Origin of the sequence: Cytobacillus sp. FSL R5-0377, assembly GCF_038004385.1 — a bacterium.
Lineage (GTDB): Bacteria > Bacillota > Bacilli > Bacillales > Cytobacillaceae > Cytobacillus.
Genome location: NZ_JBBORA010000001.1, coordinates 1,745,025 through 1,860,367, shown reverse-complemented (window position 1 = coordinate 1,860,367; position 115,343 = coordinate 1,745,025). Strand labels below are relative to the sequence as shown.

116 protein-coding genes, 4 pseudogenes and 1 riboswitch (2 of these 121 cut by a window edge) are annotated in these 115,343 nt (G+C 41.4%); of the genes and pseudogenes, 93 read left to right on the top strand and 27 right to left on the bottom strand.

The features are described 5' to 3' along the window. The 11 genes from NSQ49_RS09395 to modB all read left to right on the top strand — a co-directional run. Positions 1-160, top strand: partial view of a DUF2500 domain-containing protein gene (locus tag NSQ49_RS09395; protein WP_311315899.1) — the end only. Its footprint begins 257 nt before the window's first position; the window shows 160 of its 417 coding nt (coding positions 258-417); its start codon lies beyond the left edge, outside the window; its stop codon occupies positions 158-160. 302 nt (positions 161-462) lie between these two features. Further along, positions 463-614: riboswitch (cyclic di-AMP (ydaO/yuaA leader) on the top strand. A 114-nt stretch (positions 615-728) separates the two neighbouring features. Further along, positions 729-1,991 carry a cation:dicarboxylate symporter family transporter gene (locus NSQ49_RS09390; protein ID WP_159862301.1) on the top strand — a complete coding sequence of 421 codons (1,263 nt, stop codon included), beginning with the start codon at positions 729-731 and terminating at the stop codon, positions 1,989-1,991. Positions 1,992-2,264: 273 nt separating this feature from the next. Beyond that, positions 2,265-2,831 (top strand): DUF4256 domain-containing protein, encoded by a 567-nt coding sequence (locus tag NSQ49_RS09385; protein ID WP_159862300.1) that lies wholly within the window; start codon positions 2,265-2,267, stop codon positions 2,829-2,831. Positions 2,832-3,396: 565 nt separating this feature from the next. Further along, positions 3,397-4,074, top strand: coding sequence for an N-acetylmannosamine-6-phosphate 2-epimerase (locus tag NSQ49_RS09380; protein WP_251283591.1), 678 nt, complete (start codon positions 3,397-3,399; stop codon positions 4,072-4,074). A gap of 27 nt (positions 4,075-4,101) precedes the next feature. Further along, a complete protein-coding gene (locus NSQ49_RS09375) occupies positions 4,102-4,968 on the top strand; it encodes an N-acetylneuraminate lyase (protein WP_251283526.1) in 867 nt (288 codons plus the stop codon). A 14-nt stretch (positions 4,969-4,982) separates the two neighbouring features. Beyond that, positions 4,983-6,482, top strand: coding sequence for a sodium:solute symporter (locus tag NSQ49_RS09370; RefSeq protein ID WP_251283525.1), 1,500 nt, complete (start codon positions 4,983-4,985; stop codon positions 6,480-6,482). A gap of 12 nt (positions 6,483-6,494) precedes the next feature. Then, positions 6,495-8,186, top strand: coding sequence for an FAD-binding protein (locus NSQ49_RS09365; RefSeq protein ID WP_251283523.1), 1,692 nt, complete (start codon positions 6,495-6,497; stop codon positions 8,184-8,186). Between the two features lie 83 nt (positions 8,187-8,269). Continuing rightward, on the top strand, positions 8,270-9,178 hold the full coding sequence (locus NSQ49_RS09360; RefSeq protein WP_251283522.1) for an ROK family protein: 909 nt from the start codon (positions 8,270-8,272) through the stop codon (positions 9,176-9,178). A gap of 13 nt (positions 9,179-9,191) precedes the next feature. Further along, the gene (locus NSQ49_RS09355; RefSeq protein WP_251283521.1) at positions 9,192-10,034 is read left to right on the top strand and encodes a MurR/RpiR family transcriptional regulator; all 843 of its coding nucleotides are present in this window, start codon (positions 9,192-9,194) and stop codon (positions 10,032-10,034) included. A gap of 183 nt (positions 10,035-10,217) precedes the next feature. Further along, positions 10,218-11,027 carry a molybdate ABC transporter substrate-binding protein gene (gene modA, locus NSQ49_RS09350; protein ID WP_159862299.1) on the top strand — a complete coding sequence of 270 codons (810 nt, stop codon included), beginning with the start codon at positions 10,218-10,220 and terminating at the stop codon, positions 11,025-11,027. A gap of 4 nt (positions 11,028-11,031) precedes the next feature. Further along, on the top strand, positions 11,032-11,688 hold the full coding sequence (modB, locus tag NSQ49_RS09345; RefSeq protein ID WP_159862298.1) for a molybdate ABC transporter permease subunit: 657 nt from the start codon (positions 11,032-11,034) through the stop codon (positions 11,686-11,688). Positions 11,689-11,798: 110 nt separating this feature from the next. On the opposite strand, the gene NSQ49_RS09340 is transcribed toward modB, so the two are convergent. Together NSQ49_RS09340 and NSQ49_RS09335 are read right to left on the bottom strand one after the other, a co-directional pair. Beyond that, positions 11,799-13,445, bottom strand: coding sequence for a hypothetical protein (locus NSQ49_RS09340; RefSeq protein ID WP_251283520.1), 1,647 nt, complete (start codon positions 13,443-13,445; stop codon positions 11,799-11,801). Positions 13,446-13,447: 2 nt separating this feature from the next. Further along, positions 13,448-14,227 carry an ABC transporter ATP-binding protein gene (locus tag NSQ49_RS09335; RefSeq protein WP_251283519.1) on the bottom strand — a complete coding sequence of 260 codons (780 nt, stop codon included), beginning with the start codon at positions 14,225-14,227 and terminating at the stop codon, positions 13,448-13,450. 172 nt (positions 14,228-14,399) lie between these two features. Here NSQ49_RS09335 and NSQ49_RS09330 point away from each other — a divergent pair, with 172 nt between their 5' ends. The 3 genes from NSQ49_RS09330 to NSQ49_RS09320 all read left to right on the top strand — a co-directional run bounded on the left by NSQ49_RS09330 (position 14,400) and on the right by NSQ49_RS09320 (position 16,304). After that, positions 14,400-14,879, top strand: coding sequence for a GNAT family N-acetyltransferase (locus NSQ49_RS09330; RefSeq protein WP_251283517.1), 480 nt, complete (start codon positions 14,400-14,402; stop codon positions 14,877-14,879). Positions 14,880-14,903: 24 nt separating this feature from the next. Continuing rightward, a complete protein-coding gene (locus NSQ49_RS09325) occupies positions 14,904-15,284 on the top strand; it encodes a hotdog domain-containing protein (protein ID WP_159862294.1) in 381 nt (126 codons plus the stop codon). 126 nt (positions 15,285-15,410) lie between these two features. Then, entirely contained in the window at positions 15,411-16,304 is an 894-nt protein-coding gene (locus NSQ49_RS09320) for a hypothetical protein (RefSeq protein WP_159862293.1), read from the top strand. A gap of 79 nt (positions 16,305-16,383) precedes the next feature. On the opposite strand, the gene NSQ49_RS09315 is transcribed toward NSQ49_RS09320, so the two are convergent. Next, positions 16,384-17,370, bottom strand: a complete 987-nt coding sequence (locus NSQ49_RS09315) for a DUF3231 family protein (protein WP_159862448.1) — start codon at positions 17,368-17,370, stop codon at positions 16,384-16,386. Between the two features lie 175 nt (positions 17,371-17,545). On the opposite strand from NSQ49_RS09315, the gene NSQ49_RS09310 reads away from it, so the two are divergent. The 3 genes from NSQ49_RS09310 (at position 17,546) to NSQ49_RS09300 (ending at position 19,324) form a co-directional block, all read left to right on the top strand. Then, entirely contained in the window at positions 17,546-17,824 is a 279-nt protein-coding gene (locus tag NSQ49_RS09310; RefSeq protein WP_159862447.1) for an ArsR/SmtB family transcription factor, read from the top strand. A gap of 63 nt (positions 17,825-17,887) precedes the next feature. Beyond that, entirely contained in the window at positions 17,888-18,271 is a 384-nt protein-coding gene (locus NSQ49_RS09305; RefSeq protein WP_251283590.1) for a VOC family protein, read from the top strand. Between the two features lie 252 nt (positions 18,272-18,523). Continuing rightward, positions 18,524-19,324, top strand: coding sequence for a peptidoglycan-binding protein (locus tag NSQ49_RS09300; RefSeq protein ID WP_159862292.1), 801 nt, complete (start codon positions 18,524-18,526; stop codon positions 19,322-19,324). Between the two features lie 25 nt (positions 19,325-19,349). Here the strand turns inward: NSQ49_RS09300 and NSQ49_RS09295 are convergent, their stop codons facing one another. Further along, positions 19,350-21,140, bottom strand: a complete 1,791-nt coding sequence (locus tag NSQ49_RS09295; protein ID WP_159862291.1) for a dihydroorotate dehydrogenase — start codon at positions 21,138-21,140, stop codon at positions 19,350-19,352. Positions 21,141-21,324: 184 nt separating this feature from the next. On the opposite strand from NSQ49_RS09295, the gene NSQ49_RS09290 reads away from it, so the two are divergent. From NSQ49_RS09290 to NSQ49_RS09190, 21 genes and pseudogenes are all read left to right on the top strand, one after another. After that, positions 21,325-21,852, top strand: coding sequence for a CueP family metal-binding protein (locus tag NSQ49_RS09290; protein WP_251283515.1), 528 nt, complete (start codon positions 21,325-21,327; stop codon positions 21,850-21,852). 123 nt (positions 21,853-21,975) lie between these two features. Continuing rightward, positions 21,976-23,049, top strand: a complete 1,074-nt coding sequence (locus NSQ49_RS09285; protein WP_251283514.1) for a flavin-containing monooxygenase — start codon at positions 21,976-21,978, stop codon at positions 23,047-23,049. A 36-nt stretch (positions 23,050-23,085) separates the two neighbouring features. Beyond that, positions 23,086-23,460, top strand: a pseudogene (locus NSQ49_RS09280) (hypothetical protein). 302 nt (positions 23,461-23,762) lie between these two features. After that, a complete protein-coding gene (locus tag NSQ49_RS09275) occupies positions 23,763-24,719 on the top strand; it encodes an ATP-grasp domain-containing protein (protein ID WP_159862287.1) in 957 nt (318 codons plus the stop codon). Between the two features lie 124 nt (positions 24,720-24,843). Further along, on the top strand, positions 24,844-25,140 hold the full coding sequence (locus NSQ49_RS09270) for an RNA polymerase alpha subunit C-terminal domain-containing protein (protein WP_396398451.1): 297 nt from the start codon (positions 24,844-24,846) through the stop codon (positions 25,138-25,140). A 181-nt stretch (positions 25,141-25,321) separates the two neighbouring features. Continuing rightward, entirely contained in the window at positions 25,322-25,843 is a 522-nt protein-coding gene (locus NSQ49_RS09265) for a DUF402 domain-containing protein (protein ID WP_251283513.1), read from the top strand. 134 nt (positions 25,844-25,977) lie between these two features. Continuing rightward, positions 25,978-26,705 (top strand): annotated as a pseudogene (locus NSQ49_RS09260) (alpha/beta fold hydrolase). A gap of 237 nt (positions 26,706-26,942) precedes the next feature. Beyond that, positions 26,943-27,314 carry a VOC family protein gene (locus NSQ49_RS09255; RefSeq protein WP_159862284.1) on the top strand — a complete coding sequence of 124 codons (372 nt, stop codon included), beginning with the start codon at positions 26,943-26,945 and terminating at the stop codon, positions 27,312-27,314. Positions 27,315-27,504: 190 nt separating this feature from the next. Next, entirely contained in the window at positions 27,505-28,299 is a 795-nt protein-coding gene (locus tag NSQ49_RS09250) for a MerR family transcriptional regulator (RefSeq protein WP_236566114.1), read from the top strand. Further along, the gene (locus NSQ49_RS09245; RefSeq protein WP_159862282.1) at positions 28,248-29,264 is read left to right on the top strand and encodes a hypothetical protein; all 1,017 of its coding nucleotides are present in this window, start codon (positions 28,248-28,250) and stop codon (positions 29,262-29,264) included. The genes NSQ49_RS09250 and NSQ49_RS09245 overlap by 52 nt, the downstream gene beginning before the upstream one ends. Before the next feature lie 277 nt (positions 29,265-29,541). Then, positions 29,542-30,246 carry an MOSC domain-containing protein gene (locus tag NSQ49_RS09240; protein ID WP_251283512.1) on the top strand — a complete coding sequence of 235 codons (705 nt, stop codon included), beginning with the start codon at positions 29,542-29,544 and terminating at the stop codon, positions 30,244-30,246. Between the two features lie 123 nt (positions 30,247-30,369). Further along, on the top strand, positions 30,370-30,879 hold the full coding sequence (locus NSQ49_RS09235; RefSeq protein ID WP_159862280.1) for a GNAT family N-acetyltransferase: 510 nt from the start codon (positions 30,370-30,372) through the stop codon (positions 30,877-30,879). A gap of 499 nt (positions 30,880-31,378) precedes the next feature. Beyond that, positions 31,379-31,696, top strand: a complete 318-nt coding sequence (locus NSQ49_RS09230) for a PadR family transcriptional regulator (RefSeq protein WP_159862279.1) — start codon at positions 31,379-31,381, stop codon at positions 31,694-31,696. Next, a complete protein-coding gene (locus NSQ49_RS09225) occupies positions 31,693-32,406 on the top strand; it encodes a DUF2812 domain-containing protein (protein ID WP_159862278.1) in 714 nt (237 codons plus the stop codon). The genes NSQ49_RS09230 and NSQ49_RS09225 overlap by 4 nt, the downstream gene beginning before the upstream one ends. A gap of 538 nt (positions 32,407-32,944) precedes the next feature. Next, positions 32,945-33,784, top strand: coding sequence for an aminoglycoside 6-adenylyltransferase (locus NSQ49_RS09220; RefSeq protein ID WP_251283510.1), 840 nt, complete (start codon positions 32,945-32,947; stop codon positions 33,782-33,784). Between the two features lie 99 nt (positions 33,785-33,883). Continuing rightward, positions 33,884-34,360: a DinB family protein gene (locus NSQ49_RS09215; RefSeq protein WP_159862445.1), complete on the top strand. Its 477-nt coding sequence runs from the start codon at positions 33,884-33,886 to the stop codon at positions 34,358-34,360. Positions 34,361-34,544: 184 nt separating this feature from the next. Beyond that, entirely contained in the window at positions 34,545-35,081 is a 537-nt protein-coding gene (locus NSQ49_RS09210; RefSeq protein ID WP_251283509.1) for a GNAT family N-acetyltransferase, read from the top strand. Positions 35,082-35,185: 104 nt separating this feature from the next. Next, positions 35,186-35,619: pseudogene (locus NSQ49_RS09205) on the top strand (NUDIX domain-containing protein). Positions 35,620-35,864: 245 nt separating this feature from the next. Then, positions 35,865-36,320 (top strand): VOC family protein, encoded by a 456-nt coding sequence (locus tag NSQ49_RS09200; protein WP_251283508.1) that lies wholly within the window; start codon positions 35,865-35,867, stop codon positions 36,318-36,320. An 88-nt stretch (positions 36,321-36,408) separates the two neighbouring features. Continuing rightward, positions 36,409-37,077, top strand: a complete 669-nt coding sequence (locus NSQ49_RS09195) for a DNA alkylation repair protein (protein WP_251283507.1) — start codon at positions 36,409-36,411, stop codon at positions 37,075-37,077. Between the two features lie 283 nt (positions 37,078-37,360). After that, positions 37,361-37,906, top strand: a complete 546-nt coding sequence (locus tag NSQ49_RS09190) for a CHAP domain-containing protein (RefSeq protein WP_251283506.1) — start codon at positions 37,361-37,363, stop codon at positions 37,904-37,906. A 400-nt stretch (positions 37,907-38,306) separates the two neighbouring features. On the opposite strand, the gene NSQ49_RS09185 is transcribed toward NSQ49_RS09190, so the two are convergent. From NSQ49_RS09185 to NSQ49_RS26725, 3 genes are all read right to left on the bottom strand, one after another. Further along, positions 38,307-39,707, bottom strand: coding sequence for an SLC13 family permease (locus NSQ49_RS09185; RefSeq protein ID WP_341070686.1), 1,401 nt, complete (start codon positions 39,705-39,707; stop codon positions 38,307-38,309). A 43-nt stretch (positions 39,708-39,750) separates the two neighbouring features. Beyond that, a complete protein-coding gene (locus NSQ49_RS09180; protein ID WP_251283503.1) occupies positions 39,751-40,932 on the bottom strand; it encodes a glycerate kinase family protein in 1,182 nt (393 codons plus the stop codon). Positions 40,933-41,200: 268 nt separating this feature from the next. Further along, on the bottom strand, positions 41,201-41,632 hold the full coding sequence (locus NSQ49_RS26725) for a phosphatase PAP2 family protein (RefSeq protein ID WP_445662638.1): 432 nt from the start codon (positions 41,630-41,632) through the stop codon (positions 41,201-41,203). A gap of 473 nt (positions 41,633-42,105) precedes the next feature. Between NSQ49_RS26725 and NSQ49_RS09175 the strand changes: the two genes are divergently transcribed. Then, entirely contained in the window at positions 42,106-42,336 is a 231-nt protein-coding gene (locus NSQ49_RS09175; protein ID WP_159862269.1) for a hypothetical protein, read from the top strand. Between the two features lie 130 nt (positions 42,337-42,466). Here NSQ49_RS09175 and NSQ49_RS09170 read toward each other — a convergent pair whose 3' ends face one another. Next, the gene (locus NSQ49_RS09170) at positions 42,467-42,862 is read right to left on the bottom strand and encodes a hypothetical protein (protein ID WP_251283501.1); all 396 of its coding nucleotides are present in this window, start codon (positions 42,860-42,862) and stop codon (positions 42,467-42,469) included. A gap of 259 nt (positions 42,863-43,121) precedes the next feature. Here NSQ49_RS09170 and NSQ49_RS09165 point away from each other — a divergent pair, with 259 nt between their 5' ends. Then, positions 43,122-43,958: a nucleotidyltransferase domain-containing protein gene (locus NSQ49_RS09165; RefSeq protein ID WP_251283500.1), complete on the top strand. Its 837-nt coding sequence runs from the start codon at positions 43,122-43,124 to the stop codon at positions 43,956-43,958. A 181-nt stretch (positions 43,959-44,139) separates the two neighbouring features. Then, positions 44,140-44,604 carry a hypothetical protein gene (locus NSQ49_RS09160; protein WP_159862266.1) on the top strand — a complete coding sequence of 155 codons (465 nt, stop codon included), beginning with the start codon at positions 44,140-44,142 and terminating at the stop codon, positions 44,602-44,604. Between the two features lie 544 nt (positions 44,605-45,148). Here the strand turns inward: NSQ49_RS09160 and NSQ49_RS09155 are convergent. Beyond that, positions 45,149-45,988, bottom strand: coding sequence for an alpha/beta fold hydrolase (locus NSQ49_RS09155; RefSeq protein WP_251283499.1), 840 nt, complete (start codon positions 45,986-45,988; stop codon positions 45,149-45,151). A gap of 450 nt (positions 45,989-46,438) precedes the next feature. On the opposite strand from NSQ49_RS09155, the gene NSQ49_RS09150 reads away from it, so the two are divergent. The 7 genes from NSQ49_RS09150 to NSQ49_RS09120 all read left to right on the top strand — a co-directional run bounded on the left by NSQ49_RS09150 (position 46,439) and on the right by NSQ49_RS09120 (position 55,997). Then, the gene (locus NSQ49_RS09150) at positions 46,439-47,671 is read left to right on the top strand and encodes a cytochrome P450 (protein WP_251283498.1); all 1,233 of its coding nucleotides are present in this window, start codon (positions 46,439-46,441) and stop codon (positions 47,669-47,671) included. Between the two features lie 136 nt (positions 47,672-47,807). Beyond that, a complete protein-coding gene (locus NSQ49_RS09145; RefSeq protein WP_159862263.1) occupies positions 47,808-48,347 on the top strand; it encodes a PadR family transcriptional regulator in 540 nt (179 codons plus the stop codon). Positions 48,348-48,669: 322 nt separating this feature from the next. Then, complete coding sequence (locus NSQ49_RS09140; RefSeq protein ID WP_236566130.1) at positions 48,670-50,067, top strand: MFS transporter; 1,398 nt, start codon at positions 48,670-48,672, stop codon at positions 50,065-50,067. Between the two features lie 156 nt (positions 50,068-50,223). Further along, positions 50,224-50,787 (top strand): DUF402 domain-containing protein, encoded by a 564-nt coding sequence (locus NSQ49_RS09135; RefSeq protein ID WP_251283497.1) that lies wholly within the window; start codon positions 50,224-50,226, stop codon positions 50,785-50,787. 390 nt (positions 50,788-51,177) lie between these two features. Then, on the top strand, positions 51,178-53,511 hold the full coding sequence (gene helD / locus NSQ49_RS09130) for an RNA polymerase recycling motor HelD (RefSeq protein ID WP_251283495.1): 2,334 nt from the start codon (positions 51,178-51,180) through the stop codon (positions 53,509-53,511). 61 nt (positions 53,512-53,572) lie between these two features. Continuing rightward, a complete protein-coding gene (locus NSQ49_RS09125) occupies positions 53,573-55,090 on the top strand; it encodes a DHA2 family efflux MFS transporter permease subunit (RefSeq protein WP_159862261.1) in 1,518 nt (505 codons plus the stop codon). 619 nt (positions 55,091-55,709) lie between these two features. Then, the gene (locus tag NSQ49_RS09120) at positions 55,710-55,997 is read left to right on the top strand and encodes a hypothetical protein (RefSeq protein WP_251283494.1); all 288 of its coding nucleotides are present in this window, start codon (positions 55,710-55,712) and stop codon (positions 55,995-55,997) included. Between the two features lie 144 nt (positions 55,998-56,141). Here the strand turns inward: NSQ49_RS09120 and NSQ49_RS09115 are convergent, their stop codons facing one another. The 4 genes from NSQ49_RS09115 to NSQ49_RS09100 all read right to left on the bottom strand — a co-directional run bounded on the left by NSQ49_RS09115 (position 56,142) and on the right by NSQ49_RS09100 (position 60,610). Further along, positions 56,142-56,612 (bottom strand): tRNA (cytidine(34)-2'-O)-methyltransferase, encoded by a 471-nt coding sequence (locus NSQ49_RS09115; protein WP_159862259.1) that lies wholly within the window; start codon positions 56,610-56,612, stop codon positions 56,142-56,144. A gap of 103 nt (positions 56,613-56,715) precedes the next feature. After that, positions 56,716-58,038, bottom strand: coding sequence for a CitMHS family transporter (locus tag NSQ49_RS09110; RefSeq protein ID WP_251283493.1), 1,323 nt, complete (start codon positions 58,036-58,038; stop codon positions 56,716-56,718). A gap of 258 nt (positions 58,039-58,296) precedes the next feature. Continuing rightward, a complete protein-coding gene (locus tag NSQ49_RS09105) occupies positions 58,297-58,992 on the bottom strand; it encodes a response regulator (protein ID WP_159862257.1) in 696 nt (231 codons plus the stop codon). After that, a complete protein-coding gene (locus NSQ49_RS09100; protein WP_159862256.1) occupies positions 58,985-60,610 on the bottom strand; it encodes an ATP-binding protein in 1,626 nt (541 codons plus the stop codon). The genes NSQ49_RS09105 and NSQ49_RS09100 overlap by 8 nt, the downstream gene beginning before the upstream one ends. A gap of 190 nt (positions 60,611-60,800) precedes the next feature. Between NSQ49_RS09100 and NSQ49_RS09095 the strand changes: the two genes are divergently transcribed. The 7 genes from NSQ49_RS09095 to NSQ49_RS09065 all read left to right on the top strand — a co-directional run bounded on the left by NSQ49_RS09095 (position 60,801) and on the right by NSQ49_RS09065 (position 63,571). After that, the gene (locus NSQ49_RS09095; RefSeq protein WP_236566111.1) at positions 60,801-61,112 is read left to right on the top strand and encodes a hypothetical protein; all 312 of its coding nucleotides are present in this window, start codon (positions 60,801-60,803) and stop codon (positions 61,110-61,112) included. Positions 61,113-61,324: 212 nt separating this feature from the next. Next, positions 61,325-61,480: a hypothetical protein gene (locus tag NSQ49_RS09090; protein ID WP_311315898.1), complete on the top strand. Its 156-nt coding sequence runs from the start codon at positions 61,325-61,327 to the stop codon at positions 61,478-61,480. A gap of 15 nt (positions 61,481-61,495) precedes the next feature. Beyond that, positions 61,496-61,843: a GNAT family N-acetyltransferase gene (locus tag NSQ49_RS09085; protein ID WP_311315897.1), complete on the top strand. Its 348-nt coding sequence runs from the start codon at positions 61,496-61,498 to the stop codon at positions 61,841-61,843. 42 nt (positions 61,844-61,885) lie between these two features. Beyond that, entirely contained in the window at positions 61,886-62,161 is a 276-nt protein-coding gene (locus NSQ49_RS09080) for a hypothetical protein (RefSeq protein ID WP_251283492.1), read from the top strand. A 32-nt stretch (positions 62,162-62,193) separates the two neighbouring features. After that, the gene (locus tag NSQ49_RS09075; RefSeq protein ID WP_159862254.1) at positions 62,194-62,409 is read left to right on the top strand and encodes a hypothetical protein; all 216 of its coding nucleotides are present in this window, start codon (positions 62,194-62,196) and stop codon (positions 62,407-62,409) included. A gap of 43 nt (positions 62,410-62,452) precedes the next feature. Continuing rightward, the gene (locus NSQ49_RS09070) at positions 62,453-62,875 is read left to right on the top strand and encodes a VOC family protein (protein WP_159862253.1); all 423 of its coding nucleotides are present in this window, start codon (positions 62,453-62,455) and stop codon (positions 62,873-62,875) included. 552 nt (positions 62,876-63,427) lie between these two features. Next, positions 63,428-63,571, top strand: a complete 144-nt coding sequence (locus tag NSQ49_RS09065; protein WP_201306452.1) for a hypothetical protein — start codon at positions 63,428-63,430, stop codon at positions 63,569-63,571. 185 nt (positions 63,572-63,756) lie between these two features. On the opposite strand, the gene NSQ49_RS09060 is transcribed toward NSQ49_RS09065, so the two are convergent. After that, positions 63,757-64,242, bottom strand: coding sequence for a pyridoxamine 5'-phosphate oxidase family protein (locus NSQ49_RS09060; protein ID WP_159862252.1), 486 nt, complete (start codon positions 64,240-64,242; stop codon positions 63,757-63,759). A gap of 165 nt (positions 64,243-64,407) precedes the next feature. Here NSQ49_RS09060 and NSQ49_RS09055 point away from each other — a divergent pair, with 165 nt between their 5' ends. From NSQ49_RS09055 to NSQ49_RS09020, 8 genes are all read left to right on the top strand, one after another. After that, positions 64,408-65,055 carry an NAD(P)H-binding protein gene (locus NSQ49_RS09055; protein WP_159862251.1) on the top strand — a complete coding sequence of 216 codons (648 nt, stop codon included), beginning with the start codon at positions 64,408-64,410 and terminating at the stop codon, positions 65,053-65,055. 136 nt (positions 65,056-65,191) lie between these two features. Next, positions 65,192-65,419, top strand: a complete 228-nt coding sequence (locus tag NSQ49_RS09050; RefSeq protein ID WP_159862250.1) for a hypothetical protein — start codon at positions 65,192-65,194, stop codon at positions 65,417-65,419. 29 nt (positions 65,420-65,448) lie between these two features. Next, positions 65,449-65,646, top strand: a complete 198-nt coding sequence (locus NSQ49_RS09045) for a hypothetical protein (protein WP_236566110.1) — start codon at positions 65,449-65,451, stop codon at positions 65,644-65,646. Next, positions 65,643-66,107 carry a hypothetical protein gene (locus tag NSQ49_RS09040; protein WP_236566109.1) on the top strand — a complete coding sequence of 155 codons (465 nt, stop codon included), beginning with the start codon at positions 65,643-65,645 and terminating at the stop codon, positions 66,105-66,107. The genes NSQ49_RS09045 and NSQ49_RS09040 overlap by 4 nt, the downstream gene beginning before the upstream one ends. Before the next feature lie 104 nt (positions 66,108-66,211). After that, positions 66,212-66,835, top strand: a complete 624-nt coding sequence (locus tag NSQ49_RS09035; protein WP_159862249.1) for a GyrI-like domain-containing protein — start codon at positions 66,212-66,214, stop codon at positions 66,833-66,835. A gap of 66 nt (positions 66,836-66,901) precedes the next feature. Further along, positions 66,902-67,345 carry a GNAT family N-acetyltransferase gene (locus NSQ49_RS09030; protein ID WP_159862441.1) on the top strand — a complete coding sequence of 148 codons (444 nt, stop codon included), beginning with the start codon at positions 66,902-66,904 and terminating at the stop codon, positions 67,343-67,345. Positions 67,346-67,520: 175 nt separating this feature from the next. Next, positions 67,521-67,769 carry a PepSY domain-containing protein gene (locus NSQ49_RS09025; protein ID WP_159862248.1) on the top strand — a complete coding sequence of 83 codons (249 nt, stop codon included), beginning with the start codon at positions 67,521-67,523 and terminating at the stop codon, positions 67,767-67,769. 72 nt (positions 67,770-67,841) lie between these two features. Then, positions 67,842-68,276: a dual specificity protein phosphatase family protein gene (locus tag NSQ49_RS09020; protein ID WP_159862247.1), complete on the top strand. Its 435-nt coding sequence runs from the start codon at positions 67,842-67,844 to the stop codon at positions 68,274-68,276. A gap of 153 nt (positions 68,277-68,429) precedes the next feature. Here NSQ49_RS09020 and NSQ49_RS09015 read toward each other — a convergent pair whose 3' ends face one another. After that, entirely contained in the window at positions 68,430-69,071 is a 642-nt protein-coding gene (locus tag NSQ49_RS09015) for a pyridoxamine 5'-phosphate oxidase family protein (RefSeq protein WP_251283490.1), read from the bottom strand. A 23-nt stretch (positions 69,072-69,094) separates the two neighbouring features. Further along, positions 69,095-69,283 (bottom strand): hypothetical protein, encoded by a 189-nt coding sequence (locus tag NSQ49_RS09010; RefSeq protein ID WP_251283489.1) that lies wholly within the window; start codon positions 69,281-69,283, stop codon positions 69,095-69,097. A 595-nt stretch (positions 69,284-69,878) separates the two neighbouring features. Between NSQ49_RS09010 and NSQ49_RS09005 the strand changes: the two genes are divergently transcribed. The 15 genes from NSQ49_RS09005 to NSQ49_RS08935 all read left to right on the top strand — a co-directional run bounded on the left by NSQ49_RS09005 (position 69,879) and on the right by NSQ49_RS08935 (position 88,714). Further along, the gene (locus NSQ49_RS09005; protein WP_251283487.1) at positions 69,879-73,709 is read left to right on the top strand and encodes a S8 family serine peptidase; all 3,831 of its coding nucleotides are present in this window, start codon (positions 69,879-69,881) and stop codon (positions 73,707-73,709) included. 288 nt (positions 73,710-73,997) lie between these two features. Continuing rightward, entirely contained in the window at positions 73,998-75,518 is a 1,521-nt protein-coding gene (locus tag NSQ49_RS09000) for a class I adenylate-forming enzyme family protein (protein WP_251283486.1), read from the top strand. Positions 75,519-75,591: 73 nt separating this feature from the next. After that, a complete protein-coding gene (locus tag NSQ49_RS08995) occupies positions 75,592-76,341 on the top strand; it encodes a response regulator transcription factor (protein WP_341070679.1) in 750 nt (249 codons plus the stop codon). A 149-nt stretch (positions 76,342-76,490) separates the two neighbouring features. Beyond that, a complete protein-coding gene (locus NSQ49_RS08990) occupies positions 76,491-77,591 on the top strand; it encodes an XdhC family protein (protein ID WP_251283484.1) in 1,101 nt (366 codons plus the stop codon). Next, positions 77,592-78,209 (top strand): nucleotidyltransferase family protein, encoded by a 618-nt coding sequence (locus NSQ49_RS08985; RefSeq protein ID WP_251283483.1) that lies wholly within the window; start codon positions 77,592-77,594, stop codon positions 78,207-78,209. Beyond that, positions 78,193-80,604, top strand: a complete 2,412-nt coding sequence (locus NSQ49_RS08980; protein ID WP_251283482.1) for a xanthine dehydrogenase family protein molybdopterin-binding subunit — start codon at positions 78,193-78,195, stop codon at positions 80,602-80,604. Before NSQ49_RS08985 ends, NSQ49_RS08980 begins: the two co-directional genes overlap by 17 nt. A gap of 17 nt (positions 80,605-80,621) precedes the next feature. Then, a complete protein-coding gene (locus tag NSQ49_RS08975) occupies positions 80,622-81,077 on the top strand; it encodes an SRPBCC family protein (protein WP_251283481.1) in 456 nt (151 codons plus the stop codon). A 16-nt stretch (positions 81,078-81,093) separates the two neighbouring features. After that, positions 81,094-81,969, top strand: coding sequence for an FAD binding domain-containing protein (locus NSQ49_RS08970; RefSeq protein WP_251283479.1), 876 nt, complete (start codon positions 81,094-81,096; stop codon positions 81,967-81,969). A 1-nt stretch (position 81,970) separates the two neighbouring features. After that, on the top strand, positions 81,971-82,477 hold the full coding sequence (locus NSQ49_RS08965) for a (2Fe-2S)-binding protein (RefSeq protein ID WP_251283478.1): 507 nt from the start codon (positions 81,971-81,973) through the stop codon (positions 82,475-82,477). Beyond that, positions 82,477-84,033: a class I adenylate-forming enzyme family protein gene (locus tag NSQ49_RS08960; RefSeq protein ID WP_251283476.1), complete on the top strand. Its 1,557-nt coding sequence runs from the start codon at positions 82,477-82,479 to the stop codon at positions 84,031-84,033. The genes NSQ49_RS08965 and NSQ49_RS08960 overlap by 1 nt, the downstream gene beginning before the upstream one ends. Continuing rightward, positions 84,033-84,836 carry an enoyl-CoA hydratase/isomerase family protein gene (locus NSQ49_RS08955; RefSeq protein WP_251283475.1) on the top strand — a complete coding sequence of 268 codons (804 nt, stop codon included), beginning with the start codon at positions 84,033-84,035 and terminating at the stop codon, positions 84,834-84,836. Before NSQ49_RS08960 ends, NSQ49_RS08955 begins: the two co-directional genes overlap by 1 nt. A gap of 30 nt (positions 84,837-84,866) precedes the next feature. Continuing rightward, positions 84,867-86,147 (top strand): benzoate/H(+) symporter BenE family transporter, encoded by a 1,281-nt coding sequence (locus NSQ49_RS08950; protein WP_251283474.1) that lies wholly within the window; start codon positions 84,867-84,869, stop codon positions 86,145-86,147. A 291-nt stretch (positions 86,148-86,438) separates the two neighbouring features. Next, entirely contained in the window at positions 86,439-86,630 is a 192-nt protein-coding gene (locus NSQ49_RS08945; RefSeq protein ID WP_251283473.1) for a hypothetical protein, read from the top strand. A 313-nt stretch (positions 86,631-86,943) separates the two neighbouring features. Then, positions 86,944-87,963: a DUF3231 family protein gene (locus NSQ49_RS08940; RefSeq protein WP_251283472.1), complete on the top strand. Its 1,020-nt coding sequence runs from the start codon at positions 86,944-86,946 to the stop codon at positions 87,961-87,963. Between the two features lie 265 nt (positions 87,964-88,228). After that, positions 88,229-88,714 (top strand): hypothetical protein, encoded by a 486-nt coding sequence (locus NSQ49_RS08935; RefSeq protein WP_341070678.1) that lies wholly within the window; start codon positions 88,229-88,231, stop codon positions 88,712-88,714. Positions 88,715-88,755: 41 nt separating this feature from the next. Here NSQ49_RS08935 and NSQ49_RS08930 read toward each other — a convergent pair whose 3' ends face one another. The 3 genes from NSQ49_RS08930 to NSQ49_RS08920 are packed head-to-tail and all read right to left on the bottom strand — an operon-like array spanning position 88,756 to position 92,431. Further along, complete coding sequence (locus NSQ49_RS08930; RefSeq protein WP_251283471.1) at positions 88,756-89,838, bottom strand: Ger(x)C family spore germination protein; 1,083 nt, start codon at positions 89,836-89,838, stop codon at positions 88,756-88,758. Next, entirely contained in the window at positions 89,831-90,916 is a 1,086-nt protein-coding gene (locus NSQ49_RS08925) for a GerAB/ArcD/ProY family transporter (RefSeq protein ID WP_251283470.1), read from the bottom strand. Before NSQ49_RS08925 ends, NSQ49_RS08930 begins: the two co-directional genes overlap by 8 nt. An 18-nt stretch (positions 90,917-90,934) precedes the next feature. Then, on the bottom strand, positions 90,935-92,431 hold the full coding sequence (locus NSQ49_RS08920) for a spore germination protein (protein WP_341070677.1): 1,497 nt from the start codon (positions 92,429-92,431) through the stop codon (positions 90,935-90,937). A gap of 254 nt (positions 92,432-92,685) precedes the next feature. Between NSQ49_RS08920 and NSQ49_RS08915 the strand changes: the two genes are divergently transcribed. The 6 genes from NSQ49_RS08915 to NSQ49_RS08890 all read left to right on the top strand — a co-directional run bounded on the left by NSQ49_RS08915 (position 92,686) and on the right by NSQ49_RS08890 (position 97,100). Continuing rightward, a complete protein-coding gene (locus NSQ49_RS08915) occupies positions 92,686-93,792 on the top strand; it encodes a sensor histidine kinase (protein ID WP_251283468.1) in 1,107 nt (368 codons plus the stop codon). Continuing rightward, positions 93,777-94,466 (top strand): response regulator transcription factor, encoded by a 690-nt coding sequence (locus tag NSQ49_RS08910; RefSeq protein WP_159862225.1) that lies wholly within the window; start codon positions 93,777-93,779, stop codon positions 94,464-94,466. The genes NSQ49_RS08915 and NSQ49_RS08910 overlap by 16 nt, the downstream gene beginning before the upstream one ends. A 132-nt stretch (positions 94,467-94,598) precedes the next feature. Continuing rightward, positions 94,599-95,210 carry a DUF5957 family protein gene (locus NSQ49_RS08905; protein ID WP_236566105.1) on the top strand — a complete coding sequence of 204 codons (612 nt, stop codon included), beginning with the start codon at positions 94,599-94,601 and terminating at the stop codon, positions 95,208-95,210. After that, entirely contained in the window at positions 95,210-95,710 is a 501-nt protein-coding gene (locus NSQ49_RS08900) for a DUF1772 domain-containing protein (RefSeq protein WP_159862223.1), read from the top strand. Before NSQ49_RS08905 ends, NSQ49_RS08900 begins: the two co-directional genes overlap by 1 nt. Positions 95,711-95,901: 191 nt before the next feature. After that, the gene (locus tag NSQ49_RS08895; RefSeq protein ID WP_251283466.1) at positions 95,902-96,861 is read left to right on the top strand and encodes a 3-oxoacyl-ACP synthase III family protein; all 960 of its coding nucleotides are present in this window, start codon (positions 95,902-95,904) and stop codon (positions 96,859-96,861) included. A gap of 11 nt (positions 96,862-96,872) precedes the next feature. Continuing rightward, complete coding sequence (locus NSQ49_RS08890; protein ID WP_251283465.1) at positions 96,873-97,100, top strand: hypothetical protein; 228 nt, start codon at positions 96,873-96,875, stop codon at positions 97,098-97,100. Between the two features lie 228 nt (positions 97,101-97,328). Here NSQ49_RS08890 and NSQ49_RS08885 read toward each other — a convergent pair whose 3' ends face one another. Then, entirely contained in the window at positions 97,329-99,296 is a 1,968-nt protein-coding gene (locus NSQ49_RS08885; RefSeq protein WP_251283464.1) for a M6 family metalloprotease domain-containing protein, read from the bottom strand. 202 nt (positions 99,297-99,498) lie between these two features. Between NSQ49_RS08885 and NSQ49_RS08880 the strand changes: the two genes are divergently transcribed. The 4 genes from NSQ49_RS08880 to dnaB all read left to right on the top strand — a co-directional run bounded on the left by NSQ49_RS08880 (position 99,499) and on the right by dnaB (position 102,507). Beyond that, the gene (locus NSQ49_RS08880; protein WP_251283463.1) at positions 99,499-99,939 is read left to right on the top strand and encodes a GNAT family N-acetyltransferase; all 441 of its coding nucleotides are present in this window, start codon (positions 99,499-99,501) and stop codon (positions 99,937-99,939) included. Positions 99,940-100,125: 186 nt separating this feature from the next. After that, a complete protein-coding gene (locus NSQ49_RS08875) occupies positions 100,126-100,869 on the top strand; it encodes a conserved phage C-terminal domain-containing protein (protein ID WP_251283462.1) in 744 nt (247 codons plus the stop codon). Then, on the top strand, positions 100,862-101,203 hold the full coding sequence (locus NSQ49_RS08870; RefSeq protein WP_159862438.1) for a replicative helicase loader/inhibitor: 342 nt from the start codon (positions 100,862-100,864) through the stop codon (positions 101,201-101,203). Before NSQ49_RS08875 ends, NSQ49_RS08870 begins: the two co-directional genes overlap by 8 nt. Further along, entirely contained in the window at positions 101,203-102,507 is a 1,305-nt protein-coding gene (gene dnaB, locus NSQ49_RS08865; protein WP_159862217.1) for a replicative DNA helicase, read from the top strand. Before NSQ49_RS08870 ends, dnaB begins: the two co-directional genes overlap by 1 nt. Before the next feature lie 158 nt (positions 102,508-102,665). On the opposite strand, the gene NSQ49_RS08860 is transcribed toward dnaB, so the two are convergent. From NSQ49_RS08860 to NSQ49_RS08850, 3 genes are read right to left on the bottom strand one after another with little or no spacing between them, the layout of a single operon-like run. Then, positions 102,666-103,748, bottom strand: coding sequence for a Ger(x)C family spore germination protein (locus tag NSQ49_RS08860; protein ID WP_251283460.1), 1,083 nt, complete (start codon positions 103,746-103,748; stop codon positions 102,666-102,668). Then, the gene (locus NSQ49_RS08855) at positions 103,735-104,814 is read right to left on the bottom strand and encodes a GerAB/ArcD/ProY family transporter (protein ID WP_159862215.1); all 1,080 of its coding nucleotides are present in this window, start codon (positions 104,812-104,814) and stop codon (positions 103,735-103,737) included. The genes NSQ49_RS08860 and NSQ49_RS08855 overlap by 14 nt, the downstream gene beginning before the upstream one ends. Further along, positions 104,804-106,138, bottom strand: a complete 1,335-nt coding sequence (locus tag NSQ49_RS08850) for a spore germination protein (RefSeq protein WP_251283459.1) — start codon at positions 106,136-106,138, stop codon at positions 104,804-104,806. The genes NSQ49_RS08855 and NSQ49_RS08850 overlap by 11 nt, the downstream gene beginning before the upstream one ends. A gap of 153 nt (positions 106,139-106,291) precedes the next feature. Here NSQ49_RS08850 and NSQ49_RS08845 point away from each other — a divergent pair, with 153 nt between their 5' ends. Next, positions 106,292-106,750, top strand: coding sequence for a GNAT family N-acetyltransferase (locus NSQ49_RS08845; RefSeq protein ID WP_251283458.1), 459 nt, complete (start codon positions 106,292-106,294; stop codon positions 106,748-106,750). Positions 106,751-106,792: 42 nt separating this feature from the next. Here the strand turns inward: NSQ49_RS08845 and NSQ49_RS08840 are convergent, their stop codons facing one another. After that, a complete protein-coding gene (locus NSQ49_RS08840; protein WP_251283457.1) occupies positions 106,793-108,223 on the bottom strand; it encodes a polysaccharide deacetylase family protein in 1,431 nt (476 codons plus the stop codon). A gap of 191 nt (positions 108,224-108,414) precedes the next feature. Here NSQ49_RS08840 and NSQ49_RS08835 point away from each other — a divergent pair, with 191 nt between their 5' ends. Next, positions 108,415-109,656 (top strand): YeeE/YedE family protein, encoded by a 1,242-nt coding sequence (locus tag NSQ49_RS08835; protein ID WP_201306468.1) that lies wholly within the window; start codon positions 108,415-108,417, stop codon positions 109,654-109,656. A gap of 272 nt (positions 109,657-109,928) precedes the next feature. Further along, positions 109,929-111,818, top strand: coding sequence for a Xaa-Pro dipeptidyl-peptidase (locus tag NSQ49_RS08830; protein WP_251283456.1), 1,890 nt, complete (start codon positions 109,929-109,931; stop codon positions 111,816-111,818). A 75-nt stretch (positions 111,819-111,893) separates the two neighbouring features. On the opposite strand, the gene NSQ49_RS08825 is transcribed toward NSQ49_RS08830, so the two are convergent. Continuing rightward, positions 111,894-112,403, bottom strand: coding sequence for a GNAT family N-acetyltransferase (locus NSQ49_RS08825; protein WP_159862209.1), 510 nt, complete (start codon positions 112,401-112,403; stop codon positions 111,894-111,896). A 77-nt stretch (positions 112,404-112,480) separates the two neighbouring features. Between NSQ49_RS08825 and NSQ49_RS08820 the strand changes: the two genes are divergently transcribed. Together NSQ49_RS08820 and NSQ49_RS08815 are read left to right on the top strand one after the other, a co-directional pair. After that, positions 112,481-113,089, top strand: coding sequence for a YitT family protein (locus NSQ49_RS08820; protein ID WP_251283455.1), 609 nt, complete (start codon positions 112,481-112,483; stop codon positions 113,087-113,089). A 68-nt stretch (positions 113,090-113,157) separates the two neighbouring features. After that, positions 113,158-113,346, top strand: coding sequence for a hypothetical protein (locus tag NSQ49_RS08815; RefSeq protein ID WP_159862207.1), 189 nt, complete (start codon positions 113,158-113,160; stop codon positions 113,344-113,346). Between the two features lie 71 nt (positions 113,347-113,417). On the opposite strand, the gene NSQ49_RS08810 is transcribed toward NSQ49_RS08815, so the two are convergent. Together NSQ49_RS08810 and metE are read right to left on the bottom strand one after the other, a co-directional pair. After that, on the bottom strand, positions 113,418-113,867 hold the full coding sequence (locus NSQ49_RS08810) for an acyl-CoA thioesterase (RefSeq protein WP_311315900.1): 450 nt from the start codon (positions 113,865-113,867) through the stop codon (positions 113,418-113,420). Positions 113,868-113,915: 48 nt separating this feature from the next. Next, positions 113,916-115,343 (bottom strand): annotated as a pseudogene (metE, locus tag NSQ49_RS08805) (5-methyltetrahydropteroyltriglutamate--homocysteine S-methyltransferase) (its annotated part continues 849 nt past the right edge of the window); the annotation flags it as partial.

The following is a 115,343-nucleotide window of genomic DNA, read 5'->3' as shown; positions in this document are numbered from 1 at the left end:
TTTTGTCACATTCGAATTTGAAAGCGGGGACCGTCTGGAGCTCCATGTTTCCGGGAAGGAATATGGTTTGCTTTCAGAAGGAGATATTGGAAAATTAAATTTTCAGGGTACCCGTTTTTTAGGTTTTGAGAGGAATAGGGTAAATAAAAGGGACGCATAAGCAGAACAAGTGGGGGCAGCATACTAAAAAATTTTGGTCAAAATTGTCTTTTCCGAAACAGTAAGAAAAAGTGCAGATAGTGGTATGTAAGCAAGATATAACCTTAACAAAAGTTTACAAATTCCTTCATTTTTCTTAAAACAAAGATGTTAATTTAGTTCTAGCGGGGATAGCAGGGGTGGCTATCATGGCACTTGGCGCAGGTGGAGCCAAGTGCTTTTTGGTTTAGAAATGAACTTAAGTTCTGCCAACCGGGAATACTTAACTATTTACAAAAATTATCTTGGGATAATATAATGATTTAGTGTTCTATGCTTAATCTTATTTTAAGAACGGGGGACCCATTATTTACGGCGGAGTTTCCGCATGGGGTGAATCCAGTAAAATGGAAGGGCTTACCGTTTCCATAGTCCTAACCCGAAAGCTAACCTCGTCAGCGTTTAAAGGAAACATAAAAACTATATGAATTAGGAGAATTGACAATCGTCGATTTTCTTTTTTATGGAGTTAAGCTTTGTTTCCCTTGCCTGAGCAGCATGTTAATACAAAAAGGAAGGTAGGGTAATTGATGAAAAAATTTAAATTAAGTTTAGCCACTCAAATCTTTATTGGCCTTGTTTTGGGGATTGTGGTTGGCGGAATTTTTTACGGTAATGAATCGGCGCAAAGTTTCTTACAGCCCTTTGGTGATGTGTTCATCCGTTTAATTAAAATGATTGTGGTTCCTATTGTACTATCCACAATTATCGTTGCCATTGCTGGTGTAGGAGATATTAAATCCGTTGGTAAGCTTGGCGGTAAATCATTGGCCTATTTTATCGGTATGACATTGGTTGCCATTGTAGTAGGCTTAGTTGCCGGAAACCTGTTACAGCCTGGTGCAGGCCTGAATATGGACAGCCTGCAGCAAAGTGACATTTCAAATTATGTCGAAACCAATAAAGAGCAGGAAGGCAAGTCTGTAGCGGATACGTTTTTGCATATTGTGCCTACTAACCCTGTACAAGCCATGGTTGAAGGCGATATGCTGGCAATTATCTTCTTTGCTGTTGTATTTGGACTTGGAATTGCAGCCATTGGAGATCTGGGAAAGCCAGTTCTGAGATTTTTTGAAGGTACGGCTAAGGCGATGTTCTATGTAACTAACCTATTTATGAAGTATGCGCCGATCGGGGTATTTGCCTTAATTGGTGTCACGATTTCCAAGTACGGTTTCGCCTCACTGATTCCATTAGGCAAGCTTGCGCTCACTGTATATGGAGCTATGATTTTCTTTGTTCTTGTTGTACTGGGAGTGATGGCGAAAATTGTCGGGTTCAGCATCTTTAAATTATTAAAGATGATCAAAGAAGAATTAATTTTGGCATTTTCCACAGCAAGCTCAGAAACCGTTCTTCCTAGAATCATGGACAAAATGGAGAAAGCGGGAAGCCCGAAACATATTGCTTCATTCGTTATTCCAACAGGCTACTCTTTTAACCTGGATGGATCTGTTTTATATCAGGCGATTGCCTCTTTATTTATTGCCCAAATGTTTGGGATCGAATTAAGCATCGGACAGCAAATTACGTTAATGTTAGTGCTGATGGTTACATCGAAAGGGATGGCGGGCGTACCTGGCGTATCCTTTGTTGTGCTTTTGGCAACATTCAGCACCATTGGATTGCCTGCAGAAGGCCTGGCTTTTATTGCGGGAATTGACCGTATCCTTGACATGGGCCGCACAGCGGTTAACGTAGTAGGGAACTCACTGGCAGCAATTGTTATTGCGAAGTGGGAAGGGCAATTTAACCCACCAGCTGAAAAAAGATTTGAACAGCAAGCTTCATAATAGATTAGAAAACACTAACAAATGTATTCGTTTGTTAGTGTTTTTTTTATGGAGCGAGATAGTTCGGGGCCGGACACATGAACGGGAAATCGTCGGGGCAGAGTTGGAAGAGGTTCATGTCCGGACTCAAAAAGAGGAAACCGGCGATTTAGAGTCCGAAGTCAGAGCAGATTCAAGAGGTAATAGGTGAAAAGAAATCCGGTTCCGGCTTTTATCTACTAGCCATTTAGGGTCATAATTATATTATAATGGAGAAAAAAAGGAGGAACTCAAATGGCAAAGGGAAGTAAGGAACTTTCACCAGAACAGAAGGATGTATTGCTGCAAACATTGAAAGCCCGTTTTGAGAAGAATATGCACAGGCATGAAGGGCTCGACTGGGAGGATGTTGAAGCTAAGCTTGAGGCTAATCCTGAAAAAATGTGGTCACTGAATGAAATGGAGGAAACGGGCGGCGAACCGGATGTTGCCGGGTATGATGAACAGGCGGCTGAATACATATTTTATGATTGTGCAGCAGAAAGTCCAAAAGGCCGCAGGAGTGTTTGTTACGATCGTGAAGCACTGGAGGCAAGGAAAAAGCATAAGCCGGAAAACAGTGCGATGGATATGGCAGCTGCCATGGGCATTGAACTTTTAACAGAAGAGCAATACCGGGAGCTCCAGGAGCTTGAAGCTTTTGATAAGAAGACATCGAGCTGGGTACAGACACCCGCTCATATTAGAAAACTTGGCGGGGCTCTCTTCTGTGACCGCCGCTACGACTCGGTCTTTGTGTATCACAATGGAGCCGACTCCTACTATGCTGCAAGGGGATTCCGAGGCTCGCTGAGGGTGTAGGTTCAGTGAAAAACTAAGTAAAAAGAGAAAGGGTCAGTAGGCACTTATATTGATTGAGGCGTTAATCCGGGAAGGGATTAACGCTATTTTTGTAGAACTGCCTTGATAATACTGATAATGGGGAAGTAAGATGAAGACCATTATTAAGGCTGATATTGAAGATTTAGGCAACATTGTAAATATAGACAGTTAGGTTATGGGTAAACAAGCAGCCGAGATTATACTTAACAATGAAGGAGGGCATTGTATTAATGTGAAAGTCAGAGCGGTATAGTTGAAAATTTAGTTGTAGGAGATCCTGAAATCATTTATTACAAATTAAAATTGATTCTAATGCAAGATTCCTTATAAATATGAATCTTGCATTTTTTTGTTTGACTGGGATTCTACAGGATATAAATTCTATTTATTTTGATAATAAACTGTCATTTTTTTAAATAAAATTGACAATAAAATATCACGGTGGTATAGTGGCGATATGAAAACGTTTTCTAATCATTTTCTTGTGTGCGGGGATGATTGCCATTATGGAAGCATCAAAGGAATGACAGGCAGGAGAGGTATTATGGATGTATTAGATAAGATAAAAGGCAGATTAATAGTTTCGTGTCAGGCCCTTGAAGATGAGCCGCTTCATGATTCATATATTATGAGTAAGATGGCTTTTGCAGCAAAGCTAGGAGGGGCTTGCGGAATTAGAGCAAACAGCGTGAAAGATATCCGTGCAATCAAGAAGGAGGTCGATCTTCCCACCATTGGGATTATTAAAAAAGATTATCCCGGCAGCGGAGTGTATATTACGGCAACGGAAAAAGAAGTAGATGACCTGTATCAGGAAGGTGTGGATATCATTGCTTTTGATGCAACAAAGCAAGTCCGTCCGGATGGAAAAAGTTTTCAGGGATTTTTTGCAGAAGTGAAAGCCAGGTACCCGGACCAGCTGTTTATGGCTGATATTTCTACATTAGAAGAAGCGCTTGAAGCTGAAAAAGCCGGAGTTGATATTGTGGCAACCACTTTAGCAGGATATACTCCCTATTCGGAAGGAGTTGTTCCTTTGGAATTACTGGAACAAGTAATATCCAATGTTTCAGTTCCTGTTATAGCGGAAGGAAATATGGATACACCGGAAAAAGCAAAAAGGGCTATTGAATTAGGAGCTCATGCAGTTGTTGTAGGAAGTGCCATTACACGTCCGAAATTAATTACAGAGAAATTTGCAAAAGCTATACAAAATTACTAGGGAAAATAAGAAATGAGGGTGCTCGAGATGAAAGGAATTTTTACAGCGTTGATGTGTTCATTTGATGAAAACGGAAGGGTGAACGAAAAGGGATTAAGGGAGATTGTTCGTTACAATATCGTAATTTCAAAGGTAGATGGCCTGTATGTCAATGGCAGTACAGGTGAGAACTTTCTGATTTCCACTGAACAAAAAAAGCAAATCTTTGAAATTGTAAAAGATGAAGCTAAAGATCAGGTTAAGTTGATTGCTCAGGTAGGTTCATTAAATATTGATGAAGCAGTAGAATTAGCACAATTTGCAACAGAATTAGGCTATGATGCTATCTCTGCTGTTACACCTTTCTACTATAAGTTTGATTTCCAGGAGATTAAAGATTATTATTACACCATTTTAGAAAGCGTTAACAACAAAATGATCATCTATTCTATCCCAGCCTTAACGGGGGTTAGCATGAATCTTGAACAATTTGGAGAGCTTTTTGAAAATGAAAAAGTAATCGGCGTGAAATTTACAGCACCTGATTTCTTCTTACTGGAAAGACTGCGCCATGCTTATCCTGATAAGCTCATTTATTCCGGATTTGATGAAATGCTGCTTTCTGCTACTGTCCTGAATGTAGACGGAGCGATTGGCAGTACGTTTAATGTAAATGGACAGCGTGCCAAGCAAATTTTTGAATTGGCACAAAAAGGCCAAATAAAAGAAGCAAGGGAGCTTCAAAAGGTAACCAATGATTTAATCGGAGATATTTTAGATAATGGCTTATACCAGACGATTAAAGAGATCCTGAAGACACAAGGCGTTGATGCAGGTGTATGCAGGAAGCCGATGAAAGCGCTTGAAGAGGATAAAGTTCAACGCGCGAAAATGATTGCGGAGAAATATCTGTAAAATCAGGGGGGTAAATGATGACTGGATCTTTTGCTGTAATTGATTACGTTATATTATTTGCCTACCTATTGTTCATTCTTTGGGTAGGGATTGCAGTTGCCAAAAAAGAAATGCAGGGAAAAGAGTTCTTCAAAGGGGATGGCTCTATTCCGTGGTGGGTGACATCTGTCAGCTTATTTGCAACCTTATTGAGTCCGATTTCATTCTTATCCTTAGCCGGAAATTCCTATTTAGGATCATGGGAGCTGTGGTTTGCACAATTAGGTTTATTTATTGCCGTGCCAATCGCGATTTATTATTTCCTGCCGGTTTACCGGAAATTAAATTTAGATACAGCTTACGAATATTTAGAGCGGCGATTTGATACAAAGCTGCGCGTCATTGGAAGCCTTCTTTTTATCGTCTATCAGATTGGGCGCATGTCCATTATTATGTATCTGCCGGCGTTAGCATTAGCGGCTGTTACAGGCATCAATGCTGTACTGATCGTATTATTCATGGGTGTAGTGGCAACCATCTATTCAGCCTTTGGAGGAATTAAATCAGTACTTTGGACAGACTTCATCCAGGGTGTTGTCTTAATCGGCGGAGGTATTTTTGCCCTAATTATGCTGATGTTCTCCATTGATGGCGGATTTGGAGAAGTGGTCCGTGTCGGTACGCAAGACGGGAAATTCTTTACGGATACACCATTCTTCGATCCGAACTTTGTCAATAACAGTGTTCTTCTTCTTATTTTTGGCGCCGGGATTTCAACTGCATTCTCATATATTTCAAGTCAGGACATGGTTCAGCGTTATTTAACAACTACTGACTTAAAAGAAATGAATAAAATGACTTATTTAAATGGTATCCTGTCACTTGGTACGGCAACATTATTCTTTTTTATCGGAACAGCTTTATATACATTTTATACGCAGCAGGCAGGTGCGATGCCGGAAGGTAAAGCCGACCTGATTTTTGCCAACTTTATTGTGGCTGAGCTGCCTGCAGGAATTTCAGGCTTGCTGATTGCCGGATTATTCGCTGCGGGACAATCAACACTTTCAACCGGCTTGAACAGTGTGGCGACAAGCTGGACATTGGATATTCAGAAAGTTCTTAAACCAAATATGAGTGATGAAAAAAGCACCAAAATGGCGCGTAATGTATCCACAATTGTAGGCATTTTCTCCATTGCTTTTGCTATTGTCCTGATTTACACAGATGTTGGAGATGCTTATTCCTGGTTTAATGGATTGATGGGATTGGTATTGGGTATCATCGGAGGTACCTTCACGCTTGGAGTCATGACGAAAAGAGCAAACGCCAAAGGGGCCATCTGCGGTTTCTTCGCAACAGCAGCCCTTGCAGTCTATGTGTCTTATTTTACGGATATTACTTTATGGGCCTATTCCATCATTAATTTAATTGCTTCTATCGTGTTCGGTTATGTCTTTAGCTTATCATTCAATCAAAAAAGCAAAGCTGAAGATGAAGATCTGACATACTATGATAGAAAAAAAACAGCGTAAAATGGTGAGACTATGTTTCAAATAAAAAAGAAAATAAAGACGGATGTCTTAGTGGCCGGAAGCGGGCTGGCCGGGATAAAAGTAAGCAAAGAGCTTGCAGATCAACAGGCCGATGTATTGATGGTGACAAAAATGCAGGTAGGTTCAGGTTCAAGCTTTTTTCCGCTGAAAGCCTCCCTTGGAACTCAGGTGACAAAAGATCATGAAGATGAATCGATATTTCTTGAAGATATTGAAAGCTTGAGCCATGGCATGCATGGGCGGGATTTAGCTGAGGTGTATGTAAAAGAAATTCCGAAGCGTGTAAAGGAATATCAGGAGATTGGTGTGAAGGCGAAAAAGCTGGAAGGAGAGCGTAAAGCCTGTTTCGCTGAACATGAACGGGATATCTATTTATTAAGTGACTGGGATCAGATTCGCGAAAATGTGAGAACTATTTTTGCAGAGTATGAAAACCTGTCTATCCTGGAAAAGACAATCGTCCTTACTTTGCTGAAGAAAGATGACCGTGTGGCGGGAGCCATACTTTTAGATGAGAATAATGACCTCGTTATGGTGGAATGCAAATTTGTCATTTTAGCAACGGGCGGATTCGGCAGTATTTTTCAGCATAACTTAAATCCCAATGATGTGGATGGCTCCGGCCATATCCTGGCTGTCGAAGCAGGGACCCGTCTTGTAAACATGGAATATATTCAATTCATTCCAGGCATTACGGCTCCGAAATATAAAACCCTCTTTGGGGAACATACATTAATGTATTGTGATGATATAGTCGATGAAGCAGGGAGCAGCTTACTGGATTCTATGCTGCCTGAGGAGATGTCGAAGCAGGAATGTCTGCAGATCAGGAGCACACACGGTCCGTTTACCCATTCACTTGATTCGAAGTATGTTGATATCGCGATGATGAAAAACATCATCGTGAATCGGAATGACCGCGGATTCAGGCTTTTTTATCGGTCCGAGTTATATGAAAATGGGGAAGAGTTCTACACGGTCTATTTAAATTGGCTGAAAGAGAGAAATATTGATCTTTTTGAGAATGAAATTCGTATTGCCCCATTTGCCCATGCCAGCAACGGTGGGGTTTATATTGACACGTATGGCAGAACCGGTGTGAACGGATTATATGCCATTGGTGAGCTGTCCTGCAATATTGAGGGAGCGAACCGATTGGGAGGAAATTCGACTGGCGCCTGCATGGTATTTGGCAAAAGGGCTGCCGCAGATTGTGTCAGGTATATCGAAACACAAAGCCGTGAGGAAATTTCTGAACCTGAAGCATTGAAACAGATCGAGAACATGTTTGGCGTTCAGGTGCAAACAAAAGGTCCTGTTATAGATATGGAGAAAAAAGTTCATCAGGCTATTGAATCGATCAAAAAACTCATGTGGTATCATGGGAATGTCGTGCGCAATAAGGACAGTCTATTAAAAGCATTAGAAACCATCAGAAAGCTCGAGTCAGAGCTTGATTTAGGTAGATTGTTCGAACAGCAGGCAACCCGAAAGCTGACAATTAAGGCACGAAACTTCTTCAAGCTTTCGCAAATCCTCCTTGAGGCCATGCTGGAACGAAAAGAAAGCAGAGGCGCACATTTTCGTGAGGATTATCCGGAAGAACGTGAAGAATATAATAAAAGATTGTTTATTTCCATGAAAGATGATGGAGCATTGGAGTATCGCTTTCTAAATGAATAGGGAGTAGCCTTGATGCTCATAGGTGGAGGGGAAAACCTGGTATGGGTTTTCTCTTTTTTCAATTGTAAGGGAGGAGCACAAACATGCAGCTTGGAGTTATTGATATTGGCGGAACATCTATAAAATATGGCATCGCTTCAGACGCAGGAGAGCTTTTTAGTCTTGATTCCATCCCGGCTGAGGCTTATAAGGGCGGTCCTTTAATAGTAGAAAAAGTGAAGATGATCTGTGATATGTTGTTGAAACAGGCAAGAGTCGAGGGCATTGCCATCAGCTCAGCAGGGCAGATAGATAACCAGAATGGAACCGTGGTGCATGCAACGGATAATATTCCGGGATATACCGGTACAGGTCTGGCTGAGGTTATTTCAAAACATACCGGATTGCCGGTTACGGTCGAAAACGATGTGAATTGCACAGCATTAGGTGAATATTGGCAAGGTGCAGCTAAAGATATGGATGATTTTCTCTGTGTAACTATTGGCACGGGGATTGGCGGTGCGTTATTCTTAAATGGTAAGCTATACACAGGAGCCAATTTTTCAGCCGGGGAAATCGGGCATATCAATCTGTACCCAAATGGGAAGCCCTGCACCTGCGGTAACAATGGCTGTTATGAAAGGTATGCTTCCAGTTCAGCCCTATCAGAGCTAGTGGAGGAAAGAATGGGTGTGAACCTTCCATTAGAGAAGTTTTTCGAGCTTGCCAGAGAGGGAAGTAAGGAAGCTAATAACCTATTTGTACAGTGGGCAGATGATGTGGCGACAGGCATTCAGAGCCTTGTTCATATTTTTAACCCCGAGCTTGTACTGATTGGCGGCGGAATTTCTGCACAAGGAGACTTTTTATTGGAAGAGATACAATCGTCTTTAGCGAAGAAAGTAATGCAAAACCACTGGAAGTCGCTTCGGATGAGAATTGCCGCACATGAAAACAAAGCCAATTTATTAGGAGCAGCCAAGCACTTTTTGGACATGAACAGGAAAAGCTAGCAGAGGGGTTACTATGGAAACAAATAGAAAAATGACAGGGCTGAAGCCTACTATATTAATGGAACAGCATAAACACAACTTTACTAAATCCGACCATAGAATTCATGAATATATTTTAACGAATACAGACAAGGTGTTATACCATTCATTAACGGAATTATCGGAAGCAATAGGAGCTGCAGAGGCTACAGTTCTGCGTTTCTTCAGAAAGCTGGGCTTTAAAGGCTTCCAGGATTTTAAATTTTCGCTCGCGCAAGAGGTATCTGGTAATTCCAGTCAGACGGGTGACGAGACCTATATTGAACGCATCCGCACAAACATGGTACATGCCATTGAAGATACATATAATATGCTGAATAATCAAGCTCTTGAAAACAGCATCGAAGCGATAGTCCGTTCCAGGGATGTAGTGATATTTGGCATAGGCTCTTCCGGAATTGCCGGGCTTGATATGCAAAATCGCCTCATGAGAATAGGAAAACATGTTGATGTCGTCACAGATCCTCACTTCCAGGTAATGAGGGCGACCTCCCTGGATGAACATTCCGTTGTGATTGCCATAAGTTTAACAGGCAGCACAAAGGATATTGTCGACACCGTTAATATAGCCAATGAAAAGAAAGCTACTGTGATTGTATTAACAAACTATGTGAAATCACCTTTGGCCAAATACGCGGATTATATTTTACTGACCTCTGTAAAGGAAAGCCCGTTAGACAGCGGTTCATTAGTAGCCAAAATTACACAGCTTTATTTAATCGATCTTATCTGCACGGGGATCACCATGAAAAACTATGAACAAGCTTCAAAAGTGAAAATGGAAATATCTGAGAATATCAGTAATAAGCTGTACTAAAGCAAGCCAATGCTGGTTCAATTATTTTTATAAGGAAGGCCCTTGTGCCTTCTTTTTTTCCAGCCCTAAAAATGGAGTTTTTTCACTGTTTTTCCCAGAGGTATTGTCACAATGTCCTTACCGCTGATATCCAGGGCATTAGCAGTTATAATCAGATATAACTAATTGGAAAGGGGGGGCATAATGAAAAAGAATTCCCTGTTATTTCTTTCATCAATGGTCCTTTTTTTATTATTGGCCGGATGTTCAAACAGTGGCCAGTCTAAAAATACAGAAGAAGTGAAGCAGGATGAAGCTGAAGAGAAAGTGGAATTGACGATTTCAGCAGCAGCAAGCCTGCAGGATGCCCTATCAGATATCAAAGCAAGCTTTGAAAAAGAACACCCTAATGTGCATGTAAACTTTAACTTTGGAGCTTCAGGCTCACTTCAGCAGCAAATTTCGCAGGGAGCACCCGCTGATCTGTTCTTTTCAGCTTCAGAGGATAAGTTTGATCAATTAGTAAAGGATGGACTGATGGAAGAAAAGAATGGAATTGATTTGGTCGGGAATCAGCTTGTTTTAGTGGTGCCCAAGGATTCAGCGGCGAAAATCAAATCGTTTCAAGATCTGTCAAAAGCAGATAGGTTGTCCATCGGTACACCGGAGTCGGTTCCTGCGGGGAAATATTCTAAGGAATCATTAAAAAACATGAATATTTGGAACGGCCTCAAAGAAAAAGTGGTGTATGCCAAAGACGTCCGTCAAGTCCTTACATATGTAGAGACCAATAATGTGGATGCCGGAATTGTCTATAAAACAGATGCACTCATTTCTGACAATGTGGATATTGTGGACACAGCAGATGAAAATACTCATGGTCCTATTATTTATCCTTTGGGTGTAATTAAGGATACGAGTCATCCGGAGGAAGCTAAGCTTTTTTATGATTTTCTTCAAAACGAAGAATCAATGAGTATATTTGAAGAGTATGGATTTAAAGGGCTGAAATAAGGATATGGCTACTGATTTTTGGTCACCAGTCTTATTATCTGCTGAAGTTGCAGCTGTATCAGGAGTATTGGCAATTATTTTGGGCGTTATCATAGGAAAGAGCATGGCGAATAAAAGATTTAAAGGGAAAGCCATCGCTGAGACCGCCTTTCTTTTGCCGTTAGTATTACCCCCATCTGTTGTAGGATTTTTGCTGATTGTTATTTTTGGAAGAAATAGTTTTGCAGGCCGGTTCATTGAGCTTATCTTTAAACAGCCAATTATGTTTACATGGTGGGCTGCTGTTATTGCTTCGACGGTTGTCGCCTTTCCACTTATGTATCAGTCTGCCAAGACAGGCTTTGAAGCGATTGATCGTGACATTGAAAATGCCGCTAGGGTAGATGGGGCGAATGCCTTTCAGTTATTCACGAATATCACGATCCCCCTTTCCTATAAGGCTATTATTTCAGGCGGCATACTGAGCTTTGCCAGAGCCCTGGGGGAATTCGGTGCGACTTTAATGTTTGCCGGCAATATCCCTGGAAAAACACAAACGATTCCAACTGCTATTTATGTAGCCATTGATTCAGGCAATATGGAGATGGCCTGGCTATGGGTGGCGTGTATGATAGGAATATCTTTTATCATGCTGGTTTTTGTTCAGCTGATTAAAACATAAGAAGACATCCTGTTGAAGGATGTCTATTTTTAGTTGCTCCAGTTGAATGCAAAAAGAGCAAAGCCTATAATGGCGGCGTAATTTTTGAAACTGTAATAGCATGTCTGGCATCATCCTTTGATAATCCGCTCCCAAGAAACATTGAAAGCCGGCCTCCAAATAGTCACGAGACAAATGAAGCCAATCCCCAAATATAGATAAATCCCATATGGCAGGAAAGTGCTGGCGAAATGCAGGCCGGCAAATAAAGCTGCCAAAAACATCAATCCAAAGATAATGGCAGTGCTGCCGTTTTGGTTGTAGTCATCAAAAGACTCCGAGAAGGGCAGGGCTTTCTTTAATGCCATAAAACAAATAACTGCATATAGACAGGCACTAATAAATAAGGCGATAAGGTCCGGCAGAATCCTTGCTCCGAACAGGAAAAGAAATAGAACACTAAGAAGAAGGTAGACAGGCAGATATAACTTGAAGATAAATGCCTTGATGGTACCGCTGAATACCGGATTCAGCTGTTTGAGCGGAGCAACCCGGTAGACAAAGGCACCCTTATATTTTCCTGAATACTTTAGAAGAATCATGATGGTCGGAATAGTGATCAAGCTAAAGTATATCGTTAAATAGGACTTGCTGTCTGATAATTGGCCGAAGTCATCCCTGAGAACATTCATAATAAAAATAAACGGAATCACAATGGAAAAACCAAGGGATGGATAGGCCTTTAGTTTAAAGTCCCGTTCATTTTTCATCATGCTGCCGGCAAAGCGGAAAAAGGCTCTCTCCTCGGGCGAGCGGCAAATGAGGCTAAGAAGCATTTCCCCTGCTTTTCTCCGCCTTGGTTCTTTGGCTTTTCCATGATAAGCAAGCTTTTGCAGGTTCTGCTCAAAGGTGCCTGTAAATTTCAGATATATCCAGATAGACAGGATGGGAGTGAGGATTGCTAATGCTGAGAAGAGGAGATAAAATGGCTCGAAACGACCCTTCATCAGCATTTCCATATTAGCCCCAAACCACATCGGAAAAATGAATACCTGCCACCACTTTGGCTGAAGTGAAATCGTTAAGTTAATAAACTCAAAGGAGCGAATCAGCAATTGATAGCCTACCATGATCATCAGAGACAGCCCGATTTGAACATAGTTGATGATATCTTTTAATTTTTCCCCATCAAAAAACCGCAAAATCGATAGATAGATGAGCGCAGTTAAGCCAACAACCAATAGGTCGATCAGGATGATGTGAACAGCAGCCACTAGAAAAAATAAGATTCCATTCTTGAAAAGTCCCACGATTAAGGGAATTCCCGCAAGTGCTATAGTAAGGAAAAAAAGATAAATCGTTACATGGACCATTTTTGCCGTGCTGATTGTTTTTCGGCTGACCGGCTTTGGAAACAGGATATTCCGATCTCGGATATCCAATAAAACCGAAGAGAAATCGGAAATTATGGAGGTCATGACAAAAAAGGTGAACACCCCATAAAAAAGGCTCATCTGGAAAAGATAATTGTCCCCAATAAGCACAAATGGAATTAAAAACAGGCCAAACAAAACGTAAATCCATAAAGATTTTATATACTGATTGTTCTTTTCTTTGTTATCTTTTTTGGCATTCTGTGAGAAAATGGTGGGCACACGCCGCCCATCCATCGTCAGCTTTACCTGCAGGAGTCTCCTCATAACCTTGTAATCTACTCCAAAGCTGGTAAAAATCCGCTCAAAACGATCCAATAGTTTAAGAGTGCGATAGTTCTGCATCCCTACATCTCCCTTACAGCCGACACAAATCGGGCTCCAAGTTCCTTATGTTCACTGAATCCCGTAAGCTGGTTGAAGATCTGTTCGAGTGAACCTTCCGTATTTTGCTGCTTTAGCTCTTCAAAAGTACCGTCTGCTGCGATTCTTCCATCATGCAGGAGAATAATGCGGCTGCTTATTTTTTCGACCACATCCATGATATGTGATGAATAAAAGATCGTTTTTCCCTGTTCGGCCAGCTGGGCCATGATTTCTTTAAATATCATGACACTATTTGCATCCAGGCCATTGATGGGTTCATCGAAAAACAGAAGTTCCGGATTATGCAGCAGGCTAGAAATAATGAGCAGCTTTTGGCGCATTCCTTTTGAATAAGAAGCGATCCGTGAATGATAGACTTCCCCTATGCCGAATAGCTCCATCAGATTTTTTGCCTTGCTGCTGGCAAGATCAGCATCAAGACCATACAACTCGCCAACAAAGGTTAAGTATTCCTGGCCGGTTAAATTATCGTATACTTCAGCGATTTCCGGAACATATCCAATTTTTCTTTTATACTCGATATCTTTATCGGATATATCCTTGCCAAAGATTTTGACTTGTCCTGAATAGTCATCATCAATGCCAAGCATGATTTTGACAGTAGTGCTCTTTCCAGCGCCATTCGGACCGATATACCCGATGATTTCCCCGCGTTTTACCCCAAAAGAAACACCGTTGAGCACTGACTTCGAACCATAGCTCTTTCTCAGATCATTAATTTCTAATATAACGTCCTCCATACCCTTGACCCCATTTCCAAAAATATACCATTAAAACTATTCTAACATTAGAGCACTTTTTTGCTAAAGGGAAATTGGTTTAATTTTCTAAGTGAAATGGAATAAAAAGGTTGTTAACTGGAGGGCCATTTAAGATAATTAATATTGAATTTATAAAATTAAGGTGGCTAAAATGAATATTTTCACAGTTGAGGATGTACCGAAAGATAAGATAATAAAGTTTTTTAAGCTGCATTGGGGGAGCACGGAAATGGTTATTTCCAGCGGCATCTATGATTGCAGTGTATTAGATGGATTTGCTGTTCTAAATGAAGAAGATAAAATCATTGGCTTAATTACTTACATAATTAAAGATATGGAATGTGAAATTATATCTTTAGACAGTACGGAAGAAGGCAAGGGGATTGGAACAACGTTAGTTCAGGAAGTCGAGTATTTTGCTAAAAAGAAAAATTGTAAAATCATTAAACTTATAACTACAAATGATAATTTATTAGCTTTAAAGTTTTATCAAAAACGGGGATTTATCATGTCCAGAATTATTCATAATGCCGTGATGGAAGCAAGAAAGATAAAACCCGGTATACCCTTTATTGGGTACGATGGTATCCCGATCAGAGATGAAATTGAAATGGAAAAGGTTTTGAACTAAAAACAAATATTGAGGGAGATTTTTATGCCATTAAAAGTTGGAGAGGTCATTTCGTTTGAACGGACCTTTACAAAGAGGGATGTTGAATTATTTACAGGGATATCGGGGGATGCAGGTATTCACCATATAACACCGGATGAACAGGGGAGGCTTGTGGTACAAGGATTATTGACGGCGACTCTGCCGACCAAGATAGGCGGTGACGCAAACGTGCTGGCCCGTACGATGAACTTTGAGTTTTTGAGACCTGTATTTACAGGAGATACCATTCTTTGTGAAGTCACGATCGATAGGTATGAAGAGAAAGATTCAAATAGAATGGCTATTGCTGCATCATTCCTTTGTATAAACCAGAATAAGAAACAAGTACTAAGAGGGAATTTCGCAGGGGTGATATTAAATTAAATAGTACATATATGGAGCAGCTGCCGGGCAGGGCAGCCTTTTCTTTTTGAGCTAAAGAATAGTGATTTTGAAAAATATGGAACTTTCGGCGGTGAAATTCGTAATAGTAGAAAGAGGGGGGATGACATGGTCTGGTTACTTTTGCTTATAGTGATTATCTGGTCTATTTTATGTCTGCGAAAAAAGCTTTCACTTAAATTCGGCTTATCTCCGAAGTCATTAGACATAAAACCGGTTAAAGGGTTGAAAAAGCTAAGTGATCATCTGGAGAAGTCCCTTAGCAGCAGTTATATGGGAAACGTTGAAGAGAGGGTAAGGAAAGAAGTTAAGCTTAAAGAAAATGAGTACAGCTGGCGTCTGCTGGATTTAAAACGCTACTTTATTATGACTTCTCTTTTAAAAGAGTCCCCTATGTTCAGCGAAAAAGTCGACGGCCTGTGGCATCAGATGCTCATGTTTACCCGTGAGTATGATGACTTTTCAAAAAAATATTTGGGAAGCACTCTTCATCATAGTCCAAATCTAAAAAAGTCGCCTGAACCTGATCTGCGAGGATTTTTTGATTGGGTGTATGGTGAGCTCTTTTTCATTAGACAGGAAAATATCCATATTTATAAGGGGTTTTACAGATTCCCTGTACCCCAAAATATAATTGATGATTTTAAGAATTTGCCGGAAAATGAATTAGCAGACCTCTATTTTAAGAGAGATAGCCAATATATAAATACGGTGCTCGCGCTTGTTTCTGCCATGAAAAAATCGGCAAAGAAAGTAAAAAGCTATGAAAGAAAGGTCATACAAGAAATGATGAGAAAAAGAAAAGAACAGCAAAACTATAACGCCATGCTCGTTCCTTTTTTATCTGTTTCCTATTTTCATTATGACGAATTTGCCAGTTACATGAAGATCAGCAGCAAGATTTCATCAAGCTGTACAAGCTGCGGTTCGGGCAGCTCCTGCAGTTCCTGCAGCTCCTCATCCTGCAGCTCATGCTCAAGCTGCGGCGGGGGTGGAGATTAATAAAGAAGAGCCGGGCTGGAACTGTGAGAGGCCAGCACGGCTCACCAGCCGGTAAACCACACGCAAATGAGGGGATAACTTATTCACCCTTTGCCAGTTCTTTTCGATTGGGAGCAAGCGGCGGCTGTTCTAGCCACTTTTTCTTCACCATTATTCCGAACCATTTTCTGGTGATTCCCAATGATTTCAGGATTGCTTTTTCATAAGTTAATGCCAGGTCTGTCCGCATGGATCCTGCCAGGCCCGTCCCGTAATATACTTGTGCAGTTTGAACCAGAAAACCCATGTGATAAAGCATTAATTTATCGGAAAATGGAGAGTCTTTTGATGTTGTCACTTCTGTTTCCAAAGACTTTGGCACTGGCAGGTTATCCTCGTGCAAGATTTTTGACAGGGCCTGCAGGTTTTCATCGGCTGCTTCTTCCAGCTCCTCAAAAAACTTCCTAATATCCTTCGATCCTGTAACTTGACTGAATCCGATGGAAAGAGCTTTTGCCATAATTCCTTTTTTAATGTTAAGAGAAATGCTGATGATTTCTGTGGAAGATAGAACTCTGCCTTTTCCAAAGATTCCATCCGTAAAATCTTTTGAGGTAATAATTTCAGGGCTCACGTTTGGATAAAAATAGGGATCCCGCTGAAAAACACCTTTCTTCAGCAGCAGCTCAATAGTTAACTCATACATATTTTTTGCATCGTCCACACATGAACTGTAAAACTCCCTTAAGTCCTTTCTGACCGAAACACTTAATGCGGTTGTATGCCCCAGCAAACCATGTATCGTCATAATATGTAAGTAATTTAAGCAGAATATGTCAGAAAACAATTTGCCTGCATTTTCATTGAGGTCGGACTCTGTAAACCCATTGGGCACCGGAAAGCCATCCTTCACAATGAAGGAAACAAGCTGCTTCTTTTGCTTTTTCCATGTCTTGATGGCAGTTTCAAAAACTTGTTTTGTTTCTTCGTCTTCTATTATAGAATTCATATACTTATTTACGATATCGGTCATTGTTCCGTTTACATACTCCCCCCATAGTGTACCTATTTCGGAAGATGTAAGCATTATATTATCCTTTTCCAATTGTTCTCACCTCTTCAATATTTTTTACTAATTAAGAATGATGTATGCAGTCCTCTGGATTTAACCTTTTAGACTTGTTCCGGTACTGTACATTTATTGGGCAACTTTAGGGTTGCGTGTATTGACAAGTAACCCTGTGGTTGCTTATACTCATATTATGAATTGGGACAGAGACATTATATTCAAAGCTCTTGGTGATTCGACTCGGCGGCTTATATTGGACGAACTGTCCGAGCGCAAAGAGATGACGCTGTATGAACTGACTGCTCGTCTCATTATGAAGCACAGCCTGTCCATTTCCCGGCAGGCAATAGCTAAGCATCTTTCTGTATTGGAAGATGCAAAGCTTATTAGATCCGAACGAAAGGGAAAATATCGGGTAATTATTTTTAATAACCAGCCACTGAAGAATTTGCTGAAAGGATGGTTAGAGTAATTTACTAAATGGAGTGCCGGCTGGCTTGCACCCATTACAAATATCAAGGGAGGCAAAAACATGTTGAAGGTTGTAGTTACAAGCATTTTCGTCCAGGATCAGGATAAGGCATTAAAATTTTATACAGAAACGCTCGGGTTTGTTAAAAAGCATGACATTCCAGTCGGAGAACACAGGTGGATTGCCCTTGTTTCTCCTGAAGACCAGGACGGTACGGAGGTATTGCTCGAACCTAATGTACATCCGGCAGCAAAAGATTACCAAAGGAAGATATTTGCGGATGGAATTCCGGCCACTATGTTTGGCGTAGAAGATGTTCATGAAGAATATAACCGATTAGTAAACCAAGGCGTGAAGTTTACGATTGAGCCGACAGTAATGGGTGATGTCACATTGGCTGTCTTTGATGATACATGCGGCAACCTTATTCAAATAGTGCAGAGCTAGCCTTTTGAGGAAAAAGAAATTTTTGGGTTAGATTGGTACATGGATATATGGAAATAGCTCAAATTGCTGAAGCTAAAGGTCTTCAGCTCCTTTTGATACTGTTGGGTATTATATGCGCAGACAAAATAGAACACATTATTACAAGAAAATGGATGATTGAGGGCCGAACGTTGTGATTCTGTTTTCAATACACGAATAATGTCTAATCCTCTCGAATTCTTTTATGTAAAAAGAAATTGGGGAGGATTTTTTATGTTAAAGAGATTTAGGAACATGCTGGTGGTATTTGCAGCTGTGGCTCTCATGCTGGCAGCTCCTTCATTTACAGAAGCAGCGCTTGGGGACCGGACACTTGCAAATGGATCATCAGGATCTGATGTGGCCGAATTGCAGGATTACCTGATGACAAAAGGGGTATTCCCGTATCATACATCGACAGGATATTATGGAAGCATCACAGTTGAAGCTATTAAGGATTTTCAGCGTAAGCGCAATTTGAAGGCTGATGGGATTGCCGGACCGCAAACGAATCACGCACTAAAAGTGCTGAGATATGGGGACATCGGAAAGCAAGTCATTCAAATTCAATATCAATTAAAACAAACAGGCCACTATAAATCGAATTTAGATGGTATTTATGGAAATGGCACAGTGAGCGCCGTCAAAAGTTTTCAAAAACAGCAGGGCTTACCGGCTGATGGAATTGCGGGATCTAAGACACGAGCCGCACTTGATCGTAAGGCAAAGCGCGGGACAGCGGCAGGCAAAACATTGACTGTACAAAGCACAGCCTATACAGCGAGCTGTGAAGGCTGTTCAGGTGTGACGAGAATGGGACTGGATCTAAAAAAATATCCTGATGCAAAAGTGATTGCGGTTGATCCGAGTGTCATTCCGCTGGGCTCTATTGTTAAAATCGAAGGTTATGGAACTGCAATAGCAGCAGACATAGGCGGCGGCATCAATGGAAATTCAATCGACGTGTTCATTCCTAACAAGGGGGATGCCCTTGAGTGGGGGAGAAAAAGCGTACGTGTGGAAATAGTAGAATAATTTAAAAACAAGATCCTGACAGGTTTCAGGATCTTGTTTTTTTTAATAAAAACGGTGCGGTTGCCACAACCCCTATCCCATATAAAAGCAATGCGAAGTAAGCTGGAAGCAGGTGGATGAAATCCGTATAATTTATAAAAAAGTGAGTTAAGATACCAGCTGCGAATGCCGGGATGGCCCCTATGGCGAAGGTCCGCCATACCCAGCGTTCACCCTCGCGGATCCCCCATAAAGCCAGCATCAAGACTAGCAGGCCCACGCTTAACAGTGCACTACCGAATCCTGCACGATCATGTGCAATCACTGGAATCAATTTATCGTTGAATGTGTTAAGAGCTTCCGGAGTAAGACAAAGATAAGTGAGATCTGAAGGCACAAATACATGTGAAGCTCCAATGACTGAAATGACGGCTCCGCCAGCTGTTAAAGAAAAACCCAATAAGACATAGCATAGCTGACCAACTAAGCTCAGCTTCCACTCAGGAGTATTGAACAGGTTTGAACTGGCGGGCGACGCACTTGCCTTTCTTGATTTTATCCAGCCCAAAGTAAAAAGGGGCAGTAAAACAAGCCAGAACAGCCCATGCAGCCAATCAAAATATCCGTAGCCAATAAAAAGGAGAATCCCCAGAAACCCAATCGTGCCAGCTATATTGACTGCTTTTTTTGCCCAGTGGAGGCCATGTCTGATTCCATGTCTGGCTAGCTGCATATAGATGATTCCGCCTGATATCATTGTTCCTGAAAGCGTCATTCTGTCATGGGCCATGAAGTATAAAACGGCAGGGTTAAAATAGATAATATCTTTCCTGAGAATTCCCAAAAAAGATTCATCATAAGGAAGAATCACCGAAGTCATGCTGAAGAAAAGGGCAATGAACCCTGCAATGGTTATAGCCAGGCCAAACAGCCAATACCAGAGCCATCCGCCGTTTTTGACAGGCTCCTTTGGAATTGTACGGCTATAGGCTTCATTGATCCGCTTTGGCAAACCGGGACCGGCGAAAATATACTCATCGCCTAACATGATTAGCGCAGCTCCGCTTTCAAGCAGTGTAATCGCATGTAACGGCTCTTTAATGCAGCCCGAAGTAATGATGGGAAACTCCCTGCTGAATCTTTTCCTGAGGGCTGTCAGCTGCTGAAGGAGTTCTTCATGGGTATTGTAGTCTTCAAGGAGAATTCCGTCCGGGCCATAGTCATGAATCCTCTCTATGTCAAAGTCTGCTGAAAGTGAGAGAATCATAGGTTTATCCATTTCACTTTTCAGCTGGATAAATTGATCAGCTGATGGAAAGGTCTGGCTGTTTAAAATAAACCCATCACTAAAAGGCAGCAGCTCTTCACAAATTAGCTTTGCCTCTTGATCATTTCCTTCAACCTTAGTGAAAAATGGAAGCTTCTTCTTTTTAAGAGACTGAAGCTGCTTCTTTGCTGCAGGTAAATCCACTGAGGATGGTGCAAGTCTATGTATCTTTTCTTCTTTTGGGTTTATATAGAGTTCTTCTTCTGATCCGCTAATGGAAACAGGGCCAATCTCAAGATAACCAAACCCGAGGTTCTGAAAAGCCTTTATCCCCGATAATTGGGGATCCATCCTGGCACTAAGCCCTGCTGGAGTTGCAAAATGAATGCCAAATACATTTTTCGAGATTTTTTGGGATGGTTTTATATGACCAAGGAATTCTATTAAAGCTTCACCGATACGGCTGGATGCGATGATGCTCATTCCGCGGTGGATAAATTCCCGGCTGAAGGAAGGAGGCAGTTTTTGAAGTATTGGCTTGAAAATAGGGTGATACGACCAATCTGGCAAAGAAAAACACCTCTGTATTTTTTTTCTATTTTAACATATAGGCAGAATCATGGTGACGAATGTAAAGAGCTGTTGAGACATTTAAGGAAGAAACATAGTATTGAAGCTTTCATAAATTGTTCATATTTATTTGCTATAGTACTTGATATAGTTAGAGATGAGATTGAAGAAGGATGTGAAAACAATGAAGATCAGATTAGTTCTCGCCGCTTCACTAATTTCTATTGCATTAGCTGGCTGTGGACAAGCAGATTCCAAGGATGATGCTGCTTTAATAACTGATAACATCAAAACATTAGTGAATGATTACAGTGCCGGAAACATAAAGGGCGGGTCTGCCTCCATTACTTCAGAGCAGCTGATGGTTAAAGAAACGGATGGCGAGGAATTAGCCTATGATCTGCCAAAAGATGAATTTTTCGTATCGATTGCCCCTTATGCTAATGAAACCCACCCTTGAACGAATCATAACTTGACAGGTTGTCAAGGTGAACTGGCTGAAAAAGAGTTTGAGGTATATATTGAGGATTCAAAAGGCAATGTAATTTTGAACGATAAAGTTAAATCCCAGGCTAATGGGTTTTTCGATCTGTGGCTTCCAAGAGATAGAACCTATCAAATAAAGATTAAGCATGATGGAAAAGCAGCAGAATCGGAAATTTCAACTTTTAAGAATGATCCTACCTGCATTACCACGATGCAATTAACATAAAGAAAACCGCTGTCGGGCTGCCACTGGGCGGCTTTTTTTGTGGAATTTCGTGTTCCTTTTTTTGGTTATTATGTATAATAATATTCAAATGTATGTTTGAATGTTGTGCTGGGAGAGATGATAATGAAAAGCTATGAAGCTGCTATTATTGGCGGTGGCCAGGCAGGATTAGCGATGGGATATTTTTTGAAAAAAGAAAAGGTTTCCTTTGTGATAATTGAAAAAAACGCTGATGTGGGGGACTCCTGGAGACAAAGATACCATTCCCTTGTTTTATTTACTCCACGCCAATATAGCAGTCTGCCCGGATTGCAAATGAGAGGACCATCAGAAGACTTTCCAACGAAGAATGACATGGCGAAATATCTGAATGACTATGTGAAGCATTTTGATCTTCAAGTCATGCTGAATACGAATGTAAGTAAGTTAAGCAAGGTGCCAGGAGGCTCATTTATGTTAGAAACCAGCAGAGGGAAGATTCAAGCTCAACAAGTCATCATTGCTTCTGGTGCATTTCAGAAACCATTTATTCCTAAAGAGGTGATAAAGGGGATGAATCCTTTTCAGCTTCATTCCTCGGAATATCGCTCACCACAGGAAATACCAGGCGAAGAGATATTGGTTGTTGGCGGGGGCAATTCGGGTGCGCAAATTGCTGCAGAATTAGCCAAAGACAGGAAGGTTACAATAGCAGTAGGTCATCGCTTAAAGTTTTTGCCTTTAACATTTTTCGGAAAAAGCATTTTTTACTGGCTGGATAAACTCGGACTGCTGTTTGCAGGAAAAGATACGATGAAGGGCAGCTGGTTTCAAAAACAGAAGGACCCGATTTTTGGTAAAGAGCTAAAAATGCTCATTAAAAATAGGGAGATTGATGTTAAACCTAAGGTTTTAAAGGTCATCGATAAAGAAGTTCTATTTGAAGATGGGTCACGGAGGAAATTTGAAAATATCATCTGGTCTACAGGCTTCATTCCTTCCTATAACTGGATTCACATAAAAGGTGCTGTCTCTACTGATGGAAAACCGCTGCATAAGAGGGGAATGACTGAAATAGAGGGGCTATACTATCTAGGCTTGCCCTGGCAATACCAGCGCGGATCGGCGCTGATTTGCGGAGTAGGGAAGGACGCTGAGTATTTGCTTGGTGCAATACTGTCTAAAAGAAAAAATAGCCGTGTCATAAATACTATATAACCATATTAAAAAGAGGAAGAGAGGACAGCCTGTAACATGGAAAACGTATCCAATGCAATTAAATTGGAATCCATTAAATCCTTCAAATCGACAATCAGTAAAACTAGAAAAGGCCCTGACTCAGATGACTGCGAAAGATTCTAACACTACTTTGGCAGAAAAGCGTATTAAGCATGCTGCATCGGCTTAGCTGTCCTCGAGAAAGTGTGGAATCAGAGACCCATCCTTATACCGATGAGGATTTAGCAGAAGCCCGCCATGTTCTTAATGGGTTAATGCCTTCACTAGAGAACGCTTATGCCAAGGTTAAAGAAGGGAAGTCCTCAAAGGACACTTTTGAAAAGGAGAATAAAAGCGTTAGAGCTGGCTGTTGAAGAAATTGAAGATTTTTCTGCATTAGAGCAGAAATAAATCTAAGTGAAAATATTTCGAGCTCAGGAATATTCAATTGACAATTTGATCTATTTAAATTATTATCGCTTTAAATAATTTATGAGCTTAATAGTCTTTCTTCTTATTCAGAGAGGGGGAGGGACTGCCCTTTGAAGCTTCAGCATCAGGAGCAGCGCTTGACATATGAGAATAGGGTTAAAAAACTCTCCTATTAGTGATGGAGAGTTTTTTCAAACCTGTAAATCCTACTTAAATGATACGAAAAGTAGATGTTTAAAAAATAGAAGAACAAAATTAAGAGCCAGAAAGGAGTCTGAATCATGAGCAAAGTATATGTTATACATGAAAATAGTGAGTGGACAGTCCATCTGTCAAAAAGATTAGAGGAACTGGGTGTTCCTTATGAGGAATGGCATTTAGACGAAGGAACGCTGGATTTATCGGCAGAACCCCCGGAAGGTATCTTCTATAGTCGGATGAGCGCATCTTCACATACCCGTGATCACCGTTTTGCGGCTGAATTAACCGGACAAGTATTGGCTTGGCTTGAAGCGCATGGGCGTACAGTGATTAATGGAACGGGTGCTTTAAAGCTGGAAGTGAGTAAGGTTTTACAATACTTGGAGTTGAATAAATCGGGTGTGAGGACGCCAAAGACAATTGCGGCGGTTGGAAAACAAAAAATCCTTAAGGCAGCTGAAGCATTTGCCGGACATCCGTTTATCACAAAGCATAATCGTGCCGGCAAAGGTCTGGGTGTTCAATTATTCCATAGTATTGAAGCCCTGAAGACTTATGTGGAAGGCCCTTCCTTCGAAGAACCGGTCGATGGCATTACGCTTATTCAGGAATATATTCAATCTCCAGAGAGCTATATCACGCGCTGTGAATTTGTTGGAGGCCGCTTTGTTTATGCAGTCAGGGTTGATACTTCCGAAGGATTCGAACTTTGTCCAGCTGACGCCTGCCAGATTGGCGATTTATTCTGTCCTGCAGGAGAAGAAGCAGAAGAGAAGCCTAAATTTCAGGTCATTGAAGATTTTGAGGATGAAATATTGGATAGATACAAAGAGGTTTTGGCCAGGAATGGTATTCAAGTAGCCGGCATTGAATTTATCAGAAATGCTGAAGGTGACATATTTACGTATGATATAAATACAAATACAAACTACAACTCTGAGGCGGAAGAGAAAGCCGGAATGTACGGCATGCTCGAATTAGCTGCCTACCTAAAAAAGACATTAGAAGAGAAATACGCTGCAGCAGCAACAATATGAAAAATATCAAGGATCGGCTGTCCATTTCAAGCCGATCTTTTTTTATATTCATGCTTTTGTCGAGTTTGTATAATTAATATACAATTCATAATAGATAACACCGGAATAGAATATGATTGGAGGAATGATTTTGAAAGCAGATAAAAGTTTAAGGGTTTGTGAAAAGGGACATAGGTTTTATAAAAGCAGTGAGTGTAATAGCTGCCCTACATGTGATAAAGAGAATAAACCAAAAAGCGGCTTCCTTTCGAAACTCAGTGCTCCTGCAAGGAATGCACTGACTGGCCAAGGAATAGACACTTTGAAAAAACTATCAAATTACACAGAAAAAGAGATATTAAAAATTCATGGCATTGGGCCAGCTTCCTTGCCTATTATGAGAGCCTCCTTAGAAGAAGAAGGGTTATCATTTAAGCAATAATCTAAGTGGCTTTTCTTATTTGACTATTGTGAAACGATCCTTATCATTAAGCTTTTATTATGATAAATTGAGAAATAAATGTAAAATTCAGGATTTTAATTAAAAGGTTTACTCCTATCAATTGGGCGACTCTCCTATTATCATGCGAAATAGTTAGAATCTTTTTTTGAGGATGATTATATTGAGCAAAGCTGTAAAAATTAAATCCCTTAAATTCCCTAATATTCTTCACTATGAATGGGAAGGCGAATTAATTTCTCACACCTCAGATTATTTACTTGTGCTGTGTAAACCAGGCCGCAAATTAATTCACCATACCAAAAATACTGTTTTTACTATTGATAATACTTCTATAGAGTATTTTTCTTTAAAAGAATGGTTCACAGCTGCGATGGAAGTTGAAGATGGAAAAGTTGTATCTGCTTATTGCAATGTAGCAAAACCATCCTTATTTAATAATGAAGAAATAAGTTTTGTTGATTTAGATTTAGACTTTATTCAGGAGAAGAATAAAGGTTGGACAGTAGTTGATGAGGATGAGTTTGAAATAAATTGTATTAAATATGGGTATTCTGAAGAATTAAAGGTCGAGGCCTTAAGAGCACTTGAAAGGTTAAAAGAAGTGGTGAGACAGGGGAATTTCCCATTCAACAGCCAGGTTGCAGCCCTACTTAAAAATTTCATAGACCTTGAAAATAGGTGACTGATCCCAATCTGGCGGGGCCCTATTCTTTGTTAAAGTCGAGCTGCCGAATCAGGTGGCTTTTTTTGATAGAAACGGGGCAGGTTAGCTGCCTGGGCCCTATTAATTATATCTTAGCTATGGATAGTTGGAGAATGAGAGGAATGAAGGAATTGCTTATACCTATAAGTAATTGTAAACTGTATGCTAGATTGGCAGGGGAAAATAACGGAAAACCAACAGTCATAATGGATGCTGGATATGGAGACTACTCTAAGGCCTGGAATTCAGTATTCAAAGAGATTTCAATGCTCTCCAGTGTACTAGTTTATGATAGAGCCGGACTTGGAAAAAGTGAAGCAAGCTCTAATCCCAGAACCAGCCGGGAGATGGTAAAGGAATTAAAGGAACTGCTTAGTGAAGCCAGGATTAATCCTCCCTATTATTAGTAGGTCATTCATTTGGCGGAGTAAATATGCGGATGTTTGCTGCAGAATATCCAAATGAAGTTCATGGCCTGCTCTTGGTTGACTCAACTCCAGAAGATTATAGAGAGCGCTTTCTCCCTGCAATGTCACTAGATTTTCAACAAGCCTATAACAAACAATTCGTATACGAAGGAAATTATGACGAATTTGTAGAAAGCCTAAAGCAGTTAAAAGACATTAGACAAAAGCTAAATGTACCATTAATTGTTCTTTCAGCGGGTAAGAAAGCTCATTATTCTATGGAATCACAAAAGTTATGGAATGAAATGCAGAGAGAGATTCTTGAAATATCTACAGATGGGGAATTGGTAATTGCTGAAAACAGTGCTCACTATATACAAAATGATGAACCGGAAGTTGTAGTGTGTGCGATAAAAAGGTTACTTGAAAAATAGTCTAAATTTGCAGCACCTTTTTCAGTGAATGCCCATTCTTAGATCTTCTTCAGCCTTTCATCCGATTATTTTCGGGCTGTTAACTATCGGAATTTTGGTGCTGGCGTTATCTTTAATATTTACTGGCTCCAGCTCCAGGATTAGTTCTCAACGCAATCTTTTACTGATACTTCTGGCGATTTCAGGAGGCTGGAGCGTCTGGTATCAATATACCGGATTAACTAAAGGAGAGAAGCTATGTGTAATTCATTTATTGAACAAGTGCATTATATTAGAATTCCTGTAAAAGATTTAGAACTGTCTGCACAATGGTATAGAGACGTTTTAGGGCTCCAGTTACTAAACAAGACTAAGGAACTTGCCATTATAAAAGTAAATGAAGGACCTTTCTTACTTATCTTAGTCCCTACCCCAGATGAAACATTTGCCCATTTTACATTGGATAATGAACCAGAATTCAGCATTGGTTTTACTAGTCCAGAACTATCTAAATTTCATCAGCACTTAAGGGATCATCAAGTTAAGGTGGAGGATATAAAAGAAGATAATGGTCATGCCTTTTTCCACTTTTATGATCCAAATGGCAATAAACTTCAAGTACACTGGTAAGAAGAAGGGGAACGCCCAAATCAGACGTTCCTCTATTTTTTTGCCTGAAAAACACCAATACTATTTAACAAAGACTAAATTAAGTTCCGTCTGCCCAAAAAGTTTAAAAAGGGTACTTGAACCTAACACGGTGTCAGGTTGTATAGTAATGTTGCCAGTGAAAATAATTGTATGAAAAGAGGGGTTGATAATGGATAAAAAAACGTGGAAAGTTGGAGAATTAGCTAAGCAAACTGGACTCACGGTACGAATGCTCCATCACTATGACAAAATTGGTTTGTTTACTCCTTCGAAGTCTTCTGAAAAGGGACATAGAATCTATACGGAAACAGATATTTCCAGGCTGCAGCAAATTATGTCACTTAAGCAGCTGGGTTTTGCCTTAGAAGAGATTAAGAGGATGATGGAAAATCCAAAGCTGAATCCGGCCGAAGTGATAAAAGTACAGCTGGAAAGTGTAAGAGAGTCAATACAGATTCAAGAACAATTGTGCAGCCGTTTGGAAAGGATTTATGAATTGCTTAACAGTCAGCAGGAAGTGGAGTCAGAGCAATTCCTAAACTTAATTGAAGTGATCAATAGGAGTAAGGATAAATACTTTACCCAGGATCAACAGGAAAAGATGTTCAAACAGCTTGGATTAGAGGAAAGAAAGCAGATGGTCAGTGAATGGCTAGAAATAACTGCAAAGATTCGCTGTGAATATGAGAAGGGAATACCGCCTGAGAATCTGACGGTTATACAATTGGTGAAACAATGGGCTGAATTATTCAATCAGTTGAGTTTTGGGGATTCCGATTTAACCAAAGCAGCTGCCCACTATTATAAAGAGAATCCTGAAATAGGGGAGAGACTTGGACTGGATAGACATCTTGCTGACTACATCAAGAAAGCTGAGTTACACATTGATCTTGATAAGAAAGGGAAAGAATCATGCGGGGAAAAGGAATCACCTACGATACCGGCTTTATTAATGCCGGAATAACTACCCGTGAACAGTTTGATCCGGAGGTTGTCCAGCGGGAAATGCGGATTATTCGAGAGGATCTGCACTGTACAGCAGTGCGCATTACGGGAGGAGATCCAGAACGATTGAAGTTAGCGGCTGACCATGCTGCTAACGCCGGTCTGGACATCTGGCTCTGTCCGTTCACATGTGATCTGACAGCTGATGAGCTCCTTGCCATCCTCGCAGACTGTGCCGAACACGCCGAGCATCTACGGAAGCAGGGTGCTGAAATAGTATTTGTAACGGGATCCGAACTGAGCCTGTTTACTGCCGGCCTTCTTCCAGGTGATACCTTCAAAGAGAGGGTTAAGCTTCTGACTGCGCCACATAAACTGCGAGAGGTTATTGGAGAGCTCCCTATCCGAATCAACGCCTTTCTCGACAAGGCTGTGGGAGTTGTCCGTAAGCGGTTTGGCGGGAAGATCAGCTATGCATCGCTCCCGTTTGAAGGCGTCGACTGGACACCTTTTGATTTCATTTCAACCGATGCGGGCTATCGATCCATAGAAGACGCAGAGCGTTTTAGCGATGGCGTCCGTGCCTTAGTCTCGCAAGGAAAGCCTGTCGCGATAACCGAGTTCGGATGCACCACTTATTGCGGAGCCGCTGACAGAGGCGGGCGCGGAGATATGATCGTCGAGTGGGGGGAGGACGGCAGGCCAATCCGCCTGAACGGCGAATACACCCGGGATGAGGCGGAACAAGCCAGATACTTATGTGAACTGCTGGACATTTTCAACACGGAAGGTGTAGACACTGCATTCGTTAACACCTTCGCTCGCTACGACCTGCCACACCGCAGCAATCCCAGCAAAGACTTCGACTTGGCTAGTTACGGAGTGGTAAAGGTGCTTGAAGATCGACTCGGCCGCACATACCCGGATATGCCTTGGGAACCCAAGACTGCGTTCACGGCTCTTGCCGATTATTATAAAGGCTGAATTGAGTTGGGTTTAGTTTGCCAATTGGTTTAGTATGTATAAGAGAACAATCCTTTGAAACTCACCCTTAAATAAGGGAGGGTTTCTTTTTTCAGGGTGTAAATATTGAACCATGGTGGCGCGCCGATCGTACCAGTAATTGGCTCAATAAGATGCGCTAGTCTTTAAAGATCAAGCCCTTGAATTATTATTGACTAACAAGGCAGGTTTCTTGAAGAAGAATATAAAATAAATATAAGAGAAAAAAATACTTCAAAAGAAACATGGGGGTAAAGCTTTGAATGATAAAGCAGGGAGTTTGAAGGAAATTTACCGTTTTCCGGTAAAATCAATTCTGGGAGAGCCATTGTCGAAAGCTTCAGTTGATGAGCGCGGTCTTATTGGAGATCGCCTGTGGGCAATAAAAAACACAAATGGAAAGTTCGGCAGCGGGAAGACAACACGCCGCTTTCAGCGGATGGATGGGTTATTTCAATTTAAGTCTCGATATGAGGGGACTGTTCCAATCATTAAGATGCCTGATGGAACTGAATATCGAGCTGATAACCATGTCATAAATGAGAAGTTGACTGAGTGTCTTGGGGTTCAAGTATCCTTGTCAAGAGAAGAGTCTATCTCTCATTTTGATGAGGGACCAATCAGTATCATTACAACTTCCGCACTGCGTCAGTTGAGTAAGGAATTAGGAGAGCCGGCAGACATTCGCCGTTTTAGGGCAAACTTTTTAATTGATACAGAAGCACCGGGATACCTGGAAGATGATTGGATTGACCGATTAATTAAAGTCGGACCAAATGTTATTCTGAGAGTGGCTGCTCTGCTTCCAAGGTGTGTAATGGTGAATAATCAACAAGAGGACTTAAAAGAGGATGATCGAATCCTCCGGCACCTGGTTAATAATCATAATGGAACATTCGGCGTTTGGGCAAAGGTTGTACGTTTTGGTGAAGTCAAGGTTGGCGATGAGGTAATCCTACAATAATGTCTTTTGCTATTAATTAAACAATCGAACCAAATACGGTTATGTAGATCGTGCACATCATGCATCTATCACCATGAAGTTCCGCGAGTAATAACAAAATAAAAAGTCAGTAAGGTGAATCAAATGCTAACAATTTTACAAGAAGAACAATTTGAAAGCTTCTATCAATTAATGGAAGACTCCTTCCCTCGTGATGAATATAGGCCCTATCAAACACAACGTGCATTACTTTCTCACCCTAACTATCAAATATATGTTTATGAAAAAGATCACGAGCTTGCTGCTTTTTTTGCTGCATGGGAAGGACCTGATTTTATCTTCCTGGAGCATTTTGCAGTTAAAGAAAGCTTTCGCAATGGCGGCTTAGGGTCGAAGCTTCTTCAAGAATTTCTTATGCAGCATGAAAAACCTGTCGTGATTGAAATCGAACCGCCTGAGGGAGAAATCGAAAAAAGAAGAGCGGATTTTTATGAACGAAATGGCTTTAGCCTTAGTCAGTGGGGGTATGTTCAACCAGCACTTGCAAAAGGGCAAAGTTCGGTTGCGCTTGTATTAATGTCTTACCCTGCACCATTACAAGAACAAGCATATCAATCCTTTAAAAACTGGGTATTTAAGCATGTTTATTCATAAGAATGATGTTAATGGATTTTTCAGAAAGCAGAACCCCTATCTAAATCGAGAAATTGTACTTCCATAAAAGGCGAAAAACAATCAAGATCTTTTGACAATAAGGATCTTCTTGATAACGCGCAGGAAACAATGACTTAATCTTCAACTAACAGGCAATTTTGTTGAAGCTCTAAAGTAATTGGAATTCACTTGCTATTCCGGTTACAGTTTGATTAGTTCTTGCTTTCATTATATTTATTCTAATCTCTTTCATTTTCGAACAAATTCTGTCGCTGTCGTTCAGGCAGCTTTTTTGTATTGATAAATAAAATCATGTGTTTGAAGATTTAGAGGGGAACCATATTAAGGGCTCTTTTTTAATTATAAAGTACAAATTACAAAAATTTTATATATCATTATGTGATATAACTCTAGACATATATATAATATGATGATATATTGTTTTTAGATACATGTATCATATAGTGATATATCTTAATGAGATATAGAGGGTGATGGATTGAAGAAAAAGGAGCAATTAACGGATTCGATGTTTTACATTATGGCTGCTTTAACGAAGCCAAGGCATGGCTACGCCATTATGAGCTTAATTGAGGAAACAACAAAAGGAGAAATTACGATAGGACCTGCTTCAATGTACACGATAATTAGAAAATTATTAAATCAAGACTGGATTTATTTGCATGATGGGTCAGATTCAAGGCGAAAGACGTATCTGCTTACTGACAAGGGCAGGGAAGTATTAGAAGAAGATGTGAAGATTAGGAAACTGATGATTCACTTAGCAGAATCGGGACTGAAGGAGGGGGAAGAATGAAACAAACAAAGTATATCATGTCAGGCGGGCTAGCTTTTTCAGAGGATAAGGATATGGAAAAATTACGCCGTTTTTCATTGAAAGGCTGGCATGTCAGTGGTTTTAAAGGTATGGGATATACTTTGAAAAAAGGGGAAAGTGCAGATTATATCTACAGTGTAGATTACCGTTCATTAAAAGGGGATGAAGAAGAATACTTTGCCTTTTTTTCAGCTTCTGGATGGTCGCATATTGCTTCAGAAGGAGATATTCATTTATTTCGAGCGAAACCTAATACAAAACCGATTTATAGCGACCGTGACACATCTGCTGAAAAGTATGAAAATTTAGCTCATACTATGAATTATTTTGCCATCCCGTTCATTTTAGTAACAGTTCTTGCATGGGTTGGAGCAGCGCTAAGCTCCGCTCTAGTTCAATCAATACTGTTTGCAATAGCTGTTATTTTCACTGCCATTGCCATTCCGGCAGCTTGGACTGTAATCGCGACGTACAAGAACAAATGGAAGGTAAAAGAAAAAAATGGATTAGTTGTTCTTATAAAGACTATTCCAGTTCTGGTCTTCTTAATAGCTGTTTTTATTTTGTTATATGCAAATGGCAATACATTTAACATGTTAATGTATATGCTTATTGGAGCAATCACACTTCCGGCTGCTATTTGGGTTATTATGTCTTTCTATACTAAAGTGTGGGAGAAGAAAGCTTAGTATACGTTTTTAGACCTTTTTATTGCTCCTGCTTGTGTTGCTAATTAAAGAGCAGCTGCCGATAAGGCAGCTTTTTCTTTTAATACAAGAGAGGAGAAGGTTGTTACAGAATAAGGTGATAAAAAAGGAATTAAATTCATCCTCGGAGAATTTAAAAGTAAATATAGAAAATAGAGTGTCTTATATGGGAGGCGCAAAATGCCAGTATTTTTAACCAGTCTTTTTTCAGCTATGATTATTTTTATTACTGTTTTTTTATGATTAAAGTCTTAAGTATTGCTTATAAAAGAGAAGAAATACCCGTTCTTAAATTTAGAGTTTTAGCAGCATCTTATATAGTTATCGGTGTTTTAGTTGCTTCAGTTTTGCCCTTTGGCTATCAAAGAATATTTGATATAATCCTTTAATCCGTTTATGGGTAAAGATAGAAGTATTATTATGCATACATTTACTTAAAATTACGGGTGCCTATACTCAAGATCAGCTGCTAATCAAGGAGCTTTTTTCTATTTGTGCTAAAGGGGCAGGTGAAAGAAGAGTGGGCTTTGTAAGCAAACATTTAGAAAGAGATCAATCACTGCCTAAATATCGGGATGTTCTCTTGGAAAACGCATTAAATGATCTTACATCAGATTCCAATGTTTTGGCTATTTATCTAGCAGGTTCACTGGCGAGAGGGAACTTTGACAATTACTCAGATATTGATTTACACACTGTTGTCACTCCTGAAAAGAAAGCGGATTTTATTAAAGAGAAAGGTAATAGAGCTGGAAAATGGGGAAATGTTTTATTTTATGAAGACTTCCATCCTTCTTCCCCAGTTATAGTTACCCATTACGATTCTTTTGTAAAGGTAGATAGCTGGTATCATTCGCCTGAGGAGGTTAAACCGTCTATTTGGTTAAAGGGATATAAAGTTCTTTATGACCCAAATAACATGATTAGTGTGGTGATTAATGACTCTTCACATGAGGTGTATAAACCATCACCGGAGGAAGTTGAGTTTTGGCGAGGCAAACTCTTTGCTTTAATACACGAAACTTACCGTGCGGTTATGAGGAATGAAAATTATTATGCTTTATCTAACTTAGATAGAGTACGCTGGTTAATTGTTTCTGGCTGGTTTATGGAGATGGAACAGCATTTGGATAGCCCCTACGGTGTTTGGTCTAAAATTGAGGGGAATAGAAGCAAATTGAAAGGCTGGCAATTATCGCTCTTGGAAAGCTGGGATTGTGGCCGTAACACTAATCAAATTATGAAAACAATGGGTAGCATGGTACCAGAAATTCTTAGGCTGAATAAACATCTAAGTATCCAAGTGAATATAAAAGAAAATGAGGAACAACTCAAAAAAATAATAGGAATGGCTTACTAATATTAAGAAATTTAAAAGTATCTTTTTACTATAAGGGTGTCAAAGTAAATATATAGAATAATATAAAAGGTAAATGAGAACTTATGAGGAGTGATTACAATAGCTGACATAAAAGATCTTCTTTCTGACCAATTTCTGGCGAATGCCAATGATGCCAGTTGGTATAAGCCTTTTTCAGAATCCGTGGAAAATCTAACAGAAAAACAGGCATTTTGGAAGCCAAACGAGAATTGTCCCAGTATTGCTGAGATTGTACAGCATTTAATATATTGGAATCAATGCTGGCAGACCAGGTATATGAAATCCAGCATGGATGCTGTCCCTTCCATTGCAGATAACAAAGAGAGTTTTAAAATTCCGGAAAATACTACCTTTCATGACTTAAAAAGAACGCTGCTTGCTGTACTTTTAAAATGGGATGGTTTATTATCCGCAGATAAAATAGAAAGTGACGTAATCGGTTTTCCGGAACAGGCTAAATGGTGGCATATTCTGAGTAATTCAACAACCCATAATGCCTATCATATTGGTCAAATTATTTTTATTCGAAAACTGCAAAACAGTTGGAACAGATAAAGAAGAAGGCAGCGTTTATCCAGGTGGGATTGGATTAACGCTATTTTTTTGTTGGTAATTTACCTTATAGGCGGTTCAGAGGAAGCCTGGCGTTAAGCAGGTAAAAATACTCCTTTTATTGAAATAAAATAAACCGGGACTGCTAACCAGGGCACCAGGTAATATTTTGTAAAGCGGTGAATTCATGAATATGATAGAAAGATTTGGTGATATACCTAAAATAGAAACGGAACGTCTCATTCTTAGAAAAATCACCTTAGATGATGCAGAAGATATGTCTTTATATGCCTCGAATGAAGATGTAACAAGATATGTAACCTGGGATACACATTCTTCATTAACAGATACAATTGACTTTATAAATAACTTTTTGCCTCAATATGATGCCCCGTGGGGGATAGAGCTCAAAGAAAGCGGTAAATTTATTGGAACAGTTCATTTTGTTTGGTGGCAGCCAAGACACAATAGTGCTGAAATTGGATATGTCTTATCAAAAGAATACTGGGGCAAAGGGTTAATTACGGAAGCAGCAGAGGCAATCACCACTTTTGGGTTCGAAAGTATGAACTTAGTTCGTATTCAGGCAAGATGCTTCTTAGAAAATGAGGGTTCAGAGCGTGTTATGAAAAAGTTGGGGATGTCATTTGAAGGTATAAACAGAAAAGTTATGTATGTAAAAGGGGAACATAAAGACTTAAAGATGTACTCTTTAGTAAAGTAATAGAGCAATTTGCTTACTCAGGGAAGTTTAGGTGAAGAAAAAACTGGTCCTTTATATACCGGAGAGAATTTATAAAGAAATAACTAACTCTAGGTGGTTAGATAATGGGAATGTCAGATTACTATAAGAAACTCCGAGAAAAAGTAGGGAATGAACTAATCTTTATGCCCTGTGCAGCAGGGATTGTTCGAAACGATTTGCGAGAAATTTTATTACCATACAAAGGAAATGGTGAAAAGTGGAGTCTTCCTGCTGGTGCCATTGAACTTGGAGAAGCACCTGCTGAAGCAGTTATTCGAGACGTATGGGAAGAGACAGGATTAAATGTTTTACCCAAGAAGTTATTAGGTATATTTGGCGGGGAGGACTTTCGATATCAATATCCTACTGGTCATCAAGTGGAGTATAACGTCTTTATGTTTGAATGCATTATTCAGAGTGGCAGAGTGGTGAACTATATCCAATCGATAATGAGACTGCTGAACTTCAATATTTTAATCCAATCCATATGCCTGAAATGGCTTTACCATATCCATAGGGAATCTAGTGAAGTATATTTTCAGCGGAATGACGAGTGGTTAAAAAATCCTGCTCAAAAATAACCTTTGCCTGTTGAACGAAAGGATGCTTAAGTGCAAGATCAGCTGCTAATCGGCAGCTTTTTTTTTGGACAGACTGAGATTCCTATTAATCCTACATCTAAAGTTGCAGGGGATATCAAACTATGCCTGGAGGTAATCATCTCATAGAAATGTAAAATTTCATGTAAGGAGGTTATATAAAATGATTAGAGGATTATATGAAGCGCATTTGCCAGTTAGTCATTTACAAAAGTCAATTGAATTTTACGAAGGCATAGGCTTAAAGTTAGCAATCAGGTATGAGAAGACAGCGTTTTTTTGGATAGTAGAGAATAATAGCTGGATTGGTTTATGGGAAAATGACCAAAGTGTTAATATAAATTACCATCCATCCTTAAGACATATAGCGTTTAAAGTGGATCTTGAGGATTTGAAAAATGCAAAGCAATGGTTAAAGCAAAGGGGGATTGATCTGCGTGAAGAGTTCGGATTTAAGCCTGATGAGCCAATTGTAATGCCAGATCAATCTCATGCTATGGTGTATTTTCATGATCCAGATGGGAATTCATTAGAATTTATCTGCAAACTCCCTTCAGAGCCTGAGAACTCACCAGCTATGTACTTAAGTGAGTGGGAAAAACTCAAAAGCATTAATTGAAGTTGTAAAGTTTTCGAACTATACTTGGAGATAAAAAATAGAACGTCAACTACATATTAAAAAAGTGTTAAAAAAGGAGTGGTATAAAATGAACGAAAATAAAGCTGCAGAAATAAAACGCTCTTCAAAAGCAGAAAACATCTTATCTCAGATCGATAGTAAAACCAAGCTGGGCGATTTACGAAAAATCGCGAAGGTCATAAAAAAGGATCACGAACTAGCTATGGAACTATGGTCAAGCGAAGAGTATTTGCCCAGACTTTTAGCAATCCTAATTATGGACAAAAAACTTCTTTCACAAGATGTCCTCGATAAGCTTGATAAGGATATGCAGATTCACACGATTGATGAGCGAAATAACTTAATGGATTGGTTAATGGCTAATCAGCTCAATAAAGATAAGAAGACAGTTGCATTGATGGAGTCATGGGAAACTAGTCCTTCTACTCTACAAAGGCGAGCTTTCTGGTATTATCAAGCACGGTTGAGATGGACTGGACAAACACCGCCTGATAACACCGAAGACTTGCTATCTGCGTTAGAAGCTAATATTTCGCAGGAAGAACCGGAAGTACAATGGGCTATGAATTTCACCGCAGGCTGGATAGGCGTTTATGATGAAAAGAATCGTGCACGCTGTATTAAAATTGGCGAGAAAACGGGTCTTTACAAAGATGAAAAGGTATCAAAAGGATGTACTCCCAACTATTTGCCGGAGTTCATAAAGATTGAAGTTAACAAACGACATAATAAATAGTTAGCACTAATTTTAAGCTATTTACGGACGAAAAAAGCAGCCTATACAGCTGCTTTTTTTGTGTTCTTACTAGATTAATTAAGTACTGTAGGTCAATTTTTGCTACAGCTGGTTATATCTATTCTTCCAAGCATCTGGTGTTCTAACGAGCCGCCATACTCAACTGGCGTTGAAAATTTTTCGATTAAAATAGGTACTAGTCCATGTATCCTGTAACTGGGTTTTATATTGACGCATCTAATAAAGTAGTGGCTTGTATTACCGTTTTAAGGAGGTGCAGGATGTGACTGATGTATCCATTGTCATTGAAATAGCCAAAGCAGAAGTTGGCTATCTTGAAAAGGCAAGTAACAGGGATCTTGATGACAAGACCGCTAATGCTGGTGTTAATAATTTCACTAAGTACGCAAGAGATTTAGATGCCATCAGCGGATTTTATATTGGTGAAAAACAAGGATATGCCTGGTGCGACGTATTTGTTGACTGGTGCTTTGTACAAGCTTACGGAGTAGAAGAAGCGAAGAAGCTTTTGTGCCATGGAGAGCGTGGGGCTAGCTGCGCACATTCCGCTCTATATTTTAAAAATAACGGTCAATATTATACGTCCGGCCCGAAAATTGGTGATCAAATTTTCTTTGGCTCCAACATTCAATGTGTTAGTCATACAGGAATTGTTTATGCGGTTGATTCCACATATGTATATACAATCGAAGGCAATACTTTCGGGGCTTCCAGCGAGATTTCCAACGGAGGCGGCGTTAGCAAGAAGTTTTATACTTTGTCTAATCAAAAGATTGCCGGTTACGGAAGGCCGAATTATAACATATAGGTAATGGTGAAATTACTAATTTATAGATGGGAACGTGTTTTCTTTCATTATTTGAAAGTGGATTGACATTGATTTTTAAGTCACAATTAACTCTCAGTAAGCACAGCTGCTTATTATAACAAGAGCATATGTTCATGACCGGCTGCTGAATTATGCGGCTTTTTTTTATTCCACTAAGGGGACAGGCAAGTTACTACTAATTTAGTCAACAAAATTTAAGATAAAGCTTCACCGACAAATTAGAAGGGAACTTTTTGATTTTAGAATTTAAAGTAATGGGGGCTTCAGTTTAACAAAGAAAACTCGTCAGTTGCAGGACGAGTTTTGCTTTGTTATAGACCATTTGAGATGTTTTGAAAAACACCAGTGGAAATGAACTAGCCAATTAATGTAAGCTGAATTAATGCAGGCTCATTCCAGTCCATTGCCAATAAGTAAAATAAAAAACCACAGCCACTATAATGTAAACCGGCATTAGGATTGCACTTAACTTAGTCAATAACCCTGCATCATAATTTAAATCTCCATCTTCATAAAAGAGAAGCAGTGCTTTTGAACTGACAGGAAAGGTAATGCAATAATTCATTCCTATTAAACTTAGAAAGACGGCAGCAGAGGGACTAATCCCTGCTGACTGGCTAAAGAGAATGATCCCTGGAATCAGAACGATGGCCCTTGTAGTATGGGAAGTAATGTATAAATGGCTCGTTGAGGTGATCAGTAAAATGCCCAGTACTATAATCCAGTCAGGGGCCTGACTGAACAAAAAGAGAAAACCTGTTATCTTTTCCTCCAGCCATTGAACCAAACCGGTTTCAACCAGTATCTTTCCAAGGGAAGTCGCTGCTGCTACGAACAGAATAAGGTTCCACGATACTGATTTAATTCCTTGCTTCCAGCTGATGATACCTATGTTGGGAAGCATCATGACGATGGCTCCAAGGACTGTTACAAACGCAAGATCATACCCATGGATATTTTCAGTCATCCATCCTGCTAAAAGGAAGGCAATAATGACTAAAGTTTTTTTCTCCGCCATGGTTAGAGGCTTGGTTACTTCGACGGTTGTTTTAGTATCCCAGTGGGCGGATGTTGCTTCCTGTCTCATCAGCCATTTTATGACCAACACAGATAAAATTGTCACTATTAGAGCAAATGGCAGACCCCATACCATCCATTGTAAATAGGAGATGGTCTGTCCCGAAGCGCTCTCTAGGAGGCCGATGCTAATCATATGAGATCCGGCTCCAATTAAAGCAGCAGATGTACTCATTAGTATGACGACTGGCACTGTGACCGCCAAAACTCTTTTCTCTCCTGGAGATAATCTGCTTCCTACATGCATGATGATGGGTTTTGCCATTGCAGCACGTCCGGAAGTGGAGGGGATAAAAAAAGCTGTTGCGAAAATAAATGAGATAATCCCCATTTTCATTCTTCCAGCAGTCCGGCTTTTCCTTAAAATAATTTCAACAAGTCTGGCAGCTAATCCGGATTGTGTAACCGCCTCACCAATGATAAAGGCCCCAATCATCAGCCATACTACTTCTTCGGAGAGGGAATGGAATAGAAGCTCCTGGCTGCCGCCCTTCATGAAAACAATGAAGCAAACACTAGCAAGTGCGACATATCCTGCCGGAATTTTCGTTGTGATCCAAAGGGTCATGGCGGAGAGGAAAGCAAATAGTGATAATTTTGCCTTGTAGTCCAGCCCCTCCAAAGAGAAAGTCACCAGCAGGAAGAGGCCATGTAAGAGGATAATGGTGAGCGTCCGTGTAAAAACACGATCCACTTGTACCATAAGAGGCCCGCTATGTTTATGTCTTTCTATTCTTGTCTGCATATTAAACGGCTGCTTCCTTAACCCGGTTCCTTTTGGCAATCATCAGCCCTATGGCAATCTGTCTCATCACAGATTCTGTGCTGTCTTCAATCCATTCAGGAGCATAGAGAATAGCTTTTTCAAGTGAAGTTGGCTTTTGAATAATACTTAAGAAAGCATCGATGCCTGCTTCATAATTTAGTTCGGCTCCCTTTCCAATCGTTCCGGTAATGGCAATAACGGGGATTCCGTATCTCTTGGCAATTCGCGCGACTTCTGTTGGTATTTTTCCATGGGGAGTCTGGAAATCGATACTGCCTTCTGCTGTTAGCACAATGTCAGCGTTTGCAATTTTTTCTTCGATGTTAATATATTTCTTAATAAGGCTAAAGCGCGGATGAAGAGAGGCACCTGCAAATACTGCCAAACCTGCCCCTAGCCCGCCTGAGGCCCCGCCTCCAGGTATCAATCTGACATCCAAAGAGAAGGTGTTTTCTATTAATCCAGCATAATGTTCCATAGCGTCAGATAATATGCCTGCCTGTTCTGGGCTCGCACCCTTTTGCGGTCCAAATACTCTTGCCACACCTCTTTCCCCGCATAAAACATTCTCCCAGTTGCAGGCTGCATCTATTTTCACTTCACTAAGCCGCCTATCAATACCAGTGGCATCAATATGCTTTGCCTTCAATAAATCAGCTCCGCCATGAATATCAATAATTTCCCCGTTGGTATCCATAAACTTCACTCCAAGTGCCTGAGCCATTCCAGCTCCACCATCTGATGTACCAGAGTCGCCGCAGCCGATTAGAATTCGATCTGCCCGAAGGTCAAGTGCCGCCAGGATCAACTCGCCCACACCATAAGTAGTCGTCAGCAAAGGATTGCGCTCCAGCTGCGGGACATGCTTCAGCCCGGCAACAGCTGCCATCTCAATTACAGCAGTCTGCTTCCCGTTCTTTTCGAACATGCCAAAATAGGTATGTATTCTTTTGCCTACAGGCCCGGTAGCTTCCAGGTAAATTAATTTCCCGCTCTTTAATCGCGTGATGGTTTTGGCAAACCCTTCACCCCCATCAATCATGGGTACTACTTCGATTTTGGCGGACTCATTAAACCGCATAGCTCCTCTTTCCATCGCCAAAGCAACATCCTCCGCATCCATGCATTCCTTAAACCCCGATGGTACAATTACAATCTTCAATTTGTTTCCCTCCTAGCTTTATTACTTATAATGTACCTGCCGAAAACTAAAATTCTCTGAAAAGCAGATTAGAAAATGATTAGAAAAAAGGGTGGATTTTCCAAGATTAATGGATTCCCAGTAAAAGAATTTAGCTGCTGCGGGAAGTTTTCTAAAAGAGGATATAGGTGAACAGTGAAGAATAAGATAAGTATTCAAATGCTATAGGCAGGATATTTAAGCAAAGTGCCGTGCTTTATTTATACAAAATAAAAAACGGAAAAGGTTTTTAAGCCCTTTGCCGTTTTATTATTTCTATTATGAATGGGAAAAAGTATAAGCAGAAGGTGAACCAAACTATTGAAATACTGACAGCAGCGACCGTGTCGGATGGAAAATGAAATCCAAGGAGAATACGGCTTGCAGCTACGGCTATTATAATGGTGATGCAGATAACATAGGATACCATTCTAGTGAAACCCTTTTTAAATAAAAGGGAACTAATATAGATTAAAAAGAGGCACATCACAACAGCCCTCATTGTGTGACCGCTTGGGAAACTATAAGATGGAATATCAAGAGAGTAGCTAAAAACTTCAATGGAATGCATATCTTCTGGGCGTTCCCTCTGGAAAGCGATTTTCAACACAAGGTTAAAAAGAATACCCCCAAATGTTACAGCACATAAGAACAAGCTATTATACCAATCTCTTTTAAACATGAGGCAAAGTAAAAGGAATAGTGTACAGATTAAAATAAACTCACTCGAACCTAATACAGAGATGTATTTCATACTGCTTCCAATAAGTGTATCTTTGAATTTAATTAACCAGTGTGTGATGACTTGGTCAAGTTCCAAACCTGCTTGAGTATATGTAAGGCTGGTAACAGCTATAAAAACAAACAAAGAAACAGTATGTATAACAACCAAATTTTTTTCTTTGATAAAAAATCCCTCTTTCTATATTTTCTTTAATAAGCTGCAAACTACCGATAATATAGTAAAATACAAAAATTAGACCACAGGAATCAGCAATATAATATTTTAACATTATATAATAAATTGAGTGCAATAATTAACTGGTGTTTGGTGCATTAATAAGGTAAGTTAATAGATTTTGAAGAAATTCACTTAAATTTACGGGTACTTTTATACAAGTAAAGCTGCTAATCATGGAGCAAGGAGGCAGTGCATTGCAGATTTATGACAAACCGCGCAAAGCATATTTATTTAATGATTTAAGTGCTGTTGAAGAACTCGATGGAGAACTCATTTATTTTTTTCAAAAGGGATATGTTACAGTCCTTGGTGAATTTGAACACGAGAAATATGGTGGGGGCACAGCTTGTATCATTTTTAATGAGGAAGACGTTATTTCTGTATCAAAGGAACTGTTGCGGTTTGTTGATGATAACCAGTGGTAAAAACCAAATTTCTTTATATCATACTAATGTCCCTAAGTGGCGATCTCTAGTAATTTGTTAAAAATGGGCAAACTTTAGGATAGCAAAAAAAACAGCCCTTCTAAAAAGAAGGGCATTTATAATAAGAATATTATTGTAGAGCTTCAGCAACAGTTGTTCCTAATATGGTATCATCTACAAAAGTATTTATTTTCCATTTGCCTTCCCTTGGCGGAGTTATGGTACTTTCGAATTTCAATGCATTCATAGAGTCAGGAATAATTTTTGCTTCATCCGTTAATAATTCTGCAATATCACTTACACCTAAGTCCATTTCTGCGTTTTTATCTTTTTCATTAATCCCTGTAATAGTTACTTTTTTACCAATCAACTCTTCCTTTTTGTCAGGGTCAACCCATAAATACCATGTATGTTTCCCCTCATTCTCAACCCTGAAGGTGCCGCGGACAAGTCCATATTTTCCAACCTCACCATACAAATCTATAGAAACGTTGTCAGTTGGGATAGTTTCTGGAGTTGTTTCCAAGTTCTTATCTCTTCAGTGGATTGATGATTCTTTGCTTCTGCTTGCTCGATATCATTATCCTTATATCAATAAAGTTATATAGGAAACGCCTAAGTCACAAATGATAATTTATACATTTATAACATTGTGAGAAAGAGCTTAGATTTTATAATTAAATAAAGATAATTGAGATCGGCAGGCTGAAGGAAAGGGAGGACGAATTAATGGATAAGTAACGTATGGACCCATATTAAAATAAATCTATAGGAGTTGAAAATTTTTGACTGTACAAAAGATTATAACTGAAATAATAAAAGAACTGGACGGGATACCTGGCATTGTAGGGACAGTTTTAGGCGGCTCCAGAGCAAGAGGGACTAATCACGCCACTTCTGATATTGACATTGGAATCTACTATGATGAATCGGCAGGTTTTAATGTCAGCGATGTTAACAGGGCTGCAGCGAAACTGGATGATGAACATAGAGAGAATTTAGTTACATCTTTAGGGGAATGGGGTGCTTGGATAAATGGTGGCGGATGGATTATTGTTCAAGGTTATCACGTTGATTTAATATTTCGTGATATCAATAGAGTGGAGCAGGTCATTGATGAATGCTTGTTAGGTAACGTTTCAACTCATTACCATACAGGACATCCACATGCCTATTTAAATGTTATGTATATGGGTGAAGTCTCCATCTGCAAAATACTGGATGACAAAAGGAATCGAATTGCCAGCCTAAAATCCAAAACCATGCCATATCCAAAGCCTTTAAAGGATGCAATCATTGGCTACTTTATGTTCGAAGCATCGTTTTCATTAATGTTTGCAAAAGCTAATGCTGATAAAGATGATATTTCGTATGTTACAGGTCATTGTTATCGATCCATCTCATGTCTAAATCAAGTCTTATTTGCTCTGAATGAAGAATATTGTATCAATGAGAAAAAAGCTGTTCGAATGATTGACGGGTTTGATGCCAAGCCAAAAGACTATAAGATAAAAATAGATAAAATAATCACATTGCTTTCTGCAAACATAGATAGCACAAGGCTAGCGCTGGTAATACTACAAGAAATTTTTTCGGAAACAGAGCTTTTATTAAATAAATAGGTGAAGGTGAAAAAGTGTATGGAGATCTTATTTCCTGCACTTTTTTTATTTTATTATTGCGGGAGGTTTATTCTGCTTGGGCATGATAGTTGGGAACCCAGCTAAATTTAACTTCCATTTCAGGTACATTAAAGAATATCATTAGGCAACCCTATTCATAATTAATTATGGGGGTGTTGAGATGAATAAAATGGTGCTAATTTTTGTCGCAATATTTTTCTTAACCGTTGGTAATGCCTCGGCTAGTAAGGTTCCTGCAGTAGGAGGAGAAAAATATGAAGTGAAGGATCAAGCAGCAAAGATGTTTATATATGACACAATGCAGGTATGGGTTCGTCATAGCTTAAACGATTATTATCATCATAAATATAATGCAAACTCCATCAGCTGGGGAGAGCTAAAACCAGAAGGAATTCGTATTTGGATTAAGCAGCTTAAGTCCGCTGAAAACGACCAAATGTATACCCATCTTATAAAAATCTCTTTACATTATGACAAATTAATTATCAACGGCAAGAGAGAATTAAAAACAGAGGATACATTTACTTATGCGGTTAATGCAGATTTACTTTCACTCTGCCCGGAATCAGGTAAGTCTGAAAAAGAGCTTAAATTAATCAATTCCAATCATAAAGTGCGACCATAGCTCTCGCACTTTTTTTAGTGTAAGTTAAGGATTAATCACTGGATTTCATCTGTTTTCCAGCTGCTTCTTTTTTTAGTTCACAGCTAATTAAAAAAAGGCGCCAGCTTTTGCTAACGCCCCCGCTACAAAGGAGTCTAAATGTAGTTGAATATCGTGATATGGTACTGTTAAAGGCAGTAATTCAATTTAAATACAATTTTAGTAAGGAATAGTATGTCTGGCTAGAACTTAGAAAGCAAGACTAACTATTCCGCCAATTAATAATAGTATAGAACCTGCAACTAGAGCTGCTTGTGCCGGTCGGCTTGATTTGTGAAAAATTCTAATGAACACTTAGCAACACCATCTTTCTTTAGGTTTTTCTAATATTTTATACGAATAAATGTATAAAAGGGTTTCAAAAATTCACACTTAAAGGGTTCGGATGCAGTCAAGTCCTTTCCGTTCCTTTTAATGCCATGATTGTAAAGAAAAAAGCTGCCCAGTTTCTAATTTGATTGGAGAAACTGGGCTTTGAACTTTCTAGTAACATCTTAGTCTTTAATCAGGAGCTATGCTTAACAACAGAATTTATAATCTGGTTCCAGTCTTCACTATGAATCTCATGTCCAGTCCCTTCAAGCGTCACCAGTTCTGCATGAGGAATGGCTTTCTTAAGCGCAAGTCCGTGCCCGTATGGGAGGGCCGGATCTTCCGTGCCATGGATAATGAGAACCGGTACGCGAATCGCAGCCGTTTTGTCATAATATTCTTCTCCGCCTTGCAGCAGGGCATGGTTAAATCTGCTCGGGAGATGATTGGCACGGTCGGCTTCTCTTGCTGCCAGCTTATACATTCTGTCATGCTCGAAAGGTTTGGAGCCGGCTAATGTTTTCCATCCGCCCGCAAGAAAGGAAATAACCGCATCCCGATCTGACCAATCGATGGAAGCGCTCTTCGCGTGGTAATCCAGTATGCTTTGGTCCATTGGCGGAAGCTTTTCCATCACAGTTCCAAACACACTTGAGGCGATAAGGGTCAGCGTCAATACACGTTCCGGATGTCTTAAGGCAAGAATCTGGCCAGTTAGGCCGCCCATGGACATGCCGACAATATGTGCCTGGTCTATTTGATAAGCATCGAGTACGCCTGCCGCATCATCAGCCAAGTCCGTTATGGTGTAATGAGAAGTCCCGGGTTCATAAGTAGTCGACCTTCCCAAATCCCGATGATCGTACCGGATGACAAATCTCCCCTGTTCAGCTAGACGAAAACAGAAGTCCTCATCCCACCAGTCAAGTGAAGTCATGGCGCCCATTATCAAAAGAATAGCAGGATTCTTGGGGTTCCCAAAGCTCTCTGTACAGATTTCCACATTATTTATTTTCATTATTTGTTCACTCATATTTTACCTCCGTATCACTGTTCTTCCTATCGCTGATCAGTTTCTTCCCGGAGCATTGGCCTGCCCCTGTTCATTATCTGTGCCGAATCCACTTGATAATCATGACGAGGCCTCCTTTAAATCCTTACTGAAAAGGGACTCACCCCTATATGTATTACCTTACCATATGTCTAATCACTAAAATACAAAATTTCCCTGAAAGGTGCCTATCGAACTAGCTGCAGCATCCATACAGGCGTATCTCTCAAGTTTCAATCGTTTTGTAGGTTACATGGACTACATATAAATTTTCTCCAAAAATAAAATATGGAAATATTTAGCCTGAAATACTCTTTTTAAACTACTCTAATTAGAGTAATGTAATTAACGAAGGCATTTAATAGCCTATTAAATCTAACTTTGGCGCAGCCCGGCGAATCTCCATCATTTTAAAGGAGGAAAAGAAATCGTATGTTGAAAGAAGTTATTCCCGTAAACGAGATTACTAATTTCCAGTCACGTGCAGAAGAGTTTTTTCCTATTGAGTGGTATAAAGATATGCTCCATCATCAACCGGTCTATTATCATGAACCAACGAATACATGGAATGTGTTTACCTATGAGGGTGTGAAACAGGTGCTTGGCAACTATGAATATTTTTCAAGCGCCGGGCCGAGAACAACGATTTTTGTTGGCGCCAATGATAAGCAGCAAAAAGCGTCGCCTTTAACCAATCTGACACTTGTGGACCCTCCGGATCATCGAAAAGGGCGTTCCTTGTTAGCGGCAGCTTTTACTCCCCGCAGTTTAAAGGATTGGGAGCCGCGCATTGAGCAGATCGCACAGGAACTGACAGAAAACATCCAGGAAAATTCGATAGTGAATATTGTTGAGGCTCTGGCAGCCCCGCTGCCGAGTATGGTGATTGCCGATTTATTTGGCGTGCCGATACAGGACAGGACCCAGTTCAAGGAGTGGGTAGATATTTTGTTCCAGCCTTATGATAAAGAAAGACTGGAAGACATAGAGCTCCAAAAACAAAATGCTGCGAAAGAATATTTTCAATATCTCTATCCGATAGTGGTTCAGAAGAGGTCGAATCTTTCGGATGATATTATTTCTGATTTGATTCAAGCTGAGGTAGATGGCGAAAAGTTTACCGATGATGAGATTGTACAGGTGACTATGCTGCTTTTAGGTGCAGGAGTCGAAACAACCAGTCATGCGATCGCCAATACGTTTTATTCATTGCTATATGACGATGAGTCTCTGTATGAAGAACTGCGTAAAGACCCTGAATTGGTGCCGAACGCAGTTGAAGAAATGCTTCGCTTCCGCTTCCATATGTCTAGAAGAGACCGTACTGTGAAAAAAGATAACAATTTATTAGGTGTTGAGTTAAAAGAAGGGGACGCTGTTATTGCCTGGATGAGTGCCAGTAACATGGATCATCGAATGTTTGAAGATCCTTTTTCATTAAACATACACCGGCCTAACAATAAAAAGCATCTGACATTCGGCAATGGCCCGCATTTCTGTCTGGGTGCCCCTCTGGCACGCCTGGAAATGAAAATAGCCCTAGAGACTTTTGTGAAAAAGTTCTCCGGCATTGAACCAGTGGAAGGGTTTGAATTGGAAAAGAATTTAACATCATCAGCCACTGGCCAGTCCTTGACGAATCTTCCGATGAAAGTGTTTAAATAGGATAAAATAGCCACCCTTAGTGCAGGCATACTGACATCCTTAAGGGTGGTTTTCTATTAAGAAGGCAAAGGATGAGGCTGAAATGACACCTGCGTTTTGCTAGAATAAGGGTAATTCTCTTGAAGGAGTATAAAGGATGACCATTCAAATATTTATTTTAACGAAACTGATGGAAGGTAAGAATTACCCTTATAAAATAAAAAAGCAGCTTTCAGAACCCATTCCATTTGATCAGCTCGCAGGAATAACAGAGAGCAAGCTGTACTACCATTTTGATTCTTTAGAGAAACAAGGCTTGATTCAAGCAGTTGAAATTATGAAAGAGGAGCATCGCCCGGATAAACACATATTCGAGATCACCGCAAACGGCCGGGAAGAACTGCCGAGGAAAATTTACAAATTGTTTGAAAAAGCCGATACGATCGGTGAAATGATGGTGGGTTTGGCCAACCTCGAATACGTAGACCGGGACAAAGCAGCTGCAATCCTTGAAGAAAAATTAAAGAGTGCCAAGGCTAAGTGGGAGTATTATAAAAGTTTTGAACAGCTAATTGAAAAAGACAAAGATAATGAACAGCTAATTGAATTCCTGGGCGGATACGTGTCAACCAAAGCGGAGCATGCTATTTTTTGGATGGAGAAGCTGATTGGGCAGATTAGAGAAGGGAAGATATGATTGTTTCCTTTTGATATCTCTGTAAAGCTAAGGTGTAACTATCAGCATTATAATTCCAATATCTATAATATATGGTCGCTTAAAACCACCATTGATCAGCAGGCTGCCAATAGGCAGCTTTTTTGTTTAATGGAGTTGCAGGTGTTAAGATTTCTGATTATTACCAATATTTGTATTGTTTAATAGATGAGAGATAGGGAAAAAACCATTAAGCAATTATTCTAGTGTAATAATATTTAGGAGGGAAAATGTGAATAAACAACCAAGATCCGTAGAGAAAAAAGATATTTCGGTAGTAGACAGCAGTGTCGCTAAAAAATCTATGATGGGTACATCGCTCGGGAATGCGATGGAGTGGTTTGACTTTGGTATTTACTCCTTCTTAGCCGTTACAATCGGAAAAGTTTTTTTCCCGGAAATTGATCCATCCTTTCAGCTTATATATGCTTTTGCTACATTTGCAGTGGCTTTCATAGCACGGCCGCTCGGTGGTATGTTTTTTGGAATGATGGGTGACCGCATTGGCCGGAAGAATGTCCTGGCAATCACTATGATTCTGATGTCGGCTGCCACCCTTAGTATTGGTTTAATACCTAGTTTTGCAGCCATTGGGATTACTGCTCAGGTGTTATTGCTATTAGCCAGACTCGTTCAAGGTTTCTCAACGGGTGGTGAGTATGCGGGGGCAATGACCTACATTGCGGAGACCACTCCCGATAAAAATCGCAGCTTTATGGCAAGTGGATTAGAGGTTGGAACACTGGTAGGGTTTATTGCGGGTGCCGGTCTTGTCACCTTGCTGACATCTATTCTTGGAAGTGAAACAATGGTGGAATGGGGCTGGAGAATACCTTTCTTCATTGCTGCACCACTTGGCATCATCGGTTTCTACTTCCGCAACCATTTGGATGAGACTCCAGCATTTGAGGCTATGAATGAAACGATAGAAGAAAGAAAAGAACATTCGTCCCTAAGAGAGATTTTTGCTGAGCATTGGAAGGCTCTGTTAATTTGTACAAGCATCGTAATTTTTTACAATGTGATGAGTTACACCGTTCTTACGTATATGCCATCATATATGTCCGAGGAACTTGGCTACAGTGAGCAAAAAGGGTTATTGCTCCTTGTGCTTGTCATGATTGCCATGGTTCCAATGGTATTAACAATGGGACGCTTGAGTGATCGATATGGGAGGAACAAAGTATTAAAAGCAGGTTTATTGGGGGCAATTGTCCTAAGCATCCCTGCATTCATGCTGGTTCGTTCAGGCAATATATATGCGGCCTTTTTTGGATTGCTGATTCTCGGTGCGACGCTGTCCACCTTGCAGGGGTCCCTGCCGGCTACACTGCCTTCTTTATTCTTCACGAAAGTGCGTTACGGTGCACTTGCCATCACATATAATACGGCGACATCCCTTTTTGGAGGAACGACGCCGCTGCTTGTGGCATGGCTGGTAAGTGTGACTGATAATAATATGGTGCCGGCATTTTACCTGATGGGCATGTGTGCATTTGGAATTATTGTTGTCACCCTGTTTGTAAGAGAGACTGCAGGCAGGTCGCTTCGCGGCTCCGCGCCAGTTGTTGAGCATCCGAGTGAGATAAAAGAAGTCCTCGAAAACCCGGAAAAAGCCAACTGGTGGCATGACGAGGCTAAGCGAACGGGAAAAGGCAGCCTGGATAAGGGGCTGCTGACCAGCTTACTGCAAAAACACTAAAGTATTAAAAGCTTACTCCAGGCTATTAAATTAGCTGGATGGAGTAAGCTTTTTCTATTTCTATGTACAATAAGTTATAATAACGAGCGTAAATGGTCCGCAGAACAATGGGCCAATTGGACAGAATGAATTTATAAAAGGAGACTTGAGCAATAAATGATGTATGGGGATGAAATAATAGAAAGAAAGATACGATACGATTCCGAAATTGTGGAACATCATTGTATGCTGCTGACAGCAGAAAATCATCGTGCGGTGCTTTTTCATATAATAGAAGATTCCTTTACAATGATAGCAGGTCAAACTCAATTAACTATACCGAAAGGGAGCTATACGATTGCTTATTACTGGGAGGACCGCCCATATAATTTGTATTTCTGGAGAGATGCTCAAGGCCGCTATTTAGGCTCCTATTTTAACGTTGTAAAAAATACAGTGATCACCGATGGAATGGTTTCATTTGAAGATTTAATCATCGATATGCTAGTGCTTCCGAATGGAGGTATTTTTATATTAGATGAGGATGAATTACCTGAGTCCTTGGAGAGCTTTGAGAGTGGTGCTGTTCAGCAGTCTTTATGCGTATTAAAGGAATCTTTAGATTCTGTTCTTTATGGGGCTATTTCAGAATCGGAAGGCATTTATGCACATGAGAATTTTGCAGCCATGATCGAGAAGTTTAAGAAAAATCAGGGTAAATCACTGCAGGATCGCCAATAAAGTTTAGTCCGCCTTAGGAGTCAAAAGGCGGACTTTTTACTTTAGAAAAAAGGTCCTGAAGGAAAAGAATAGACCTGCAGCCGGCAGTCTTAATGAGGGGAAATAAAAATACGATTAGGAATGGGCAGGAGGGAACCAATGTCTAATTAGGCGGGAAACTATGAAAAATAAAACTAGCCGTTTTTAACGCTGGAAACGTTAAAAACGGCTAGTGTGGATTCGACAAAAAAAATTATGTAAAAACCATTGAAAAAGAGAATGCCCTGTGGTAAATTTATATAGATACGCATTATTTAATTAAATAAAAGTATATTTTCCCTATCTTAATTATATAATGCAATCAATTCGTTTGTCAACCTTTTTATAAAATTTTTTTAAGGAGTGTTTGCTATGGATTCAAAACTTCAGCAGGAGCAAAAACGATTGGATGGTGTAATGGAGACGATTTCGGAGGAAGTCCGCAGATTGGAAGAAGAAACCTCCAGACGTAAAAACGAAGTAGTTCATATCCGCAAACACTTTTGGGATGAAGTGAAGGTGAATACGGATACGTTTGATGATTATCTGGAGACGATTATTGGCTTAAGACAAGAAGCGCAGGCTCTATCTGTAAGCCAAAGCACCCATAGACATGCTTCGAAGCGATTGTCCACCCTGCGCCGAATGGAGGAGGTGCCCTATTTCGGCCGGATCGATTTTAGGGAGGAAGACTCTTCCGATCTTGAACCCGTCTATATAGGAATCTCTACCCTGAGGGATCAGAGTGGAGAAAATTTTCTTATCTACGATTGGAGGGCACCTGTCTCAAGTGTGTATTATGATTACCAGCCGGGGCCGGCAAAATATGATACGCCCGGAGGCACAATTGAGGGCACATTGGAGAAAAAGTGGCAGTACCTGATCCGCCGGGGTGAACTGCAATCGATGTTCGATACGAGCCTTACCATTGGGGATGAAATTCTGCAGCAGGTTCTCGGCCAGGGAACTGATAAGCATATGCATAATATCGTTGCAACCATTCAGCAGGATCAAAATCGGATTATCCGTCATGATCTGGGAAGGCTGCTAATAGTTCACGGGGCAGCCGGCAGCGGCAAAACATCTGCTGCCCTGCAGCGGATTGCTTATTTGCTTTACAAATATCGGGAAAATCTAAATGCTGATCAGATCATCCTGTTCTCTCCCAATTCGATGTTTAACAGCTATGTATCCAATGTGCTGCCTGAACTGGGGGAAGAGAACATGCAGCAGGTTACTTTCCAGGAATACCTCGATCACCGGCTGGGGAAAGAATTTACTGTCGAAAATCCATATGAGCAATTAGAGTATGTCTTAACTGCAGCGGAAACCCCTGAGTACAAAGCTAGGGTAGCTGGCATTAAATTCAAGGCATCTGTTCGTTTTCTTGAGGCGATTAATGATTACTTAACGTCTCTGGAGTTAACAGGCATTATCTTTAAGGATATCAGTTTCAGGGGCAAGCCAATCGTTACTGCTCAGCAAATGGCTGACCGATTCTACAGCAGCGATACCTCACTCCGATTCCATAACAGACTTGAGAAGCTGACGGAATGGCTTGGCAAGCGTATAAAGGAAGCGGAAAAAGCTGAAAGGAATCAGCCGTGGGTACAGGAGGAAATCGAGCTGCTCAGCAATGAGGAGTACCATAAGGCGCATGCCTATCTTGCGAAAAAACGCGGCTTTACAGGGGATTCGGTACATGATTATGAAATCGAGCCTGAAGCGTTAGCCCGCCTGATTGTCCGGAAAAAATTCAAGCCGCTGCGAAAACAAATCAGGAGCATGCGTTTCATTGACATAAAGGCGATTTACAAGCAGCTCTTTGCTGATCCGCTAAGGATTCAGAAATGGGCAGAGGAGGTGCCTTCAGAATGGAAGGATATTTGCCTGGCGACACAGGAAAGGCTTGATGAAGACAGATTATGCTATGAAGATGCGACTCCCTTTTTATATGTGAAGGAGCAAATTCAAGGATTTCAGACGAATAGCGCGATCAAACACATTGTAGTGGATGAGGCACAGGACTATTCTCCGTTTCAATTTGAGTTTTTAAAGCGTTTGTTTCCAGCTTCCAAGATGACCGTGCTAGGTGATTTTAATCAGGCAATCTTCGCCCATGCGAGCGAAACCGCTGATTTTCACACACTGACCAGCCTGTATGGGCCGGATCAGACAGAGCTGATTAATTTAGCGAGGAGCTACCGGTCGACTAAACCCATCATCGAATTCACGCGCAGACTGGTTCCGAACGGGAAAGAAATCATTCCTTTTGATCGTGGTGGAAAGGTGCCTGAGCTGATGCAATTAACCGATCATACCGATTTGCATAAGAGCATTGCCTCCAAGGTGGCTGACTGGAGAAGCCAGGGGCTTAAAAGCATAGCTATTATTTGCAAGTCAGCTGAAGAAAGTGCAAAGGCTTATGAGGCTCTGTCCGGCATCGATGGCATTAAGCTCTTGAAAAGCAACTCGACAGAATATGAAGAAGGCGTGGTTGTCGTACCTTCGTATTTATCCAAGGGCATCGAATTTGAAGCTGTCATCATTTATGATGCTTCTGAACGTGTGTATGGGAATGAAAGTCTGCGCCGGGTCTTTTACACCGCCTGCACCAGGGCTATGCATGAATTGCAGCTCTATAGCGCAGGGGAGCCGAGCTCATTTTTGCACAATGCACTTCGGAATGGCTTCATTCAGGGCTGATCCGTCCGGATGTATCCGATAAGCAAATTTATATTTAACATAGAAAGAAGGTTTGATCTATATGCAGCAGGAAACCAAAGCAGATCAAAATAAACCGCCATATGGCATGATTGCCATTTTATTTATCGGGGCTTTTGTAGCGATCTTGAATGAAACCTTGCTGAACGTAGCCCTCCCATCCATTATGGCGGAATTTGACGTGAACGCAACGGCCGTTCAATGGCTGTCTACAGGCTATATGCTGATTAACGGAATTTTAATACCGGCGAGTGCGTTCTTCATTCAGCGATTTTCTGATAAGAAGTTATTCATTACAGCCATGTCACTGTTTACTTTGGGAACATTCCTTGCAAGCATTGCCCCTGCATTTGGTGTGTTATTAGGGGCTCGGATGATCCAGGCTTCAGGCTCAGCGATTATGATGCCATTATTAATGAATGTCATGCTAACCGCATTTCCGGTTGAAAGAAGAGGGGCGGCAATGGGGATGTTTGGGCTTGTTATGATTACAGCTCCAGCGATCGGGCCGACTCTTTCCGGCTGGCTGATTGAACATTACAGCTGGAGAATGTTATTTGATCTTGTTCTGCCTATTGCTCTGTTAACCGTAGTTTTTGCCGTCTTTAAGTTAAAAGACATCACACCGCAGAGAGCGATTAAGCTTGATTTCATCTCGCTGGTATTATCAAGCATCGGATTTGGCGGGCTGCTTTATGGCTTTAGCTCAGCAGGGGAAAAAGGATGGGATAGCCTTCTTGTATACGGGACGATTGTAATTGGGGCCATTGCTTTAGTTACTTTTATACTCCGACAGCTCCGGATGGATGATCCAATGCTAGAGTTTCGCATCTACAAATATCCGATGTTTGCCCTGTCATCGGCCATTTCAATCGTGATAGCTGTCGCCATGTTTTCGGCAATGATCTTGATGCCGATCTATGTACAGACCATCCGCGGCATTTCACCGATAGATTCGGGTCTTTTGATGCTGCCGGGAGCGATTGTGATGGGGATTATGTCTCCAATTACAGGGAAGCTATTTGATAAGTATGGGGCAAGGGTTTTAGCGGTGATTGGACTGACCATTACGGTTGTAACCTCTTTTTACTTCAGCAGAATCAGCATGACTACGGCCTATTCAACCCTTGTTCTGCTGTATACCTTCCGGATGTTCGGGATGTCAATGGTGATGATGCCTGTCATGACAAATGGGTTGAATCAGCTGCCGCCGATCAATAACCCGCACGGAACCGCTATGAATAATACGCTGCAGCAGGTTTCAGGCGCCATTGGGTCGGCCCTGCTGATTACCGTCATGAATAACCGTACGAAAGAAAAAGCAGAGGAGCTGGCAGCTGACACACTGGCCAATATGAGTGCAAGTGCACAGCCATCTGCACAGGCTGCAGCTGATATCCAGCGGCAGATCATGAATGAAGCGATGCTGAATGGCATTAATTTTACTTTCTTCATTTCTGCCCTGATTGCGGTCATTGCACTTATTCTTGCTTTCTTTATTAAGAGAGTGAAACCTCATCATGAGAATCAAACAGGTGAGGAAATGACTGTTAAAGAGTAATCAATAGAGAAAAAACCGGGTGGCATCCAGATCAGGTGCCTCCCGGTTTTTTATTTTAAAAATTGAGTAGTGGAGATGATGCCGATTAGATACAAAAGCTATGCGAAGTAAGCAGGGAGCAAGTGGATCCAAATGTTTTATAAAAGGCTGTTTTCGTAAAGTTTGTTGCTTTTTCATAACCTAGTTTAATTTGCTGAGTTGGATCTTCGTGCGGGCACTTGATCCTCGAAAATGCTGACGCATTTTCTTGGTGCGGTGTTCATTCGAAGATACTTTTTCAATGTCCAGCGGGTAGAGAGGGAAGTGTGAGACCCCACAGGCGAAGCCGAGGAGGCTCGCATTCCTTTCCGCGGGTTCGCTGCGTGCCTTTCGCTGCAATCAACGGACAGAATTCACAAACCAAAACAAAAAAATTTTAGAAAAGAGCCTTATAAAAAGAGAATGATCCCAATTCCAAGCAAATGGCCCAGCTGATGGAGGGGGAATTATGAAAACAGAGGAACTCATGAGACCCTCTGTTTTTTAGTATTTGGAATATGAGTTAGTCAAATTTGTTTTACATGAAACCAATGAGTTTCTCTCACGTAAAATAGTTATTAAAGGGAGGTGAAGCCCCGAGATGAAACTCATACTATTTTTGGTTATACTCGGCCTATGTCTGGCTGGTTTTAATTGGCTTATGGGATATCGAAAAAATCATATCACGATTGATTTTGATGAGAGGTATGTGGATTTTAAAGAATATATAGAAGCTATCCAAAATGAGCTTGTGAATCAAGGGAGAGAGGTCAGTTATATTGGAAATCGAAAATTCATTATTGACGGCCGGACCTATATATTCATAGAACGCAATGTTTCGATGGGAGGAGTTCCTCTGCAAAGGACGATTCTGAAGCCGGAAAAATGAGGGTGTCATAGAGAGAAAGCGGGATTCTGGGCTGTCATTGTGCAGCTTTTTTTATGCGATAATAAAGGTGAAAGGCGCTGGGAGGCTGAATCAGATTTGATACTGTTTGAGCAAAAACAAACCATCTTCCAGCAGGGAAGATGGTTATTTAATATTCGGAAACCCCTGCTGGCGCAATGCCTCGTACACCAATATCGCAGCTGTGCTCGATAGGTTGAGCGATCGGACATTGCCATTCATAGGGATTCTTAAGAAATGGTCTTTATTTTCCTCCAGCAAGTCTTTAGGCAAGCCTGTTGTTTCTTTCCCAAACATAAAATAATGCTCCTTTGAGACATCACTGAAATCAAAGGATGAATGGGCCTGTTCACCAAAGGTTTCTATATAGTAAAACTCTCCCTGGTTTTTAGAGAAAAATTCATCCATGGAATCATAATACGATATGTTCACAGAGTCCCAGAAATCAAAGCCTGCCCGTTTGATCATTTCCGGCTCTGTCGAAAAGCCAAGCGGCCGGATCAAATGCAAAGCTGTATCCGTTGCGGCGCAAGTCAGCGCAATGTTTCCGGTGTTGGCCGGTATATCCGGCTGATAAAGTACGACATGTATGGCCAAGGGTTGTCACCTCTATGTTTATTTTACCCTTCAAATTATAGCATAGGATCAGCTGCGGGGTGAAAACAGCATAAATTCATTATCCGCACCAGCATTAAGGATATTAAATTGAAATAACGCCAAATGCAATCGCAGCCATAATCATAAATAGGGAAGAGGCAACTGCCCATTTTAATGCAAAGCGCTGATTCTGGCCATAGTCAATGCCGATCATTCCAACTAGCAGGTAACCTGCTGCATAGAGCGGACTTAGCACGTGAGCAGGCTGGCCGAGCACTGATGCACGGGCAATCTCAGCCATAGGAATATTGTAGCTGGCAGCCGTTTCCCCTATGATCGGGATAATTCCATAATAATAAGGGTCGTTCGCCATGAAATACGTGAATGGCATGCTCGTGATCGCTGTAATTAAAGGCAGCTGGCTTCCCAATTGATCTGGGATGACTTGAACAAGTGCTGTCGCCATTGCATCCACCATTTCAGTTCCATTCATGATTCCTGTGAAAATACCAGAAGCAAAGACTAGCGCGACAACTGCCAGGACATTGCCAGCATGAGCGGCAACACGTTCTTTTTGCTGTACAAGGTCTGGGTAATTAATCATCGCAGCAATTGCAAAGCCTAACATAAAGAGTACAGGGAGCGGCAGCAATCCGGCGATTAAGGCAATCAGAAGGGCTATTGTCAGTCCTGCATTTACCCAAATTAGCTTTGGACGCTGCAAATCTGCAAGTGATTCTCTGCTGACAGCCGCAGCTATCTGTTCCTCTGCAGCCTTAAGCTCCCTGATAGCGGAATCATCCATTGAGCGGATTCCAATTCGTTTGCGTTCCTTTATCCCAAAGTACCAGGCAGCAAGAAAGGCAAAAAGAATGCCGGCTGCCATTACAGGAATCAGCGGAAGGAATACTTCCTCGGTTGTAAGCTGCAGAGAGCTGATGACTCTCGCTGTCGGTCCGCCCCAGGGTGTCATGTTCATAACCCCGATGGAGAGAAGGGCGAGCGTTGCCAGCATGTATAAATTCATATTCAGCTTTTTGTATAGTGGCAGCATGGCTGTGACAGTAATGATGAACGTTGTTGTTCCATCTCCGTCAAGAGCTACCAGCGACGCGAGAGCAACGGTTCCGAGGGCTATTTTTAGAGGATCCCCCTTAACAATCCGTAAAATCGTATTCACAATTGGATCAAACAGGCCAGCATCAATCATAATGCCAAAATACAGGATAGCAAACACGAGCATCACGCCTGTTGGAGCAACTTGCTTAATCCCTTCCAGCATCATATCGCCAATCCCTGTATAGAACCCGCCAATTAAAGCAAACAGGATCGGCACAATAATTAATGCCAACAGGGCAGACATTCGTTTCGTCATAATTAAAGCCATAAAAACAGCAACCATACAATATCCCAGTATTGCCAGCATAAAACCCCTCCTTATTATTTGTAAGCGCTTCCTTTTGAATCACTTTAACAGGGGGGCTCCTGAAAGACCAGATTAGTTGTTTAATTTACATAAAACATATTAATTTCATAATTTTCATATTTTCTATGAAAAATAGGGGTGGTAATAAACTGGAATATGTCTAAGTCTCAGTGGGAAGATGGAGCTTGCTCCTAGACATAGGACGGCAGGAGGTCTATTCTCAAAAAATAAAAGCAAGCCCCCTTATAAGAGGGCTTGCTAGTGTTGCTTATATCGGCGTTCGGGACGGCCCACACTGCCGTAGACAATATCCACTTCTACCAGGTCGATGGAAACCAGGTACTCTAAATAGCGCCTTGCCGTGGAGTGGCTTGCACCGATTTGCCTTCCTACTTCTTCAGCGTTCAGGCTTGTGGAAGCAGCTCCAATTGCTTTGGTCACTTTTCGCAGTGTATGTTTGTCGATGCCTTTTGGCAAAGCCTTGGATTCCTGATTTGCCTCTGATGCAGGGGGGATTTTCTGAAAGAGCCGCTGTATTTGATGTTGTTCCATATGAGAACTGGTTTGTCTGCCTTGCCTTGTTTGGCTGTACTCTTCAAAGGTAGAAAAAAAGCTTTCAACCATTACAGGCTTCAGCAGGTAGCTGTAGGCTCCCCCGCGCATGGCATCTCGTACGGTTTTAGCATCATTTGAAGCGGTGATCATGATGATATCGATATGGGAATGTTCATGTTTGATCTGAAACAGCAAATCAATGCCATTTGCATCCGGCAGGTGAACATCAAGTAAGATTAAATCAGGTGTAACTGCGTTCAGCAGCTGAATCGTTTCTGAAGCGGTCTGAGATTTCCCTATCACAGTGAAATCCTGTCTGTTCTGAATAAGCTGTTCATATACAGACGAAGCGACAGGGTCATCCTCAACGATAAGCACCCCAATTGATGGGTTAGTCATGATTTTCTCTCTCCTCCGCGGTGGTGTATTCAGGCTTGTTCTTTGGAATGGCGATGGTCATGCATGTGCCTTCTGGCCGGTCAGTACGGTACCATTCCCCGCCAAGGCGGTTCAATGCGTGCTGCATAATTGTCAGGCCCAGGCCGTGCTGCGGGTGGTTTTTGGTTGTGGCTCCTTCGGTGAAAAAGTAGGCTTCTTCTTCGGAAGTCATGCCTTTGCCATTGTCTTCAATATCCATAACCAGCTCGTCTCCATAGTCTGTGAAGGATAAGTGGACAGCAGCGTTTTGTCCTTTCCATTCAGAAGATGCTTCAAGAGCATTATCGATCAAATTGCCAATTACAGTAACGACATGCTCGCTTTGAATGGTGTCAGGGTAGTCCAGCCATTGGCTGTTTTCATCAAAGGTGAACGAAACTTTCATTTCTTTGGCCCGGTTCACTTTCCCAAGAAGAACGGCAACAATTAAAGGATCTTTAATTGTAGTCATTAAAAAGGTGACAGTCTGCTGCAGTTCCTGCACTTCCGTCTTCATAAATGCTTTTGCCTCTTCGTAGCGCTCCAATAGCAGGAGTCCGTTTAATGTGTTCAGTTTATTTAAATATTCATGGGTCTGTGCCCGAATATGGTTTGCGTGCTGCCGGATCTCAATAAGTTCATTCGCCAGATCTTCTACTTCAGAGAAGGGGCGGATAGTCAGCACTATACCTGATATGGCCGTTTCCTCCGCTGTGATGGGAGAAATGTCTACGATATAGATCGAGTTGCTGATGAGCACTTGTTCCTGAATTAATCGGTCCGGATTCTGTAATGCAGTTCCGATAAGCGCTTTCAAATGAGGCTCTGTCAGTATGCCTTTTGCATGTTTCCCCAGAATGTCACGCGCTTTTTTATTGGCTGATAAAACATGGAATGAAGGACTGATGGCAAGAGTGGCATCCCCAATCGACTCCAGAATGGCCTGCTTTTCAGAAAAAGCGTGGGAGATCTCTTCCGGCTCCAAATTAAATATAAGCCTTTTGACTCGGCGTGCAATATAAAATGCCCCTGGTATGCCAATGAGAAGGGCAAGTCCGCCGAAGGCAGCTACCCGCAACTGATAAGTAAAGATCTTGCTTTCCACTTCATTTGTTAAAAAGCCAACGGAAGAAACACCGATAATGGTGCCCTCCTCATCATAAATAGGTGTTTTCGCTTTAACTGCTTCCCCTAAGACGCCATTTCCTATGAAAATAACAGAATCTCCTGCGAGCGGGGCATCATTGCTTGTTTCTGTCACTTTGCCAATTTGTTTCGGGTAGGGGTGGGAATAGCGGATGCCTTCCCCGTTTGCTATTACAATATAATCCGCACCTGTCCGTTTTCTTAGTTTCTCAGCAATCGGCTGTATAATCTTTGCTGGATGTTCTGTATCAAACGCATCAATAATAGAATCGTTTTCAGCAACCAATTCCGCAACGGTCAGCGCCTGCTGTCCAGTGGTTCTCTCAATCATTTGATCAATAATTGATGAAAAAGAAATGATGATTAGCAGTATGCAAAGGATAAGGACAGTAAGAACAAGCAGAACCATTTGCCCGAAAAGCCCCGGCCGTTTTAATTTAAAAGGTTTGGACACATTGGACACCTCTGGCCATTTTATTTATTACTAGATTAAAGGAGGCATTTCCATTCGGCAAGGTAAAGTTTACCCGCACGCACTCTATTTTCAGAATATAGTAACTTTTGTAAAAATATGTTAAAATTAATATAGTACTAGGTTACTAAAAAAGGAGGAGAAAGACATTCGGACAAGATATTTTATTATATTGCTTTTTACTTTTTTGGTTGAAGCGGCTGTAACGATGTTTGTTGCTTCCACATTCTCTGTAAGGTTCATTGAGGTTATGTTTTTTACCGGGATGGCTTTTGCCGGCTTAAGCTTTTACTTTTCAAGCAGTGGAGGGGTCATTTCAGATTTCAGTTCTTCACAGGCTAGCGCTCAAACAGGCTACATCCAAAAAAGGGAAGTATTTGTGTTAAGAAGAGGTCCTGTCTTCACTTCCTCCATCGTTTTTTTCTCCATTGGACTGCTGCTGTTTATTCTTCTTGTTTCAGGTGTTATTCCGCCTGCAGATTAAGGGTTGATGCTACATTATGAGAACTCTGTTCATTATGATTCTATTATTAGCAGACAGTTTGTTCATGAGTATAACCATTGATGACTCTATTATAGGTAACAGCATACTTAAACTGCTGGGAGCGTCTTGTATAGCAGCTTTAATAAAATTAATGCCCCGAAATAATGATTCACTGTAATCTGGATTGAACGAATGGAAAAAAGGGGGATTTTATGAAGATAAGGGCGGCTGAATTATCTGATGCAGAAGGAATTGCAAAGGTACACGTCGACAGCTGGAGAACTACATACAAAGATATTATTCCAGAAAATTTTTTGGAGAATCTATCCTATCAAAGCCGTGAAGAGTTATGGATTTATATTATCTAAAAGGGAAGTGTTATTGTGGCAGAAACGGATGAAGGACAGATTGTTGGATTTTCATCCTGCGGCAAAGAAAGAAGCGGGAAATACAAAGGATACCAGGGAGAACTCAATGCCATCTATATTTTGAAGGAATTCCAGGGGCAAGGAATAGGCAAGGCCCTTTTTAATTCGGTAATGAAGGAATTGAGGAAATTAGGGATGAACACTATGCTCGTTTTTGTTTTAGCGGATAATAAATCCGCGTTATTTTATGAGGCCATGGGAGGTAAGGCCATCGATAAGGTTGGAGTTGAAATTGCAGGAAAGAAACTTAAGGAACTTGTTTACGGCTGGGATAATATTAATACTTTAAGCAATAAGGAATAAATTCAAAAAAATCAGGCGGTCATGCAACTAGGGGAATCATCCATGCTATACATTAAATTTTGCCTTTATCAATTCGTTTTATTTTCAGCGCTTCTTGTATTAAACTTCATTTTGGATCAATACATCAGCAGACCCTTTACCCGTGTTGATTTAATAGCCATATGTATCAGTGTACCTGTTCTGATCATTGGTTTTATCGTAATAAACAAATTACATAGACATTTTGAAGATATTAGGCTGCGAAATAAAATACTTATCGCCATTCCTGTTTTTATTCTGTCTATTTTCTTTATGGAGTTCCTTGTTTCCCTGCTTTGATGTTCATGGTGGAAGTTCTCATATGGAGTTGAGTGATTTTGAGTAATGTTAACCCTTCAAAACTAGAAAAATGGCGTGCGAAATACGGAGCTGCTGCTGTTGCATTCAGCTGTTTATTGAGCATGATCAACAGCTGGGGTAATAATTGGGTGCTTACTGTTTTTTTTAGCTTAGGTGTGTTGATTTGTGGTGCTATCGGTTTCTTTGATATAAAGCGTGCCAGGACGGATAACACAAGCAATGAATAAACCTGGTCGATCTTATTAAAAAATATATGGGGAGATGACGAAAATGAGCGAGAAATTAATAAGAGTAGGCACTACCTATATACCCGTAACAAATGTAGAGCTTTCCTCTGAGTGGTATGTAAATAAATTAGGGGCAGAGCTATGCTACAAAGATGAGGACAAAGCCATTTTAAACGTTGCCAATCAGAGTATCTTTCTTGTGAAATCCAATAGGGATCAAAGCTCCAATTTCTATGATATTCATGGCAACGAGCGTTTTTCGCTAACATTTGAGGTGAATGGATTAAATGCCTTAGAAGACATACATAGAGACTTTAAGGAAAATGGACTGAGAGTTGGTGAGATTGAAGACAGAGGTCACGCTGGAAGGAATTTTGTTTTTTATGACTTAGATGGCAATAAATTTGATGTTTGGAGTGAATTAAGTCCAGCTTTCAAAGAGAAATACCTCTTTTCTAAAAAGTGAGGAGTCGAGGTCCTTCAGGTTGAAATCAGCCACTGTCCAGGCTGATTTTTTTATTTGCGGGGAGGTTTATCGTAACCGAAACTTATTCTCTCTGTAGCCTGTATTACCAATTGAGACATAAAACGATAAAGAGATTAATTGAAATATCGTTCAATGGAAGGGAGGAGACGATGAAAAAACGTAATATGATGGATAAAATACAGATTTGATTCGCGTTAGCAGCTGCTTTATTAGGAATACTTGCCTTTTATACACGACAGCTATGATGGATTAATCGAAATAATTAACCTATTGATTGCAATGAATTTGATTCTTTGGAGTATTCAAGAGTTTCGTCATAATAAAAAATCTCTTTCTGCTTATTGCATTGTGGTGATGGCTTTACTCATCATTTTCCTTTCAATTTTTTAATTATAGAACGAACTAAATAAATCAAATACTCTTATATAGAGAGGAATATGGGAAGCAAGCGGCAAAAAAAGTATCAGAAAGGATACAAATGGAGAGTCTGGAAAACCTATAGTAAAAGGTTATTAACTGGAGGGATCCAAAATGAAAGACAAAGATCAGGAAACGAGTGAAGGACTGAATCAGATATTTGAAATTATTAATGCCAAAGGCGATGCTGGTGAAATTAAGGAAATCCTTGAAAATGGAGCTGCTGATGATAAGGGAATTTCCAATCCTAATGCCTAAGAGCTGGGGCAGTTCACTACATGGCCTGATAGTGTGTGCGCCATTCAGGCCATGCTGGTGATGTGCTGTGTTGTTCATCTACTGAGAAAATACAATTCTCGCAAAAAAAGCGTGGCTGTCATAATCGGCATAGTTCTGGCATACAAAAATGGATTGTCTATTCCAGACAATCCATTTCTGCTTTATTAATCCAATTCAACGGTTTCATTAATATCTGACGATTGAGAGTTTTGCCCTGTCATGCGTTTAAAGAGAAACGCTGCTTTTTTCGTAAAATTGCCAGTCTCCCAATATTCGGCCGCTTCCGCTTTTACCTTGATAAGGACAACGTTAGGATCATCATAAGACGTCTGCATGATTTCTTCGTATGCTTTGCTCCATAATTCTTTTTTCTTTTCTAAATCCTCAACGATTTCCGCTCTGCCGCGGACAGACACATAGGATTTGCCTGCATAAGCCACATTTACATCTTGATCATGCAGAATTTCCTCATACTTAGCAGTCTCTTTTTTCGTGAAAAACCATAAGTCACCATCAAACTCTACTTCCTGCGTTTTCATAGGACGGGACACAAGCCCTTCTTCCGTTACTGTGGTCAGCATGGCCGTATCTATGTCTTTGATTAACTCTCGTAATGTTTCTACTTCTTCTTGATTTATCATGTTAGACATTTCCATCACCTCATTATGTGTTATAGAGGTATATTACCCTTTGTTCCAGCATTTATTCAGAGTATGGCCAATTTGAATCAGAAGTTAAGCCGTTATGTCTTATATTTGAGGAAACATGTTATATAATTCTTATAAAAAAAACTATGAAAATATAAGGAGAAAAAAATGCACGCATTATTAATAGGAGCAACGGGAGCAACTGGCAAGGACTTGCTGGAATTGCTGCTGGAGGATGAGCATTTCCGTCAGGTAGATGTTTTTGTCAGGCGGGATCTTTCTATCCAGCATGAAAAATTAAAAGTGCATGTGATTGACTTTGATCAGCCGGAAAAATGGAGGCATTTAGTGAGGGGCGATTGCTTGTTTTCCTGCCTGGGCACAACCTTGAAGGCTGCGGGGAGTAAAGAGGCACAATGGAGAGTCGATTACGATTACCAGTACCAATTTGCGAGTATCGCAAGGGAAAACCATGTTAGCCATTATGTTTTAGTCTCCTCAGGAGGCTCATCGCCTAATTCTCCCTTCTTTTATCCAAGGATGAAGGGGCAGCTGGAAGAAGCCGTAAAAGAATTAGGGTTTCCTGGCGTGACCATCCTTAGGCCGCCTGTGCTGGTACGAAAAAACAGTGATCGTACCATGGAGGTGGCGGGAATAAAAGCCGTACAGTTTTTTAATCGGTTCGGACTGCTTCGGTCTCAGGAGCCGATGCCGACAGAAAAATTGGCTCAAGCCATGATCCAATCCTTGAAACCGCCAAAAAGCGGCATTTTTACGCTTGCTGCTGATGCGATTCGGGAATGTGCCGGGAGTTAAGATATCGTTCTGATAACTTTGTCCAACAGGTCAAAGTTATTTTTTTTGTAACACTTTTAGCAGGAAATTTATGTTAAAATAAAGGTAATATTTGGAAAATTATTAAAATAGATGTTTGATAGGGGTGGGACTGGGATTGAAGCATGAAAGAAAAGAGCAACTGAAAAATTGGCTGCTGACGATCATGATAGTTACCCTTATAGGTTCCTTTGTTTTAATTTTTATGGGCTATTATATGGCCGGTTTTCTAATTGGCGGGATACTTATGAGCATTTCCACGTTTTTGTCCCAATGGAGCTCAGGCAAAAGTGCCGATTATCTTTTCAGGGGTGAATATCAAAATAGGCGGAATAATAAATGGTAGAAAAGCGATTCCGATAGGAATGGCTTCTTTTGCATGCACCGTGCCCGGCTGGGATGGGAGGGAAAGTTATTAAAAACTATAAAACATATGCTTTTTTTCTTCTATTGATAATTGCCGTTTTGGCTATCATGGATGGCTTAAATAATTCAAATGCGGCTGAGGAGCTGCGTAAGGAACAGGACCGGCTGGCTGAGGAAGTCGAAGTATCAAAAATGAATATGAAATGAAAGCTAAAATGCTGGATGAGACCAAAAAGGAAAATAGAGTTTTTGAAGAAAGGATCTCGGTGCTGGAGAAGGAAACCGAATCCTTGCGGGCTGCGATTGACTATACGGAATTTACTGCCGCGGTAAAGGCGATTGACTCTTACAAGGCCGTACAAACATTTGAGGAGGCAAATAGGTTTATTGCCCTAAAGGACGGGGGTGGATCCTATACAAGCGAGCGAGGAGGAGGCTGCCCATGTGGGTTCTTTTTAAATGAAAAAGGATTTGAATGGGTACCCAATGCAGTTCTTGACCTAAAAGCATTTAGAGTTGAAAAGGATAAAATTTTACTGACCTATCATACGGCAGAGGATATCAAACAGAATTATCAATTTGTTATGGTTAAGGCGCCAGGACGATTTGAGAGTGAGGAAAAGTGGAGAATTGATGAAATTAAGCTGGTGGAAAAGGGAGAGAAGTAAGGAATTTTTCACATAGGCCTGGGATGATATAAGCTGTTAAAATGGTATTCTAAATACGATACAAAAATGAGTGATTGACTGCTGAATAGAAGGGAGCTGCGGCCATGAAGTTTGAATGGAGAAAGCAGGAAAAGAATCTGTATTTGCCGAAACAGAAACCTGAAGTCGTAACGGTGCCAGAGCAAAAATTTATTACTATAGACGGAGAAGGAAATCCCAATAGTGAGGACTTTTCCAGAAGGATAGAAGTTCTTTATTCCATTGCATATGCCATCAGAATGATGCCAAGGCAAGGGTATACCCCAGAAGGATACTTTGAATATACCGTCTATCCATTAGAAGGACTTTGGGATTTAACAGAAGAGGGAAGAAAGTTAGATACCCTTGATAAGGATCAATTACTTTATACCATTATGATCAGACAGCCGGACTTTGTGACAAAAGAAATAGTCGAAAGGGCGATTGAAAGCGTAAGAAAAAAGAAGCCCAATCCGCTTATTGATGAAGTGTCATTTGAATCCATGGAGGATGGCCTATCCGTCCAAATGCTTCATATCGGCTCTTATGATGAGGAACCGCAAAGCTTTAGAAAAATGAAGGAATACATAGAGGAAAATCAGCTGGAAATTGCTACACTCAAACACAGGGAGATTTATCTTTCAGACGCTAGAAAAGTAGAACCGGCAAAGTTGAAGACAGTTCTTAGATATAAAGTGAAAACCAAATAATAGAAATCTTGCAGGCTTATGCAGGAACCAAGGGGGTTCCTGAGAATGCTTTTTTCGGAGGGAAATATGGAAGAGTTTATAGTGAAGCAATTAAAAAGCCTGTTTGATATTGACTTACACCATTTAGTTAAGGAAAGCAAAGAAGACGGTTTTCGATTTCTTGAAAGATTAGTTAATGAATATGAAGATGACACTAATAACTTTGATAAACCTGGGGAGTCTTTATATGGTTTGTTTAACAAAGAGGGTGTACTAATTGCAATTGGAGGGCTTAATATAGATCCATTTTCAAATGAAGCTGGACGGCTGAGAAGGTTCTATGTTTCCAAGGGTTATCGAAGGAATGGCCTCGGAAGACTCTTGGTAAATCAGCTAATTTCCGATGCAAAAAACTTTTATAAGGTTTTAGTGCTTAATACAGATACCGAACAAGGGGATACATTCTATACTTCTCTTGGATTTGCAAAGGGAAATTTGTATTCAAATTCCACTCATTATTTATGCCTTTAAAATATGGAAAGTGTTATAAATAGCGTTATATGATCCAGCTGCCGAATCAGGCGGCTTTTTCTTTTTGAATAAATCAAGGTTAGGTAAAAAGGGGAATGGAATAGCACTTTTAGTTTGTCACATACATATGGATAAAAAAGATTGATCTATGTATTGACGAGGAGGAAATATCCGAATGTATGAAAATTATTATTATGGCAGCCCCAGACCAGTGTATAGACAGAGAATTACGAAGGAGCAGGCTCAGGAAATCGCCCTGAAAAACGTACCTGGGCAAATTCAGCATGTAGATATGGATTTAGAAAATGGTGTGTTAGTTTATGAGGTTTTCATTTTAACAGCGGATAACAGAATATTCGAGGTCGAGATTGCTGCAAAAACAGGTAAAGTGTTAAAAATCGAAGAAGAACATGATTTTGATTAACACTCAATTTCAAAAGGAGGCAGCCTTGACTGCCGCTTCATTCTCTATGAGATGGAAAGAGGTGAGTCAAAAATGAGTTTTGTAGAAATGATTCCTCAAAGGCTCTATATAGGCGGAAAGATTACTGCTGCAGACTGGGACTTTATTAAAAACAATATAACCGCAATTGTTAATCTAAGAACGAAACCGGATCAGCCTCCTTTTGATTTTACGAATAGAATTATGATTTGGGCCCCGCTTAATGTTCGGGTGGCTCCGAGTTTAGATTGGGTTCTCAGTCTTATGAATCAGTTAAACCATCTAATGGAGTTAAACTATAGAATTTTAATCCATGATACTATAGGCAAAGAGCGGTTGGGCTTTGTTATTACTGCTTATTATATGCAAAGATTTGGTTTAAAGCGTGACCCTGCCATTCAACTCGTTAAACAATTAAAGCCGGACATAAAACCGCCGGCTGATTACATGAGATTGCTTAAACAATACGAAAATTATTTAGGCCACTAAGAAGAGCCTAAATATTACCCTCGAGGTAGTCACTATAACGCTTAGCTTCTATCTGGCAGAAGAGCCGGAAATTTAAGTTTTTCCCCAAGCGGCTGCCTTCTTTTCAATCAGAAATCAGTTCAGCTTCTTTTTCCCGCATCGAAAAATTTTTCCTTAATATAATCTCTTTTTATAACTTTCCTGAAGATCCTTCTCCACCAGTTCAACGGTGTCATTCGGCAGTTTCGTATGTGCTGCCAGCATTGCAGGAGCGGAAGGCAGGGCTTCCTCTGCAGGCCATGATTCCACATTCCATAATCCCGATCGGATCAACGCTTTTGCACAATGGATAAAGCATTCCTCTGCTTCTACTAAAATTCCAAATAAGGGAGTGCGGCCATTGGCTATACTCTTTTCTAAAAGCTCGGGGTCACGGCATATGTACGCTTTGCCGTTAATTCTTAGCGTTTCGCCAAGCCCTGGTATGAGAAAAAGAAGACCGACATTAGGGTTTTCTATAAGATTATGAGCGGTATCCATTCTTCGATTGCCCGGCCGTTCCGGAATAAAAAGATGCTGCTCGTCAAGAACTGTCACAAACCCTGGGGAATCACCCCTTGGAGAAACATCGCATTTCCCGGCTGCATCTGAAGTGGACAAGGTTAAAAAAGCCGATTTGGAAATAAAATCAATGCAATGCTCATCAATGAAAGGGATGACTTTGGCCGCGGCACGTGCACTCGGCTGGCCGATTTCCTCCCGAAAAGAAGCAAATTCTCCTATTGTGGTTATGAGGTTTTTATATTTTGTACTCATGTGTATCTCCTTTTCATCATGCTTTATGATTTTTTTATCTCCACGGTTGTTTTGACAAGCCGGTACACGACAAAATAGATTCCGCAGAGTCCCAGAATTCCCAGTACAGTAAGGAAAGGTATTTTTTCAGCAAAACGGATTCCAGTCACAAATAGGGCAAGGCAAAATAGGATGGAGAACAGGCTAAGTAAAGTTCGTTTGCTCTTATTCATTATTTTCACCGCTTTCCTTAGAAGGTTAAGGTTTTTTATATGCTAAAATGACTTTATACTTTATGGGAGGTAGTAGAGGGGTTTTTGCTGTGCAGGTATTCTGGCTTCTTTTTTGTTTTATTTGTTTATGTTTTTTCCTATTTATTGCTTTTAGACAGCACGAAATAAAGAAAGAGCAGGAATATATCATTAAGCAGAATCATGAGATACTGAATAGGCTGAAGCATAAGGATGTGTAAGTAATATTTTAACATAAATATCCATTTATAGTGCTTTTTTTAGAAAAGGAAACTCAAGAGGTATAACACGGCAGTTCAGCTGTCTGGTTATGCCTCTTTTCTCAGTGGAGCCTGATAAAATTCTGTCACGTCCATCTGTGACAAATCACATGCTCCACTGTCCTGTTTTACTTACAATAAATCTCATATTCAGTTAAATTATGAAAATATTCAACATCATTTTTCGTGAAAATAGTTCTAATTCCCTATTTCGAAAGCTGTTAATCGGGTCTTTTGATTCTTATATGAAAAATTTGGTTTTGTTACCTTTATAGTGTATTAAAAAAATTCTGAATAATAGAACTAGGAGGTAAGGGATGAGGATTAAAAGATCAGCAGTGGCCTTATTAATGTTCATGCTAATCTTCTCCAGTTCGGTGTCGGGGGCTGTGCTGCCTGAAAAATCACCGAGCACCAAGGGAGATGAAAACCGCAAGACCGTCCAGGAAATTAAGAAAAGTGAATTGGACAAGCAGTACAAGAAAACAGATATTGTCCGAGTCATAGTGGAGATGAAGACAGAGCCTTCTGTCCTTTATGCCCAAAAGCAAAAGAAGAAGTATAAAGAACTTCCAGATGCAACAAAGCAGAAGCTGAAAAATGAAAAGCTGTCTGAACAGCAGAAGGTAAAGGATCGCGCCAAAAAGAATAGAGTGAAGATGATTGAACGCGAAAGCTTTACTACAATCGTAAATGGCTTTAGTGCTGAAATGATGTATGGCGACATTGAGCTTGTAGAAGAAATGCCGGAAGTGGCAGAGGTACAAGTGGTGAACGAGTACGAAAAGCCGCAGGAAAAACCGGATATGGTTTACAGCAAAGAGCTCGTACAGGCTCAGGAAGCTTGGCGTGATTATGGATTTAAAGGTGAGGGAATGGTAGTCGGCGTCATTGATACCGGAATGGATCCTTCTCACCGCGATATGGTTTTAGCCGGCGACACTGAAAAAGAATTAACGAAGGCCGAAATCAACAAGTTTAAAAAAGATAATGGCCTTCTAGGAAAATATTATTCTGAAAAAGTTCCATATGGATACAATTATATGGATGAAAATGACACAATCCGCGATATCGGCCCGGATGCTTCCATGCATGGAATGCACGTTGCCGGAACTGTCGGAGCAAATGGCGATGAGGAAAACGGCGGTATTAAAGGGGTCGCCCCTGAAGCCCAGATCCTTGCACTTAAAGTATTCGGAAATGATCCGAATATGCCTTCTACATACAGCGATATTTATGTAAAGGCAATTGATGATGCGATCGTACTTGGTGCAGATGTACTAAACATGAGCCTTGGTTCTACAGCTGGTTTTGTGAGCCCTGAATCAGCTGAGCAAAAAGCGATTGCCAGAGCAGTTGAAAACGGCATTTTAATGTCTATTTCTGCTGGGAACTCTGCTCACTTTGGAAATGGATTTGCGAATCCAAGCAGTGAAAATCCCGATATCGGTGTCAGCGGATCACCTGGTGTATCCTATGATTCTCTGCAGGTTGCATCCATTGAAAATAGCTTCATGGATCTGGATGCAGTGAACTACCAATTCGGTGAAGAGTCTGGAAAAGCTGCATTCCTATCAGCATCAAATGTTCACCCGAACGATGTAGAAAAGAAAACATTTGAAGTGGCATACGGCGGACTGGGCAAGCCTGAAGAGCTTTCCGGAGTTGCTGGGAAATACGCATTAATTCAGCGCGGAGAGCTGGGATTTGTTGATAAAGCGGTCAATGCCCAGGCAGCTGGAGCACTTGGTGTCATTATCTACAACAATGCAGACGGATATGTCAACATGGCAAGTGATCCGTCCATTACCATCCCGCAGCTGTTCATGCTGAAAAATGATGGTGACAAGCTGGCAGCAGCTCTTCAGGATGGACAGACAGTCAATCTTACGTTCAACGGAGAAAAGACGAAATCTGCAAACCCTGAAGCAGGCAAAATGAGCGCCTTCACTTCATGGGGATTAACGCCTAACCTGGACTTCAAGCCTGAAATTACAGCTCCAGGCGGACAAATTTATTCTACTCTTGAGAATAACCAGTACGGAATGATGAGCGGTACATCCATGGCAGCTCCTCATGTTTCTGGTGGTGCAGCACTTGTTCTTGAGCGCGTGGATAACGAGTTTGGCGTAACCGGCTTTGACCGTGTCAGCGTTGCGAAGAACCTGATGATGAATACAGCAGCACCGGTTATTGATAAAGGAACCGTAAACAGTGCATTTGAATGGAATATCCCTTATTCTCCACGCCGCCAGGGATCGGGCATCATGCAGCTTCATTCGGCATTGTCTTCTCCTGTGATTGTGACGGAGGCATCAACGAATGAAGGGAAAGTAGCTTTAAAAGAGGTTGGCAATACGTTTGAATTCACGTTAAAAGCACAAAATTTCAGTGATGAAGATGTAGCATATGATGTGGCGGCTAATCTTCAGACTGACTTTGCAGCCTATGGAGAGATGGGCTGGGCAGCAGATGAGCTTGAAGCTCAGAAGATTTTAGATGCTTCTGTAAAAGTGGATGGCCAGGATTCAGCAGAGGTAACCGTTCCTGCGAATGGATCTGTAAGCTTTAAAGTAAGTGTGGATGTGAGCAATGCAAAAGTGGTAGAACCTTCAGTGACAGGAGATTGGGAAACTCCGCTTGACATTAACGAGGTATTCCCTAATGGATACTTTGTTGAAGGTTATGTCACGTTGACAGATTCAGCTGATGTGAACCCGCAGTTAACGGTTCCATATGTAGGCTTCAAGGGTGATTGGGATAAAGCTCCGATCCTTGACGGCATGAAGTATGATGACAGTTCATTCTACGGAATGGCAGGAGCTGTTTCTGAGTCAGCAGACAGCTACACATATTTGGGATACGACCCGGTAAATGATTCTTTCAACGGTGAAGCCATTGCGATTTCTCCGAATGGGGACAAAGTTCAGGATCAATTAATTCCGGTTCTTTCGTTCCTTAGAAATGCGAAACAAGTAGAATTCGCGATTACAGATGAGGATGGAAAAACGCTGCGCAAGCTGCGCACGGAAAACAGCCTCCGCAAGCATTATTACGATGGCGGCCGTGGTGCAACATACACGCTTAACCCGTCTTGGGGCTGGGATGGAAAAATCAGCAACCAGCTTGCACAGGATGGACAGTATTATTTTGAAATTAAGTCTGTTATCGACTATGCAGGGGCAGAATGGCAATCCGTGAAAATCCCTGTAAAAGTGGACACGGCTGCGCCAAGCGTTCAGGCTGAGCTGATCGAAGGCAACACAGCACTTAAGATTGAAGCTGCTGATAACCCTGAAGGCTCCGGCATTTCGTATATTGATATTTTCGTAGAGGAAGAGTCCATTCTGGATGAAGCGCTAAGCGGAGATACCGAAGAATTCACACTTCCGGAAGAGTTGGAAGCTGGCACCAATGTTAAGGTTGTAGCCTATGACTTTGCCGGCAACTCATCAGCAGCGACTGTGGAAGTGGGCGAAGTGAGCAATGACAAGACCGTTCCATACGTGTACCTTGAAGAGCCTGAGGCACTTGAAGTGTATAACACGAATGAACTGACTGTCAGCGGAACGATTAAAGAAGAGTCTGGCATGAAGGAATTCTCCATTGCTGGAACTCCAATTGAAACCAAGTACAATGAAGCTAAAGGCCAGTATGAGTTTGAAACAAAGATGACGTTTGAAGATGGCGTTCACAGCCTGGAAGTGAAAGCCGTTGATACTGCGAATAATGCAATTTCCTTCAAGCGCACAATTATCGTAGATGCGACTGGTCCGACTGTCGAAATCGATGGACTGCCTTCAAGCAAATACATTAAGCACAACAAAAAAGACCCTGTCATCAACATCACAGTGACAGATAATTTTGACCAGCTCCGCTTCTATCAGGACGGCAGCGAGCTATTTTACCAGGAGTTCCAGGAACCATACGCAATGAGACCAATTGAAAAAGAGTTCAAAAAGATTAAACTCTCATTGAAGGAAGGCTTAAACGTCTTCACGTTTGAAGCAGAGGACCTGGCAGGCAACAAAACAACCAAGACGGTCGAACTGTACAAGCTGAAAAAAGGCGAACAGCCTCCGCAAAATAACGAAACCCCTGATGGCCCGGCAAAGCCTGGTAAAGGGAATGGAAAGAAAGATAAGTAATAGTATTTGGAAACCCGGCTTCCTTGGTGGAGCCGGGTTTTCTTTTTTGGGGGAGTAGTTTTGAAATAGGATGGGGCATCCTTCTAATAATAGATCGGTGCTAAATCGAATCAGAATCATGCAAATAGAACATTTAACCTTGAAAAAGAAAAGTTTTGAGTTTTGGTAGATGTTTAGGTGGCATTTGTTTCATAGGAACGTGACATTTTGGGTATCGTTTGTATAAAAGGGTTTCTCCGCAATTTAGCGAATTTTTATGTAGTTAAAGATTATAAAGGAGGAATTTCTTTGGATCTGCGTACAATATTTGAATATTCTATTGAAAGACATCCTCATAAGGTTGCAATAATAGAAGGGGATAAAAGGTATACATACCGCCAGCTGGGGATAGAGGTCAACAATGTGGCCTCTTCCTTACACAAACTTGGAGTGAATAAACACGACAGATTAGCTGTGCTTTTGAAAAACCGTTTTGAAACAGTGGTAATCTTTTGGGCCATTCAAAAGCTGGGCGCTATTTATGCAGGAATAAATGTTAGACAATCCCAAGAAATCGTTCATTATTGTTTAAGTGATTTAGAGTCGAAATTCGTTATCTACGATGCTTCGACTGAGTATTTAATTAACAAAAAAAGATTTATAGAACGGCCAGTATTTATAAATATAGATGGAAATGACGGAGATATTAATTATGAAGAACTAAAAAAACAAGAACCTTACGACTTTACTCCCAATCAAATCATTGAAAGTGATTTAGCCGTCATCTTATATACTTCTGGAACAACAGGTAATCCAAAAGGTGTTCCACGTTCGCATCAAAATGAATATGCAGCTGCTTTTGCCCATATCCTCCAATGTCATTATGAGTGGCATGACTCCACGTTAGGGGTAATACCACTGTACCACACAATGGGATTGCGGTCCCTGCTAAGTATGGTGCTGTTAAACGGTACCTTCATCATTCTTCGGGATTTCGATTCTTATGAGGCTATTAAATTAATAGAGCAGGAAAAAATAAATTGTCTATATCTTCTCCCTAATATGTATCACGATATGGCAACATTGTCTGAATCGAATAAATCGAATTTTAATGAATTGCGCACTATTGTGTATGCAGGAGCTCCTATGACAAGCAAATTAATCGGCTTATGTATGGAAGTATTCCGGCCCAAGTATTTTATTAACCACTATGGAAGCACAGAAATTTACACCTATTCCTTTTGCGATCATATCTCGGAAAAGCCTGGATGTGTTGGGAAGCCAGGCATCCATCAAAATATAAGGATTGTTGAACCTGATATAAGCCGTTCTAAGACACCTGCGGACACCGTTAATGATGGTGAAATAGGTGAAATTATTGTTCATATCGGCTCTCCTGAATCATTTAAAGGGTATTGGAATAAACCAGAACATACGAAAAGATGTGTGATTCAGAATTGGTTTTATACAGGGGATTTAGGATACAAAGATGCAGATGGAGATATGTTTGTGGTAGGGCGTCTGGATGAAATGATTCTTCACGCAGGAGATAATATATATCCTATAGAAGTTGAGTCTGTACTATTAGAACATCAGAAGGTACAGGAAGCTGTTGTGGTTGGGGAAGACGATGAACGCTGGGGACAAGTGGTGGTTGCATATATCGTCCCAAGTGATCCATCTTTGACCGTAAATGAATTGGATTTATTTTGCAAAAGACATCCTAAATTATCAAACTATAAACGGCCGAGAAAATATATTTTTCAAGCATCCTTTCCAAAAACAGCTGTAGGAAAAATAATGCGCAAAAAAATTAAATCAAATTATTAAAAATAGGGTGGACTTTCAAATTTTTATCATTTAAAAGCAAAATAATAAAAATGAATTAGGCAGGAGGCTTAAAATGCCCAATATGCTAATTATAGATGATGAATACGAAAGCCGATATTTCCTTCGTGAGTTTATCGCTTCCAGTGAATATCACTATTTTTCTGTACATGAAGCAGATACATATGAGAAGGGACTGTTAATGCTAAAACAGCTAAAGCCTTCCATCCTTATAGTAGAAATCTCCTTGCCGGGCAACAACGGTTTCGAACTTGGAAAAGAAGCAAAGCGGTGGGATCCAGGAATTTCAGTAATAATCTATACTCAGCTAGAAATATTTGAATATGTCCAAAGTGCTATTAATCTAGGATTTTCAGCATATTTGCTAAAACCTGTGTCAAGAAGTGAAATCAAGCAGGTGTTTGAGCGTATAATTATCCATAGTCTATCAAGGGAGACAAACCATTTTACTGGAAAGAGGGAAGATACCGCAAATGTCGATCTTGCTCATCCAATTGAATCTTCTATTCAATACATTCAAGGGAATTTTAAAAATCCAATTACACTAAATCAGGTTGCAGACTCTGTCTATTTGAGCCCTTCCCATTTTAGCCGTTTATTCAAGGAAGAAATGGGCGTAACTTTTATCGAGTATTTAACGGCATATAGAATAGAACAATCAAAGTCATTACTCAAAATGACCTCTTTACCTATTGAGGTAATCGCACATCAAATAGGTTTTACTAGTTCCGGGTATTTTGCAACGACCTTTAAAAAAAGTGAACGCTGTACACCATCTGAATATAGAAGTCTTTTTATAAAGTAATAAAAGATAATAAATCTAAGGATAAGTCCCATTTCGGGATTTGTCCTTTTTTTAATAGTATTTTAAAAGTTCATTTGCAAATATATTGAAACCTTAATGTTATAAATATTCTTATAATTCAATTAATAAATTCAAAGGGGCGAAGGAGTTTGATTATAAGTGAACTTAATAGATGCATTCAAAATAATGAAAAAGCAATCTTAGCAACTATCATTGATAAAAAGGGTTCTTCCTACCGCCAAGTCGGAGCAAAAAGCCTAATTTTAACAGATGGAACAGCCTATGGTGTTCTTAGCGGTGGATGCATTGAGCAAGACTTGCTTGAACATGCAAGAGAAGTGTTTGAGACAGGTAAACCAAGAAAGATTATTTATGACTTAAGAAATGATGATAATGTGCCATGGGGGTTAGGTGTTGGGTGTAATGGCGTCATAACCGTTTGGCTTTCGCTTATAGATCCTGAAAATAATAAAGAATCAGCTGAAAAGCAATTCAAAGTATTAAAACAGCAATATCAAAGTAAGGAATCATATTCAGTCTGTACAGTCATTGAATCAAGTAATCATAATACGCTTCTGCCGGGAACTATCTTAGAAAATGTTGAGTTGCCTCTCTTAAAGATTATGTCAAGCAGAATTATAGAAAATTATTCAATTAGTGTGAATGGAAAAAAGGAAAAAGTAACTATATTTTTGGAAACGATTACACCCAAACCTGATATCATCATTTTCGGATCAGGACCAGATGCATCATCATTAATAGATCAATTAAAGTTATTAGATTGGAGAGTAACAATAGTGGATCATCGTCCTGGATATTTAAATAAGGATAACTTTCCTTACGCAGATGAATTGAAATTAGTCCCGCCGGGAGAATTTCCGGAAGGTCTAAATGCGAGTGAAAATTCTTATGCAATTATCATGACTCACCATTATGAACAAGATCTTATTTACCTGAAAGGATTGCTCCTGATGAATCTTTCCTATATAGGCCTATTGGGTCCAAAGAGAAGGTTCAACAATCTTAAAAATGATCTACAAGCACAAGGGTTCAATATCCCTGCAAAAGCTTCTGAAAAGATATATTCACCAATAGGCCTTGATATAGGCTCTGAGACACCTGAGGAAATAGCACTGAGTATCGCAGCAGAAATTATGGGGCACAAAAGTAAAACAAGCAGCCAACCGCTTAAATGGAAAAAGGATTCAATTCATGCTTCAAATCAAAGGTTAAAAGAATTGGTCCAATAGATGAAGGTTGAAATCTGGAACGTGGTCTTAGCCGCTGGTCAATCAACGAGGATGATGGGAACTCATAAGTTAATCAAAAAGCTTGAAGATGGATCAACAATCCTAAAGTACACCGTCAAAAAGATATCGGCTAATATGGCCACTAAAACGATGGTTGTATTGAATAGAGATTTTCCTGAACTGGAAAGTGAAATTCGTGATTTGCCAGTAAACATAGTTTGGAACCCTTGTCCTAAACTTGGGATTAGCAGCTCCTTAGCAACAGCAATTAAAAGCTTGCCTTCAACTTGTGAAGCTTTGTTGATAACTCTAGCAGATCAGCCCGAGATTAAAGTAGAAGTAATGAACGGAGTAATTAAAAAGTACCTCGTATCAAAAAATCCCTTAATTATAACTTCATATAAAGGGAAAATCAGGCATCCTATTTTGTTTGGTGAATTGTATTTCAAGGAGCTTTTGAACCTCAAGGGAGATCAAGGAGCAAAATTACTTATTAGTGCTAATAAAGAAAAGGCGCACATTTATTATGAGGATGAAAAAGCTCCGGAGGACATCGATACCATTGAAGATTATAGAAGACTATTAAAAAGGAGGAATGAAATTGACCTATGTAGGTAAGCCCGTGAAACGAATAGAAGATGCTAGGTTAGTGTCCGGTGAAGGAACATTTATTGATGATCTTTCGCCATTGCCAAATATCCACTATGCTGCGATTCTTAGAAGCCCCCATGCACATGCCCGTATTAAAGCGATTCTTCCAGAAGAAGCGGCAAAAACACCTGGTGTAATAGGAGTGGTTGTTGGAGAACATGTAAAAGCTTTAACCAATCCTTTTCCAGTGGGCGTAAAGGTACCAATAAAATACTACCCCATTGCAGTAGATAAGGTTCGGTTTGTGGGAGAAGCTGTTGCAGTTGTTGTGGCTAAAGATCGTTATATTGCAGAAGATGCTCTCGCAAAAATAAAAGTCGAGTACGAACCGCTGGATCCTGTAGTCCAAATTGAAGATGCTCTTTCGTCTAAGTCAGCCGTTCTTCATGAAGAAGCAGGTACGAATATAGTTAATCATCGTGTATTCCAATACGGAAATGTCGAGGATTCATTTAAAAGTGCAGATTATATTGTAAGGAAAAAATTCACTTTTCCTAAGGTTAGTGCAACTCCAGTGGAAAATTATGGAGTAATCGCGAATTATACAAAAAGTGAAGGTGCGTATACCATTTGGTCAAATTTTCATGGACCATTTACACTTCATTCCGTCATGACTGCAGCACTAAGGGTGCCAAGCAATAGACTGAGGATTATTACGCCAAAGGATATAGGCGGAAGCTACGGTATCAAATCAGGAGTATTTCCATATATGGTCTTAATCGGAGTAGTGTCAAGAATATTGGATGTACCAGTTAAATGGGCGGAAGACAGACAAGAACACCTCATGGCAAGTTCCAGTGGTACAGATCGTGTAACCTGGATTGATGCAGCTGTAAAAAAAGATGGAACCATTATGGGTTTGAAAATGAAATATGCGGATAGTGTTGGCGGTTATATACGTGCCCCCGAACCTGCTTGTTTATATAGAACACACTCAAATTCAACTGGAGCCTATCGAATTCAAAACGTGAAAATGGAAGCGATTGCAGTCGTTACGAATAAAAGTCCAACGGGGCTTATAAGAGGCTATGGCGGTCCTCAGCACTATTTTCCTCTTGAAAGAATGATACAAATCATTTCAGCTGAATTGGATCTGGATGTGATTGAAGTCATAAAGAAAAATTTAATTACGAAAGAAGAATTTCCCTATCATACAGCTTCAGGGGGAATATACGATAGCGGGGATTATCATAAGGCATTGCATCTTGCACTTGAATCAATTGATTATGATGGCTTTAAAGAAAAACAGAAAGAAGCCTGGGAAAATGGGAAATATCTGGGGGTGGGGTTTGCTAGCATCGTTGAGCCATCCGGGTCGAATATGGGTTACGTGACCATTGCTTTGACGCCGGAAGAGAGAGCAAAATCATTGCCGAAATCAGGCTGTTCTGAAGGTGCCACGGTATCGATAGATCCCATGGGTGGAGTCACAGTCCGGATCAGTACGGTACCAACGGGGCAAGGACACGAAACAGTTACTTCCCAAATCGTTGCAGACGTGCTAGGTGTTGATCCTGCTTCTATCCGGGTTATTGCTGAATTGGATACGTTAACAAGCCCATGGTCAGTAGCTTCAGGTAGTTATTCCAGCAGGTTTGCTCCAATAGGTTCTAGTGCCGTTTATCAAGCAGCACAAAAAGTAAGATTGAAACTTTTAGAAATTGCCAAAAACCAATTAAATACCACAGTGGACGAGTTGGTCATGAGAGAAGGCAAGGTATTTGCAGAAAAAAATCCTTCGAATAGTATCTCCATTAAGAGATTAGTAGGTTTGGCACATTGGAATCCTCAAGGCCTTCCCGCTGGTATTGAACCAGGTATCCATGAATCTGCATTTTATACATTATCTGCAGCGGAGTCACCTAATGAAATGGATCTTGTTAATGGATCAGTTACTTATGGATTTGTGTTTGACGCTGTTCAAGTGGAAGTGGACATTGATACAGGTGAAGTAAAAATTATTGACTATACCACAATCCATGACGCTGGGAAACTATTAAATCCAAATATTGTGGAAGGTCAAATAATGGGTGGTTTAGCACACGGACTAGGAGCCGCACTTTATGAAGAACTTGCATATGACGAAAGGGGGCAGTTTCTAACTGGAAGTTTTATGGATTACTTATGTCCTACGGCGACAGAAATCCCAAATGTGACCATAAAGCATATTGAAACACCTTCCCCCCTAACCCCTCTTGGAGCAAAAGGGTTAGGCGAAGGAAACACAATGAGTGCTCCGGTTGTTATCGCAAATGCAGTTACAGACGCTTTAAAACCATTTAATATCTCGATTGACCAACTTCCTTTATCTCCAAATCGGATTTGGTCAAAAATTCATAATAAGAAACCGATACAAATTTAACCTAAGGAGGAATTGTCATGAATGGTGAAGGAAATATTCAGCTGAACGGAAATCTGGATAAAGTTTTTTCAAGCTTATTAGATCCGGAAGTATTAAAAAACTGCATTATGGGGTGCAAAGATCTATATAAACAAGAAACCAATGTGTATGTGGCAGACTTATCCGTTGGGGTTGCTGCAGTAAAAGGGAAATATGATGCAACCATTCGTCTTGCGGACCTGGAGCCTCCTCACTCCTATAAGTTAATTGTTCATGGTGAAGGAGCACCAGGATTTGTAGATGCCGAAGCAGCCATTCATTTAGTTCCGGTGGACGATGAAAATACAGAGCTTAGGTATACTTATGAGGCCGCTGTAGGTGGAAAAGTCGCTTCAATTGGTCAGCGTATGTTAGGTGGTGTTGCAAAACTGATTATTAAAGACTTTTTTAAAAAGATTAAAAGAGAGCTGGATAAAGTAAATATTGCTGACTAGAAAGGAGGACAATTATATGAAACCAGCAGCATTTGCTTACTATAGTCCTTCAACAATAGAGGAAGCAGTGAAACTTTTAGATGAATATGGAGATACAGGGAAAATCATTGCCGGCGGGCAAAGTTTTATTCCTATATTAAATATGAGAATGTCAGAACCGGAGTGTCTCATTGACATTAACAAAATCAAGGAATTAAACGGAGTCAGAGTAGAAGATGGCCTTCTGAAAATTGGGGCACTTACAAAGCAAAGGGAACTCGAACAGTCGGAGGCTGTTAAAATCCATGTTCCTATACTCACAGAAGCTACTCCATTTATTGGTCATGTCCAAACGAGAAATAGAGGTACTGTGGGAGGAAGTGTTGTCCATGCAGACCCAAGCGCAGAACTGCCTCTTTGTTTTTTGGCACTCAATGCCGAAATCGTTATTCAAAGTATAGATGAGACTAGGAAAGTAAGTATAAATGAGTTTTTTATTACCTATTTAACAACAGAGGTGATGCCGGAGGAAATATTAACTGAAATTCATGTCCCTCTCACTGAACAAACTGGTTACGCATTTGAAGAATTTAGCAGGAGACACGGTGATTTTGCTTTAGGAGCAGTTGCTTGTATTTTATCAGTTGATGAAATTGGAAAAGTAGATAAATTGAGACTTGTCTTAGGAGGGGTGGATGCGATTCCTCTTTTAGCAGAAGGGACTATGGAATATTTAGAAGGAAAAAGTATAACAGAGGAAACAATTGACAGAGCAGTAGAGCTTGCAGTAATGGATGCTGATCCGGATGATGATTTACATGCTTCAAAAGAATATAGAATCCATATAGCTAAAGTTCTCACAAGGAAAGCATTGATAAAAGCATATAACCGTGCATTAGGAAAGGAGGTTTAAAATGTCGAATCTCACCCTTAAACAAAAAATGAACGTTTCCCTATTAATGAATGGAAAGGAGGTGGAAGCAGAAGCTGAGCCTAGAAAACTCTTGAGTGATTTTATAAGAGAAGATCTAGGTCTTACAGGTACTCATGTTGGCTGTGAACATGGAGTTTGTGGTTCCTGCACGGTACTTTACAATGGTAGAGCCGTACGAAGCTGTTTAATGTTTGCTGTTCAAGCTAACGGTTCAGACATACAAACAATTGAAGGCTTAGCAAAGAATGGAGAACAGCATGCTTTGCAGCAGTCATTTACAGAGTGCCATGGACTTCAATGTGGCTTTTGTACACCGGGGATTTTAATGTCTTCACTAGAGATGATGAATAATGGCCAAGTACCCACAAAACAAGAGATTAAAGAAATGTTATCCGGCCATCTTTGCCGCTGTACTGGGTACACAGGAATTATTGCAGCTATTGAAAAAGCGTGTGGGATAAATAAATGTAAAGAAGGTGACAATTAGTGAATCTTGGAAAGCTGTTTGATTTTGCAGTGAATCGATTTCCTGATAAAACAGCCATCGTTCAAGATGATAGACGGTTATCCTATAAGGAATTACAAGCAGAAATGAATAAGCTTGCTTATTCATTGCAGAAGCAGGGGATTGAAAAAGGAGATCGTGTTGTCATTATACTTAAGAACCGCTTAGAGATGGTCGTAATTTATTGGGCTATTCAAAAAATAGGTGCCATTTTTACACCAATAAATTTTCGACTGTCAACAGAAGAAGTGGCGTATTGTGTAAATAATGCTGATGCTAAAGCGGTCATTTTTGAGCCAAGCAGCCAAAATGCCGCACTAAATGGCACATATTCAAGTAAGCCGCTTTTTGTAAGCGTTTTAGGTGCTGAAGGTGCAGATATAACCTATGAAGAGCTTATAAAACATGATCAAGAGGCGTTTGATTTCCCCAATATTGATTTAGATGATATTTGTTTAATGTTATACACTTCAGGAACCACGGGGAAGCCAAAGGGGGTTCCCAGAAGCCACAAAAATGAATACAGTGCTGCAATCGCACACATTATTCAAAACCAATATGTGCTTCATGAAAGCACTCTGGGTGTCATGCCGCTCTATCACACCATGGGAATGCGCTCTCTATTATCCATGGCATTTATTAATGGGAAAATGGTTATGATTCCTGATAATAATACATCAAAAATGTTAAAAGTGATGGAAGATGAAAAGGTTAGTTGCGTTTATTTAGTTCCTACCATTATACATGACCTATTAAATCATAAAGAATTTAGTAGGTATAATTTACGGAATATTAGAAAAATAGGATACGCTGGAGCATCCATGACTACAGAATTAACAGAAGAATGTTTCAGGAAATTAAAGCCGGATGTTTTTGTAAATCATTATGGTAGTACTGAGGTTTATACTTTCAGTATTTGTAACTATTTAGATAAAAAGCCGGGTTGTGCTGGTAAAGCAGGTTTCCACCAGCAATTAAGAATAGTTGAACCTGACCCTGAAGGAAGAACAGGTCCTGCTGATATTGTCCCACATGGAACGCCAGGAGAAATTATTGTGAATATTGACTCGTTAGAGGCGTTTAAAGGTTATTGGAAACGACCTGATGCAAACATCAAATCGATTAGAAATGGCTGGTACTTCACGGGAGATATGGGTGTTTTAGATGAAGATGGAGATCTTTATGTGGTTGGCCGCGTTGATGACATGATTATCTCTGGAGGAGAAAACATTCACCCTCTTGAGGTTGAAGACGTTTTGTCTTCACATCCGGAAGTATTAGAGGCTGCAGTTGTTGGTATACCTGATGAGCGTTTTGGAGAGAAGGTTGTTGCATTTATAGTTGGTAAAAGCCCAGCAATTTCATCTGCAGATCTGGACAACTATTGCAGAGAATCTGGCAGGTTGGCAAACTTTAAACGGCCGAGGGATTACTGTTTTATAAATGAGATACCTAAAAGCCCAGTAGGGAAAATTTTAAGAAAAAAATTAAAAGAAAATTATCCATCTATAACACAAAAAGAGGAGAGTGTAGGCTAATGACAGCACTTAATAACAACGATACTTACCAATGGGATCATATTTTAGTAGACAAGGATATTGAAGCAAAGACGGCTACAATTACATTAGATCGGCCAGAAAAAATGAACACGCTAAGTTTTATTGCTCGCTCACATCTTAATCAAATTTTCACTGAATTAAATAATGATGAGGATGTAAGGGTGATAGTGATAAAGGGAGCGGGTGAAAAAGCCTTCAGTTCAGGCGGGAATATTGCAGAATTCATGGAGCAGCATCCATCCGTACTATCAGAATTGCATGTGAATGTAGCTGCTCCAGAGCGTTCTCCCAAACCCGTCATTGCCCAATTGCAGGGGTACACATTTGGGGTAGGTCTTGAAATCGCAATGGCATGTGATTTTCGAGTGGCATCAGAAACCACGCAGTTGGCATTGCCCGAGATCAATCTTGGCATGATTCCTGGCAGTGGTGGATCACAGCGGATTGCCAAAATTGCTGGAGTCGGTCGTGCAAAGGATATGATAATGAGAGGAAGACGGATACCAGCACATGAAGCACATCAATGGGGCCTGTTAACAACTGTGACAAGTCAGGAAAATTTAGAAGTAGAGGTAAATAAATTGGTTAAAGATCTTGTTAGGCTTTCACCAATGACCTTAAAAGTGTTAAAAAAGGTCATAAATAGCTCCCAGGATGCGCCTTTAAGTGTAGGGATGGAAATAGAAGGATTTGCATATGGAATGCTGCGATCTACTGAGGATTTTAATGAAGGTGTACAGTCGTTTGGAAATAAGGTGAAACCTAGTTTCAAAGGGATTTAGGAGAGTTGAATTGGGAAATGGAGGGTATATATGAAATACTCAATGGGTGAAAGTTTTAGAATGATGCCCAGGTATTTAGATATTAACACCTTTAGTACTGGAACACTAGCGGCGATTTTTGGATGCACTGGACCGGCTTTAATTATCATTGGCGGTGCTGCTGAAGGTGGATTATCCATTGAGCAGACTGTTTCATGGCTGTTTGCAGTTTATTTCTTCGGAAGTTTGATTGGAGTTTATTTAGCATTAAAGTATCGTCAGCCTATTGCGGGAGCCTGGTCCATTCCAGGGGCAGTGTTAGTCGCAAGTGCCCTTCAGCATTACTCCCTTAATGAAATTTCAGGAGCCTATTTAGTTTCAGGAATTCTCGTATTTATTCTGGGGATTTCAGGTCTAATAGGGAAAATTATGAAATGGATTCCAGTGCCGATTGTAATGGCGATGATCGTAGGGGCGATGATCAAATTTGGCACTGGGATGATTACATCGCTTGAAGGAACTCCTTTAATAGTAGGAACAGCAATTCTGGTTTATTTATTTTCTTCACGCTATATAAAAAAAGTACCTCCTATATTAATGTCTTTTGTAGCTGGAGGAATCTTGGCAGCAGTAATGGGAGAGTTTCAATCATCCAGTATGGAAGCAGGAATCACCCTGCCGCAAATCTTACTTCCAACATTTAGTTTCGAATCAATCATATCAGTTTCTATACCTCTAACCTTATTAGTAATTGGGGCGGAGAATGCCCAAGCAATAGGTGTCTTGATGGCAGAAGGATATAAGCCCCCTATTAATTCAATGACGATTTGGAGCGGAATAGGCGGGATAATTACATCTCTATTCGGCGGACATAATGCAAATATTGCAGGGCCAATGACAGCAATCTGTTCGTCAAGGGAATCTGGAGAAAATAGGGAAGGGCGCTATGCCTCTGTAATTGTAAATGCAGTAATATTTGGAGGCTTTGGCTTAATTGCAGGTTTAGCCGTCCCATTTGTAACTGCCTTACCAGGTGCTTTGATCTCAACTGTTGCGGGACTAGCTATGATTGGTGTACTGGTAAGTTCTCTTCAAGCAACCTTTACTGAGAGGAAATTTCAAATTGGTGCATTTTTCTCATTAGTTATTGCGATGTCAGGAGTCTCTTTTTTTAGTATTAGCTCACCTTTCTGGGCTCTTATTGGTGGAGTTATTGTTTCTTTAATCATTGAAAAAGGTGATTTTGATACCTTTAAATATGAAATAAAAACTGATAATGAAAAAAGAATTTTGAAAGTGCAGTATGATAATCCATATGATATGGGTGGCTAATAATATAACAGATAAAGGCCTCTTTTCTCAATAAATAATGATGGTCCGGCAAAGCCTGGTAAAGGGAATGGAAAGAAAGATAAGTAATAGTATTTGGAAACCCGGCTTCCTTGGTGGAGCCGGGTTTTTCTCTTTTTTGGCGGTGCTTAAGGTGAGACAGGCGGAAGGAGCTGACCTGTAGGAAGGTGGCTAATTAGAGCCTGGAGGGGTGTTCTTTTTCTTGTTTATTTTCCGTTCAATGAAACCTTTCTTCCTTAAAGATCGTACTAGATTATAAAGGGAGGGCTGGTTTTGAAAAAGGATAGAGGCAGGTTTGATTATTATTGGGCTGTCGTGATTTCGGTGATAGCTATCTTTATAATGATCAGGAATATGTTAGCGGACATAGGCTTTTTTTCTGTGACGAATGCTTTGGCTGTGTTTGCCCTGATAGGGTCGCTTGCTCATATATATAAACTAACCATGTCATCCCAGGAAGGGTAAAATACACAAAGATTAGAGTGGGCGATATTTAGGACAGGTGCATTCTCGGACGTTTTTATCAGTGTGGAATGATCTTAGTCCAATATTTTATTTTCAAATAACCGGAAGGTACTTTTCGTTAGCTGGGAGTTGAAGATCCAAGGGATCGGCAGCTTCTTTTTCTTATATAATACGAAGAACAAAAAATGGTAAGCCTGGCTGCTTAGCGAGTCAATCCTAAAGAGCGTGTCTCCGTATTAATGATGACAATATGCATATTTAAAGTATACGAATTTAAAGGAGGGAGATATTAAGTAAAAAAGAAGGGATTACAATGAAAAAAAATAAGCCAATTAAATTAAGTTCTAATCATTCAAGCAGCAAGGAAAAATTAACATCTGCAGAATTGGGCAAGCTTTGGGCTACATATATGGGAAACAGCATGGCAACATGCATTTTAAAATATTTTTTGCAGCATGTGGAAGATAAAGAAATTAAAAAGTTATTGGAAAACGCCTTGCACTTGTCAGAAGAGTTCCTGGAAATCATTAAAGGGATCTTTGAGAAGGATGGAGTTCCCATTCCTGCGGGTTTTTCTGATGAGGATGTTAACTTAGGTGCTCCGAGACTGTTTATGGACGAATTTTATGTCCATTATTTAAAGTATACGGCAAAAGCAGGATTAAGTATTTACAGTATCGCGATCCCACTTGTTTACAGAAAGGATGTAAAGGAATTCTTCAGGCATTGTATGGATTCTGCCATGGATTTAATGGAGCAGATAAAAGATATCCTCATGCATAAAAGGTTAATTATTAAACCACCATTAATTCCGGCTCCTGAGAAAGTGGAGTTTGTACATAAGGATTTTCTGAATGGATATCTTGGAAACAAACGTCCTATGCATGCAATGGAAATCACTCATTTCTACGATAATATTGAAAATAATGTAACAAGCAAAGCACTGATTATGGCATTTGGCCAGGTGGTAAAGGATGAAAAGATCCGAAAACTATTCGAGCGTGGAAAGGAAATAACTGCCTCAAATATTGAGAATTATAAACAAAAGCTCCATGATGAAGATTTGCCTTCTCCACCTTATCTGGATGACTTAGTAACCAATTCTACTTTTTCGCCTTTTTCAGATAAGATCATGCTGTTCCATAAGATGGATATGTTTTCAATAAAAATTAGGGCCTTCGGAAATTCAGTGGCCGTCAATGGCCGGCGGGATATAGGCATGATTTATTTGAAGGCCATTATGAAAAACTCATATTTTGTTGAGAATGCTGCAAAAATTATGATTGAGAAAGGGTGGTTTGAACAGCCGCCTGTAGCTGCTGATAGAGGTTAATGATCCTAATAGGCCAAACCTTGCGAGATTAGAGAAGCCTTTCGCTGAGAAAGGCTTTTTTCTATGGGTGACAAAAATGTGCGTCTGTTTGGCGGATTTTTAACTCTAGAACAAAAGTGCTTTTATTAAGGAACAGCTTCTGGTCCATTCCCTGCGATAGACTAAATCCCAAGACTTAGATAAAAATTGAACCGGAGGCCCAGGATACTATAAATGGACCATGGTACATTTGATATATAAAGAGTCAGGAAGAGGATGAAGATAAATGCCAAAAGAGAAACATCAGTTAACAGATTCAGCTGCAACCGGAAAGCTGCAAATGACCATTTTTTTATGTTCCATTCTTTTTACCATTGGGACAGCCATTCACAATTTTATTATTATAAATCCGTCTTTAATTGAAACCATGATGCAAATGGCGGGAGCAGCAGACCCTGCTGGTGAAGCAATCGAATTCACATTTGGTTTTAGAATTGTCGGGTGTTTATACATTGCTGGAAATGCGTTAGGCATATTGGCTTTAAATAGCCGTTCAAAAATATTATGGTGGATCATATTAAACGTTAATGTCACGCAAGCCACTGGGCCAATTATGATTCCTTCATCAATGTGGACAGCAGTTAATGACATTTATGGCGTGTTAGGGATTCTGCCAAGTGCGATTACGGACGGGGGAGCCATTATCTTATCTTTAGTCATGATCATTTCGATGTTCAAGCTTCGTACTACATGGGCACAGAGACCTTCATAAGCTATAATCAGCTGCTGATCAGGCAGCTTTTTTTGATCCAGTTAATTGATTGTTCCAGTCTGCTCTATTTCCACATCGGCTTTAATGGACACTTTGACATCTGGATATTGCATCTTCCATTGTTGTTCATCAAAGGCACGATCATGCTCCCTGTATTTTGCTCCCAGCCCTAGAGGATCAACCTGCTCCTCCTTAAGCCTATTTATGAAATGGAGGGCTTTTTTTTCCAGTTCCTTTTCTACTTTATCCTGATATTTCTTCCTATCAAAAGCATGTTTTTTTTTCTCAGATGAAGCAAATTCCTGAAGCTTTGTTTTCATTTTTAGGTGAATGGAAAATTCCGGCTTTCCCTGAACCATCTTTATTTTATATTTAGGATTTGAATAAAGGGTTTCCAGGACCACCTTATCCCCATTTTCCAGCATAAACGCCTGCGTACCATTGTTTTTGTTCTTTTTAAGCAATGTTTTGAACATAAATATGTCTTCCCTTGGAATGGAAGTAATAAAGCTATCATCTTTAAAAACCGCCAAACCAGTTATTCTGATGGTACCATTTACATTCTTTATTAAAGGTAAGTATGCATCTTGACCTGTCTGAAATAATTGAAATAAAAAGGTTTGCAGATTGGTTTTTGGAAGCGTTCCGAACTCCATGTTTTGATCCAGCATTTCCTGGAGGTAAATGGAAATATTCTCACTCTGATATTTATTCAGGTTCATCAGCTCTTTCGTTTCCCCATCCACAATCGCCAATTGTACGATGCTTCCGATAAAGGGATCCCGGTTTAAGGTATCGATAAAATCACTGATCCCGCTTTCTGCCAGTGACTCCCCATAAAGAGCCAGCCTGAGCTGGCCGCTGACTAATCGAAGCTGTGTTTCATTATTTAACTTTTCCCTTATTTCCTTGCTTGAATATCCGGATACTGATTTGACCTCGGTTGTTGAACCTTTATTCTTAAAGACTGGATAGGCAACGGTCCCTTCAATCTCCCCTTCACCGGCCAAATCATAGCCAACCCCCTGTATCATCCCGACCTCATTGACAATACGGGTTGGGAGCAGGGAACACCCGGATAGGAAAAGGATGAAGAAGATCGATAATACTGAGCGGCTACCCATCTTGATGCCCCCTTTTAAACAAAGTGAAATAAATCAGAAGCAGAGGGATATAGACGTAAAAGACGTACAAATTCATCTGCGTAATATATTTATCCAGCATCTCATTAAAATGCTCATTATTAATTAGACACAACCCTACGCTGATTAAAATAAGGACCCATAAAGCATACTTTTGCTTCACATTAAAGATTTTCTTTAATCCCCTGCTTGAACACCATAACAACAGTGAAATCAATGCGGTGACAACCATTGAATACATAGAGATATATAAATATTCAAAGCGCTCCAAATAAGAAAACTTAATGACTTTAGTAAGTGAAAGCTCTGGCCAGATGGTCGATTTTAATTGGTTTTCACTATAAAAGGTGAAAGACACAATGGAAGAAAGGGTATAGAGCAATGTAGTGAAAAGTACACCGAGATGAGCAAACTTTCTGGATTTATCAGGATTTCGGATAAATGGGTAAACCATTAATAGTGTCTCTGTTCCTGCTATGGTGTACATGGAGCTCTTAATAGAGTCCAGCATGTCCATAACGGAGTGATTCATGATGGGAAGCAAATTTGAAAAATGAGCAGTCTTCAATGGAAATATATACAGAAATAAGACCCATAGCTGCGGGAAAAGAAAAGATAAAAATGACAGGCCGACGACAACGCGAAAGCCTCCGGAAATGCAATAATATACAAGTATTAGAATCAACACGGATACAATCCAGGAAGGTATGGCCGGAAACATCCAAACCTGGATAATTTCTATGAATTTAAGCATGACAGACACACTTGCTAAAGCATAATAGCTGATGATGAAGAAGCTTAGGAATTTTCCAAGAACATTGCCGAAGGAAGCCTTGTGAACATCGATGATATCCCCCTGTGCTTTTCCAAGCAGTTTATACATAACCCAAATAAATACCTGAACCAGACATCCTGCGGCGAGGACGCCAATCCATGCATCATATCCCGCTTTTTCTGCAATCGTTCTTTGAAAACTTAAAATCCCCACACCCACCTGTGAGTTGTAAATGATGAAAAAGACCAAATAAGGGGAGACCTGGTGCCTTATGCTTACTTTCAAACGAATCACCCTATAACATTATTCGTAAAAATCATTCAATGGCTCAGGATTCTTTTGGTTTCCTGAAACCTTTTTCTTTTTTTGCGGCCTTAAATTTTGGGGGTTATCTTTTTGCATGGAAAAAGGGAGTCTGATCCACAGGTCCTGAAATGCGGTTCTCCGCATAGGATAATTGCTTAAATATGGCCGTCCAAGTGATGTCAGCCTAAGTATGTGTATCAATGTATAGATTAAGCTAAGGTATACACCAAATAGGCCCAGCCAAGCGGCTAGAAAAATGATCGGAAACTTAATAAAGCGGATGGTGTTGCTGAATTTATACACGGGGGATGTGTAGGAAGCTAATGTTCCAAGCCCCACGATAATCAGCAGCACATTGCTGGTTAATCCGGCTTCCACCACTGCCTGTCCGATGACAATACCGCCTACGACACCCAGCGATTGCCCAATTTTAAGGGGTAATCGGATCCCTGCCTCCTTTACCATTTCAATCATTAGTTCTAAAAACAATGCTTCCAGAAAAGGGGGGAAGGGAACTGTTGCTCTTGATCCTACAAGCGGCTCCAGCAGACGGGCTGGAATTAACTCGTAATGATAGGTCATGATCGCCACATACATAGGAGTGACAAATGCAGAAATAAATAAGGAAGCAAAGCGCAATATACGGAAGAAATTACTGATAATCCATGAATAGTTATAATCCTCCATTGCAATAAAGGATTCCATAAACGTGACGGGCAGGATAATCAGATTGGGTGACCCATCAACGGCAATGATAACCTTTCCCTCTGTAAGCCCCGCTGCCACCCTGTCAGATCTTTCTGTTGAAATGGATTGGGGAAACAAAGAATTGGAATTGTCCTCGATCATAGCTGAGATATAGGAACTATCCTGGATGTGTTCATACTGTATGTCTGTAATTCTTTGAATGACGGTGTTGATATTTTCCGGATCTGCTATCCCTTTCACATAGAGAACGGCTACTTTTGTTTTTGATAAATTCCCTGCAGTCATTTCCTTTACGATAAGGTCAGGTATAGGCAATCTCTTTCGGATGAGGTTAATATTAGTATCCAATTCCTCAATAAACCCGATTTGAGGACCTATTGCAGAGGCTTCCAATGTTGGAATTCCCACATCGCGAAATTTACTGTTTGCGATATTGACTAATAAACAGTCCTCATCATGAGGATGTAATTGAATGGCCATGTAGCCATTCATAATGCTTTGAATGATTTCATCCGAATCGCTGGTGATAATCATTTCCTGAATCGGAATGATGTCTTTTAGCTCGATTAAGGAAAGGCGGCCCTGTATGTATGGAAGAACATCCTTATGCAGAATATCTGATGATATAAGCGTGCGAAAATAGGATACCCAAAATGGATGATTATCGATTGATGAAGTATGATAATGAACAAAGTCATTTGAATCGGAAAAAGTTTCAACCCAATTCTGATGGATTGAATGGGAGTTGCCGATGCCGTCACTATTTCGGCTGCTCTTTCTCTTCATAGCAAAACCTCTGTTTTTTTTCATATTATTTGTGAGCCTGTCATTTCTATACATTCATACCTTCAAAAGAACAAAGAGAATGTAAGCTAAGGATAAAACACAAACAGCATTTAACAGGATGAGAGGCAGAACCCATACATAATAGGAAGTGCATAAAGATTTGTTAAGAATTCTGTAATATATGCATAAGGGTTTGGTTAGAACTTAACCTTACATTTATTCTGGAGAGGTAATAAAAAAACAGGGGTGACAGGATGTCGATTAAAAAGCGGTTGATATTATCGAATATAGGGATGGTACTGCTCCCTGTTTTATTATTTTTACTGCTGGAAATAATTATTGGATATGTATTGTTTTATCCTGTAAAAGGATCAGTCGATCACGAGGATCTCGAATTCTTCCGGTCGATCCGGATTTATCTGCTGGTCGGGGTGCTGATTTTGACCAATGGCGTCCTGACTTTCCTTGTTTCGAAAAGCATCATTGCCCCTCTTCTCCGGCTGAAGCACGCGGCAAATGATATCAGCAGAGGAAATCTGGATACCCAAATAGAAGTTACCGGGAGAAAGGATGAACTGAACGAGCTGGCGATCGCCTTTGAGATGATGCGCGAAAGGCTTAAGGAGGCCGATGCCATGCAAAAGCAGTATGAAGAAAATCAGAAGGAATTGATTGCGAGCATTTCCCATGATTTAAAAACCCCTTTAACAAGCATTAAGGGTTATATCAGGGGGATATCAGATGGAGTGGCGAATACGCCGGAAAAGTTGGCGCGGTATTTGGGCACGATTGAAAAAAAGACGGATGATATGGAAGACTTGATTTCGGAGCTTTTATTGTATTCCAAGCTTGATTTGCCGAATGTTCCTTACCATTTGAGGGTGATGGATTTAGCATCCTATTTTGATGATTATCTCGAGGAGCTCCGGTTTAATCTGGCGGGACAGCCAGTCAATCTTCGTCTTGAATGCGAGCCCAATCATTCATATCGGGTGCAGGCAGACAGGGAGAAATTAAATCGTGTTATTGGCAATATTGTGCAGAACAGCTTGAAATATATGAAGGAAGGCAAAAAGGAATTAGTCGTCAGACTGTCTTCAAAAGAGGAGTACGTGACGGTTGAAATCCAGGACAATGGTACCGGCGTCTCACCGGTTGAGCTGCCTCATTTATTTGACCGCTTTTACCGGACGGATATCTCCAGGAATTCTGCCACAGGCGGCAGCGGTCTGGGTCTCGCCATTGTGAAAAAGATCATTGAAGGCCACGGGGGGACCGTTTGGGCAAGTGGAGGAGACGGGCAGGGGCTTAGTATATGTTTTACGTTGAAAAAGGGGGAAGCTGATTGGAAAAAATCTTGATTATCGAGGATGAGCTTAGTATTGCTGAGCTCGAAAGGGATTACCTGGAATTGAACCAGTATGAGGCAGATATTGCGGCAACCGGTCAGGAAGGCCTGGAGCGCTTAAAAGCAAACACCTATCGGCTGGTTTTACTTGACCTGATGCTTCCGGATATGGATGGCTATGAGGTTTGCGGGAAAATCAGGGAATTCTCAGAGATTCCCATTATCATGGTGACAGCCAAAAATGAGGACATTGATATGATTCGGGGCTTAGGCAGAGGAGCCGATGATTATATTGCCAAGCCTTTTAATCCCAATCAATTGATTGCCAGGGTAAAGGCACATATAGCCAGATACGACCGGCTGATTTCAAGCGGTCCCAGCAAGGGTGAAGACCTCAGGATAGGGGATTTGCTGATTCAGCCGGGTACACGGAAAGTATTTGCAGGCAGTCAAGAAAAAATCCTTACCGCCAAAGAGTTTGACCTTCTGCAGTTCATGGCATCCTCTCCGAACCAGGTCTTCAGTAAAGAGCATTTGCTCGAGCAGGTGTGGGGCTTTGATTTCTATGGGGATGTCACAACCGTGACAGTTCATATCAGAAGACTGCGGGAAAAAATTGAAAAAGACCCATCTGAACCGGATTATATTGAAACGGTTTGGGGTGTGGGCTATCGGTTTAAACGGTAAGAGCGTATAGATTTCTATGCGTTCTTTTTTTATTTTTGGATTTAATAATTCTGTAAGAAATTGATAAGAGTGCTGTTAGAACCTCTCCGTAGAATGGGTTTTGTAAAGGAAACAAGAGAGGGGAAACTGAAAATGCCAAAAAGAACACTGGCTGAAAATAGTTATATAGGATTGGGTTTGGTTTATCTGGGCTGCCTGCTGGTTCAATTTTTGCTTGCTGGGATGTCGATCTTTGGAGATCCGTCCAAGTGGGCTGCCCATAAAATGTTTGTTCATTTGTTTGGCTATGCCATTCCGGTGCTGATGATGCTGTCTGCGCTGGCAGGAGGATTTTTCAAGCGGATCTATAAGGAAATGACGATCGTTTTCCTGCTGCTGTTTGTCATGTACTTTACGGCGAACATGGGGTGGAGGATCAGCTGGCTGGGCGCTTTTCATCCAATTGCCGGGATTGTGTTTCTGGGGGCAGGTGCTGCAGCAGTTCGTAAGGTTCTAAAGGGGACTTACAGGAATGAGAACCCCGTTAAAGCTTCTGCAGGAAAGGAAAGAGGGCTCCTGATTTGGGCATTGGGCGGTGCCGCCGGCGGATTTACAGCTGGAATCCTATTTTCAAATGTAATCGCCATCGTTGGACTGATTTTAGTGGATAAGCCTATTGGCATCAAATTTCTGCCGATTTATATGGCTGCCTGTTCAGCGGTGATACTGCCCGCCTGGCAGTATAAAAAGGGGGAGGAAAAATAATGAAGCAAAAATTAACGTATTTCTTTATGGTTTCCTATTTATGGATTACCTTTATTACGCTGGGGGCTTTTGTACTGGAGGTATTCATGGTGTATCCGAATATTTTTCATAACATGCCGGAATCGCTGGAGGTTTCGATGGATTTTATGAAGGCTGCAAGCCCCCATACCTTCTTCCCGCCGCTTGGATTTGCGAGCTGGGTCACTGGTGCCGGTGCGCTGATTCTGGTGTGGAAGCAAAAGTCTGCCCGCCGCTGGGTTCTGGGAAGCATTCTTGTCATGATTCTTTTAGGGCTCATCTCCATGGTATTTGAATGGCCGAGAAATGAAATTATGTTTATTGAAGGGCAGAGTGTTCATTCTGCAGCATTTCTGAAGCAGACAGCAAGGGAGTTTCTGATGATCAATTGGATCAGAGTAGCTTGCAGCACGATTGGTGCGGTTATGGTGTTTGTGGGATTTCTAAAGTTTTATAAGATAGATTTGCAGGAAAGAGAGTAGGCAAATGAAAAGGGGCAGTCGGTACTGTCCCTTTTTAATCATTTATTTCTCCGCACATAGCTTATATTTACGGAGACTCCAGCTTTTCCTAACTATGAAACTATCTATTATACAAATTACTCCTAAATTATGAAAATATTGGGTACAATTGAGGTGGTCCAACAAAATTCGTCAAAAAAGGAGATGCTAACATGTTGAAAAATGCTGGAATAATGGGGGTAGGGAGCTATTTGCCGCCTCGGGTAGTGACTAATGATTTTTTCAATGAAAAGTGCGGCATTTCTGGCAGATCCATTGAAAAAATGACAGGCATCAAGGAAAGAAGATTTACGATTCCAGGCATTGATATGGTAGACATGGCGTGTAAAGCAGGGGAAGCAGCCTTGGAGAATGCAAATACAGATGCATCCGAAATTGATTTTGTTATTCTCTCCACTATTACACAGGAACGCATCTATCCCTCTATTGCCTGTCAGGTTCAAAGCCGCCTCGGCATCCCGACCACAGCTGGAGCCTATGATATGAGTGTAGGCTGCGCTGGGTTTGTATTAGCTCTGCTGAATGGCTTTCAGTATGTACAGACCGGCTTTGCGAAAAAAGTGCTGGTCATTGGTGTAGATGAATGTTCCCGTAATATGGTATTAGAAAACAAGAATGAAAGAAAGGTTAATATTCTGTTTGGCGACGGAGCGGGCGCTGCGATTGTCGGTAAAGTGTCAGAAGGCTTTGGCTTATTATCTTCAACAGCAGGTTCTGATGGATCCGGGTCTGAATATATGAGAGAAGACAAGAATCACAGGCCGTCAATGGATGGCGAGGCCATATTTCAATTTGCTTCGACCTACATTCCAAGTATTGTAAAAGACGTCTTGCAAAAGGCCGATTTAACTCTCAATGACTTAGATTATCTGGTTCCACATCAGGCAAACCTTCGCATTATTGAAAAAGCGGTACATAATCTTGAATTCCCAATTGGGAAGGTAGCCACCCATGCCGTCCAGTACTACGGAAACACTTCTTCTGCCAGTGTGGCACTCGCTCTTGCTGATGAAGTGGAGACGGGACGGATTAAAGCCGGAGACCATGTTGTCCTGGCGGGTTTTGGATCAGGTTTGGCTTGGGCAGCAGCGCTGATCAGGTGGGGGAGATAAGGAGTTCGGTCTTGCTGAAGGAAGCTGTGGGCATGGAGGAGAGATGGAAACCATCACCAATCTTTTCTGCTGCTAGAATTAATACAGCCCGTCATAAGGTCATTCTCTTTTCCTCACATGGAGGAGACTTTAATAAAAATGACAGGATCTATTTGATAGTGGGATATCCGGCATTACAGAAGCAGGCATACTGGGAGATCCAAGACAGGCAAAAGCAGAAGGGGGTGAATACTTCTTAGATCTTCTATCAGATGAAATTGTAATAGCATTCCATAAGGATTTGTCGATATGAAAGATTGCTATACCTGATTCTGCAACTTTTGAGAAGCTGAAGTAAGGAAGCCTGCGAACATCAAGGTCTTATTTGTAAAATAGCCAAGCTAACATCATAAAACTTTTTGAAGGGAAAGTTCCCACTGTCCCTTTGCAATTTGAAAAAGAGGACACAAAAGAGTGTCCTCCATAGTTTATTTCCCCGCACCAGGGCCAACACGGCGTGTAACTGTATCCTTTTTGGCAGGATCGGTTTCAGAGGTGCTTGTAAATGTAAGGTTTGTCGGTACCGGCTTGGTTTTTGGGATTTTTACATAAACTGGAACATCTACTGTTGCACCGGCTGGCACCTCAATCACATTATGCTCCAGCATGAGCTCCCAGCCAGCTTCTGTCTTGGCATTAAGGCGGATAAGATCCGCAGCATTTCCTGTATTGGTTACCTTGAAGTAATAGGCTGCTACTTTGCCTGGAGCAGCAAATTGGACTTTGCTTTTTTCAGCTGAGACGCCTCTTGTGGCCGGTCCAGATTCATCCATATGACGGACGGCAACTCGATAGGAGAGTGCTCCTTCATGATCTATCTTTTTATTTAAAATGTAAAAGTGAAGACGGTTATGCTCGTCCTTATATTCGCTGACAACGCCTTCATCGGTTCCGGCTTTAAAGAGAGAATCCGAAAGCTGCCTGTAATCCCCTTTTGAATACATGGCTTCTGTTCCGTCAGGGCGTTTAAAGTCAACCTTGTTAATGTCCTCTGCGTGAGAGTCGATTACCCAGATGTTTGGTGCGGCTTCCGTATTTTTGGTTTTAGCCAGTAGAACCCCGGAATCTGGAGTGAACGAATCGAATCCTACACGGTCCACTACTTCTACCGTATAGTTGTTATACCACTTTTCCCCGCGCTGCATATCAGCACGCCAGTCGTCCTCAAGTGAATTTTTCGGAGTCAGATCTTCCATGCTGATGTTGATGCCATGAAGGGCATTGCGGCCAAACTCTTCACCGGCCGGTACCGCGCGTGCCAGGATATCGGTAAACACAGGTCCGGTTTCAGCCAATTCCTCACGGCTGATGTTCAAGTACTGGTCTTCCGATAAGAAGCCTTGCTTGATTTTGTTCCGGAGCATGTGATGCGCCGGAGCTGACCCTCCCAGAGTAGGGAGTACCATCCAGCGTGTATGAGGCCCTGCAGGCCCATTAAAGCTTCCCCGGCTCATTAATTCCCAGGGACCGGAATAGGAGCGGGAAACAGGCTTTCCATATGGATTGTTGTAGTTATCTCCCAATTTCATAATATGGCCGAATTCATGGGCGAAGGTACCCATTCCGTCATTTTCACCTTGAATGGAAACCCCGTTGCTGGCACTGGACCAGATGCTTTTCGCAGCAAGCCAAGAAGTCCAAGGAACATAGCGGGTATTGGCGGAATTCGGTAATCCTTCAAAAGGCGGTCCGAATTCCTTTGCTACATCTTCTGCTGTCTGGAACATCATTTCCCCAAACTCCTGCCAGACGCCTGACTCATCATATCCGGCATGCAGGATGAAGGTGAAATCGTAATGTTTGCCTGAAGCGGCGATATCTGCTTGCGCCTTTTCCATTGCTTCAGCTCTTAAATTTTTTGCCTGATATTCTCCCGGCATATTGGATTGCTGTCCAAATTCGTTCAGTCCATACTGGAATTCATTGTGGTCCATCCGGTAGGTTCCAAATGAATCAAGTTCAACAGCCCATTTGCCATACGAATTTTCTCTCCAATATTCATTAATCGTCCGATGGTTATTCAGTGGCTGCGGTTTGTTCAGGAAATCTACCCAGAACTGGCCGATTTCATCCCGCGGGATATTACCGGTCCCAATAGGGTTGCCTGCCACTTCAGATCCTTCCGGCTGACTTAGAATAAACTCCCGGTCAGGAAAATCGACAATGACAAGTGCTCCCCTTAATACTCTCTCAGGCTTAATATCAGCCGTGCGCCAGTCAATTCCCGGAATCGGCCGGTAATCTTCCCAGGTCATATCCTCAGGGAGCTCCCAGAACTGCATATCTGCAGGTTCCGGGAAGTCTTCGAGACCCGGTTTTTCTGCATAAGCCGCAGAAGAAATGGTCATTAAAAGCAATGTAACAAATAAGATTAAAGACTTTTTCAATTGCCTCAACTTATTTCGCCTCCCTTAATTCTAGTATTCTGGTAAATTATACAATTTTGTTTCGTGAATAAAAATATAAAATATTTAAAATATTCAAAATGGTGCAGGAGAACTAAGACTAGATGCCTGTAATAACCTAAAGGTAGAGAGCAGCGATAGTATAAATTTGGTATATTAAGAGGAGGAGAGCTATCTGCGCGGGGAGGTACATATGAAATTAAATATCTTTATTTCAATGACAGGGGATGACATGTTAGAAGGAATAGATCAACTTCATGGGAGCATATTCGGCGATTCTGAAGGGTTAGCCGTCAAAATGAAAACCAAACCTGATTTGCTGGTGCTGACTGCTATGGATGGGGAAAAAGTAATTGGGTATAAAATGGGATACCGCCTGAATGAGGATACCTTTTATAGTTGGCTAGGCGGAGTGGATCCTCAATACAGGCGAAATGGTATTGCTTCTAAGTTAATGGAAAAGCAGCATGAACACTTAAAAGAAATGGGGTATAAGATGGTCCGGACGAAGACGATGAACAAATGGAGAGAGATGCTGATTCTGAATATTAAGCATGGATTCGATGTTATCGAAACTTACACCGATGAAATAGGAATACATAAGATCGTGCTGGAGAAAAGGTTACCAATGTAAGGCTGCTGAAAAAGGCAGCCTTTCTTTATTTGTTCATGAAATATACATAATTACCGGAAAAATATACATTCACCCTGTCCTTTTAGGGCTCAACTATATATGTATACATATGAAAGGGTTGCGACTCTCGAATCTGCCAATCCGAATGTAGCAGAATTCGAGAATATAAATTGTGGAGGGATGTATATGAGTTCACTTTTGGTAAATGAAAAGCCTATTTTAATACTTCCGTCATTGGCGGAAAAGATGGGACTGAATGAGGCGGTGCTCCTTCAGCAGATTCATTATTGGCTTGTGAGGAGCAGGCATCTAAAAGAAGGGCGCAAATGGATTTACAATACCTATAAAGACTGGAAAAAGCAGATGCCATTCTGGTCTCATGCGACGATCGGACGTACCATTCGTTCCCTTGAGGAGAGAGGATACTTGGTATCTGCGAATTTTAATGCCAGTAAAATGGATAAGACCAAATGGTACACAATAGATTATCAAAAACTGGCTGAATGGGAAGAATCACTTGGCATGGAACATCGAGAATCACAGTCTGAAGAACTGAATATAACAGATTGCGACTCCGAAGATGACAATGTGCAGCAACCAATACCAGAGATTACTACAGAGACTACAACAGAGAAAAAAGATATCCCTTATGCTGCGGTTATCGAATACCTGAACAGCCAAACCCAATCAGCTTACCGGACAGGCTCGAAGAAGACGAAGAATCTGATCCGGGCACGATGGCTGGAGGGATTCAGGCTGGAGGATTTTAAAAAAGTGATCGACCTGAAGGCAGAGGAATGGCTGCATGACCCGTATTGGCGGAAGTTCCTGAGGCCGGAGACGCTGTTTGGCACCCGTTTTGAATCGTACCTGAATCAAAAGCCTCTTACAAAGCAGCTGCGGGAGGAGGATTTCAACCTTGATGACTAAACGGGAGACGTATACGCTGCTGGCGCTAATTGCCGTTTATTACGAGCAGTTTGAGGTGAATCAGCAGAAAATTGATTATTGGCACGAGTTGCTGCATCCTTATGAGATTGAAGAACTGCAGCTGAATTTGTATCGTCATGTGGAGGAGTCCCCATATTCACCGAAGATTTCGGATCTGGTGCGGAAACCTATGGCTGTATCCAGAGCCATTCCGGATTGCCGGGATACGGCCCTTATTGTGCCGACATCCTGGAAGCCGGCAAGGGAGGAAGTGGTTCAGGCGGAGCTAGCGAAAATGCGGGAGATTCTGGGGATAGCCAGAGGTGAAGTCTGATGCTGGGGTATGGGCTATACAGTCAGGAGGCAGAAGAGGCGGCGGTGGGGGCACTGTTCTTGGAGGATGGGCTGATCAAAGATTGTAAGCTGCGGCCGGAACACTTTTATTTATCGAGATTAAAGCGGCTGATGACGATTATCCTGCAGCTTGATGCGAAGGGGAAGCCGGTTGATGTGATTTCAGTTGTGGAAGAAGCGGGCCACCACAATCTTGAGAGCATTGGGGGAATCGGCTATATTACCGAGATTGCGGGAAGTGTGCCGACTGCAGCGAACTTTACATTTTATCAGGATACCGTTTTTGAATATTACCAAAAGCGCAAAGCTGTTGAGATTGCGGGGCGGATTCAGGAGAGTGCGCAGACCGGAGACATATCCTGTACTTTGAGGGATGGCATTCAGGATCTTATGCAAATTGAGGATCTTGTTGGTGATGATGACCTGGGGGATGTTGTGCCTTCTTTGGTCGAGCTTTACGGGGAAGCTGAGAAGGATCTTGGCGAAATGACCGGGATTCCGTCAGGTTTTAGGAGTCTGGACAAGCTGACCGGAGGATTCCAGGAGTCTGATTTGATTATTGTTGGAGCGCGCCCCAGTGTTGGGAAAACAGCCTTTGCTCTGAACATGGCCATGAACGCAGCTGATCAGAATACGGCCCTTATTTTTTCACTGGAGATGTCCAAAAAGCAGCTCCTGAAAAGGATGATCAGCTGTAAAGGAGAAATCAGCTCGATAAAACTCCGGAATCCGAAGCGTTATTTCGGTGAGGGAGACTGGACTCAATTTTCCAGTGTGATGGGGTCATTCGGTGAGGTGAATCTGCATATTTTTGACCGGGCGGGAATGAATATTGGATACATCTGGTCCAAGGTCAGAAAAGCACGCCGGGAGTACGGAGAGGGGAAACGGATGCTGGTGGTGATTGATTATCTGCAGCTGATTTCGGGGGATCCGGGGCATCAGAACCGTCAGGCGGAAATCAGCGAAATCAGCCGGAAGCTGAAGACGATGGCCAGGGAATTGAATGTAGCGGTAATTGCCTTGTCGCAGCTGAGCCGGGGCGTGGAAAGCAGGCAGGACAAGCGGCCGATGCTATCAGATTTGCGTGAGAGCGGGCAGATTGAGCAGGATGCAGACTTGATTGCGTTTTTATACCGTGATGATTATTACGATAAGGACTCCGACCGTAAGGATACGATAGAGATTATCCTCGCCAAACAGCGGAATGGGCCGATTGGGACAGTTCGGCTGGCGTTTATGAAGGAGATTGGGAAGTTTGGGGAGCTGCAGCAGGGGAGTTAGGGGGAGTAGTCGGGTGGAATAGAGGGGCTTAGATGTCAAGACTGAGGGTGAGCGGCGCTAATCAAGGAGAATAGAGCCGCTTAGAGGGAAAGCCCGGCGGTGAGCGGCCCTAATCAGGTCGAATAGAGACCTGAAAAAGGGACAGGTGATCTGCCCCATCAGATGGTTTTCAAATACCCCTCATTTTGGATATCAATGTCAAATTGGATATCAGACTTTAAAGTTGGATAATAAACCGACCGCCAGTTTTTCAAATCTTTTCGGCTGATTTTCGTGCGGTACAATTGCCCCAAGCCGAGTATATCTGCTTCGCTCTTCTGGAGTTTGGCCAGCATGTCATTAAACCGGCTTGTCAGCATGCGCCTTAATTCTTTTTTAATCATGGCATCGGTGGTTTTGCCCCTGGTTTCCAGGAGGACCACCCTTAGTTTGACACGGCTTTTGAGATAAGGCTGGTTATTCTTAAATTCAATATAATGGTCCATCGAGTTTGCGGTGATCATGACACTTGCATGATTCAGAACTTCAATTTGTCCATGGGTGCTTTCATTGTTGAAAGCGTTGAATAGCAGGGTTTCGTCATTACTGATCTGCTCAACCATCTTTCCGTTTTTGATAACGGCCGATCCGGTTTGCCGGTAAGATGTCGTTTCTCCCGTAGCAATCATGGGGATCGCTACATCACGTGTATACGAATGGATGCTGCGGTACACTTCCCATATTCGTGTAAGAGCAATTTCCGGGTTCCAGCCTGCATTTTTTTCAAAGAATTCGAACATGTTGGTTCCCTGTAGGTTCTTTGAAGTGGAAAGAATCGAAAAAAACTCATCCAGGTTCTGGTCACAAATTGTAATGAGTGCTTTGGGTGATACTTCCCGAGATCTGATGAAACCGGCAATAATATCTTTCATGCCTTCCTCAGCCGTTTTCCTCTCAATCATAATGACCTTGACGTGAAGGAGGTCAATCGTGCTCTCCATGTTCCGGCTGATTGCATCGATTGCATGGGAAATGGTCTCACCGGTTCCGCTGACGATTTTCACTTCAACCTTATCTTCCACAGGTTCAGGGATCTTTAGAAATACTTTGTATTTACCCTCCTCATCTGTAGAAATGCCAAGAACGATGGGGAGTGTCCGATGGTTGATATCCCTGATGTCCCAGCAGCCGGTCAATATTATGACTGTCAGAAGCAGACAGAGTGCAATAGAGATGTTGGATTTCCATTTACATGTTTTCATGATTACTCTTCCTCTTCATGCGATATCCAAAGAATAATAGTGAAAAAGGAACGGCCATCAGGATGTAAAACCGTAAAAATGTATTCCACCAAAATAATTGCTCAACCGCCCTCCAGTCTGGAATGAAAAAACAGGAAATGTACACTAAAGCCGACAGGGCAAGCAGTAACTTTACCGGTTTAATCGCAGGCAGATAATGATTTGCAATCCGGACTGCTTTCCATGACACAAGTGCAATATAAAGCATGACAAAGCAGATCAGGCTTAACAGGAAAAACATGGTGACCCTGTCGAACATCAGCCAATTAATATTGATGGCATCCACGGCTATTACATAGGGGAGGAAGGTTGTAGCCGAGGTCGCCTGCCCAAAGGTCAGGACTGGAATATAGACTGAAAAAAGGAAAAAGGGAATAAGAAATGCAGCGGCCCATAATACATATTTTCTGTCATAGGAGAAATAAGGCTGGACAAAGCCGAGAAAAAGAAAGCCTCCAGAGAAAGCGAAAAAGCTTTCAAAGTATGTTCTCTTCATAAGGAATCCGAGATCTGCATCTAAAGGAACGATGTACCTCCAGTCTGCGTTTTGGAAAGAAGTAAAGAAGATAAAGATGATTACGGGAAGAAATAAAAGGGACAGGAGAAGTCCTGTGCGAAAAATCGTTTCAACTCCTTTGACCGCTATATAGGTCGAGATGGAAATCAGTAAAAGCATGATTGCCCATAAAGGAGTATTTGATAAAAAGACGATGGTAATGATTTCGGCATAAGCCCGGACCGTAATCAATAAGATCATGCTGAAATAGAAGAAAACCGGAATAATAAAAAAAATAGCTGTCCCTTTTCCGATCCCTGCATAGATTTGAATGATGTCTTTTTTCGGAAAATAGCTAAGTCCCTTCATATATACAGTGATAAAAAAGAAATGAATGGCCACGCCGATCAGAACAGGAAGCCAGTGGCCCTGTTCTGTACTCGAAATCACATTGCCTGGATACATAAAGAAAATAAGGCCTAAATGACTGATGACATACATCAGCATGACATGCAAACTTTTATCCGCCATTGCTTTCATTCCCTTTTACATTTAAGTAGAGATAGGACTTGCCATAGGTATTGAGGCTTGCCAGATAAGCGCAAATGAAAACCAAACCGGCAACCAGTCCCAGGATGCCAAATATCGCTGCCAGAAGCACAATGGCATACTTGAAAAGCCGGATGGCAACAGTATTCTGAAATCCTACGATAGTTGAGTTGGCGATGGTAGTAGCGGCAAGAATGATGATTAGGAGATTGCTGACTAATTTCGCTTCCACGGCAGCCTGCCCCAGAATAATTCCTCCAACCATTGTAATGGTGGGGCCTATGGATTTTGGCAGTCTTACACTGGCTTCCAGGATTAATTCCAGAATAAGCAGCATAAAAATAATTTCCACCAAGGCTGGATAAGGTACGCCTTCACGGCTTTGGGCAACTGATAAAGCCAGCTGGATCTGAAGGACTTCAGGGTTTACGGAAACCAGTGCCACATAAAGCCCGGGTGTGATCAGTGTGATTAAAATGCCGATGATTCTGATTAGCCTGATTGCCAGCATGATAGGCAGGGGGAAATTTCGGTCATTTTCAGCAGCGAACATATCCCAGAACAGATTTGGAAGAATAAGCGCAAAAGGCAAGCGATCCACGAACAGAATTACTTTTCCTTTTCTCAGATTCTGGACCGCATGATGGGGAAGCTCGGTTGTATTAAATTTAGAGATAGCGTTCCAAGATGGAAAACCAAGCATTTTGGCAAGCCCCTGCAGATCACCTGCTTCCATTTGGATGTTCTTTTCAATATGATCACGGATGCTGTTAACCAGCTCTATATCTGCTTCACCCTCTATATACAGCATGGAAAGTTTGTTATTGCGGCTGCGGCCGGATGAGAATGAGTCGATTCTGATTTTGTCCGAGTTCACCAGTTTTCGGACGATGCCGATATTCGTATCAATTCCTTCTGTAAAAGCATCCAATGCTCCTTGAATCACATTTTCGTTTGCGGGTGAATCAACCGAGCGATCAAGCATAGGCGGAACAGGCTCCATAATGATAAAACGGTCGGTGTTTTCAAAATGTATGATCAGTTTGCCTTCAAATATGGATGAAATGGCCTTTCGGACATCCCCCTCCATCACTTCTCCTATTGCCTCCCATAAATCCTGAGGGTGCTGATTCAGGGAAAGGAGGCTCTCTGCAAGCTTGTGCAGCACTGTTCTCGTTTTGATAAAATCAATGAGTGTATTAAATCCCATCAGCATCACGGCAGCATCCGCAAGATAGTCCCTTTGAAGATGAAAATCGCTATTGTTGCCAAGCTCTGCTTTTATTTCATTAATAAAACGGTCCATGGCGGGTTACCCCTTTATAAAGACATAAATATTATTATTCTTCGCTTGCTGGAAAATTTTATTCCTATCAACTTTATTTGGCGGTTAACCTCGGCTAAGAGTTCATCCAGGACCAAGATTAAAGGGGCATAATTTATGCGGGAGGAAAGAAGAATGAAAATTATCGCAGTTCACGAACATCCTTATTTATTGGATAGTGCAGTTCAATATTTCTGGGAGAAGTGGGGATCAGGTGAAAACTTCACTTTTTACCAGGCTTGCATGATTCACTCCGGGAATACAGATGACGGAATCCCAAGGTTTTATGCAGCTATCCAGGATGAGGAAATCATTGGCATATATGCCTTAATCCGCAATGATCTCAATAGCCGGCAGGATCTGCAGCCGTGGCTTGCCTGTCTGTACATTGATCCCGGCAGCCGAGGACAGAAGCTTGGATCCAGCCTGCTTGATCATGCTATTGAAGAAGCGGCAAAGCTTGGTTTTAAAAAACTCTATCTCCAGACAGATTTAAAAGGGTATTATGAAAAATATGGCTGGTTGCATAGAGGAGAGGTTTTCGGGGCGGGCGGCGGTTCCACTCAGTTTTATGAAAAGGGGACAGGCGCATAAAACAAAACGCTCAGGAAAAAACCTGAGCGTTTAGCTGTATGCTTATGATCTTTTTCCAAAAAACGTGCCGGTTACTTCCTGCTCCTGCAGGGACAGAAGCTGAGAGACGGTAATGAATTCGTAGCCCTCTTTTTCCAGATAAGTCAGGAGTTCCGGCAGTGCTTGAGCAGTTGGCATATGGATGTCGTGCATTAAGACGATCGAGCCTGGCACGGCATTAGCCTTCACTATTTTTTTGATTGATTGGGCATTGAGTGTTTTCCAATCGAGTGAATCAACAGACCACAGAATAAGCGGTGTTTGGGCCATTCCGGCAATCTTCTTCACATCCTCATTCATGGCGCCATAAGGCGGGCGGACGGTTGCGGGAAGCTGGCCGCTGGCTTCTTTGATTTTGGCGCTGGCTTCTTCCATTTCTTTGCGGATTTCTTTTGCGCCGAGGGAGGAAAGATCCGCATGACTGTTACTGTGGTTGCCGATTTCATGACCTTCTTCTGCCACCTGGCTTGCAAGGGCAGGATAAAATTGCGCCTGGCTGCCAAGCATATAAAAGGTAGCCTTTGCATTATGCTTTTTTAAGATATCCAGGATTAGCGGTGTTACTTTTGGGTGTGGCCCATCGTCAAAAGTAAGGGCAATGTACTTGCCGGCCGGATCCAGCGGAGCTGTTTCTGGTTCGCTCACTTCCGGTTCAGGAGCCTGAATGTCAGGAAGCTCCAAATGCCGGATGATTTCATCCTTTAAGAGGGGACGAATCTGTTCGATGGGAACTTTCACTTTTACTGCACCGGCTGCACCGGCCGCGATTTCATATTCGTTAAAATAAAGCGTGAAATGCTTGCCGCTTAGTGCCCATTTCCAGTTCAGCGGATTTTCAAGCGCCTCGTCAAGGAAGTCCTCAAACAGATAGTCCTGGAGTTCTTCCTTCTCGCCCATTTGATTTTTTATCAGCGTCCTGAGTGTCGCCAGGGATTCCTCATCCATATGGATAACATCCTCAAGCTGAACCATTTTCTGCTTGCCGATATCGACGGTGAACGTTTTAACCTCAGCCTGGCCGTTTGCGCCGCCGGAATATCGGTAGGCCTCAAAAACTAGGGTGTACATGGTATCGGAGATTTTTTTAGGCTCTGCCTTAATATTAAGATGGGCACGGAATTCCTTACTGTCCATCAGCTGCCGGTTTGCTTTGACCGTCTTCAGAAATTCTGATTCCTGAGCCTGAATCCAATCTTTCATCGGTTTGTTCAAATTCTCGAATTTCGTTATCGGAGTACTAATCGCAAGGGTATAAGATTTCGTTTCCTTTGTCCGGGTTTCAAGATTTAATCCGGGGAAAGCTGCCGGGGAAGTGGTTTCTGTTCTCGAAAAAGCCTGGAGACTGCTGTCTGCTCCAGAGCTGATGAAGTAATAAATGCCTGCAATGAAGACGAAGATGACGGCCCATGAAGGCCATTTTAGCCGCTTAAGCAATGATATCCTTTCCTTTCCTGCCTTATGAAATTATGACTCTCCAAATATATAATTATATCAGGTGTCCCACCGGAAATCATTGGTGGAATGAAAAATTCACCATTTACTTTTAAAATAATTTAGTATAAAATAGCACTTTAATCCGACTAAAAAGATAAGAAAAGGAGTGAATGAAGTTGGCTCAAGTTGAAATGAAAAATAAATCATGGATTTCAGCACCTACAACAGTTGTTTCAAACTTAAATCCGATTCAAAAGCCATTTGTTGCAGCTGGTGTTCTTGCGGCTATCATTTTGTTCATTTCTATCATAAATGCAGCAGACATGACGCAGGGAGTATTATTCATTATTGGAATTGCAATCGGCATGACCCTGCTGCACGCACGGTTCGGCTTTACGTCTGCCTTCAGGCGATTTGCCAGCGTGGGAAACGGGCAGGGGCTGCAGGCGCATATGCTGATGCTGGCCGTTGCTTCAGCATTGTTTGCGGTTATTTTAAGCACTGGCTTCAGTTTTACAGGAATTGAGCCTAAAGGATATGTGTCTCCTGTAGGAGTCAGTGTCCTATTTGGTTCCTTTATTTTTGGAATTGGGATGCAGCTTGGGAATGGCTGTGCATCCGGTACATTGTACTCTGTAGGGGGAGGGCAATCCTCCATGATCCTTACGCTTATTTCTTTCATCGCTGGTTCCACGATCGGAGCGTATCACTTCTCATTCTGGATGGAAGAAACTCCAGCATTGCCGCCGATTTCTTTGGCTACCTCTACGGGTCTTGGATATGGCGGGGCATTGGTTGTTCAGCTTGCTGTATTTGGCCTGATCTATTGGGTAACCCTTCAAATCGCGAAAAAGCGCAAAGCGCCAATGATGAAAGCATTGCCTACAACGGCTGGATGGAAAAAAGTGCTGAGAGGTTCATGGCCTTTGTTCGCAGCAGCAATCGTTCTGGCTGTGCTGAATGCACTGACTCTTACTGTACGCGGAACGCCTTGGGGCATCACATCCGCATTCGCATTATGGGGCGGAAAAGCACTGATGGCAATGGGCATCGACGTAACATCATGGGGTTATTTTGCGACTGAACCGAACCTGGCAGCATTGAAAAACACAGTGCTGGCTGATTCTACTAGCGTCATGAACTTCGGCATCATCCTGGGTGCCTTCATTTCAGCGGCATCACAGGGAACGTTCAAGCCTGGCAAAATCAAGCCGGGTGTTGCAGGTGCTGCGGTTGTCGGCGGACTGCTGATGGGATATGGTTCCCGCCTTGCATTCGGCTGCAACATCGGTGCCTACTTCGGAGGAATCGCATCTTTCAGCCTGCACGGCTGGGTATGGGCGATCATGGCTATGCTCGGAACAGGTGTAGCGCTGTTCATCCGTCCGCTGTTTGGATTGAAGAACCCGAAATCTACTGATTCGGTTTGTTAATAGGTACCTGGCACTCTTGGTGAGTGCCAGGTTTTTTTTGTCAAAAAATCAGTTCCTGCTGTCAAATTGATGACTCTCCAGCAGCTGCATCTGTATATCCTCGACTAGTGTTGTAACGTTCTGTTAAAAGGAAGACTGCCACTTCCGAGACTTTCCTACTATTAGTAACTAAGTAACATTTTTTCAAAAATATTGAATTTTAGGAAAAAGTAATCTATTAATATTTCCATACTCGAAATATAATGAGTTGCAAATAATAGAGGAGGGATTCTATGAGAAAGAAAAAGCTTCTCAGATCTGCAGCTTTGTTAGCGGTCATTTCTATGACTCTATCATCATTTGCTTACACGCCTGCCAATGCAGCTGTGAAAGAGAAACCGGCACAGGCAGCACCAATCGAGGAGGCAAAGTCTCAGCCGATTTATTCATATGAAGAGGCGATTCGTGAGACGGTCTATGTCGAGTCCACACTGGATTCGGATGAAAACGGAAAACAAGACAGAATTGCCGTGGATATCATCCGTCCGAAAGAAACAGAAGAGGGACTCAAGGTTCCCGTGATCATGGATGCGAGTCCGTATTATGAGAGTATGGGGCGGGGAAATGAAAGTGAAGTGAAAGACGGGGATAAGGATGGCATTAATGAGAAGTTTCCTCTATTTTATGATAATTATTTTGTTCCAAGAGGTTATGCAGTCGCTTTGCCCGAGATGGTTGGGACGAACAATTCTGATGGCTGTCCGACAACAGGCGGATATGAGGAAATTGAAAGCATCCGGGTTGTAATTGACTGGATGAATGGCAGAGCAAAAGCATGGGATCATGATAATAATGAAGTGAAAGCAGATTGGACAACCGGGAATGTCGGAATGATTGGAAAGTCCTATGACGGCACGCTGGCCAATGGGGTTGCCGCTACAGGAGTGGAAGGCTTAAAGACAATTGTTCCAATTGGTGCCATTAGCAGCTGGTACAATTATTATCGCCATGAGGGGCTTACATATTACAACAACGGGCCAGGAGGCCTGGCAAGCAGAGTGGCCAGCAGCTCCCGCAAAGAGGCCTGTAAGCCGGTGTTTGATCGCTTGAATGCGGAAGCGGATGACCCATCGGGAGATTATAATGAGTTTTGGGATGAAAGAAATTACGTTAAGGACGTAAAAAATGTAAAAGCAAGTGTGTTTGCAGTTCATGGATTAAATGATTTCAATGTAAAAATGAATCACCTCGCGGATTGGTGGATAGCTCTATCCAAAGAAGATGTTCCGAGAAAACTATGGCTCACGCAAACGGGCCATGTCGATCCATTTGACTTCCGAAGAGCAGAGTGGGTTGATACACTGCAGCGCTGGTTTGACTACTGGCTGATGGATATTGAGAACGGCATTATGGACGAGCCTGCCGTTGATATTGAAAGAGGTGCGGATAATTGGGAAACCCAAACCTCATGGCCCGATCAAAATGCAGCAAATGTAAAAATACGATTAGCGCCAGGTGAGAATGAAGAGACAAATGGCATGCTGACAACTGGACCTGTGAAGGGCAATTTTCAGCAATCCTTTACAGATAACCCGACACAATCCGAGCAGCAGATGGTCACCAATGAAACGGCTGTCAAAAGCGACCGCCTGGCATTTTTATCTCCACAGCTTGCAGAAGATGTCCGTTTGAGTGGCATTCCTGAAATTTCACTTCGGGCAAAGGTCAATAAGGAAGACTCTAATTTGACAGTTCTCATTGTAGATTATGGAACGGATACCCGCATTCATCATGAAGGCCCGGGAGAGGGAGTGCGAACTCTCAATACAGAAAGCTGTTGGGGAGAAAGTATCTCAACTGATGATGCATGCTACAAAGAAACAGAAAAAACTACTCACACAGCACCATATGAAGTCGTGACAAGAGGATGGTTTGATCCGAAAAACTGGAAAACGATTGAGAAGGAGGAACCTTTAAAAGGAGGCAAGAATTATAAGTTTGAGTGGAGTGTTTTGCCTGAAGACTATGTATTTAAGAAAGGTCACCGAATCGGCATTATCATCGCCGGAAGCGACCGAAGACGTACCATTCCATCCACAACAGAGGCCACGTTTGAAGTAAAGCTCGGGCAAAGTTACATCAGCCTGCCTGTTGTGGGCGGAAAAAAGGCAGTTGGATTTTAATAGAATAAAAGAGCCGGGTCTGCAGCAAGTGCAGACTCGTTTTTTATTTCTCAGCAAAATAAGAAGGTGAATTGTTTACGCAAGCTCCAGTTCAAAACACAGTTCTTCCTGCTGTGTATCTTCAAACCACTTCATCCCAGCCGGGGTCATGCCGATTTTCCGGAGCACCTTCCCGGAAGCAGGGTTGGCCGGATCCACAGCCGCAATCACTTTCCGGATACGCGGGCAATTTTTCCTTATAACAGCCAAGCATGCAGCGGATGCTTCTGCAGCATATCCTTTTCCCCAGTAATGCTGATTAAAATGATAAATAAGCTCGGCTTCATGTTCATCTTCTGCCGGGTTAAACCCGCAAACCCCAATGATGGCAGAGGTTTCTTTTTGCAGAACAGTGTAAACCGAGTAGCCCTTTTCATTTTGCAGCTCCCTATAAAAATCGATAGAGCGCTCGATACGGCTTTTAGTACTGGCGCCGCCGCAGTATTTCATTACCTCGGGGCTGCCCCAAATCTCATAAACGGCTTCCAGGTCATCTCCCTGCATGGTCCGGAGCAGGAGCCGTTCTGTTTCAAAAGGAATGGACATTCTATCACCTCGCATGGTTTCTTATTCTATGGAATTATTATAAGATAGAGTAAGGAAAAACGTTAGGAGTTTTTGTCATGCACGTACTCTATAAATCTTTGATTTTGGGAATGGCCGCCGTCATCCAGGGAATCGCGATGACTTTTTTCTTGTTTCCGCATTTTATCCCGTCGGGTGGCGCTGCAAGTCTGGCAGTACTATTGAATTATCTGATGAATACACCTTATTCGGTCACATTGTGGGTGCTGAACGCAGGCCTTCTCCTCGCAGCAGCAAAGTGGCTGGGGAAAAGCAGTGTAATCTGGACGCTCTATTGTGTATCAGTCACTTCCGTTACAATTGATCTCCTGACTCCCTTAGCATTGGAACCGCTGAATCCGGTCCTTCTGGATTTACTGCTGGGTGCTGTTATTTTTGGAGTAGGTGTCGGCATTTTATTCCGGATGGGGGCTTCCTCCGGTGGCATGGATATCCTAGCGCTAATCATCTCCAAAGCAAGGGGAAGTGCGCCGGGACGGACATTATTTTACATAAACGGCTGTCTGCTGCTTCTTACGGGGGTTGTCGTGGACTGGAAGGTCATTGTGTATGCCGTGATCTGCCAGATGATCGGAACCCGGATGATTGATCTTCTCTACAGGCTGGATATAAAAATACTGGCGGAGAAATATAAGATTCATTATTAAAGGGAGGGCCACATGGGTCTTTTCTTTTTTTCTGAAAAATTATTATCTATCAGAAAAAAGGAGTATCTATGATTCAAGACAAAGAGAATAGCCAAAAGTACAAGGGTGAAGAAGAGGACAATGGCTGGGATGTAGGGGAGAATATATATGAAGCGGGTGAACAGCTGGCGGATGAAGGCTGTCTTGGCTGTGCTGGCGGGTGTTTTTTTCAAGCCTTATTTCTTGTGATGACCCCGCTGTACTTTTTTCTGACATAGAAAGGACAGGGGGGAACCCTGTCCTCTAATTTACTCCGGTTTATGGCATTACATCAGGGAGTAAACCCTCATCAGCGGATGCTCGCCCGATTGATCCGGTGTTCCTTCCTTGCAGCTGCCGTTGCATGCAGCCGGATTTCTTCATCTGTTAATGGGATGACTTTCGGAACCGGAACCGGCTTCCCGCTTTCATCTACGGCAACCATGGTCAGGAAGGACTCGGTCGTCAGTGTGCTTTCGCCTGTCAGGAGGTTCGTTGACGTGACTTTCACGTAAATCTCCATTGATGTCCGGCCAGTGGAAGTGACATAGGCTTCCAGGCTTAACGCATCCCCGACTTTAGCAGACGAGAGGAAATCGACCGAGTCAATGGAGGCAGTCACGACCGCGCTGTTGGCATGCTTCATAGCCGCCAGTGCCGCAATTTCGTCAATATAGGCCAGCACTTTTCCGCCAAAGATCGTCTGCAGATGGTTTGTGTCAGGCGGGAGGACCAATCGGGTCTGGACGGTTTTCGACACTTCTGTTGAATGGGTATTCTCTGCAGTTTCCGCTTCAAGCCATTGGGCCAGCAGTTTTTCCCTGGCCTGACGCGCGGCATCCACCATCACGGCCAATGCCCCGGTGGCTTCTGCTATGCCGCGTGTTTTCAGGCCGCAGTCCGGGTTAATCCAGAACAGCCTTGGATCCAGGACCTTCAGTGCCCGGTCAATATTACGGGTCATTTCCTCCACACTTGGTACCCGTGGACTGTGAATATCATAAATGCCAAGTCCAATGCCCTTCGAATAGATGCTTTCCTCAAAGGCCCCAATCAGCTCGCCATGGCTTCTGGAGGTTTCGATGGAAATGACATCTGCATCCAGTGCATCAATGGCTTCGATAATATCTTTGAAATTGGAGTAGCACATATGGGTATGGATTTGGGTATCATTTTTCACAGATGCCGTAGCCAGTTTAAAGGCATCCACAGCTGCATGCAGGTAGCTGTCCCAATTCTTCCTTTTTAAAGGAAGCCCTTCCCTTAGTGCGGGCTCATCCACCTGGATCATCCGGATACCGTGCTCCTCAAGGGTTTCGATCTCTTTTCTTAATGCCAGAGCAATCTGGTTTGCTACTGCATAGCGGGGCAGATCATTCCGGACAAATGACCAGTTCAGAATGGTGATAGGTCCTGTCAGCATCCCTTTTACCGGCTTGGATGTCAGAGACTGCGCATAGACGGATTCCTTCAGTGTCATCGGTGCCTTGAAAAACACATCCCCATAAATGATCGGCGGTTTGACACACCGTGACCCATAGGATTGCACCCAGCCCCATTTCGTGAATTGAAAGCCGCCCAGCTTTTCGCCGAAATATTCAACCATGTCGGTCCGCTCGAATTCCCCGTGGACCAGCACATCCAATCCCAGATCTTCCTGAATGCTGATCCATTTTTTGATCTCAGCCTGTATAAATTGTTCATAGGCCTCATGTGTGATCTCGTCTTTACGCCATTTAAGGCGCTCTTTCCGGACCTCAGCTGTCTGTGGAAGGCTGCCGATGGTGGTTGTTGGAAGAATCGGCAGCTTAAAGGCAGCTTCCTGCGCCTGATGCCGGACTTCAAAGAGAGCGGACCGTTCCCTGTTCAATGCCTGAAGGTTCGCCATTTTTTCTCTTACCTCCTGATGCTTTCGTTCGGGCAGGTCCGCGAATGTTCGATTGGCAGCTGAGCTTGCGGCTATTTCATCGGCCGCTTTCTCTCTGCTGTTTTGAAGTACATCTGAAAGAATGGCGATTTCCCGCAGCTTTTCATTCGCAAAAGAGAGGCTGTTTTTTAATACAGGATGCAATTCTTCTTCATTTTTAACAGTAACCGGAACATGCAGGAGAGAAGAAGCCGGCTGGACAATCAGGTTCTCAGTGTATTCGGAAACTTCCTCCAGCAGCCTGAAGCATTTCTCCAAATCAGCTCTCCAAATATTGCGGCCATCAATCACACCGACGGCCAGCGTTTT

Bases quoted from the DNA above. Each gene is read 5' to 3' on its own strand.
- NSQ49_RS08970 (WP_251283479.1), top strand. From the start codon at position 81,094: ATGAAACCAGCAGCATTTGCTTACTATAGTCCTTCAACAATAGAGGAA.
- NSQ49_RS09285 (WP_251283514.1), top strand. From the start codon at position 21,976: ATGAAAAGCTATGAAGCTGCTATTATTGGCGGTGGCCAGGCAGGATTA.
- NSQ49_RS09330 (WP_251283517.1), top strand. From the start codon at position 14,400: ATGAATATTTTCACAGTTGAGGATGTACCGAAAGATAAGATAATAAAG.
- NSQ49_RS08995 (WP_341070679.1), top strand. From the start codon at position 75,592: ATGCCCAATATGCTAATTATAGATGATGAATACGAAAGCCGATATTTC.
- NSQ49_RS09150 (WP_251283498.1), top strand. From the start codon at position 46,439: ATGTTGAAAGAAGTTATTCCCGTAAACGAGATTACTAATTTCCAGTCA.
- NSQ49_RS08930 (WP_251283471.1), bottom strand. From the start codon at position 89,838: ATGGGTAGCCGCTCAGTATTATCGATCTTCTTCATCCTTTTCCTATCC.
- NSQ49_RS09120 (WP_251283494.1), top strand. From the start codon at position 55,710: ATGAAACTCATACTATTTTTGGTTATACTCGGCCTATGTCTGGCTGGT.
- NSQ49_RS09025 (WP_159862248.1), top strand. From the start codon at position 67,521: ATGTATGAAAATTATTATTATGGCAGCCCCAGACCAGTGTATAGACAG.
- NSQ49_RS08815 (WP_159862207.1), top strand. From the start codon at position 113,158: ATGATTCAAGACAAAGAGAATAGCCAAAAGTACAAGGGTGAAGAAGAG.
- NSQ49_RS09325 (WP_159862294.1), top strand. From the start codon at position 14,904: ATGCCATTAAAAGTTGGAGAGGTCATTTCGTTTGAACGGACCTTTACA.
- NSQ49_RS09080 (WP_251283492.1), top strand. From the start codon at position 61,886: ATGCTATACATTAAATTTTGCCTTTATCAATTCGTTTTATTTTCAGCG.
- NSQ49_RS09090 (WP_311315898.1), top strand. From the start codon at position 61,325: ATGAAGATAAGGGCGGCTGAATTATCTGATGCAGAAGGAATTGCAAAG.
- NSQ49_RS09140 (WP_236566130.1), top strand. From the start codon at position 48,670: ATGATGGGTACATCGCTCGGGAATGCGATGGAGTGGTTTGACTTTGGT.
- NSQ49_RS09360 (WP_251283522.1), top strand. From the start codon at position 8,270: ATGCAGCTTGGAGTTATTGATATTGGCGGAACATCTATAAAATATGGC.
- NSQ49_RS09055 (WP_159862251.1), top strand. From the start codon at position 64,408: ATGCACGCATTATTAATAGGAGCAACGGGAGCAACTGGCAAGGACTTG.
- NSQ49_RS09385 (WP_159862300.1), top strand. From the start codon at position 2,265: ATGGCAAAGGGAAGTAAGGAACTTTCACCAGAACAGAAGGATGTATTG.
- NSQ49_RS08905 (WP_236566105.1), top strand. From the start codon at position 94,599: ATGCCAAAAAGAACACTGGCTGAAAATAGTTATATAGGATTGGGTTTG.
- NSQ49_RS09370 (WP_251283525.1), top strand. From the start codon at position 4,983: ATGATGACTGGATCTTTTGCTGTAATTGATTACGTTATATTATTTGCC.
- NSQ49_RS09030 (WP_159862441.1), top strand. From the start codon at position 66,902: ATGGAAGAGTTTATAGTGAAGCAATTAAAAAGCCTGTTTGATATTGAC.
- NSQ49_RS09060 (WP_159862252.1), bottom strand. From the start codon at position 64,242: ATGTCTAACATGATAAATCAAGAAGAAGTAGAAACATTACGAGAGTTA.
- NSQ49_RS09340 (WP_251283520.1), bottom strand. From the start codon at position 13,445: ATGCAGAACTATCGCACTCTTAAACTATTGGATCGTTTTGAGCGGATT.
- NSQ49_RS09235 (WP_159862280.1), top strand. From the start codon at position 30,370: ATGCTAACAATTTTACAAGAAGAACAATTTGAAAGCTTCTATCAATTA.
- NSQ49_RS08835 (WP_201306468.1), top strand. From the start codon at position 108,415: ATGAAAAATAAATCATGGATTTCAGCACCTACAACAGTTGTTTCAAAC.
- NSQ49_RS09155 (WP_251283499.1), bottom strand. From the start codon at position 45,988: ATGAGTGAACAAATAATGAAAATAAATAATGTGGAAATCTGTACAGAG.
- dnaB (WP_159862217.1), top strand. From the start codon at position 101,203: ATGCTGGGGTATGGGCTATACAGTCAGGAGGCAGAAGAGGCGGCGGTG.
- NSQ49_RS08880 (WP_251283463.1), top strand. From the start codon at position 99,499: ATGAAATTAAATATCTTTATTTCAATGACAGGGGATGACATGTTAGAA.
- NSQ49_RS08900 (WP_159862223.1), top strand. From the start codon at position 95,210: ATGAAGCAAAAATTAACGTATTTCTTTATGGTTTCCTATTTATGGATT.
- NSQ49_RS09070 (WP_159862253.1), top strand. From the start codon at position 62,453: ATGAGCGAGAAATTAATAAGAGTAGGCACTACCTATATACCCGTAACA.
- NSQ49_RS09300 (WP_159862292.1), top strand. From the start codon at position 18,524: ATGTTAAAGAGATTTAGGAACATGCTGGTGGTATTTGCAGCTGTGGCT.
- NSQ49_RS09195 (WP_251283507.1), top strand. From the start codon at position 36,409: ATGAACGAAAATAAAGCTGCAGAAATAAAACGCTCTTCAAAAGCAGAA.
- NSQ49_RS08920 (WP_341070677.1), bottom strand. From the start codon at position 92,431: ATGAAGAGAAAGAGCAGCCGAAATAGTGACGGCATCGGCAACTCCCAT.
- NSQ49_RS08955 (WP_251283475.1), top strand. From the start codon at position 84,033: ATGACAGCACTTAATAACAACGATACTTACCAATGGGATCATATTTTA.
- helD (WP_251283495.1), top strand. From the start codon at position 51,178: ATGGATTCAAAACTTCAGCAGGAGCAAAAACGATTGGATGGTGTAATG.
- NSQ49_RS08915 (WP_251283468.1), top strand. From the start codon at position 92,686: ATGTCGATTAAAAAGCGGTTGATATTATCGAATATAGGGATGGTACTG.
- NSQ49_RS09270 (WP_396398451.1), top strand. From the start codon at position 24,844: ATGATTTTGAAAGCAGATAAAAGTTTAAGGGTTTGTGAAAAGGGACAT.
- NSQ49_RS08820 (WP_251283455.1), top strand. From the start codon at position 112,481: ATGCACGTACTCTATAAATCTTTGATTTTGGGAATGGCCGCCGTCATC.
- NSQ49_RS09390 (WP_159862301.1), top strand. From the start codon at position 729: ATGAAAAAATTTAAATTAAGTTTAGCCACTCAAATCTTTATTGGCCTT.
- NSQ49_RS08895 (WP_251283466.1), top strand. From the start codon at position 95,902: ATGTTGAAAAATGCTGGAATAATGGGGGTAGGGAGCTATTTGCCGCCT.
- NSQ49_RS09245 (WP_159862282.1), top strand. From the start codon at position 28,248: ATGCGGGGAAAAGGAATCACCTACGATACCGGCTTTATTAATGCCGGA.
- NSQ49_RS08935 (WP_341070678.1), top strand. From the start codon at position 88,229: ATGCCAAAAGAGAAACATCAGTTAACAGATTCAGCTGCAACCGGAAAG.
- modB (WP_159862298.1), top strand. From the start codon at position 11,032: ATGGCTACTGATTTTTGGTCACCAGTCTTATTATCTGCTGAAGTTGCA.
- NSQ49_RS09310 (WP_159862447.1), top strand. From the start codon at position 17,546: ATGAATTGGGACAGAGACATTATATTCAAAGCTCTTGGTGATTCGACT.
- NSQ49_RS09125 (WP_159862261.1), top strand. From the start codon at position 53,573: ATGCAGCAGGAAACCAAAGCAGATCAAAATAAACCGCCATATGGCATG.
- NSQ49_RS08825 (WP_159862209.1), bottom strand. From the start codon at position 112,403: ATGTCCATTCCTTTTGAAACAGAACGGCTCCTGCTCCGGACCATGCAG.
- NSQ49_RS08940 (WP_251283472.1), top strand. From the start codon at position 86,944: ATGAAAAAAAATAAGCCAATTAAATTAAGTTCTAATCATTCAAGCAGC.
- NSQ49_RS08985 (WP_251283483.1), top strand. From the start codon at position 77,592: ATGAAGGTTGAAATCTGGAACGTGGTCTTAGCCGCTGGTCAATCAACG.
- NSQ49_RS09035 (WP_159862249.1), top strand. From the start codon at position 66,212: ATGAAGTTTGAATGGAGAAAGCAGGAAAAGAATCTGTATTTGCCGAAA.
- NSQ49_RS09335 (WP_251283519.1), bottom strand. From the start codon at position 14,227: ATGGAGGACGTTATATTAGAAATTAATGATCTGAGAAAGAGCTATGGT.
- NSQ49_RS08975 (WP_251283481.1), top strand. From the start codon at position 80,622: ATGAATGGTGAAGGAAATATTCAGCTGAACGGAAATCTGGATAAAGTT.
- NSQ49_RS09065 (WP_201306452.1), top strand. From the start codon at position 63,428: ATGAAAGACAAAGATCAGGAAACGAGTGAAGGACTGAATCAGATATTT.
- NSQ49_RS08860 (WP_251283460.1), bottom strand. From the start codon at position 103,748: ATGAAAACATGTAAATGGAAATCCAACATCTCTATTGCACTCTGTCTG.
- NSQ49_RS09200 (WP_251283508.1), top strand. From the start codon at position 35,865: ATGATTAGAGGATTATATGAAGCGCATTTGCCAGTTAGTCATTTACAA.
- NSQ49_RS09315 (WP_159862448.1), bottom strand. From the start codon at position 17,370: ATGCTTACATCTTCCGAAATAGGTACACTATGGGGGGAGTATGTAAAC.
- NSQ49_RS09020 (WP_159862247.1), top strand. From the start codon at position 67,842: ATGAGTTTTGTAGAAATGATTCCTCAAAGGCTCTATATAGGCGGAAAG.
- NSQ49_RS09250 (WP_236566114.1), top strand. From the start codon at position 27,505: ATGGATAAAAAAACGTGGAAAGTTGGAGAATTAGCTAAGCAAACTGGA.
- NSQ49_RS09040 (WP_236566109.1), top strand. From the start codon at position 65,643: ATGAAAGCTAAAATGCTGGATGAGACCAAAAAGGAAAATAGAGTTTTT.
- NSQ49_RS09225 (WP_159862278.1), top strand. From the start codon at position 31,693: ATGAAACAAACAAAGTATATCATGTCAGGCGGGCTAGCTTTTTCAGAG.
- NSQ49_RS26725 (WP_445662638.1), bottom strand. From the start codon at position 41,632: ATGTTTAAAAGAGATTGGTATAATAGCTTGTTCTTATGTGCTGTAACA.
- NSQ49_RS08875 (WP_251283462.1), top strand. From the start codon at position 100,126: ATGAGTTCACTTTTGGTAAATGAAAAGCCTATTTTAATACTTCCGTCA.
- NSQ49_RS09160 (WP_159862266.1), top strand. From the start codon at position 44,140: ATGAATAAAATGGTGCTAATTTTTGTCGCAATATTTTTCTTAACCGTT.
- NSQ49_RS09110 (WP_251283493.1), bottom strand. From the start codon at position 58,038: ATGCTGGCAATACTGGGATATTGTATGGTTGCTGTTTTTATGGCTTTA.
- NSQ49_RS09380 (WP_251283591.1), top strand. From the start codon at position 3,397: ATGGATGTATTAGATAAGATAAAAGGCAGATTAATAGTTTCGTGTCAG.
- NSQ49_RS09010 (WP_251283489.1), bottom strand. From the start codon at position 69,283: ATGAATAAGAGCAAACGAACTTTACTTAGCCTGTTCTCCATCCTATTT.
- NSQ49_RS09015 (WP_251283490.1), bottom strand. From the start codon at position 69,071: ATGAGTACAAAATATAAAAACCTCATAACCACAATAGGAGAATTTGCT.
- modA (WP_159862299.1), top strand. From the start codon at position 10,218: ATGAAAAAGAATTCCCTGTTATTTCTTTCATCAATGGTCCTTTTTTTA.
- NSQ49_RS08965 (WP_251283478.1), top strand. From the start codon at position 81,971: ATGTCGAATCTCACCCTTAAACAAAAAATGAACGTTTCCCTATTAATG.
- NSQ49_RS09375 (WP_251283526.1), top strand. From the start codon at position 4,102: ATGAAAGGAATTTTTACAGCGTTGATGTGTTCATTTGATGAAAACGGA.
- NSQ49_RS09210 (WP_251283509.1), top strand. From the start codon at position 34,545: ATGAATATGATAGAAAGATTTGGTGATATACCTAAAATAGAAACGGAA.
- NSQ49_RS08845 (WP_251283458.1), top strand. From the start codon at position 106,292: ATGAAAATTATCGCAGTTCACGAACATCCTTATTTATTGGATAGTGCA.
- NSQ49_RS08855 (WP_159862215.1), bottom strand. From the start codon at position 104,814: ATGGCGGATAAAAGTTTGCATGTCATGCTGATGTATGTCATCAGTCAT.
- NSQ49_RS08830 (WP_251283456.1), top strand. From the start codon at position 109,929: ATGAGAAAGAAAAAGCTTCTCAGATCTGCAGCTTTGTTAGCGGTCATT.
- NSQ49_RS09275 (WP_159862287.1), top strand. From the start codon at position 23,763: ATGAGCAAAGTATATGTTATACATGAAAATAGTGAGTGGACAGTCCAT.
- NSQ49_RS09105 (WP_159862257.1), bottom strand. From the start codon at position 58,992: ATGACTAACCCATCAATTGGGGTGCTTATCGTTGAGGATGACCCTGTC.
- NSQ49_RS09185 (WP_341070686.1), bottom strand. From the start codon at position 39,707: ATGGTACAAGTGGATCGTGTTTTTACACGGACGCTCACCATTATCCTC.
- NSQ49_RS08870 (WP_159862438.1), top strand. From the start codon at position 100,862: ATGACTAAACGGGAGACGTATACGCTGCTGGCGCTAATTGCCGTTTAT.
- NSQ49_RS09320 (WP_159862293.1), top strand. From the start codon at position 15,411: ATGGTCTGGTTACTTTTGCTTATAGTGATTATCTGGTCTATTTTATGT.
- NSQ49_RS09365 (WP_251283523.1), top strand. From the start codon at position 6,495: ATGTTTCAAATAAAAAAGAAAATAAAGACGGATGTCTTAGTGGCCGGA.
- NSQ49_RS09255 (WP_159862284.1), top strand. From the start codon at position 26,943: ATGTGTAATTCATTTATTGAACAAGTGCATTATATTAGAATTCCTGTA.
- NSQ49_RS09135 (WP_251283497.1), top strand. From the start codon at position 50,224: ATGATGTATGGGGATGAAATAATAGAAAGAAAGATACGATACGATTCC.
- NSQ49_RS08950 (WP_251283474.1), top strand. From the start codon at position 84,867: ATGAAATACTCAATGGGTGAAAGTTTTAGAATGATGCCCAGGTATTTA.
- NSQ49_RS08850 (WP_251283459.1), bottom strand. From the start codon at position 106,138: ATGGACCGTTTTATTAATGAAATAAAAGCAGAGCTTGGCAACAATAGC.
- NSQ49_RS09355 (WP_251283521.1), top strand. From the start codon at position 9,192: ATGGAAACAAATAGAAAAATGACAGGGCTGAAGCCTACTATATTAATG.
- NSQ49_RS09145 (WP_159862263.1), top strand. From the start codon at position 47,808: ATGACCATTCAAATATTTATTTTAACGAAACTGATGGAAGGTAAGAAT.
- NSQ49_RS09005 (WP_251283487.1), top strand. From the start codon at position 69,879: ATGAGGATTAAAAGATCAGCAGTGGCCTTATTAATGTTCATGCTAATC.